This window comes from Cellvibrio polysaccharolyticus (assembly GCF_015182315.1).
GTDB lineage: Bacteria > Pseudomonadota > Gammaproteobacteria > Pseudomonadales > Cellvibrionaceae > Cellvibrio > Cellvibrio polysaccharolyticus.
On the sequence record NZ_PRDL01000001.1, the window covers coordinates 2071344 to 2186686 of the forward strand.

The 115343-nt window shown below is 51.4% G+C and carries 97 protein-coding genes, 1 tRNA gene and 1 CRISPR repeat array (2 of these 99 cut by a window edge); of the genes, 81 read left to right on the top strand and 17 right to left on the bottom strand.

Annotation, left to right across the window (positions count from 1 at the left end; translation table 11 throughout):
- A protein-coding gene (locus C4F51_RS08825) for an SDR family oxidoreductase (protein ID WP_193909071.1) crosses the window boundary here: on the top strand, nt 1-739 show its 3' portion. It extends 98 nt beyond the left edge of the window; the window shows 739 of its 837 coding nt (coding positions 99-837); its start codon lies off the left edge, out of view; it ends in the stop codon at nt 737-739.
- A 198-nt stretch (nt 740-937) separates the two neighbouring features.
- Here the strand turns inward: C4F51_RS08825 and argF are convergent, their stop codons facing one another.
- Nucleotides 938-1855 carry an ornithine carbamoyltransferase gene (argF, locus tag C4F51_RS08830; protein ID WP_193909073.1) on the bottom strand — a complete coding sequence of 306 codons (918 nt, stop codon included), beginning with the start codon at nt 1853-1855 and terminating at the stop codon, nt 938-940.
- A gap of 89 nt (nt 1856-1944) precedes the next feature.
- Nucleotides 1945-3108 (bottom strand): aspartate aminotransferase family protein, encoded by a 1164-nt coding sequence (locus C4F51_RS08835; RefSeq protein ID WP_202987658.1) that lies wholly within the window; start codon nt 3106-3108, stop codon nt 1945-1947.
- A gap of 320 nt (nt 3109-3428) precedes the next feature.
- Between C4F51_RS08835 and C4F51_RS08840 the strand changes: the two genes are divergently transcribed.
- From C4F51_RS08840 to C4F51_RS08890, 11 genes are all read left to right on the top strand, one after another.
- Nucleotides 3429-4310: a DNA ligase gene (locus tag C4F51_RS08840; RefSeq protein ID WP_193909075.1), complete on the top strand. Its 882-nt coding sequence runs from the start codon at nt 3429-3431 to the stop codon at nt 4308-4310.
- A gap of 120 nt (nt 4311-4430) precedes the next feature.
- Nucleotides 4431-6455 carry a TonB-dependent receptor family protein gene (locus C4F51_RS08845; protein WP_193909077.1) on the top strand — a complete coding sequence of 675 codons (2025 nt, stop codon included), beginning with the start codon at nt 4431-4433 and terminating at the stop codon, nt 6453-6455.
- 199 nt (nt 6456-6654) lie between these two features.
- Nucleotides 6655-8571, top strand: a complete 1917-nt coding sequence (gene thrS, locus C4F51_RS08850; RefSeq protein WP_193909080.1) for a threonine--tRNA ligase — start codon at nt 6655-6657, stop codon at nt 8569-8571.
- Nucleotides 8572-8661: 90 nt separating this feature from the next.
- Nucleotides 8662-9159, top strand: a complete 498-nt coding sequence (gene infC / locus C4F51_RS08855; protein WP_456236952.1) for a translation initiation factor IF-3 — start codon at nt 8662-8664, stop codon at nt 9157-9159.
- Nucleotides 9160-9269: 110 nt separating this feature from the next.
- Nucleotides 9270-9467 (top strand): 50S ribosomal protein L35, encoded by a 198-nt coding sequence (rpmI, locus tag C4F51_RS08860; RefSeq protein ID WP_193909082.1) that lies wholly within the window; start codon nt 9270-9272, stop codon nt 9465-9467.
- A 47-nt stretch (nt 9468-9514) separates the two neighbouring features.
- Nucleotides 9515-9874, top strand: coding sequence for a 50S ribosomal protein L20 (rplT, locus tag C4F51_RS08865; protein WP_193909084.1), 360 nt, complete (start codon nt 9515-9517; stop codon nt 9872-9874).
- A gap of 221 nt (nt 9875-10095) precedes the next feature.
- Nucleotides 10096-11109 carry a phenylalanine--tRNA ligase subunit alpha gene (pheS, locus tag C4F51_RS08870; RefSeq protein ID WP_193909086.1) on the top strand — a complete coding sequence of 338 codons (1014 nt, stop codon included), beginning with the start codon at nt 10096-10098 and terminating at the stop codon, nt 11107-11109.
- A 156-nt stretch (nt 11110-11265) separates the two neighbouring features.
- Nucleotides 11266-13641 (top strand): phenylalanine--tRNA ligase subunit beta, encoded by a 2376-nt coding sequence (gene pheT, locus C4F51_RS08875; RefSeq protein ID WP_193909088.1) that lies wholly within the window; start codon nt 11266-11268, stop codon nt 13639-13641.
- 12 nt (nt 13642-13653) lie between these two features.
- A complete protein-coding gene (ihfA, locus tag C4F51_RS08880) occupies nt 13654-13962 on the top strand; it encodes an integration host factor subunit alpha (protein WP_193909090.1) in 309 nt (102 codons plus the stop codon).
- A complete protein-coding gene (locus tag C4F51_RS08885; RefSeq protein WP_193909092.1) occupies nt 13943-14302 on the top strand; it encodes a MerR family transcriptional regulator in 360 nt (119 codons plus the stop codon). Before ihfA ends, C4F51_RS08885 begins: the two co-directional genes overlap by 20 nt.
- A 104-nt stretch (nt 14303-14406) precedes the next feature.
- Nucleotides 14407-14483: transfer RNA gene (locus tag C4F51_RS08890), tRNA-Pro, on the top strand.
- 551 nt (nt 14484-15034) lie between these two features.
- Here C4F51_RS08890 and C4F51_RS08895 read toward each other — a convergent pair.
- Both C4F51_RS08895 and C4F51_RS08900 read right to left on the bottom strand, forming a co-directional pair.
- Nucleotides 15035-15748 carry a hypothetical protein gene (locus C4F51_RS08895; RefSeq protein WP_193909093.1) on the bottom strand — a complete coding sequence of 238 codons (714 nt, stop codon included), beginning with the start codon at nt 15746-15748 and terminating at the stop codon, nt 15035-15037.
- Between the two features lie 5 nt (nt 15749-15753).
- Entirely contained in the window at nt 15754-16326 is a 573-nt protein-coding gene (locus tag C4F51_RS08900) for a hypothetical protein (RefSeq protein WP_193909095.1), read from the bottom strand.
- 692 nt (nt 16327-17018) lie between these two features.
- Here C4F51_RS08900 and C4F51_RS08905 point away from each other — a divergent pair.
- Entirely contained in the window at nt 17019-17774 is a 756-nt protein-coding gene (locus C4F51_RS08905) for a SapC family protein (RefSeq protein WP_193909097.1), read from the top strand.
- 64 nt (nt 17775-17838) lie between these two features.
- Here C4F51_RS08905 and C4F51_RS08910 read toward each other — a convergent pair whose 3' ends face one another.
- On the bottom strand, nt 17839-18162 hold the full coding sequence (locus C4F51_RS08910) for an HPF/RaiA family ribosome-associated protein (RefSeq protein ID WP_193909099.1): 324 nt from the start codon (nt 18160-18162) through the stop codon (nt 17839-17841).
- A 459-nt stretch (nt 18163-18621) separates the two neighbouring features.
- On the opposite strand from C4F51_RS08910, the gene C4F51_RS08915 reads away from it, so the two are divergent.
- A complete protein-coding gene (locus C4F51_RS08915; RefSeq protein ID WP_193909102.1) occupies nt 18622-19086 on the top strand; it encodes an Hsp20 family protein in 465 nt (154 codons plus the stop codon).
- Between the two features lie 44 nt (nt 19087-19130).
- Here C4F51_RS08915 and C4F51_RS08920 read toward each other — a convergent pair whose 3' ends face one another.
- Nucleotides 19131-20153: a GlxA family transcriptional regulator gene (locus C4F51_RS08920; protein ID WP_193909104.1), complete on the bottom strand. Its 1023-nt coding sequence runs from the start codon at nt 20151-20153 to the stop codon at nt 19131-19133.
- Nucleotides 20154-20267: 114 nt separating this feature from the next.
- Here C4F51_RS08920 and C4F51_RS08925 point away from each other — a divergent pair, with 114 nt between their 5' ends.
- From C4F51_RS08925 to recJ, 10 genes are all read left to right on the top strand, one after another.
- Nucleotides 20268-22196, top strand: a complete 1929-nt coding sequence (locus C4F51_RS08925) for a beta-ketoacyl synthase (RefSeq protein ID WP_193909106.1) — start codon at nt 20268-20270, stop codon at nt 22194-22196.
- 155 nt (nt 22197-22351) lie between these two features.
- Entirely contained in the window at nt 22352-22600 is a 249-nt protein-coding gene (gene rpsP / locus C4F51_RS08930; RefSeq protein ID WP_193909108.1) for a 30S ribosomal protein S16, read from the top strand.
- A gap of 13 nt (nt 22601-22613) precedes the next feature.
- Nucleotides 22614-23156 (top strand): ribosome maturation factor RimM, encoded by a 543-nt coding sequence (gene rimM / locus C4F51_RS08935; protein ID WP_193909110.1) that lies wholly within the window; start codon nt 22614-22616, stop codon nt 23154-23156.
- Nucleotides 23157-23231: 75 nt separating this feature from the next.
- Entirely contained in the window at nt 23232-23981 is a 750-nt protein-coding gene (gene trmD / locus C4F51_RS08940; protein WP_193909111.1) for a tRNA (guanosine(37)-N1)-methyltransferase TrmD, read from the top strand.
- Between the two features lie 32 nt (nt 23982-24013).
- Nucleotides 24014-24367 carry a 50S ribosomal protein L19 gene (rplS, locus tag C4F51_RS08945; RefSeq protein ID WP_193909112.1) on the top strand — a complete coding sequence of 118 codons (354 nt, stop codon included), beginning with the start codon at nt 24014-24016 and terminating at the stop codon, nt 24365-24367.
- A gap of 221 nt (nt 24368-24588) precedes the next feature.
- Nucleotides 24589-25503: a site-specific tyrosine recombinase XerD gene (gene xerD, locus C4F51_RS08950; protein WP_193909113.1), complete on the top strand. Its 915-nt coding sequence runs from the start codon at nt 24589-24591 to the stop codon at nt 25501-25503.
- A 58-nt stretch (nt 25504-25561) separates the two neighbouring features.
- Nucleotides 25562-26347, top strand: a complete 786-nt coding sequence (locus C4F51_RS08955) for a DsbC family protein (protein WP_193909114.1) — start codon at nt 25562-25564, stop codon at nt 26345-26347.
- Between the two features lie 112 nt (nt 26348-26459).
- Nucleotides 26460-27767 carry a homoserine dehydrogenase gene (locus C4F51_RS08960; RefSeq protein ID WP_193909115.1) on the top strand — a complete coding sequence of 436 codons (1308 nt, stop codon included), beginning with the start codon at nt 26460-26462 and terminating at the stop codon, nt 27765-27767.
- 76 nt (nt 27768-27843) lie between these two features.
- Nucleotides 27844-29241: a threonine synthase gene (thrC, locus tag C4F51_RS08965; protein ID WP_193909116.1), complete on the top strand. Its 1398-nt coding sequence runs from the start codon at nt 27844-27846 to the stop codon at nt 29239-29241.
- 95 nt (nt 29242-29336) lie between these two features.
- Nucleotides 29337-31073 (top strand): single-stranded-DNA-specific exonuclease RecJ, encoded by a 1737-nt coding sequence (recJ, locus tag C4F51_RS08970; protein ID WP_193909117.1) that lies wholly within the window; start codon nt 29337-29339, stop codon nt 31071-31073.
- 208 nt (nt 31074-31281) lie between these two features.
- Here the strand turns inward: recJ and C4F51_RS08975 are convergent, their stop codons facing one another.
- Nucleotides 31282-31917 (bottom strand): arylesterase, encoded by a 636-nt coding sequence (locus C4F51_RS08975; RefSeq protein WP_193909119.1) that lies wholly within the window; start codon nt 31915-31917, stop codon nt 31282-31284.
- A 173-nt stretch (nt 31918-32090) separates the two neighbouring features.
- On the opposite strand from C4F51_RS08975, the gene C4F51_RS08980 reads away from it, so the two are divergent.
- From C4F51_RS08980 to C4F51_RS08990, 3 genes are all read left to right on the top strand, one after another.
- Nucleotides 32091-32762 carry an ABC transporter ATP-binding protein gene (locus C4F51_RS08980; RefSeq protein ID WP_193909121.1) on the top strand — a complete coding sequence of 224 codons (672 nt, stop codon included), beginning with the start codon at nt 32091-32093 and terminating at the stop codon, nt 32760-32762.
- A 30-nt stretch (nt 32763-32792) separates the two neighbouring features.
- A complete protein-coding gene (locus C4F51_RS08985) occupies nt 32793-35285 on the top strand; it encodes an ABC transporter permease (RefSeq protein ID WP_193909123.1) in 2493 nt (830 codons plus the stop codon).
- A gap of 220 nt (nt 35286-35505) precedes the next feature.
- Nucleotides 35506-36888, top strand: coding sequence for an MATE family efflux transporter (locus tag C4F51_RS08990; RefSeq protein WP_193909125.1), 1383 nt, complete (start codon nt 35506-35508; stop codon nt 36886-36888).
- 80 nt (nt 36889-36968) lie between these two features.
- Here C4F51_RS08990 and C4F51_RS08995 read toward each other — a convergent pair whose 3' ends face one another.
- From C4F51_RS08995 to C4F51_RS09010, 4 genes are all read right to left on the bottom strand, one after another.
- The gene (locus C4F51_RS08995) at nt 36969-38795 is read right to left on the bottom strand and encodes a hypothetical protein (protein WP_193909127.1); all 1827 of its coding nucleotides are present in this window, start codon (nt 38793-38795) and stop codon (nt 36969-36971) included.
- A 38-nt stretch (nt 38796-38833) separates the two neighbouring features.
- The gene (locus C4F51_RS09000) at nt 38834-40558 is read right to left on the bottom strand and encodes an NPCBM/NEW2 domain-containing protein (RefSeq protein WP_193909129.1); all 1725 of its coding nucleotides are present in this window, start codon (nt 40556-40558) and stop codon (nt 38834-38836) included.
- A gap of 240 nt (nt 40559-40798) precedes the next feature.
- Nucleotides 40799-41773, bottom strand: coding sequence for a glycosyltransferase family 2 protein (locus C4F51_RS09005; RefSeq protein WP_235992307.1), 975 nt, complete (start codon nt 41771-41773; stop codon nt 40799-40801).
- Between the two features lie 2 nt (nt 41774-41775).
- On the bottom strand, nt 41776-42144 hold the full coding sequence (locus C4F51_RS09010; protein ID WP_193909133.1) for a GtrA family protein: 369 nt from the start codon (nt 42142-42144) through the stop codon (nt 41776-41778).
- A 520-nt stretch (nt 42145-42664) separates the two neighbouring features.
- Here C4F51_RS09010 and prfB point away from each other — a divergent pair.
- Together prfB and lysS are read left to right on the top strand one after the other, a co-directional pair.
- A protein-coding gene (prfB, locus tag C4F51_RS09015) for a peptide chain release factor 2 (RefSeq protein ID WP_193909135.1) occupies nt 42665-43760 on the top strand; the annotation gives its coding sequence in 2 pieces (ribosomal slippage) (nt 42665-42736 and nt 42738-43760; 1095 coding nt in all).
- Between the two features lie 47 nt (nt 43761-43807).
- Entirely contained in the window at nt 43808-45301 is a 1494-nt protein-coding gene (gene lysS, locus C4F51_RS09020; protein ID WP_407926918.1) for a lysine--tRNA ligase, read from the top strand.
- A gap of 57 nt (nt 45302-45358) precedes the next feature.
- On the opposite strand, the gene C4F51_RS09025 is transcribed toward lysS, so the two are convergent.
- Complete coding sequence (locus C4F51_RS09025) at nt 45359-46216, bottom strand: RluA family pseudouridine synthase (RefSeq protein WP_193909139.1); 858 nt, start codon at nt 46214-46216, stop codon at nt 45359-45361.
- 29 nt (nt 46217-46245) lie between these two features.
- On the opposite strand from C4F51_RS09025, the gene C4F51_RS09030 reads away from it, so the two are divergent.
- From C4F51_RS09030 to C4F51_RS09040, 3 genes are all read left to right on the top strand, one after another.
- On the top strand, nt 46246-46779 hold the full coding sequence (locus C4F51_RS09030; protein WP_193909141.1) for a YaeQ family protein: 534 nt from the start codon (nt 46246-46248) through the stop codon (nt 46777-46779).
- A 61-nt stretch (nt 46780-46840) separates the two neighbouring features.
- Nucleotides 46841-47692, top strand: coding sequence for a thioredoxin (trxA, locus tag C4F51_RS09035; protein ID WP_193909143.1), 852 nt, complete (start codon nt 46841-46843; stop codon nt 47690-47692).
- A 208-nt stretch (nt 47693-47900) separates the two neighbouring features.
- Nucleotides 47901-48794 (top strand): DUF4380 domain-containing protein, encoded by an 894-nt coding sequence (locus C4F51_RS09040; RefSeq protein ID WP_193909145.1) that lies wholly within the window; start codon nt 47901-47903, stop codon nt 48792-48794.
- A 78-nt stretch (nt 48795-48872) separates the two neighbouring features.
- Here C4F51_RS09040 and C4F51_RS09045 read toward each other — a convergent pair whose 3' ends face one another.
- Entirely contained in the window at nt 48873-49949 is a 1077-nt protein-coding gene (locus tag C4F51_RS09045; protein WP_193909147.1) for a 3-deoxy-7-phosphoheptulonate synthase, read from the bottom strand.
- A gap of 438 nt (nt 49950-50387) precedes the next feature.
- Here C4F51_RS09045 and C4F51_RS09050 point away from each other — a divergent pair, with 438 nt between their 5' ends.
- The 11 genes from C4F51_RS09050 (at nt 50388) to cas6f (ending at nt 63424) form a co-directional block, all read left to right on the top strand.
- Nucleotides 50388-50633, top strand: a complete 246-nt coding sequence (locus C4F51_RS09050; protein ID WP_193909149.1) for a hypothetical protein — start codon at nt 50388-50390, stop codon at nt 50631-50633.
- A gap of 2 nt (nt 50634-50635) precedes the next feature.
- Complete coding sequence (locus C4F51_RS09055) at nt 50636-51478, top strand: hypothetical protein (protein ID WP_193909151.1); 843 nt, start codon at nt 50636-50638, stop codon at nt 51476-51478.
- Nucleotides 51479-51657: 179 nt separating this feature from the next.
- A complete protein-coding gene (gene tsaB, locus C4F51_RS09060; protein ID WP_193909153.1) occupies nt 51658-52368 on the top strand; it encodes a tRNA (adenosine(37)-N6)-threonylcarbamoyltransferase complex dimerization subunit type 1 TsaB in 711 nt (236 codons plus the stop codon).
- Nucleotides 52369-52393: 25 nt separating this feature from the next.
- Nucleotides 52394-53740 carry a M18 family aminopeptidase gene (locus C4F51_RS09065; protein WP_193909155.1) on the top strand — a complete coding sequence of 449 codons (1347 nt, stop codon included), beginning with the start codon at nt 52394-52396 and terminating at the stop codon, nt 53738-53740.
- 83 nt (nt 53741-53823) lie between these two features.
- Nucleotides 53824-54831 carry a tryptophan--tRNA ligase gene (locus C4F51_RS09070; RefSeq protein WP_193909157.1) on the top strand — a complete coding sequence of 336 codons (1008 nt, stop codon included), beginning with the start codon at nt 53824-53826 and terminating at the stop codon, nt 54829-54831.
- Nucleotides 54832-55054: 223 nt separating this feature from the next.
- A complete protein-coding gene (gene cas1f, locus C4F51_RS09075; protein ID WP_193909159.1) occupies nt 55055-56038 on the top strand; it encodes a type I-F CRISPR-associated endonuclease Cas1f in 984 nt (327 codons plus the stop codon).
- On the top strand, nt 56035-59439 hold the full coding sequence (gene cas3f / locus C4F51_RS09080; RefSeq protein ID WP_193909161.1) for a type I-F CRISPR-associated helicase Cas3f: 3405 nt from the start codon (nt 56035-56037) through the stop codon (nt 59437-59439). The genes cas1f and cas3f overlap by 4 nt, the downstream gene beginning before the upstream one ends.
- 72 nt (nt 59440-59511) lie before the next feature.
- A complete protein-coding gene (gene csy1 / locus C4F51_RS09085; RefSeq protein WP_193909163.1) occupies nt 59512-60852 on the top strand; it encodes a type I-F CRISPR-associated protein Csy1 in 1341 nt (446 codons plus the stop codon).
- On the top strand, nt 60849-61817 hold the full coding sequence (gene csy2 / locus C4F51_RS09090) for a type I-F CRISPR-associated protein Csy2 (protein WP_193909165.1): 969 nt from the start codon (nt 60849-60851) through the stop codon (nt 61815-61817). Before csy1 ends, csy2 begins: the two co-directional genes overlap by 4 nt.
- 16 nt (nt 61818-61833) lie before the next feature.
- Nucleotides 61834-62856 (top strand): type I-F CRISPR-associated protein Csy3, encoded by a 1023-nt coding sequence (csy3, locus tag C4F51_RS09095; protein ID WP_193909167.1) that lies wholly within the window; start codon nt 61834-61836, stop codon nt 62854-62856.
- A gap of 4 nt (nt 62857-62860) precedes the next feature.
- Nucleotides 62861-63424 carry a type I-F CRISPR-associated endoribonuclease Cas6/Csy4 gene (gene cas6f, locus C4F51_RS09100; RefSeq protein ID WP_193909169.1) on the top strand — a complete coding sequence of 188 codons (564 nt, stop codon included), beginning with the start codon at nt 62861-62863 and terminating at the stop codon, nt 63422-63424.
- 129 nt (nt 63425-63553) lie between these two features.
- A CRISPR array of direct repeats spans nt 63554-66580; the repeat unit is 28 nt; unit sequence GTTCGCTGCCGCACAGGCAGCTAAGAAA.
- A gap of 70 nt (nt 66581-66650) precedes the next feature.
- On the opposite strand, the gene C4F51_RS09105 is transcribed toward cas6f, so the two are convergent.
- Together C4F51_RS09105 and mfd are read right to left on the bottom strand one after the other, a co-directional pair.
- Nucleotides 66651-67562, bottom strand: coding sequence for a CsiV family protein (locus tag C4F51_RS09105; RefSeq protein WP_193909171.1), 912 nt, complete (start codon nt 67560-67562; stop codon nt 66651-66653).
- Complete coding sequence (gene mfd, locus C4F51_RS09110) at nt 67559-71032, bottom strand: transcription-repair coupling factor (RefSeq protein WP_193909173.1); 3474 nt, start codon at nt 71030-71032, stop codon at nt 67559-67561. The genes C4F51_RS09105 and mfd overlap by 4 nt, the downstream gene beginning before the upstream one ends.
- A 443-nt stretch (nt 71033-71475) precedes the next feature.
- Here mfd and C4F51_RS09115 point away from each other — a divergent pair, with 443 nt between their 5' ends.
- The 21 genes from C4F51_RS09115 to fliD all read left to right on the top strand — a co-directional run bounded on the left by C4F51_RS09115 (nt 71476) and on the right by fliD (nt 95599).
- On the top strand, nt 71476-72819 hold the full coding sequence (locus tag C4F51_RS09115; protein ID WP_193909175.1) for a Na(+)-translocating NADH-quinone reductase subunit A: 1344 nt from the start codon (nt 71476-71478) through the stop codon (nt 72817-72819).
- A 2-nt stretch (nt 72820-72821) separates the two neighbouring features.
- Nucleotides 72822-74024 (top strand): NADH:ubiquinone reductase (Na(+)-transporting) subunit B, encoded by a 1203-nt coding sequence (locus C4F51_RS09120; RefSeq protein WP_193909177.1) that lies wholly within the window; start codon nt 72822-72824, stop codon nt 74022-74024.
- Nucleotides 74017-74796: a Na(+)-translocating NADH-quinone reductase subunit C gene (locus C4F51_RS09125; protein WP_193909179.1), complete on the top strand. Its 780-nt coding sequence runs from the start codon at nt 74017-74019 to the stop codon at nt 74794-74796. Before C4F51_RS09120 ends, C4F51_RS09125 begins: the two co-directional genes overlap by 8 nt.
- 3 nt (nt 74797-74799) lie before the next feature.
- The gene (locus tag C4F51_RS09130) at nt 74800-75456 is read left to right on the top strand and encodes an NADH:ubiquinone reductase (Na(+)-transporting) subunit D (protein ID WP_193909181.1); all 657 of its coding nucleotides are present in this window, start codon (nt 74800-74802) and stop codon (nt 75454-75456) included.
- Nucleotides 75457-75458: 2 nt separating this feature from the next.
- Nucleotides 75459-76067, top strand: a complete 609-nt coding sequence (gene nqrE, locus C4F51_RS09135) for an NADH:ubiquinone reductase (Na(+)-transporting) subunit E (protein WP_193909183.1) — start codon at nt 75459-75461, stop codon at nt 76065-76067.
- Nucleotides 76068-76088: 21 nt separating this feature from the next.
- The gene (gene nqrF / locus C4F51_RS09140; protein ID WP_193909185.1) at nt 76089-77312 is read left to right on the top strand and encodes an NADH:ubiquinone reductase (Na(+)-transporting) subunit F; all 1224 of its coding nucleotides are present in this window, start codon (nt 76089-76091) and stop codon (nt 77310-77312) included.
- Nucleotides 77313-77451: 139 nt separating this feature from the next.
- Nucleotides 77452-78375: an FAD:protein FMN transferase gene (locus tag C4F51_RS09145; protein WP_235992308.1), complete on the top strand. Its 924-nt coding sequence runs from the start codon at nt 77452-77454 to the stop codon at nt 78373-78375.
- A 16-nt stretch (nt 78376-78391) separates the two neighbouring features.
- The gene (gene nqrM / locus C4F51_RS09150; protein WP_193909187.1) at nt 78392-78643 is read left to right on the top strand and encodes a (Na+)-NQR maturation NqrM; all 252 of its coding nucleotides are present in this window, start codon (nt 78392-78394) and stop codon (nt 78641-78643) included.
- A gap of 57 nt (nt 78644-78700) precedes the next feature.
- On the top strand, nt 78701-80098 hold the full coding sequence (gene sthA / locus C4F51_RS09155; RefSeq protein WP_193909189.1) for a Si-specific NAD(P)(+) transhydrogenase: 1398 nt from the start codon (nt 78701-78703) through the stop codon (nt 80096-80098).
- A 217-nt stretch (nt 80099-80315) separates the two neighbouring features.
- Complete coding sequence (locus tag C4F51_RS09160; RefSeq protein WP_202987659.1) at nt 80316-80609, top strand: ComEA family DNA-binding protein; 294 nt, start codon at nt 80316-80318, stop codon at nt 80607-80609.
- 456 nt (nt 80610-81065) lie between these two features.
- Complete coding sequence (pyrF, locus tag C4F51_RS09165) at nt 81066-81779, top strand: orotidine-5'-phosphate decarboxylase (RefSeq protein ID WP_193909191.1); 714 nt, start codon at nt 81066-81068, stop codon at nt 81777-81779.
- A gap of 43 nt (nt 81780-81822) precedes the next feature.
- Nucleotides 81823-82536, top strand: coding sequence for a (d)CMP kinase (gene cmk / locus C4F51_RS09170; protein ID WP_235992309.1), 714 nt, complete (start codon nt 81823-81825; stop codon nt 82534-82536).
- A 119-nt stretch (nt 82537-82655) separates the two neighbouring features.
- Nucleotides 82656-84008: a phosphohexomutase domain-containing protein gene (locus C4F51_RS09175; protein ID WP_193909193.1), complete on the top strand. Its 1353-nt coding sequence runs from the start codon at nt 82656-82658 to the stop codon at nt 84006-84008.
- 67 nt (nt 84009-84075) lie between these two features.
- Nucleotides 84076-84966 carry a UTP--glucose-1-phosphate uridylyltransferase GalU gene (gene galU, locus C4F51_RS09180; protein ID WP_193909195.1) on the top strand — a complete coding sequence of 297 codons (891 nt, stop codon included), beginning with the start codon at nt 84076-84078 and terminating at the stop codon, nt 84964-84966.
- A 364-nt stretch (nt 84967-85330) separates the two neighbouring features.
- The gene (locus tag C4F51_RS09185) at nt 85331-86755 is read left to right on the top strand and encodes a mannose-1-phosphate guanylyltransferase/mannose-6-phosphate isomerase (protein ID WP_193909197.1); all 1425 of its coding nucleotides are present in this window, start codon (nt 85331-85333) and stop codon (nt 86753-86755) included.
- Nucleotides 86756-86781: 26 nt separating this feature from the next.
- A complete protein-coding gene (locus tag C4F51_RS09190) occupies nt 86782-88125 on the top strand; it encodes a UDP-glucose dehydrogenase family protein (protein ID WP_193909199.1) in 1344 nt (447 codons plus the stop codon).
- A 103-nt stretch (nt 88126-88228) separates the two neighbouring features.
- Entirely contained in the window at nt 88229-88555 is a 327-nt protein-coding gene (locus tag C4F51_RS09195) for a flagellar protein FliT (RefSeq protein WP_193909201.1), read from the top strand.
- Nucleotides 88556-88764: 209 nt separating this feature from the next.
- The gene (locus C4F51_RS09200; protein WP_193909203.1) at nt 88765-90501 is read left to right on the top strand and encodes a flagellin N-terminal helical domain-containing protein; all 1737 of its coding nucleotides are present in this window, start codon (nt 88765-88767) and stop codon (nt 90499-90501) included.
- Nucleotides 90502-90568: 67 nt separating this feature from the next.
- On the top strand, nt 90569-90958 hold the full coding sequence (locus C4F51_RS09205) for a flagellar protein FlaG (RefSeq protein ID WP_193909205.1): 390 nt from the start codon (nt 90569-90571) through the stop codon (nt 90956-90958).
- A 509-nt stretch (nt 90959-91467) separates the two neighbouring features.
- Nucleotides 91468-93240, top strand: coding sequence for a flagellin N-terminal helical domain-containing protein (locus C4F51_RS09210; RefSeq protein WP_193909207.1), 1773 nt, complete (start codon nt 91468-91470; stop codon nt 93238-93240).
- A 277-nt stretch (nt 93241-93517) separates the two neighbouring features.
- Nucleotides 93518-95599: a flagellar filament capping protein FliD gene (gene fliD, locus C4F51_RS09215; RefSeq protein WP_193909209.1), complete on the top strand. Its 2082-nt coding sequence runs from the start codon at nt 93518-93520 to the stop codon at nt 95597-95599.
- Here the strand turns inward: fliD and C4F51_RS09220 are convergent.
- Nucleotides 95549-95818, bottom strand: a complete 270-nt coding sequence (locus C4F51_RS09220) for a hypothetical protein (RefSeq protein ID WP_193909211.1) — start codon at nt 95816-95818, stop codon at nt 95549-95551. The genes fliD and C4F51_RS09220 overlap by 51 nt on opposite strands.
- On the opposite strand from C4F51_RS09220, the gene fliS (C4F51_RS09225) reads away from it, so the two are divergent.
- The 5 genes from fliS (C4F51_RS09225) (at nt 95817) to C4F51_RS09245 (ending at nt 99989) form a co-directional block, all read left to right on the top strand.
- A complete protein-coding gene (fliS, locus tag C4F51_RS09225) occupies nt 95817-96206 on the top strand; it encodes a flagellar export chaperone FliS (RefSeq protein WP_193909213.1) in 390 nt (129 codons plus the stop codon). The genes C4F51_RS09220 and fliS (C4F51_RS09225) overlap by 2 nt on opposite strands.
- Nucleotides 96206-96481, top strand: coding sequence for a hypothetical protein (locus C4F51_RS09230; protein WP_193909215.1), 276 nt, complete (start codon nt 96206-96208; stop codon nt 96479-96481). Before fliS (C4F51_RS09225) ends, C4F51_RS09230 begins: the two co-directional genes overlap by 1 nt.
- Nucleotides 96482-96530: 49 nt before the next feature.
- A complete protein-coding gene (gene fliS, locus C4F51_RS09235; RefSeq protein ID WP_193909217.1) occupies nt 96531-96923 on the top strand; it encodes a flagellar export chaperone FliS in 393 nt (130 codons plus the stop codon).
- Nucleotides 96924-97163: 240 nt separating this feature from the next.
- Nucleotides 97164-98609 carry a sigma-54 dependent transcriptional regulator gene (locus tag C4F51_RS09240; protein ID WP_193909219.1) on the top strand — a complete coding sequence of 482 codons (1446 nt, stop codon included), beginning with the start codon at nt 97164-97166 and terminating at the stop codon, nt 98607-98609.
- Nucleotides 98610-98936: 327 nt separating this feature from the next.
- Complete coding sequence (locus tag C4F51_RS09245) at nt 98937-99989, top strand: glycosyl hydrolase family 18 protein (RefSeq protein WP_193909221.1); 1053 nt, start codon at nt 98937-98939, stop codon at nt 99987-99989.
- Nucleotides 99990-100155: 166 nt separating this feature from the next.
- Here the strand turns inward: C4F51_RS09245 and rhlE are convergent, their stop codons facing one another.
- A complete protein-coding gene (gene rhlE / locus C4F51_RS09250; RefSeq protein WP_193909223.1) occupies nt 100156-101535 on the bottom strand; it encodes an ATP-dependent RNA helicase RhlE in 1380 nt (459 codons plus the stop codon).
- A gap of 411 nt (nt 101536-101946) precedes the next feature.
- On the opposite strand from rhlE, the gene C4F51_RS09255 reads away from it, so the two are divergent.
- From C4F51_RS09255 to C4F51_RS09310, 12 genes are all read left to right on the top strand, one after another.
- On the top strand, nt 101947-103221 hold the full coding sequence (locus C4F51_RS09255; protein WP_193909225.1) for a sensor histidine kinase: 1275 nt from the start codon (nt 101947-101949) through the stop codon (nt 103219-103221).
- Nucleotides 103218-104765 carry a sigma-54-dependent transcriptional regulator gene (locus C4F51_RS09260; protein ID WP_193909227.1) on the top strand — a complete coding sequence of 516 codons (1548 nt, stop codon included), beginning with the start codon at nt 103218-103220 and terminating at the stop codon, nt 104763-104765. The genes C4F51_RS09255 and C4F51_RS09260 overlap by 4 nt, the downstream gene beginning before the upstream one ends.
- Nucleotides 104766-105101: 336 nt before the next feature.
- Nucleotides 105102-105470 carry a flagellar hook-basal body complex protein FliE gene (gene fliE / locus C4F51_RS09265; protein WP_193909229.1) on the top strand — a complete coding sequence of 123 codons (369 nt, stop codon included), beginning with the start codon at nt 105102-105104 and terminating at the stop codon, nt 105468-105470.
- Between the two features lie 71 nt (nt 105471-105541).
- Nucleotides 105542-107242 carry a flagellar basal-body MS-ring/collar protein FliF gene (gene fliF, locus C4F51_RS09270; protein WP_193912496.1) on the top strand — a complete coding sequence of 567 codons (1701 nt, stop codon included), beginning with the start codon at nt 105542-105544 and terminating at the stop codon, nt 107240-107242.
- Between the two features lie 7 nt (nt 107243-107249).
- Nucleotides 107250-108275 (top strand): flagellar motor switch protein FliG, encoded by a 1026-nt coding sequence (gene fliG, locus C4F51_RS09275; protein ID WP_193909230.1) that lies wholly within the window; start codon nt 107250-107252, stop codon nt 108273-108275.
- Between the two features lie 34 nt (nt 108276-108309).
- Nucleotides 108310-109188 carry a flagellar assembly protein FliH gene (locus C4F51_RS09280; RefSeq protein WP_193909232.1) on the top strand — a complete coding sequence of 293 codons (879 nt, stop codon included), beginning with the start codon at nt 108310-108312 and terminating at the stop codon, nt 109186-109188.
- The gene (gene fliI, locus C4F51_RS09285; RefSeq protein WP_193909234.1) at nt 109181-110572 is read left to right on the top strand and encodes a flagellar protein export ATPase FliI; all 1392 of its coding nucleotides are present in this window, start codon (nt 109181-109183) and stop codon (nt 110570-110572) included. Before C4F51_RS09280 ends, fliI begins: the two co-directional genes overlap by 8 nt.
- Nucleotides 110573-110601: 29 nt before the next feature.
- Nucleotides 110602-111048 (top strand): flagellar export protein FliJ, encoded by a 447-nt coding sequence (gene fliJ / locus C4F51_RS09290; protein WP_193909236.1) that lies wholly within the window; start codon nt 110602-110604, stop codon nt 111046-111048.
- Between the two features lie 255 nt (nt 111049-111303).
- Nucleotides 111304-111609, top strand: coding sequence for an STAS domain-containing protein (locus tag C4F51_RS09295; protein ID WP_193909238.1), 306 nt, complete (start codon nt 111304-111306; stop codon nt 111607-111609).
- A 106-nt stretch (nt 111610-111715) separates the two neighbouring features.
- Nucleotides 111716-113452, top strand: coding sequence for an ATP-binding SpoIIE family protein phosphatase (locus tag C4F51_RS09300; protein ID WP_193909239.1), 1737 nt, complete (start codon nt 111716-111718; stop codon nt 113450-113452).
- Entirely contained in the window at nt 113442-113819 is a 378-nt protein-coding gene (locus C4F51_RS09305) for an Hpt domain-containing protein (RefSeq protein ID WP_193909241.1), read from the top strand. Before C4F51_RS09300 ends, C4F51_RS09305 begins: the two co-directional genes overlap by 11 nt.
- 140 nt (nt 113820-113959) lie before the next feature.
- Nucleotides 113960-115343: the 5' portion of a flagellar hook-length control protein FliK gene (locus C4F51_RS09310; RefSeq protein ID WP_193909243.1), read on the top strand. 2 nt of this gene lie beyond the right edge of the window; 1384 of the gene's 1386 nt are visible here — the first part of the coding sequence; its start codon is at nt 113960-113962; the stop codon is cut by the window's right edge — 1 of its three bases falls inside, at nt 115343.

A 115343-nucleotide genomic window follows, 5' to 3' on the forward strand; every position in this document is an offset into this window, starting at 1 on the left:
CCGTGTGGCGGTGGTCAGCCGCAAGCAAGCAAAAGTGGACGATACCCTGGCGGCTTTGCGTAAAGCCGGAGCTTCGGCGGTTCACGGCTTTGCGGCCGATGTGCGCGATGCCGCCGCACTGGCCGAGGGCGTTGCAGAGCTTCATAAACTCTGGGGTGAGCTGGATGTGGTGGTGTCAGGCGCTGCCGGTAATTTTCCGGCGCTGGCCAGCACCATGTCTGCCAATGCGTTCAAATCGGTTATTGATATTGATTTGCTGGGTACTTTTCATGTGATGAAAGCGGTTTATCCCTTTTTGAAAAAGCCGGGCGCGTCGATTATTAATATATCGGCGCCGCAGGCCGTATTGCCGATGCTGGCTCAATCCCATGTGAGCGCTGCCAAAGCCGGTGTCGATATGATTACCCGCTCGCTGGCGGTGGAGTGGGGCGGGGAGGGCATTCGTCTTAATTCGATTATCCCGGGCCCGATTGATGGCACTGAAGGCATGGCGCGGCTGGCGCCCGGCGACCATTTACGCAAGGCGGTGGTTGATTCTGTGCCGTTGGGCAGAATGGGGTCACCGCAAGATATCGCCAATGCCTGTCTTTTTCTGGCGTCGGACCTGGCGGCCTATATCACCGGTGCAATACTGCCCGTCGATGGCGGTTGGGTGCAGGGCGGTGTTGCTGTAGTGGGCTCGACGCTGGGCGATGTCATTGAGAAAAGTCAGCGCGATAGCGCGTCTATTTCAGATTGATGGCTCTGATGGGACTTTTTGGTTTGGGGTGTTAACGAGGTGCAGGCTGTTAAAAAGCCTCAAGCCATTGCAGGGCAAGTTCGTCATCAGGACGCTTGTTCCAAAACTGTCGAGTCAGGGACGACTCGTCAGAGCTACAGGGAATGTATCCATGCGTTTTTGGAGCAAGCGTCCTGATGTCTGACGAACAAGTGGCACTTAATGCGTCAGCAAAAATTCAACCAGGGCTTTCTGGGCGTGCAAGCGGTTTTCCGCTTCTTCCCAGACAATAGCCTCCGGGTTATCCAGCAGCTCTGCACTGACTTCCTTGCCGCGATAGGCTGGCAGGCAATGCATAAACAGCGCGCCCTTGTTGGCGTGGCTCATCAGTTCACTGTTAACCTGATACGCACCAAATACTTGTTCACGCTCTTTCTTCTGGTCTTCCTGGCCCATTGACGCCCAGGTATCGGTTACCACCAGGTCAGCACCGGCAACCGCATCGCGGGGGTTGGCACTGAGTTTTATACGGTGACGATAATTTTCAACATGCTCTGCCCGTGGTGTAAAACCTTTCGGGCAGGCGATGCGCAATTCAAAGTTGCACAATTCGGCGGCCTGAATATAGGTTTGACACATATTGTTGCCATCACCCACCCACGCAACCACTTTGCCGTCCAGCGAACCGCGCTGCTCAACAAATGTCTGGATATCGGCCAGCAATTGGCAGGGATGATAGTCATCGGTGAGGCCGTTGATGACCGGCACGATAGAATTATCGGCAAAGCGCTGGATGGTGGAATGCGCGAAGGTACGAATCATGACGATATCGACCATGCGGGAAATGCAGCGCGCAGAATCTTCGATGGTTTCGCCACGGCCCAGTTGGGAATCCTTGTTGGACAGAAAAATAGCGTGTCCACCGGCTTGAGCCATACCTGACTCAAAGGAAATCCGCGTACGGGTAGAGGATTTCTCAAAGATCATGCCGAGCACTTTATTTTTCAGTAGCTCGGTAGACTGTCCTTTGCGTTGCAAAGACTTGAGTTCGATCGCACGCTGGATGATCTGATGCAGTTCATCGCGTGATACGTCGTTAAGCGTTAAAAAGTGTCTCGGTGCCTTTGGGGGTACCATAATTGCCTACTCTTCTACAGGATCTGCCGTCCATCGGGCACGGACAGACCCTTCATTACAGTGCGGGATGAAGACCTCCCGCACCTTGTTTAAAACTCCGTCACCAGTTCGACCACTTTCGTGATCAGCTCCTCGACTTCTTCATCGGTTAAAATAAAGGTCGGCAGCAAGCGAACAACATTGCCGGAAGTTACGTTAATTAAAATGCCTTTACTGCGTCCTTTTTCAACAAGGTCAGCACAAGGCGCGTTCAGTTCGATGCCCAGCAGCAAGCCGCAGCCACGTACATCGACCACTTTGCTGTTGCCGGCAAATGCGGTTTTAAAAGCAGATAATAATTTCTCGCCCAGCGCTTTTACGCGCGCGGCGTAATTGCCTTCGATCAGGGTTTCCATCACGGCAATACTGGCGCTACAGGCCAGCGGATTACCGCCAAAGGTGGTGCCGTGGTTGCCCGGCTGCAGTACTTCGGAAGCCTTGCCCCGCGCCAAACAGGCACCAATAGGTACACCGTTGCCCAGACCCTTGGCCGTAGTGACCACATCCGGTTTGATGTTGTTGTTCTGATAGGCGAAGTAAGCGCCGGTACGGCAGTTGCCCGTCTGGATCTCGTCCAGCATCAGCAGCCACTCATTCCGGTCACACAGATCACGTAATTGATTGAGGTAATCTGCCGCAGGAATACGAATACCGCCTTCGCCCTGAATCGGCTCGACCAGAATCGCCACAATATTGGCGTGTTCGCTGGCGGCTGCTTTTATCGCGTCCACGTCGTCATAGGGCACTCTTACAAAACCTTCAACCAGCGGCTCAAAGCCGATTTGTACCTTGGCGTTGCCGGTTGCACTCAATGTCGCCAGGGTCCGGCCGTGAAAGCTGCCTGACATAACAATGATGGTGGGATTTTTTACGCCTTTATCGTTGCCGTATTTACGGGCAATTTTAATCGCGGCTTCGTTGGCCTCGGCGCCGGAATTGGAGAAAAACACTCTGTCCATACCGGACTGGTCAATCAGCAAATCGGCGAGGTGTTGTTGCTGGGGAATGTTGTACAGGTTGGACACGTGCAGCAAGGTCGCTGCCTGTTCGCTGATCGCGGCGGTAATAGCCGGGTGCGAGTAACCCAGACCACAGACGGCGATACCGGCAATGGCATCCAGATAGCTGTTGCCGTTTTGATCCCACACACGGCTGCCTTCGCCTCTCACCAAAGTGAGCGATCTGCTGCCGTACGTGTTCATCAATGTGGTCATGACAATCTCCAAAAACAAAACCGCCAAAGCCTGTGTGAAAACAGACCGTCAACTCTTGGGAGGCGGGGATAAACCAGAGAGTTCGATTAACAGCATGCTGTAAAAACTGCTGTTGTTGAAAGCTGAGATGTCAATAGTATAAGTAAATGCGCGGCTTGGCAAATGGCGCCAAAAAGCGCGCAGTTGCTGGCTATGGCGGTAGTTTAAGGTCGCCGATATTGTGACATTTGTGTGACGTGAGGCTAAACTCAGCTACACCCGGCGGCTGCCGGAGAGAATTTCCCCGGCAGGATGCCGCTCCACTTCATCAAGGAAGAACGATGATATCTGCACCATTTCCCCTCGTGAAACACCTGTCTCTGTTGGTTTGCGCGCTGCTGTTTTGCTGTTCGGGTTTGGCCAATACGCCGGATTTGCTGCTGGCCAATCAATACCATTCACACATTGTGCTGAGCGATTACCGGGTCAGCGAGAAGTTTGATGGTGTGCGCGCTTACTGGAATGGCCAGGCATTAGTGTCGCGTCAAGGCAACCGTTTTGCCGTGCCCGCCTGGTTTGTCGAGGACTTTCCCGATCAGCCGCTGGACGGTGAGTTGTGGCTGGGGCGCGAAGCTTTTGATGAATTGTCGGGTATTGTTCGCCGTAGTCAGCCCCATGAAGGCTGGCGGCGGGTGCGGTTTATGGTGTTTGATTTGCCGGACAGTAGCGATATTTTCGACAGCCGTTTGCAACAATTAAAGGCTTTGGTAGAACAGAGCGGTTCCCCGTTTCTCACTGTTGTCGAGCACCTGCCAGCTACCACTCACAAAGCACTTATGCGACAACTGGATGCCATCGTCGCGGCTGGCGGTGAAGGGTTGATGTTGCGTAAAGCCGACTCGCTGTATCGGGGTGGTCGGTCGGGTGATTTGTTAAAAGTGAAAAAGCGCGACGATGCCGAGGCCAAAGTGATCGGGCATATTCCCGGCAAAGGAAAATACACCGGGCAGATGGGCGCTTTACTGGTGGAGATGCCGGATGGGCGACGCTTCCGGCTGGGTACCGGTTTTACCGATGCGGTGCGGGCTTCGCCGCCAGCGCCCGGCAGCTGGGTAACCTTTACTTATCAGGGGTTGACCAGCAAAGGCTTGCCGCGGTTTGCCAGTTTCTGGCGCGAGCGGCCGGAGTCGGATTTGCCGGAAGCGTTAATGTCGGCGCCATAGGCCAGCGCTCGCCGGTTTTTTTTCTGACCGCTTTCTGAAAAATACAAAAAACCTGCCTGCCTTCGTCACCTTATTGCTAAGCTCCCGGCACCATTCATTTTTTTGCAAAACGGGAGTTTTATGTTGCGATATGCCCTTACCGGGATTGTCCTCGCCGGAACCGGTGGCACAGTAGCAAATGCAGCGGAGTCTCTGGAAACCTTGCTGGTCGTCGGCGAGCCTCCGGTTCTTAAAAATGTACCGGGTGAATACCTGCTTGACCGCGACTGGATTCCGCCATCCTCCCTGAAAGACAGCGCGTCGCTGCTGGAGCATTTGCCCGGCGTGCAGGCGGACAGCCGTTCCAATTACGCCCAGGACACCCGCATCACCTTGCGCGGTTTTGGCGCCCGCTCGGCGTTTGGGGTGCGCGGCATTGATCTGCGCGTTGACGGTGTGCCGGTATCGACGCCGGACGGGCAGGGGCAACTCTCTTCGGTGATGCTGGATGCAGTATCGAATGTGCAAGTACTGCGCGGCCCATTGGCGGCGCTTTACGGCAATGCCTCCGGTGGCGTGATCTTGTTGCAAACGGAAGCGCCGCAGGAAAATTCGCTGGGCCTGGGGCTGGTAACCGGCTCTGATGGCCTCGCCAAACAGCAGGTCGATGCCCAGTGGCGGCAGCAAAAGCTGGGTGTAAAAGTCAGCGCCTCCGCCATGGAGCTCGACGGCATGCGTGCCCATTCGGCAGCCGAGCGGCAACATCTTCACACCGCCGTGCACTACCGTGCGGATAATCAGGTAGAAACTATTTTTCGCTTTGACGCCAGCCGCGACCCGCGCCTCGATGATCCGCTCGGGCTTACGCCAGAGGAGTGGGATCGCGACCCTTATCAAATCAACGCCATGGCCGAGCGTTTTGATACCCATAAAACCATTGAGCACCAGCAAACATCCCTTACCGTTCGGCAGGCCACTGGTGCCCGGCGCTGGCAGGCTTCGGTATGGCACAGCGACCGCGAGATGACCCAGCTGCTCGGCTTTGCTGGCGATGCCATTACCTCGGCGGGCGGCATCGTAGATTTGCAGCGTGAAGTGCTGGGCGCATCGGGGCGTTTCTCGCGGGATGACACGCTGGGTTCAACCACACTAACCACCACGTTCGGTGCTGAATGGTCGCAAATGGACGACCGCCGCCGTGGCTATGTGAATGCGCAAGGTCAGCAGGGCGATTTGCGCCGCAATGAAAGCGGGCAAGTGGACAGTGCGGATGGCTACGGCTTATTGCAGTGGCAAGTGCTGGACACGGTGATGTTGACGGGTGGTTTCCGCTACAGCGATATCGATTTCAAAGTGGATGATTATTTCATTGTGCCGGGTAACCCGGATGACAGCGGTGCAATGGCATTTCGCGAATGGTCATCGGCGCTGGCGGCACAGTGGCAATGGCACCCGAACTGGCAAAGCTATCTCAGTTATGGCGCCGGTTTTGAAACACCCACGCTCACCGAAGCGGCCTACCGGGCAGATGCGACCGGCTTGAATACCGATTTGAAAGCCTCGGATATTCGCCAGCAGGAAGGCGGTCTTCGCTATGAGCGCGACGGCCTGCATCTCTCGGCAGCCATTTTCAATATCGAAACGACCGATGACATAGTCGTAGACCGCTCGGTTGATGGCAGAACCCTGTATCGCAATGCGGCAGCAACCCGTCGCGACGGCGTGGAATTTGCCGGTCAATGGACGCCCTCGGCCTATTGGGGTGTTTCCCTGACGATGAATTGGCTTGATGCACAATTTGATGCGGGTGAGTGGCGGGGCAAGCAACTGCCCGGGGTGGCCAGACAAAACCACAGCGCCAGCCTGATTGTTCGGCCATGGCTTGATTCCGGGGTATCGGTCAATGTCATGCTGCGGCACCGTTCGCGGGTAGCGGTCGATGACGCCAACAGTGATTTTGCCCCTACGGCCACCACCGCCGATGTGGCGCTCGCCTGGGATCACGCCCGTGGCCCCTGGCAATTCCGCAGTTGGGTGAATCTGGCCAATCTCAGTGATGAAGTCTACGTTGGCTCGGTCATTGTTAATCAGAGCAACCGGCGCGCCTTTGAATCGGCTGCTGGCCGTTCGGTCAGCGCTGGCGTCAATCTGGGTTATCGCTGGTAAATCACTTCAAATCGCCACAATAGATGGCTTCGCACAGGGAGTGTGCGGAAATAATACTGGCAGTTAACTTCTTCTTTTTTATATACTCCGGCCTCCGCGCTACGGCTCACTGCCGTCAGGGCGCTCATCTGAAACCCCTGTGTTTCGCAAATTTCATCAAGTGGCCTTTGGTAGGGGTCACCACTGAGAAGGATATAGCATGCCTGTTATTACTCTCCCCGATGGTTCCAAACGCGAATTTGACCGCCCCGTCTCCGTCTATGAAGTTGCCGCCGATATCGGTGCTGGCCTGGCCAAAGCGACCATTGCTGGCCGCGTAAACGGTCAGCGTGTGGATGCACACGATTTGATTACCGAAGACGCCGAGCTGGTCATCTTTACCGCTAAAGATGAAGACGGCCTGGAAATTATTCGTCACTCCTGTGCGCACCTGTTGGGGCATGCCATCAAGCAGATGTGGCCTGACGTCAAAATGGCGATTGGCCCAACCATCGAAAACGGCTTCTACTACGATGTTGATCTCGAGCACACGCTGACCGATGACGACATTGTTGCGCTTGAACAGCGCATGCTGGAATTGGCCAAAACCGAATACAGTGTGGTGAAGAAGAACGTTTCCTGGCAGGAAGCGCACGATACCTTTGCTGCGCGCAACGAACCCTACAAGCTGGAAATTCTCGAGCGCGATGTACCGCGCGATGCAACGCCCGGCTTGTATCATCACGAAGAATACGTTGACATGTGTCGCGGCCCTCACGTGCCGAACATGCGTTTCTGCCTGAATTTCAAATTGATGCGTGTTTCCGGTGCTTACTGGCGCGGCGACTCTGACAACAAAATGTTGCAGCGCATCTACGGCACCGCTTTCCCGGACAAAAAACAGCTGGCTGCACATTTGCAAATGCTGGAAGAGGCGGTCAAGCGTGACCACCGCAAGCTGGGTAAAAAATTCAATTTCTTCCACTTGCAGGACGAAGCACCGGGTATGGTGTTCTGGCATCCGCGCGGCTGGTCGATCTATTCAACGCTGGAAGCCTACATGCGCGAATTACAGCGCAACAATGGCTACAGCGAAGTAAAAACTCCGCAGGTTGTTGATCGTGTGCTGTGGGAAAAATCCGGTCACTGGGATAAATTCCGTGCCGGTATGTTTACCGTTGCCTCTGAAGATCGTGATTTTGCCATCAAACCGATGAACTGCCCGTGTCACGTACAGGTATTCAATCAGGGGCTGAAAAGCTACCGTGAATTGCCGCTGCGTCTGGCTGAATTCGGCGCTTGTCACCGCAATGAGCCCTCCGGCACGCTGCAGGGCTTGATGCGGGTGCGCGGCTTTGTACAGGACGACGGCCACATTTTCTGTACCGAAGCGCAAATTCAGCACGAGGTATCTACTTTTACCGATCTGCTGTTCAAGGTTTACGCCGACTTTGGCTTTAGCGACATCATTATTCGCATCTCTACTCGCCCTGAACAGCGCGTGGGTAGCGACGAAGTATGGGATAAAGCTGAAAAATCCCTGATGGATGCGCTGGCCGCCAAAGGTCTGGCCTATGAACTCTTGCCTGGCGAAGGTGCGTTTTACGGTCCGAAGATCGAATTCTCGCTGCGTGACTGCATTGGCCGTATCTGGCAGTGCGGCACAATTCAGGTCGATTTTTCCATGCCGGGACGTCTTGATGCGCAATATGTGGCAGAAGATGGCTCACGTCAGGTGCCGGTTATGCTGCACCGTGCTATCCTCGGTTCCTTCGAACGCTTTATCGGTATACTGATCGAGCATTACGAAGGTGCTTTTCCGGCGTGGCTTGCGCCGGAGCAGGTAGCGGTGCTCAATATCACCGATAATCAGGCGGAATTTGTTCGTAAAGTTGAAAAAACCTTGCGTGATCAGGGCTTCCGGGCAATTTCGGACTTGAGAAACGAGAAGATCGGCTTTAAAATCCGCGAGCACACACTTCAGCGAGTCCCGTATTTACTCGTGGTTGGCGACAAAGAGGTTGAAAATCAATCTGTTGCAGTTCGTACACGAGATGGAAGCGATTTGGGTGTCATGAGCCTCGATGCATTTGCCGACCTTTTGCGTGGCGATATCGCCAAAAAAGGTCGCCAGTAGCATCCTGGCTTTTTTATTTAACGAATTGGAGATACAACTATCAAACGAGATAACGCTGGCGCAGGCAAGGGCAACCCCAAGAAGCCTCGGATCAATGATCAAATCGAAGCAAAAGAAGTTCGTTTAATTGATGCAGAAGGTGAACAGGTTGGTATCGTTCCCCTTTCCGACGCTCTGGCAAGAGCCCAGGCCGCGACTTTGGATCTGGTAGAGATTGTTGCTGACAGTGACCCGGTAGTCTGTAAAATTATGGATTACGGCAAACATCTGTTTGAAATCAAGAAGACTAAAACTGCTGCCAAAAAGAAACAAAAGCAGCAGCAAATTAAAGAAATGAAGTTTCGCCCAGGGACGGAAGATGGAGATTATCAGGTCAAACTACGCGCCTTGATACGTTTCCTTGAAAATGGGGACAAAGGCAAGGTTACCTTGAAGTTCCGCGGTCGCGAACTGGCTCACCAGGAGCTGGGGATGGAGATGATGCAACGTATCGAAAAAGATCTTGCAGAGCTCGGCGTCGTGGAGCAATCGGCTAAAATGGAAGGCCGTCAGTTAACCATGGTCATTGCCCCGAAAAAGAAAAAGTAACCGGGCTTTTAGCTGCCTCAGGCTACTTACAGAAGACACCGCCGCTTGTTGTAGTTTGGCAAGCGGAAAGGGGTGTCTCGTTTTAATCAATCAATGCGGAGTTATTCCCCATGGCAACTAAAGCTAAAGTACACAGTGGCGCCTCCAAGCGCTTCAAGAAGACTGGCGCTGGCTACAAGTTCAAACACGCCAACAAGAGCCACATCCTCACCAAAATGACTACCAAGCGTAAGCGTCACTTGCGCGGCACCAGCATTATTCATGCTAATGATGTTGCCAGCATTGATCGTATGTTCCGCGCTAACTAATTCGGGTCATCGAATAGCGGTTTTTATTTTTTTAAGAGGATAAGGTTATGGCCCGTGTTAAACGTGGTGTAGAGGCGCGTCGTCGTCACAAGAAAGTTTTAAAAGCTGCGAAAGGTTACTACGGTGCACGTTCACGTGTATTCCGCGTTGCCAAGCAAGCTGTTATCAAAGCTGGTCAGTATGCGTACCGCGACCGTCGTGTTAAAAAGCGTAACTTCCGCGCTCTGTGGATTACCCGTATTAACGCGCAGTCCCGTTCAGAAGGCTTGTCTTACAGCCAGCTGATCGCCGGCTTGAAAAAAGCGAACATCGTGTTGGATCGCCGTGTATTGGCTGATCTGGCTGTATACGATAAAGCAGCGTTTGCTGCAGTTGTTGAGAAGGCTAAATCAGCTCTGGCTGCTTAATCGTCCAACGACTGTCCGATCTGTCGGGTATTTCCCCCGACAGGAGGATTTGATCGCGATGAAAGGGAAGGGGCTGTTTCAGTTCCTTCCCTTTTTTCTATTTGCAATATGGCAAATTGTACGCAGGTGCTGTTTGTCAGCAGGATCTTGTCTGCCGGGATTATTGAGCAGCCGCTGGCCGCAACCTGGTGTCTTACCGATAAAATATTTTGGATTAGCCGATGAATAATCTGGTTGCGCTCACTGAAGAAGCGCTCAAATTGGTTGCCGAGGCGCAGGATCTGGCCGCTCTGGATAACGTGCGTGTCGAATACCTGGGCAAGAAAGGCAGCATTACCTCGCAGATGAAAAATCTGGGACAACTTTCCGCAGAAGAGCGTCCGGCTGCCGGTGCTGAAATCAATAAAGCGCGTGACACCGTTCAGGACGCTATCCAGACTCGCAAGCAGGCGCTGGAAACCGATGCCATCAATGCCAAGCTCGCTGGCGAAGTGATTGATGTCAGCTTGCCGGGGCGTGGTCAGCATACCGGTGGTTTGCACCCGGTAACCCGCACCTTGCAGCGCATAGAGGCTATCTTCAAAGCCGTCGGTTACACCGTTGAAACCGGCCCTGAAATTGAAGACGATTATCACAACTTTGAAGCGCTGAATATTCCATCGCACCACCCGGCGCGTGCCATGCACGACACCTTTTACGTGGACGATACGCACGTACTGCGTACGCATACGTCGCCGGTGCAAGTGCGCACTATGGAAAATCGCGAACCGCCGATCCGTATTATTTGTCCGGGGCGTGTTTATCGCTGCGATTTCGACGCCACCCACTCACCGATGTTCCATCAGGTAGAAGGTCTGGTGGTCGATAAGAACATCAGCTTCGCCGATTTGAAAGGCACCGTAGACCAGTTTTTGAAGGCATTCTTCGAGACTGACGTAGCGGTGCGCTTCCGCCCCTCTTATTTCCCGTTCACCGAGCCTTCGGCGGAAATGGATATCCAGTGCACCCAATGTCGCGGTAAAGGTTGCCGTATGTGCAAAAACACCGGCTGGCTGGAAGTCGGCGGTTGCGGCATGGTGCATCCCAACGTATTCAAGGCCAGTGGCGTCGATCCCGAGGTGTATACCGGTTTCGCCTTTGGCATGGGGGTAGAGCGTCTGGCGATGTTGCGTTACGGCGTAAACGACCTGCGCCTTTTCTTTGAAAATGATCTGCGCTTCCTGAAGCAATTTTAACGGCGGCGCCTGGCAAAGAAGCATTCGGGAGCGTCGGGCATCAGGACGTTGTTGATGCTCGCGAGGTGCAAGGCACCCGCCCGGGTGACGGATACACCTGCTGAATTTAACAGTCAATGTCGGGTAACACTGCCCGACCTGTGGAATGAATAGATTATGAAGATCAGTGAATCCTGGTTGCGTGAATGGGTTAGTCCTGCACTTTCTACCGACGAGCTGGTGGCCCAGCTGACCATGGCCGGTTTGGAGATTGATGCGGTAGAAAAAGTTGCCGGTGATTTCAGTGGCGTTATTGTCGGTGAGATTGTTGGGATTGAGCAGCATCCGGATGCCGATAAGCTGCGTGTGTGTCAGGTAGCCGGTTTGCCGGAAGGCCCGGTGCAGGTGGTATGCGGTGCGGCCAATGCCCGTATCGGTATCAAAATTCCTTTTGCAACGCTTGGCGCCAAATTGCCGGGCGATTTCAATATCAAGAAAGCCAAGCTGCGCGGTGTTGAGTCGTTTGGCATGCTGTGTGGCCAAACCGAGCTGGAAGCCGGTGATGATGACAGCGGTTTGTGGGAGCTTGCCGCCGATGCGCCGGTGGGCACCGATATTCGTGAATACCTTCAGCTGAATGATCACTTGCTCGAAGTGGATCTCACGCCTAACCGCAGCGACTGCCTCAGCGTTAAAGGTCTGGCGCGTGAAACCGGTGTGCTTAATCGTCAGGCGGTTACCGAGCCGGCAATTGCGCCTGTTGCCGCTACCATCAGCGATACCTTTCCGGTAACGCTTGCCGCCGAGGCTGCCTGTAGCCGTTATGTGGGCCGTGTTATCCGCAATATTGATATTTCCCGCCCAACGCCGGCATGGCTGAAGCAAAAGCTTGAGCGCGCCGGTTTGCGCTCTATCGATGCCGTGGTAGATGTTACCAATTACGTATTGCTGGAACTGGGTCAGCCGATGCATGCGTTTGATCTGGATGCCTTGACGCAGGGCATTCAGGTTCGTCTGGCTGCTGCCGGTGAAAGCCTGGTGCTGCTCGACGGTCAGGAAGTCAAACTGAACCCGGATACGCTGGTTATTGCTGACGCCTCCGGCCCGCTGGCCATCGCCGGTGTTATGGGTGGTAAAGACAGCGCAGTAGGTGAGAGCACCCGTGCCATCTTCCTCGAAAGTGCTTTCTTTAACCCCTTGGCGGTTGCCGGTCGTGCGCGCTCTTATGGCTTGCATACTGACTCCTCACATCGTTTTGAGCGTGGTGTCGATTACCAGCTGCAGGCGGATGCTATTGAGCGGGCTACCGCCTTGCTGCTGGAGGTTGTCGGTGGTGAAGCCGGCCCGCTGGTTGAAGTTACCAACGAATTTTTGCCAGAAAGCCGCGAAGTGGTACTGCGTAAGGCGCGTATTGTTTCCGGCTTGAGTCTGGAGATGGATGATGCCGAGGTGGTGGATATTCTGTCGCGCCTGGGCTTGAAGCTGCTCAATACCACCAGTGAAGGCTGGTCGTTTGAAGTACCGTCCTACCGTTTTGATATTTCCATTGAAGCTGATCTGCTGGAAGAGCTGGCACGTGTATACGGCTATAACCGTCTGCCCACCAGAAGCCTGGCCGCGCCCATGTCTATTGGCGAGCATCCGGAAATTCAGCTGGGTTTACCGGCGCTGCGCAGTCAGCTGGTGGCTCGCGGTTATCAGGAAGCCATTACCTACAGTTTCATCGAACCTGAGCTGGCAAGGCTGTTTCAGCCGGCGCTGGAGCCGGTGCTGCTGCGTAATCCTATCAGTGCCGATATGGCAGCGATGCGCACCAGCTTGTTGCCGGGGCTGGTTACCGTATTGCGTAACAATTTGAATCGTCAGCAAAACCGTGTGCGTTTGTTTGAAAGTGGGCTACGCTTTATTCCATCTGATAGCGGAGTTGAACAAGAGGCCGTATTGGCCGGTGTGATCTACGGTGATCGCCTGCCAGAAGGCTGGAGCAATGTGGCCGAGGCGGTAGATTTCTTTGATTTGAAAGGCGACATTGAATCTTTACTGGCACTGACCGGGCGAACCAATGCTTTCGCCATTCGTGCAGGTTCCCATCCGGCACTGCATCCCGGTCAAACCGGTGTGTTGTATCACGATGGTGAAGCGAAGGGCGTGATTGGTGCATTGCACCCGGCCATTCAGCAGCAACTGGATATCCCGAAAGCGGTGTTCCTTTTCGAAGTGCAGTTGTCGGCGTTGCTCGAAGCGCGAATTCCTGCGTTTGACTCCTTGTCACGTTTCCCTGAAGTGAGAAGGGATCTGGCATTGCTCACCGATCGCGCCTTGCCGGTTGAGACCCTGCTCGAAGCGGTGAAAAGTCAGGCGGGTGAGTCTCTGGTCGACTTAAAGGTTTTTGACGTTTATACCGGCAAAGGTATTGATACACATAGAAAAAGTATCGCGCTGGGCTTGACCTTTCAACATTCATCACGCACTCTTGCTGAAGACGAGATTAACGCCTCCATTGAAGCGGTTACCCGGCATCTGGAGGAAAATTTTGCCATCACCCTCAGGTAGAGATGAACAATTATGTCGGATGGTGCTCTGACTAAAGCAGATCTGGCCGAGAAGCTCTATGAAGATCTCGGCCTTAATAAGCGCGAAGCCAAGGAGTTGGTGGAACTTTTCTTTGAAGAGATTCGCGGTGCACTTGAAACCAACGAGCAGGTCAAATTATCCGGATTCGGTAATTTTGACCTGCGCGATAAAAGCCAGCGTCCTGGACGTAACCCGAAGACCGGCGAAGAAATTCCTATCAGCGCCCGGCGCGTGGTGACATTTCGTCCCGGCCAGAAATTGAAAGCCCGAGTAGAAGCCTATGCTGGAACCAAGCCATAATGACGAATTGCCGGTTATTCCGGGAAAGCGCTATTTCACAATTGGTGAGGTGAGCGAACTGTGTGCGGTAAAGCCGCACGTGTTGCGCTACTGGGAGCAGGAATTTCCGCAGTTAAAACCCGTCAAACGCCGCGGTAATCGCCGTTATTATCAGCGTCAGGATGTAATGACCATCCGTCAAATCCGTTCCTTGCTTTACGATCAGGGTTTCACCATTGGTGGGGCTCGTTTGCAAATGAGCAATGAAAATACCGTGGATGATGGCGGCAAGCTGGATCAAATGCTGCACCAGATGATTGGTGAGCTGGAGCAACTGCTGGAGTTGCTCGACAGCAAATAAGTAAAAATATTATTTGGTGTTTAACTTGCAATAAACGCTATTTATTGTATTATGCCGATCCCTCGCGAAGGCAGCAGTTTTCGCAAAGCAGTAAGTAAATTGTTCGGAGCGTAGCGCAGCCAGGTAGCGCACCATACTGGGGGTGTGGGGGTCGTGGGTTCGAATCCCGCCGTTCCGACCATAATTTTTAAAAAAGGGCTTTATCCAAAGCCCTTTTTTATTGCCTGAAATTCCTCTGCGCTTTCTCCCAATCGTTTCCGTTTTTAATTTTTGCGGCGTTTTTAATTGCAGCAAAAATCTCGAAAGATCTTCCTCTCAATTAATTTTTTCAAATCAACTTGTGCGAGTGATAAGCCTGCATTCATTTTGAATGGGGCCGGGCGTTCGTGAGCTTTTGTGTAGACACTTTCATTTTCTCCCTTGATAGTTAATTAATTTTAGTATGTCAGCAGGCTGGCCAGAATCGCCATCCACGATATTGCTGTTGATGACGGTAACTGGCCACTGGAAGCGGTGGATATATGCTTTCTTAGGGCGATCGTTTGGTGTGTGCGAATAGAGGGCTGGCTGTCATCTGGTATGGCTGCTATGTGTATTTCGGTAGGCTATTTCAGGACTTGCCGGCCAAATCGCTGCCGGGATTGGTTGGTGTAATGGTAAATTTGTTCAATTGCGGTTATCACCAAAAATTTTTAAAAGGGGGGCCTGTTAACCCTCAGTGAGGGATAACAATCATTTGGTTTCACGTGTATATGGTTGGCGGATCAATACATCATTGATTGTTTGTGTATCTACAAGGTCATTATCGTTTATAAATGAATCCACATTTTCTTCTAACTTTTTTATGCGTTTTTCAATATGGGGCATAATGTCAGTTAAATTTGCTTGAACTCCGCCTACTGTTAAGCAGATAAAAAATGTTCGATCATTTGGGGTGGCTTCTATTCTTGGCCATTCAAGGGATGGCTCGGTTTGTAAGGTGCCCGGCCTAATTGTGCAATAAAATGCTTTGACAGGTTGGAACTCTTCAATTGTAATCCATGTTAAGTAGCCGAGCCCTGAGGTGCCATTTGCAAGAATCCGATCTGCTGTTCCATTGCAATGATCAGCAATATCTCGTATTTTCTTGAAGTTTTTTGTTACGTCTTCCAGTCTGGGCTCTTTGCTTAACGGGTTTTTTACCATGTCAGGAAAGTTTTGGTATAACAGTCGGAATTTATCTACAGCATCTACAAATGCCCAAGCATCCAGAAATACATAAGGTGTAGCATTTTGCAGCTCATCAGAACTAGGCGGATATAACGCTAGATCTGTAATGCAACTACGGAGCCTCGTATAAGCTAATGTAATGATTTCTGCAGAATGCCGAAGGCCATCAAGGAAAATAGCTTGTTTGGGATTGCACGCTGATGGGATTCGCCTCAAACTGGAGCTTTTTGAAAGCATATTAACTATTTTTTTTGACTAGAGATGTGTGGGTAATCTTTTCTTAAATTACCTCTTGGAATAACTCTATTTTGGATTATATCTGCTATGGCGAGCAGCTTATTTTTAGAGTCAGTAAAGAACAGCATTAATTTTGAGTTGGAGTGTTTGAAGCAGTTATTATAGATTTCATTCGTTCCGCCAATAATGAAATAAAAGTGTAGTCCAAGAATAAAAAAATCGTGTTGTCTGCTGTTTTTTATTTTCCTCACGCGTGGTAACGAAATTAATTTATGCACCCTGTTCTGGCCTGAAGGGTTGATTTCTATTATCACCTTTACATTCTTTAGGTTGTCGACCCCAAGTAGGAAATCCTCAAAGTTTTTCTGGTACACACCCAGTGATGATCTATAGTTACCAATTTCATCCTTAGGCCATACATTTGCTCGCCATAGAATACTGATTCCAAAATAGATTAATGTACTGCGGACAGATTCGGGTAGATTGTCCCCATTATATGCATCGGGTATTAGTGTTGGTATGTCTCTGAGCATATCCAGGAGGGGGAAGCCGGATTCTGTTTTCCATAATCGGCCCATCTGTGACTCACCTTTTTTACTAAATAAATCCTCGCATTCATTGCATAAAAGATTACAAACAAACTGTTTAGAAGAATAAAATGCGTCTTTTGTATTTGAGTCAAAAACTATAGGCGTTTCATTCGGCTCGCCAAGATGCTTATAAGCAGACCGGGGAATTAAGTGACTTCTGACTAAAGTCAAAACCTCTTTGGCGCAGAGTTTGCAATTATCCATTGATTGGCATCTCTAATAGCAAACATAAAAATTACAACTTCCAGTGGAGTTTAGCAATTCCGAAATCTCGTATAGTATTTTTTGATCATTATCTATTTTTTAATAGTTGGTGCAATATTTGTTGATAATTTGGTTTGGGCAAGATTGTTGATGCTGGCCAGGGGGTATCTACAAATGGACTTCCCAGAATTCAAGTGTCGCGCTCAACCTATCAGAGCTAGGTAATATTGCTCTCCTGCCGCTTTTTTATCCGGGGCGAGCTTTCCCCGAAGAGGTATTTTGTGTTCGTCAGGCGCCACAATATGGTTATCTGTAGATAAGCTCTCGATGAGGCTGTCTAAAAAACAGCCATTTTGATCAATAATAAACAGTAGTCGTTTTTACGTATTTTCTGTGGCGTGAGTTAATGAAAGTGCTACTATTGCCCTTTCTTATCTGTTCAGGCTGCGGCCTTAAACAATAACAAGAGGTTAACTGTGACTAAACAATTAATGATTTACGACAACATCCAGCCACTGTCTGACAAGCACCTGGGTTGGTCTGTTAATGTACAAAATTTCAACTTTGTAAAAGAGCAGAATTCTGTGCCTTTGCTGGCGACAGAAATTCCATTTGCCGCTTCTGAATATCCGGTTATTTTTTCCGCTACCTCAACGCCCGGTGAATACCTGCCGCTGGCTGTGCTGGGTTTGAAAGCTGGCCAGAATTTGTTTGTTGACGGCAATGGCCGTTCCGAATTTCGTTATGTTCCTGCATTTATTCGTCGCTATCCGTTCGTGCTGGCCGGTGACCCGGGTGCAGAAACGCTGGCAGTGTGTGTTGATGAAGACAGCGAAGCGGTTCACAAAGACGGTTCAAGCGGCAAGCGCCTGTTTGAAGAAGGTGGCGAACAAACCCAGCACCTGAAAGACGTTATTGAATTCCTGAAGGACTATCAGTTCCGCGCCGAGATGACCAAATCTTTCTGCGCCCGTTTGCATGAGCTGGATCTGCTTGAGCCAATGCAAGCCAACATCACTTTCAAAGATCATGAAGAATCCAATCTGAATCTGACCGGTTTCTTCGTGGTGAAGCGTGAAAAACTGAAAGCAATTTCTGATGAAGCTGCATTGGAATTATTCAAGAAAGATGGTCTTGAATTAATTTATGCACACTTGCAATCACTGAATAATTTGAATTCACTGATTACAAAAATGTCCGAGCGTTTGGCTCAGGATAAAAAAGGCGCGTAATTAATTTTACGGCAATAAAAAAGGCTCCTTTGGGAGCCTTTTTTATTGCATGAAATTTAGTAATTTAGTGGGTGAGGCGATTGCTTCTGCGTTTCGCGGTTACCTTTTTAATCTGTCGCTCGGCGGTAAGGAATGCTTCTCTGACGGCAATATGGATCGATTCGTCATCCTGGGTAATAGCCAGGGGTTTGCCTTGTATATCCAACTCAATGGAAGCGCGGAATTGCTTGCCTTTGTGTTTGTGGTTGTGAGGAGAGTCAAGTATCACCCGGCTGTAAACAATCTGGTCATTAAAGCGGGTTAGCTTCTCTACCTTTTTGTTAATAACTTCATTGAGTGCGGCGGACGAGTCCAGATCACGATAAATAACGTCGACTGCAGGCTTCATGTATTACCTCCTTAACGTTTGTAAAAAAGCTGTAAAAAATGTGGGTTATCATGCTTCCCTTTTTTTGCAGCCCTCGTTATCTATATTGGTGTTTCTAAAAAAAATAGCAAGGTCTTTTTTTAATGATCAAGCATGATTTTTTTAAAAATCAATAGATTGGTGTGCCAGATTTTTCCGGGGAACAGGCCGCTTGGCAATGCGGAAAGGCTTTGGCTCTGCGGCTTGAGGAGGAAGTTGAACTGCGGTTGGCAGCTGTGGCTATATATCTATATCGTATTAAGTAGCTTTCTTAATAAAAATAAAATCTATAGCAACTTTTTTGAAAATTATTAACGCTCCTGCTCTTGAAAAGCTTCCGGTCATCCTCATCTCATAGGTACGGTTGCTCAAATGAGAGCCGTTAACTGCCGGATCGAATGATCGGCTTTTTGTATATTGCTCGAATGAGGATATAGCGTTATGCGTAATTTTGATTTTTCTCCATTTTATCGTTCTACCATCGGTTTTGATCGATTGGCCAGTTTGCTGGATAACATCACCAACAATGAGTCGAGCCAGCCTGGCTATCCACCGTACAATATTGAACTGACGGGCGAAGACCGTTATCGAATTACCATGGCTGTCGCCGGATTTGATGCGACAGAAATTAATATCGAAGCCAACCAGAATGCATTGCAGATTTCCGGCAATAAGGCAGCAGATACCAAAGAACGTACCTATCTGCATCAGGGCATTGCGGCACGCAGTTTTGAGCGGCGATTCCAGTTGGCCGACCATGTGCAGGTTGAGGCTGCACATTATGAAAATGGCCTGTTGCACATTGATTTGCAGCGCATAGTGCCCGAGGCGATGAAGCCGCGCCAGATTCCTATCGGGGTGAATACAAAAGCGATAGAGGGTGCGGTGGAGCCAACCCGCTCCTGATTTTTCTGATACCACGCCAACAACGCGAAAGCCCATAGCTCCGGTTATGGGCTTTCGTTGTTTTTGGAGCTGAATAATTTGCCCCGTACGGTTTTCCGGTAAGCGGCCGGGGTGACTGAAAAAGTTTTTTTGAACAGGTGGTTAAAGTGGCTGCTATCCTGGTAGCCGACCTTGTCGGCAACTTCCGATATAGCTAGGTTGCTGGTTTTCAGCAGGTCGCGGGCGATATGGATTCGAATTTCCTGCAGGTACTCAATAGGTGTTTGTCCGGTCGCACCTCTGAAGCGCCGGTTCAGCGTGCGAATACTCATGCCAAAGCGCTGGGCAATCTGCCCCAGGGTTATTTCCCGTGCATAATTATCCTGCATCCATATTTGAATCTGGATGATGTCCTCATCCGGATGGCGGTTGTGAATTTCCTCAAAAAAAACACTGTTTTCGTAAGATTGGCGTATCTCATGGGAAAAGTGCCGCTCCACATGGCTGGCTGCCGGTTTTCCGAATAGCCGCTGAATAAAATATACCGTCAGGTCTGCCAGCGAGTTGATGGATGCCGAACAATAAAGATTGCCTGCCTGGGTAATGAAATGCTGCCGTTTAAGATGAACGGCGGGGTAGTGCAGCTGAAACTGGTCGAAATAATGCCAGTGTGTGGTGGCGGCTTTACCATCCAGCAGGCCGGCTTCGGCGAGAAAGCAGCAACCGGTGCCCACCGCGCTGATAATGCTGCCGTTATGATGCTGCTGTTTAAGCCACTCCAGGGTTTTGCCGTGCTTTTGCAGTATCGGGCGCGGGTTTCTCCAGAGTCCCGGTATGTAAATAACATCATGTTTTGCGTTGTCCTCCAGGGTGAGTGTTGCTGGCCAGATCATCCCGGTGCGGCTGGTGATTGGCGTGCTCTCCTGTGCAATGGTCTGAATAACAATGTGACGATGCTGTTCCATGGCGCGTGCGTTTACATAGCTTTCGGCAGCCAGGAGCATTTCCATGGGGAGTGTGTTGCTGGTAGTCAGCATATTTTCGCAAAGCAGAAAACTGACATGGACAGGGTTGCCTGTTGCGCTCATAAAAACACCTTTTGGCCTGATTGCCATTAAGAATGGCTATTTTGCCCATGAAAAGGGTGGCTTGCCAGCCTACACTGCGCGCATTGAAGTAAAAATCTCTCCGGAGTCATATTCATGTCACAAACTTCTGCTGCACCTCTGCCGGTTATTGTTGGATTCGGCGGTTTCAGCGCGGCCGGGCGCAGTTCCGGTCATCAATCCTACCGCCGCATGATCCTGGAAAGTCTCGAGCCGCAAGAGCGCGAAAAAACCATTGTCGCTCTGGCGGTGATGATGGGGCTGGTAACGGCTCAGGAGCATGAGGGCGGCGTTATTTACAGCTCGCCCGAGCATCCGCAATTAACACCCGCTCAGGTGGTGGAAAATTTTTCCGCCGAGGTGCTGGATGGCACCCTGGTTCGCCGTATTGAGAAAACATTTTTCGATGTAGATGCCTGCCATTGGCAGAAAAATGCCGAGCTTTCCAATGGTGATGCGCCGCTGGTTTTTGAATTGTCCCGTCGTGACCTCCCGGAGCCGGTGCCTGCCAGTTGGCAGGTGGAAACCCTGGAAAGTGGCCGCCTGCGAGTAACGGTGGCGGGTGCTGTGTCGGTCAAGCTGGATAGCTACCGCGATATGCCGGTTAAATCGGCTGGCCAGCTTCCCAGAGGCTTTGATCCTGCAGCACTCTATAACGCCCACTTTCATCCGCGTGCTTTGCAATTGGCGGTTATTGGGGCCTCGGATGCGGTGCGCTCCATTGGTATCGACTGGCAGGTTATCAGTGATACGGTGCGTCCGGATGAAGTTGCTGTGTATGCCAGTAATGTTATGAGCCAGATGGATGAAAACGGTTTTGGCGGTTTGCTGCAATCCCGGTTGAAGGGCGGGCGTGTCAGCACCAAGCAATGCCCGCTGGGGCTTAACTCGATGCCAGCTGACTTTATCAACGCCTATATTCTGGGCAGTGTGGGGCATACCGGTGCTATCGCCGGTGCCTGCGCTTCGTTTCTCTATAACGTGCGGGCCGCGGTAGAAGATATCGTGGCGGGTCGTTGCCGTGTTGCTGTGGTCGGTAACGCGGAAGCGCCAATACTGCCGGAAATTATTGATGGTTATGCGACCATGGGTGCGCTGGCCAGCGAAGAAAAATTGAAAAAGCTGGATGAGGTGGAAGAGGTTGATCCGCGCCGCACCAGTCGTCCTTTCGGCGAAAACTGCGGCTTCACTATTGCCGAGTCTTCGCAATACATTGTGTTGATGGACGATGCACTGGCCTTGGAGCTGGGCGCTGATATCCATGGCGCCATCAGCGATGTTTTTATCAACGCTGACGGTTTTAAAAAATCCATCTCTGCGCCTGGCCCGGGTAACTATGTGACCATGGCCAAAGCCGTTGCTGCCGCTCGCGCCATTGTGGGTGACGAGGTGGTGAAGCATCGCTCGTTTATTCAGGCGCACGGTTCCAGTACGCCACAAAATCGCGTCACTGAATCGCATATTTTTGATCGGGTGGCAGAGGTGTTTGGCATAGAGCAGTGGCCGGTTGCTGCGGTCAAGGCTTATGTAGGGCACTCGCTGGCGGTAGCCAGTGGCGAGCAGCTGGTTTCTACCCTGGGCGTATTCCGGTACGGGGTGCTGCCTGGTATCAAAACCATTGATCGGGTTGCAAGCGATGTGCATGCAGATCGCTTGCAAATACCGGTAACTGATCTCGATCGTCGTGAAAACCCGCTGGAAGTGGCTTTTTTGAACTCCAAAGGTTTTGGCGGCAATAATGCAACCGCTTGTGTGCTGGCACCCACCGTGGTGGAGCGCATGCTGGCGCGCCGCTACTCCGGGCAACAGCTGGCGGAATACCATGCAAAGCGTGCCAGGGTGCGTGAGCAGGTAGAGTCTTACTTGCAGCGGGCTGATCAGGGGCAGTTTGACACCATCTATCAATTCGGTGACCGGTTGATCGATGAAAGTGCTATCCGCATTGAAACAGATGCCTTCTGGATGCCCGGTTTCGAGCGCCCGATTGCGCTGGATTTACCCAATCGTTTCAAAGATATGGTGTAGTTTTTCGGCGGTTAGCAGCAAGGCTATACAAAACATTGCCTTTGACTTAGAATACCGCGCCTTTCGTATGCACATGTACGGATAACCCTTTTAACACCGTGGATTCTTCCCGTGGGAAGAAACACTTACATTTTAAATACAGGAAGAAAACCTCAATGGTAACTATTCGTCTGTCACGTGGCGGTTCCAAAGCTCGTCCTTTTTATCACCTGACTGTAACCAACAGCCGTAGCGCCCGTAACGGCCGCTTCATCGAGCGTATTGGTTTCTTCAACCCGGTTGCCCGTGGTCAGGAAGAAAGCCTGCGTGTTAACCAGGAGCGTCTGCAACACTGGGTTTCCCAGGGTGCACAGCTGAGCGAGCGCGTTGCGCAACTGGTTAAACAAAGCCAGAAAGCTGCCTGATTCCGAGCGTCCGATGTCTACGAGCCAACCACTGGATCTTATTAATGTCGGACGCATCACGGCGGTTTTCGGTATTAAAGGCTGGGTGAAAATTCACTCGTCTACCGAGATCACCGAAGATCTGTTCAGCTTTACGCCCTGGTGGTTGAAAACTGCCCATGGCGTTAAAAAAATTGAAATTGACGATTATCGTGTCCATGGCAATGCGTTTGTCGCGCATATAAAGGGTGTAGATGATCGCGATGTTGCCGCCACCTATACCGGCGTCGACATTGCTGTAGAGCGTGATTTTCTGCCAGAACTGGATGACGGTGAATACTACTGGAGCCAGCTGGAAGGATTAACGGTTTTCAGCGAGCAGAATGGTCAGCGCATTTGTCTTGGTCAGGTAGCCAGATTACTGGAAACCGGTGCCAACGATGTGTTGGTGGTTGCGCCGAATGAGGCCAGCCTTGACCAGCGTGAGCGGTGGGTTCCCTATGTGCCCGGGCAGTTTGTTTTATCGGTTGACTTGTCTGCCGGTGAAATGATTGTTGATTGGGATCCGGAGTTTTAATTGTCGCAGGACAATGATGCAACGGAACAATCGGGGGCGGATATAACGCGCAGCTTGCCTGGAGAGGCGAACTCTTTGAAAATAGCGGTAATTACGCTGTTTCCGGAGATGTTCTCCGCCATTACTGAGCATGGTATTACAGCGCGGGCGGTGAAACATTCGCTGGTGCAAATACGCTGCTGGAACCCGAGGTCTTTCACCTCTGATCGCCACAGTACGGTTGATGATCGCCCTTACGGCGGTGGTCCCGGTATGGTGATGATGGTGCAGCCGTTGCGTGATGCAGTGCAGGAAGCAAAACAGTGGGCGGGTGAGCAGGCCACTGTGATTTACTTGTCCCCTCAGGGGCGAACGCTGGATCAGGCCGGTGCAACCAGTCTGGTCGGCTATCAGAATATGATTTTGATAGCCGGGCGTTACGAAGGCATTGACGAGCGGTTACTACAAACGGTTGTCGATGAAGAATGGTCGGTTGGCGACTACGTATTAAGTGGTGGCGAGCTGCCGGCGATGGTGTTGATTGATGCAGTAACCCGATTACTGCCGGGCGCACTGAATCATGCACAATCTGCCGAGCAGGATTCGTTTACCAATGGATTGCTTGATTGTCCGCACTACACGCGTCCTGAAGAATTTGAGGGTTTGCGTGTGCCCGAAGTACTTTTGTCGGGCAATCATGAGCATATTCGACGCTGGCGCCTGAAACAGGCGCTAGGCCGAACCTGGCTGAAAAGGCCGGATTTATTGCAAGCAATAGAACTCACCGAGGAGCAGCGGGTGCTGCTGACGGATTATCGTCGCGACCTTGAAAACGACAAACTCTAGCTGTGAAGCTATAGACTCCCAGGAGTATATCAATGAGCAAGAACCCTATTATTCAGGCATTGGAAGATGCACAACTGAAAACGGAAGTTACCGAATTTTCTCCAGGTGACACCGTTGTTGTTCAAGTAAAAGTAAAAGAAGGTGGTCGTGAGCGTCTGCAGGCGTTCGAAGGGGTTGTTATCGCAAAACGCAACCGTGGTCTGAACTCTGCTTTCACCGTGCGTAAAATTTCTCACGGTGTTGGTGTTGAGCGTACTTTCCAGGTTCACAGCCCGCAAATCGCTGCTGTGCAACTGAAGCGTCGCGGTGACGTTCGTCAAGCCAAACTGTACTATCTGCGTGACCTGACTGGTAAAGCAGCTCGTATCAAGGAAAAACTGTCCTGATATCAGAGCAGTTTGCCTGTTTGAATTAAAAAAACCGGAACGGGAAACTGTTCCGGTTTTTTTATGGTCACAGGGCGGTGAGTATTCGTGTGTTGCTGTGCAAGCCTTGAAGTGGTTTGCGGTTATTTTTCATGCCTGACTGCCGGTAATTATTTTTCAATAAAAATCGGTAACGGTTGCGCCTTCGCATATACTCGGCATTTTTCTACTTGATCAACGCTATGGATAAAGGTGCGGTACTCTCCGAGGTCAATGGTCGGGAAATTGATCGCTACATTGATGCGCTCTGGTTGGAAAAAGGGCTGGGGGCGCATACTCAGGCATCCTATCGTAACGATCTCAAATCTTTTGCGTTATGGCTGGATGGGCAGTCGCTGGTGTTGCTGAAGGTGACGGCTGCGGACATCCTTGGCTACCTTTCCCATCGTCATGAGCAAGGTTTTTCCGGCCGTTCTACCGCGCGGTTTTTATCCTGTATTCGGGGTTTTTACCGCTATCAGATTCGCGAAGAGCGCATTCAGGATAATCCGGTGGCGTTGGTACAGAATCCGCGCCTGGGCAGACATTTGCCCGACACGCTAAGCGAGCAGGACGTTGAAAATCTGTTGCTGGCACCCCTGCTGGATGATCCGGTAGGGCTGCGGGACAGGGCAATGTTGGAGTTATTGTATGCCTGCGGCCTGCGCGTCAGTGAGCTGGTAGGGCTGACCATGCAGCAAATCAACCTGCGGCAGAATGTGGTGCGCATTGTGGGCAAGGGTAATAAAGAACGTCTTGTGCCTATGGGCGAGGAGGCGGCCGCCTGGATACAGCGCTATCTGCGTGAATCGAGGCCAATACTGTTGCATAATAATCCGGATGAGATAGTCTTCCCCAGTACGCGCGGACAGGGCATGACCCGCCAGACTTTCTGGTACCGCATCAAGCATTGGGCCGGTGTTGCCGGTATTAGCAAACCGCTTTCGCCGCACACCTTGCGACACGCGTTTGCAACGCATTTGCTTAACCATGGGGCAAATCTTCGGGTGGTACAATTACTGCTGGGCCACACAGATTTGTCGACAACACAAATTTACACGCATGTTGCTCTTGCCCGAATGAAAGAACAGCATGCAGAACATCACCCGCGTGGGTAATGTGAACAGCGCGACGACAGTGAACTGTTGAAGCGGTATGACTACGGTGGAAAACTCTATGTTAAAAAAATGCCTTGCCATGCTGACCTTTGCTGCAGCCGGTTTGTCTGTTGCTCATGGCAGTATCGCTGCCGGTTCACTGGTTTCCAAAAAAACACCGGAGGCTGTCATTCTTGAGCGCCTGCAACAGGCCCGTCCGGAAATTACCTTTGGTCAGCCGCGTCCGTCGCCCATCCCCGGTTTGTATCAGGTACAAGTGCCTGGTGGCCCGGTGCTTTACGTTAATGAAACCGGTGATAAATTTATTGCCGGTGAAATTTTTTCTATCGATGCCGACGGTTTTTCCCGCGTTGAAGATCCTTATATTCTTGAAGAGCGCAAGCGTCTGCTGGCCTCGGTAAAAGCCGATCAGTCCATCACCTTCAAACCGAAGGGTGAAACAAAAGCCGTTGTTTACGTGTTTACCGACATCGACTGTGGTTATTGCCGCTTGTTGCATCGTCAAATTCATACCTACAACGATAATGGCAAAGAAATGCCGGGCTACAACGACCTGGGTATCGAAATCCGTTATCTTGCTTACCCTCGCTCGGGTATTCCCAGCCAGTCTGCTGATAAATTGATCACCGCCTGGTGTTCAAAAGATCCGGCTAAAACCCTGACGTCTTACAAAAATCAGGAATCTGTACCCATTGCCTTGTGCGATAGCAACCCGGTTGCTGCTGATTTTGCACTGGGTGGCGAAGTGGGTGTAAACGGCACGCCGGCACTCTGGTTCCCTGACGGGAAACTGCTGCCAGGTTATCTGCCACCTGCGGATCTGGCCAAAGCGCTGGGTATTTAATCCCTTCATCCTTTAAACCATCGCCGGGCGGATTGACACTGTTCAATCTGCTCAGTAATGTTGCTGGCCTTTTTGGGCTAACTTCTGACGCTATTGCAATTGTGAGGAATTGATGTTGAAACCGGTAAATGTAGGTATTTGCGGTCTTGGTACCGTAGCCAGTGGCACTGTGAACATTTTGTTGCGCAACGCCGCCATTATTAATGCCCGTGCCGGTAGTGAACTTCAGATTATTCACATTGGTGCGCGCCGCGATAATGCCCGTTGTGACACCGCCGGTCTGCGCGTTTCCCGCGATATTTTTGAAGTGGTTGATAACGCTGAAGTCGACATAGTTGTCGAGCTGATTGGCGGCACCACTGTGGCTAAAGATCTGGTATTGAAAGCGATTGCCAACGGCAAGCATGTGGTCACCGCCAACAAAGCCTTGATTGCACATCATGGTAACGAAATTTTTGCCGCTGCCCGTGAAAAGGGCGTCACTGTCGCGTTTGAAGCGGCGGTAGCAGGTGGTATTCCTATTATTAAAGCCTTGCGTGAAGGCCTGGCTGCCAACCGCATTGAGTGGCTGGCTGGCATCATCAATGGCACCGGCAACTTTATCCTCACCGAAATGCGCGATAAAGGCCGTGCCTTTGACGACGTGTTGAAAGAAGCCCAGGCGCTGGGTTACGCCGAGGCTGACCCGACTTTTGACGTAGAAGGGATTGATGCAGCGCACAAGCTGGTAATTCTGGCTTCACTGGCTTTCGGTATTCCGCTGGATATTAAAAAAGTATTTACCGAAGGCATCACCCGCATTGCCCCCGAAGATGTGGTTTACGCCGAGGAGCTGGGTTACCGCATCAAGCACCTGGGCATTGCCCGTCGTGTTGAAAAAGGTATCGAGTTGCGCGTGCATCCGACCCTTATCCCGGAAAAGCGTCTGATTGCTAATGTTGATGGTGTGATGAATGCCATCGTTGTGAAGGGCGATGCGGTTGGCCCAACCCTGTATTACGGCCCGGGCGCAGGTGCAGAACCTACCGGTTCCTCGGTTGTTGCTGACATCATCGATGTAGCACGCACCTTGAGCGCCAGCCCTGAAAATCGCGTGCCTTATTTGGGTTTTGGTGATGATTTTGTCACCGAACAACCGATTCTGCCTATCGATGAGATAGAAACCGCTTATTATTTGCGCATGTCAGTAGAAGACAAGCCAGGTGTAATGTCGAAAGTGGCGACCATTCTGAGCGATTCCGGCATCAGTATTGAAGCACTGATTCAGAAAGAAGCGAAAGATGGCGAGCTGTTTGTTCCGTTAATCCTGTTGACCAACATCGTCCAGGAAAAACGACTCGAAGCGGCTCTGCGTGAAATTGAAGCGCTGGAATCCATTGTCGCTCCGGTTATGCGTATTCGTCTGGAATCGTTGAAGTAATTTTGAGTGTAGTGCCGGCCCCTTACGGTTTGGCACTACAACACTCCATCACCTATTACATTGAGCAGGAAACAGCGTGAAATATATCAGCACCCGCGGACAGGCTCCCGCACTGAGTTTTGAAGATGTTGTATTAACCGGTCTGGCGCCGGATGGCGGTTTGTATGTACCGGAAACCATTCCTTCTTTCTCAAAAGAAGAAATTGCTTCATGGGCCGGCTTGCCGTATCAGGAATTGGCCTTCAAGGTAATGCAGCCTTTTATTGCCGGTGCCCTGAGCGATGATGAATTCAAAAAAATCATCAACGATGCTTACAGCACTTTCCGTCATGACGGCATTGCACCGCTGGTGCAAACCGCGCACAACGAGTGGATTCTGGAATTGTTCCAGGGCCCAACCCTGGCATTTAAAGATTTCGCGCTGCAATTTCTCGGTCACTTGCTTGATCACCTGTTGAAAAAGCGCAACCAGAAAGTGGTGGTGATGGGCGCAACCTCCGGTGATACCGGTTCAGCGGCTATCGAAGGTTGCCGCCGTTGCGACAATATCGATATTTTTATCATGCACCCGCACAACCGTGTGTCCAACGTTCAGCGCCGCCAGATGACTACCGTCATTGCCGCCAACGTACACAACATTGCGCTGGAAGGTAATTTCGACGATTGCCAGAACATGGTGAAAGCCAGCTTTGGTGATCAATCGTTCCTGCCGCAGGGGCGTCAACTGGTTGCGGTTAACTCCATCAACTGGGCGCGCATCATGGCGCAGATCGTTTACTACTTCTATGCCGGTTTGGCATTGGGTGCTCCGCACCGCGACGTGGCCTTCTCTGTACCAACCGGTAACTTCGGCGATATTTTTGCCGGTTATCTGGCGAAGAAGATGGGCTTGCCGATTGATCAGCTGGTGATTGCGACCAACAGCAACGATATTTTGCACCGTTGCATCAGCAGCAATGACCACAGCAAAAACCAGTTGCAACATACCTTGTCGCCGAGCATGGACATTATGGTATCGAGCAACTTTGAGCGTATGTTGTTTGACTTGTACGATCGCGACGGCAATGCCATTCGTCAATTGATGGACGATTTCAAATCCGGTTCCATGACGCTGGCAGAATCAGCGCTGTCCCGTGCCCGCGAGTTGTTTACCAGCTATGGCGTTAGCGATGACGTGACCATTGATGTGATTCGCGAAGTATTTGAGCGCACGGAATATCTGTTGGATCCGCACACCGCCATTGGTGTAGAAGCTGCGCGTAAAACCCGCCGCCGTCAGGATATTCCCATGATCTGTCTGGCTACTGCGCATCCGGCGAAATTCCCGGAAGCGGTTCGTAAAGCCGGTCAGGCAGAAGATCCTGCGTTGCCGCACCATATGCAGGACTTGTTTGAACGCGAAGAGAAATTCTCCGTTCTGCCGCAAGATCTCGCCAGCGTGCAACAATTCATCGCGAGCAATGTGCGCGCCTGATTTATTGCTGGCCGGGTTTGTTATTTGAAAAACGCTGCTCCGGTGTCGTGCCGGGCAGCGTTTTTTTATGGTCGAATTATTGTTGATGGAAAGTTATGAAAAAAATTATTCGCCGCCGTCCACTGGTTAATGCAGCGCCGCTGAGTGCAGATATGCCGCTCCTTCTGCAACGTGTTTATCAGGCGCGAGGCGTAACGGATAAAACTCAACTCACCAATCAATTGTCGCTGTTGCAAAAGCCGCAGTTCAAAGGCATGAGCGAAGCGGTAAATATTATTGCCGATGCCATTGTCGCTCAGGCGAGAGTGATGGTTATTGGTGACTTCGACGCGGATGGTGCCACCAGTTCTGCATTGGCGGTGCTCGCGTTGCGCGCCATGGGCTTGCAGCAGGTGGAATTTCTGGTGCCCAACCGGTTTGAGTTCGGTTACGGCCTTACCCCGGAAATTGTCGCGGTTGCGGCCGAATCCCATCCGGATTTAATTATTACGGTAGACAATGGTATCGCCAGCGTTGAGGGCGTTAATGCTGCCAAAGAGCTGGGCATTGCCGTGGTGGTTACCGATCACCATTTGCCCGGCCCGGTATTGCCCGACGCCGATGCCCTGGTTAACCCCAATCAACCAGGGTGCAATTTTCCCAGCAAAAACCTCGCCGGTGTCGGCGTTATCTTTTATGTGATGAGTGCGTTGCGCGCCGAGCTGCGACAAATGGGCTGGTTTGAAGAGAGTGGTATTGCTGAACCGAATATGGCTTCTTTTCTCGACCTGGTGGCGCTCGGCACGGTCGCTGACGTAGTGCCGTTGGACCATAACAACCGCATTCTGGTCGCGCAGGGTTTGCAGCGCATGCGCGCCGGTTTTGCCCGCCCCGGCATTAAAGCGTTGCTGGAAGTGGCGGGGCGACAGGCGGATAAACTGGTTGCCAGTGATCTCGGTTTTATTGTTGGCCCGCGGTTGAATGCCGCGGGGCGGCTGGATGATATGTCATTGGGGATTCAATGTTTGCTCACCGATGATGAACATCTCGCTAAAGAAATGGCGATGGAGCTGGATGGTCTGAACCGTGACCGCAAAGCTATTGAAAGCGGTATGCAGCAGGAAGCGTTGAAAATGTTGCAACAGCTGGAAGACAAGGACGCGTCCAGTTTGGCCTGGGGGTTGTGTTTGTTTGACGACTGTTGGCACCAGGGCGTTATCGGTATTCTCGCGTCGCGCCTGAAAGATCGCTACCACCGTCCGGTGATTATTTTTGCTGATGCAGGCGATGGTCTTATAAAAGGTTCGGCACGCTCGGTGCCGGGTTTGCATATTCGTGATGCGCTGGATGCGGTTGCCGCCAAACATTCCGGTTTGCTGCAAAAATTTGGCGGTCATGCCATGGCCGCTGGTATGACGCTAAACCGTGAAAACTTTGATGCCTTTTCCAAAGCCTTTGACGAAGAAGTACGTCGGCATCTGGATGAAGATGATTTAACTGCGGTTCTGGTGAGTGATGGTGATTTGCAGCCGGGTGATTTTAATTTGAATATTGCCAGCCAGCTGCGCGAAGCTGGCCCCTGGGGGCAACATTTTCCAGAGCCATTGTTTGATGGTGAGTTTTTTATTTTGCAACAGCGCCTCGTGGGCGAGAAACATTTAAAGTTGGTGTTATCGCCGGATGCGCAAGGCCAGCAACGGCTGGATGCGATTGCCTTCAATATTGATAGAGCAATTTGGCCGGCGCCGATGATTAAAAAAGCCAGGCTGGCGTATCGTCTGGACGTGAACACCTTTCGTGGTCAACAAACTGTGCAGTTGATGGTGGAATATATTGAGGCGTTGGCAGAGTAGGGCGGTGATGGAGAGCATGGTCGTCTGACGTGCGTATTGCAAAAAATACATGACACCTCTTTGTGGAATCGATTGTAACACCGATTGTAGCGCCGACGAGTCACCCCGGACTCATCGGTTTTGGTGCGCGCGGCCTGATACCAAACTCACAAGATGCCCGATGAGGGGCGTAGCAGCAGGAAGAATCAGTAGCTACTGATCTCCATTATCAATCCAGCATTTTTTTCAGCGCTGGCCAAATATTTTCCAGCATGGCCGGTTGTGCCGCTGCCACCGGATGAATGCCATCCTGTTGCATCAATGAAGCATCGGTCGCTACATTTTCAAGAAAAAAATCTACCAGCGGCAAGCTATGTTTTTTTGCCAGCTTGCCATAGGTATTGTGAAATTGTTCGGTGTAGCGTTTGCCGTAGTTTGGCGGAATGTGCATGCCTAACAACAAAACCTCTGCGGAGGCGTCGCGGCTTTTTTCAATAATGCTATTCAGCTGCCGCTCCATAATGTTAACCGGATGACCGCGCAAGCCGTCGTTACCGCCCAGTTCCAATACCACAATCACCGGTTGATGATGTTCGAGTAAGGCGGGCAGTCTTGCCAGTCCGCCGCCAGCCGTTTCGCCGCTGACGCTCGCGTTGACGACCTGATAATCGTAGCCTTCATCCTTGACGCGCTTTTCAAGCAAGCTGACCCAGCCCTCGCGAATATCAATACCGTAACCGGCACTCAGACTGTCGCCCAACACCAGGATCACAGGGCTGTTGGCGTGTGCCTGAAAGGGCAGCAATAACAGCAGTAAAAAACAGCAGCGGCGTAACCAATGGCGTGGTGATAAATAAGGCTTCAAGGTTAAATCCTGTCTTGATGTGTTGGCTTGGGAGCTACAGTGGCAGAACACCCCGGAACGCTTGCAGTAAAGAAGTGTCAACAAGCGTTCATGGTTAAACAGGGCGAACAGACCCTGATATATTACCCGAAACGGGCATCAAATTTTCTGAACAAATGACAAGGGCGTGTGGTATGTCTCAGGCAGCAATGGTTGAAGCGAAACAGGTAGGCAAGCGGGTAAAAACTGTCGAAGGTGAACTGACCATCCTGAAAGACATATCTCTCACCATAGCACAAGGTGAAACGGTCGCCATCACCGGTTCCTCCGGTTCGGGTAAATCCACTCTGCTGGGTATTCTCGCCGGGCTTGATCTGCCCGACAGTGGCGAGGTGGTGCTGAATGGAAAAATTCTGACCCGTCTGGACGAAGAAGGCCGGGCAGCGGTGCGGGCACAAAATATCGGTTTTATTTTCCAATCTTTTCAACTGCTGCCCGGGCTCACGGCTCTGGAAAATGTTTTATTGCCACTGGAGCTGCATGGCGTTGATAACGCGAAGACGCTTGCCCTGCAATTTCTTGACCGCGTGGGTCTGGCGCAGCGCGTGCAGCATTATCCCAAACAGTTGTCCGGTGGCGAGCAGCAGCGGGTTGCCATTGCGCGGGCTTTTGCCAGCCGCCCGCGAATATTATTTGCCGATGAACCTACCGGCAACCTGGATAGCACCACCGGTGCCAAAATTGCTGACTTGCTGTTTGATCTTAACCGCGACCAGGGCACCACATTGATTCTTATCACCCACGAAGAACGTCTGGCAGAGCGCTGTCAGCGACGTATCGTGCTCAGCGCTGGCGAAATTGTCTGAGCCAGATGACACCAAAGGAGACGGGTTGATATGTTGGCAATAAAATTATTATGGCGAAACTGGCGCAGTGGCGAAGTACGTTTGCTGGCAGCAGCGCTGGTTATTGCGGTTGCGGTGGTCAGCAGCATTGCAATTTTTACCGATCGACTGGATCGCACGCTGGTGCGCGAAAGCAATATGTTGCTTGGTGCCGACTCGCTGGTGCGCAGCTCGCATCCGGTTGATACGGCGTGGCATGCGCTCGCCGACAACCGTGCGGTGCAACACAGTGATGCGGTAGTTTTTTCTTCCATGGTGCACGCTGGCGACCATATGCATCTGGCGTCTGTAAAAGCGGTGCTGCCAGAGTATCCGCTACGCGGCGCGCTTGAAATCAGCGACAAACCTTTTGCCGTAAAAGCGCAGGATATCCGTATCGCTGAAGCAGCGCCGCCGCCGGGCGAGGTATGGGTGGATTCCCGCCTGTTTCCGCTGCTGAATATTGAAGCCGGTGATGATATTTCTATTGGCGAGCGCGATTTTCGGGTGACCCGGGTTTTGATCCGCGAGCCGGATAGCGGCAACCCCTTCAGTTTTATGGGCGCCAGAGTGCTGATGAATCTCGATGACCTCGCTTCAACCGGTGTGGTGCAGCCCGGTAGCCGGGTGGAATATCAGTGGCTACTTGCCGGTGATACTTCTGCGGTCAATGCGTTGCTGGAGAACATCAAACCCTTGCTCAGTGAGCACCAACGCATTGTCGACGCCGGTTCGGCCAATCGTGGCCTCGGTAGAACCTTAAATACCGGTAAACAATTTTTAATGTTGTCTGCGGTCATTGGTGTGCTGTTGGCGGGTGTTGCCATTGCTTTGGCTGCGCAGCAATTTTCCCGGCGGCATATTGATCAGGTCGCTTTGTTAAAAAGCCTCGGCATGTCAGCGCGTCGGGTGAGGGCGATCTATGGCCAACAGCTTTTATTATTGGCGGCGCTGGCGGCTATTCCCGGTTTGCTGATTGGCGAGCTGGTGCAGCAAAGCGTGGCGGCAGGTTTGCAACAGGCTTACAACGTAGCGCTGGTGCCTCCGGGTTTTTATCCTTACTGGATCAGCTTTGTCAGCGGTTTGATTTGTCTGGTGTGTTTTGCTTTGCCTGCGCTGTGGTTTTTGCCCACCATTCCGCCGATTCGTATTTTGCGTCGCGATCTTGAAGTGCAATCGGCGAGCACCGGTTGGCGTGTCGGTATGGCGGCATTGGCGGTGCTGGTGTTGATCTTGCTATTCAGCCGCGATTACTGGCTGGCCGCCAGTGTCAGCGCCGGGCTGGTGGGCATTGTGATTGTGGCGATCGTGATTTCGCTGTTAATGCTGGCGCTTGGCCGCAAGATGACCGCCCGGCGTGGCAGTATCTGGCGCATTGCCATTGGCACCATGCAACGCCATAAAGAACAAACCCTGATTCAGCTGGTGGTTTTCGCCACCGCATTGATGTTGCTGCTGGTGCTGGTCATTGTGCGCACCTCCATGCTGCAGGAGTGGCAAACCCAACTGCCGGAAAATACTCCCAATCATTTTCTGGTTAACGTAGCCCCTTACGATGTGGAGCCTATTCAGCAGGCTATTGATCAGCGGCAATATGCGCGTGAGCAGTTGTATCCTATGGTGCGCGGTCGCCTGGTAGAAGTGAATGGCGAATCTGTTACCGACGAGCAACGCCGCAGCCGCGATGTTTTTACCCGCGAAGCCAACCTCACCTGGACGGATACGCTGGGCGACGATAACCGCGTAGTGGCAGGGCAATGGTGGGACAGCTGGCAAGCAACGCAGGAAGGTTTGCCAGGCGTTTCGGTTGAAGTGGAAATGGCGCAGGGCGCCGGTTTGAAGCTCGGCGACCGCCTGACTTTTTCGCTCGGTGGATTAACCATGGAGGCAGAGATTGCCAGCTTCCGCAGTCTCGACTGGCGCTCCATGAAACCCAATTTCTTTTTTATCTTTGAACCGGGCGCACTGGAAAGCTATTCGCCAACCTTTATTACCAGTTTGTTTTTACCCGCCGAAGACAAGGCGTTTATTAATGACCTGCTGCGCGACTATCCCACCATGCTGGTGATTGAGCTGGACCGCATCATGGCGCAGATTCGCTCGGTGGTGCAGCATGTCAGCGATGGTGTGCAACTGGTGTTATGGCTCATTCTTGTCGCCAGCGCTCTGGTGTTGATGGCAGCAGTAAATAGCAGCCTCGACAGCCGCAAGCAGGAAGCGGGTTTGCTACGCGCTTTGGGTAGCCCCGGGCGCATTATGGTCGGCAGTGTGTGGGCAGAATTTTCACTGATCGGTTTTCTCGCCGGTTTGATTGCGGTGCTCGGCGCAGAGATTTTGCTGCTGAGTTTGCAACATTACGTGCTGGAAATTCCGGTCAGCCCGCATTACATTTTCTGGCTGATCAGCCCGGTAGTAGGCGCTTTACTGGTAGGCTCGTTGGGTGCATGGAGCTGCCGCAGCGTTGTTAAAACGCCGCCGGGAATTGTGTTGCGAGAGGCGAGCTGAGTACAATAGCCATCCGGAGCAGACGCAAGGGTAAATCCGACAGCTGATCGGATAGTGTATTGACCAAAGCCAGCGTCTGCCCACCATCGAATTTTCTGGCAGTTAAAATTTTCTGCCAAATCCGTAAATTTTTACTCTTCCTGTAAGAGCCCGGCGACGATTACTGCAATGATTGTCGCCGGGCTTTACGCTTTTCTATCGTGCGTATTGTGAGGTTTTCATGCGCAGTGAACCCAAAAGTCGTGTGCTCGACAAAGGCCTCTGGGGCATGAGTGCACCCATGCTGATCGATCAGGCGGTGATTTACACCATCCCTTTGCTGGATATGTTCTTTCTGAGCTTCGTATCTGACAAAGCGGCTGCCGCAGTGGGCGCTATAACGCCACTGATTTTTGTCGCCAACGCTTTATTATTCATCACCGCCTTTGCCGGTGCTGGCGTGGCCAGTCAACGCATTGGCACCAACGATTATCAAAACGCCAACGCGACGATTGTTGTATATGCCTGCGTGGTATTTGTGCTCGGCATTGTAGCGGCACTGGCGTTGATTTTCGGCGGCCCCTGGGTGGCATCACAGATGCCGCTATCTGATGACGTTGAACAATATGCGCATGAGTACCTGGGCATTATTGGTTGGCTGGTGATGTTGTGGGGTTGCCGTACCATTTACCAAACCATTTTCAATATTTATGGTGAACCGAAATGGAATTCAATCAGCAATATTATTTTCTTCGTTTGTAATTTGATAGGTAACTGCGTCGCTATTTTCGGCTTTATGGGTATTCCGCCATCCGGTGTTAAAGGCGTTGCGCTGGCCGGCGTTATCTCGGCATTTATTACTTTTATGTTTGTTATGCTGGTGGCACATTTCCGTTTGCGCATTCGCTTGCCGGTGAAATATGCGTTTAGCAATTTTGGCCGTTTGTTAAAGCCGGTCGGCCGTATCGCCGCACCGTCTATTCTTGAGCCCATGTCGTTTCAGGGCAACATGATGGCCTTGAACTGGATCGCCGCCCAGGTGAGTATTTTAACCTTGACGGTAAAGGTGTATGCCTACAATACCTTTCTATTTTGTTTGATGATTTCTATCGCGCTCAGTATGGCAACCGAAGCTATTATTGCGCAGCGGGTAGGGCGCAAGGAATTTGATCTTGCCGATTTGCAGTTGCGGCAAAGCCTCAAGGTGGCTTTTATTGGCACCAGTGTGTTGGCCTTGTTGTGGTGGTTGTTCAATCAGCAAGTGCTGGGTTTGTTCAGTAATGATCCGGAAGTGCTGGCGTTGGGTGCATGGGTGTTTTTCTGGGCAATGTTATCCGAGCCCGGTCGCACCGCCAACATTGTATTGGGCAGCGCCTTGCGCTCAACGGGCGATGCTACTTTTACCTCGCTAACGAGCATCGCGGTAATCTGGCTGTTCTCCGTACCGCTCGCCTACGTGCTGGCCATCCCTTTTGAAATGGGCATATACGGTTTGTTGATCGCCGCGATCGCCGATGAGATGGTCAGAGCTGCCATCAAGTGGTGGCGATGGAAACAGCGTAAATGGGAGCTGTACGGTGTCGCCGTTTGGGAAGCAAAACAGAAGAAGCGTCTGGAAAGCTGAGGTTAATCGGTCAGTCATTTGCCGGGTTAACCGCGCCCACTCGAAAAATCCCTGCCAGCGTTAACTGACAGGGATTTTTTTCATAGCAACGCTAACCAAACCAGGGTTGACAGGCCAATCAACGGCATACCGGTAGCGGGTATCCAGGCAAGTTTGAAGCGTGGAAACTGTCGCCATACCAGACAGGAAAAAAACACCAGCGGCAATAGCACCGGGTAAATGTAGCGGAAGTCGGTGTTGCAGGATAAGGGGACTTTAATGCGGTAGGCGAGCAATAACAGGAACGGCAGAATCAGCGCAAACACCCACGGCAAGTTTCGCATAAACGCACGCTTCCATTGTCCGCCGTTCAACAAGGTATTACGCTGAACCGCATAAATCACTATGCCGCTCAGCATCATCAGCAATAAAACGCCGTTGACCAGCCCCCAGATTTCCATGCCCTTGCCATAAAAAAAGAATTCTGCGGTAAGGGCGGATCGCCATACAAAATTCCAGAAATATTGTCGACCATACTGGTCTTCCCAGGTGCTGATAAACGGCTTTTCAATAAAGGTAGCCAGATCAAATAGTAAATAATTGGCCGGCTGGTTGGCGACTTTTAACCCCGGGTGAATGGTATCGCTGACGTTGGATAACAGCCAGTCATTGGAAGTACCTTGCACATAATGCCAAACGTTATCGCCAAAGTTGGCGACCAGCGTCAAACTGAAAATCAACCCTGGAATCAGAATGTAATGTCGAATGGTTTTTATGGCGTTGACGTTGCGTTGGCGGCGCAGCCATAAGTGCACAATGCGCACTAATAACAAAACACCAATAACACCCCACACTGCCAGAGCGTTGGATTTACTGAGCAGGGCGAGGCTGGCCCACAGGCAAGCCCAGGTTAAATCCGGTGTTGCTTTTGCTCGCCACCAGCGCAAGCAGTAGAAAAAGGCGAGTGCATAAAAGGCGTAGATGGCCAGGTCATTGCCAATACGAATGCTGTGAATAATACCGGACGGCCAGAGGCACAACGCCAGGCTGGCGATTATCAATGCCAGCGTTGATTTGCGTAGCGCCAATCGTAACGTTGCCAGGCTGGCAACTAAAAAAATCGTCCATAACCAGAGTGCCAGTAACTGCCCCCAGTAATCGCCATGCAAGGGCGCCAACGGCAATACCGATTTGCTGATTGCGCCTATCAGATAGTAAGCCGGTGGTTGGTGATATTCCCAGCCATCGCCGGGCGGCGGCGTTACTTTATGCTCAATCAAATATTCAATATAGTCACGATGCCCGCCGCCTTCGTACACATCAAAGGTTCTGGTTGACGGCGATGTATGAGACAAATAAACCAGCGACGCTATCAGGCTGACGGCCAGTAACAGCGTTTGCCCTCGGCTGATGGGCAGATGTCTTATTAACGCGAAAGCCATCATCGCCAGTGCCAGCGCCACTGAAATCGATGCGGTGATGTTGGCGTCCGGTAAGGGGCGGATATCAAGGCCAGCCGGGTTGCTGTTATTCAGTACCCGAACTACCAGGGTGTTTTCCTGCCCGGTTTTTAATTGCGGCAGCTTGAGCGCAATACCGCGGGTGTAATCACGTAACTGCTGCGGAGAAAACTCCTGCAGGGAAATGGCCTCGCCATTCAGACTAACCGACAGCAATTGATCATCCGGAATAATCTGCACGCTTCTTGAGGCCAGCGCTGCCGGTGAGATGCTTACCTCAACGCTATACTCGCCAATAATATTGCGCTTCAGCGGTAGTGAAATCACTTCGCTGGCGCCGCCATTGATGGAAAGTCTGGCGTTATCGAGAGTTATGTCCCGCAAGGTGGCAATTTGCATCAGCGCAAAAAGACTGAGTAGCACCAGTGCGAAAGTGATCCACCAGGGGCGGTATTTCATTAATTTCATAAAATGACTGTCCGTGCTTCTATATGTTATGCGGATTATCAAGGTTGTTCAGGGTTGCTGCCATTCCTGAACGTAATCACCGGGTTAACCCAGTCGACATGTCCGGCACTGATGCTTTTCAGGGCATTGGCCCGCAAACTTAGTCGACGAATCCCCCGGATATCCACTTCAACCGGTTGCAGGTTTTTCTCCGACCCATAATGAACCGGTGAGCGCCAGAGTTCCTTCTCATCGCCCCACACCTGAAAGCTGACCTGGGCTGTTTCAACTTCGTTATCTACGCCGGCAATAAAGGTGAGGTGGGTTGCGCCTCGTGGTAACTCAAAGTCAATGACGGAATTAACGTGAGTGCCGAATCCGGTAGCATAACGTTTTCCTCCCACACTCAACGGGTTGCCGTTAATACTTTTATTAATTTGCAGGTGCCCGTAATCCTGCTTTTGAAACACCGGCGTGTACTCGGTGAGCAGCTTTTGATTGTCTGACAAGGCCGCAACATGCGTGTAACTGCGCTGATAAAGGAGGTGCGCGCTCCAGCTGAGAGCGATAACCAAAACCCAGGCAGACAACCAGGGCAGTGTTGCCACCTTCTCAAACAGGTTGGAGATTACCTTCCTTGCATTTCGGGGCAACAAGCATTCGAGAATAATGTAAAGGCAGGTGGCCAACATTAACCAGGAAATAACCGGCCACATATGCGACGTTTTTATACCCAGCGTCATTAACAAATTAAATGTGGAAATAAAAGTAAGCGCCAGCGGCACAAGCAGACGCCCCGGTGTTATCGCGCAATAGGCAAGAGACATAATGACCGCCGGGATGATGTAACGCTCATGCATGGCCGGTAAAAAAGTAAAAAAGGCGGTAGCGCAAGCGATGGCATAAAAGAGCAAACGACTGGCAGCAGCTTGTGTTTCTTTCGGAAATTTTCCCGTGGCTAATAAATAAACCGCATGCAGAAACAGGCTGATAATGGTGATGGCGAAGCAAATCATCCCGAAACGGCGCGCGGTAAAAAGTGGTGCCCAAAAAGAATCCGGTGATATACCAAATAGAACCAGGGTGTCCGGCGTGGCATTGCCGGTGAGCAAAATCCAGATATTGGCCGCGCCCATAGTAGTGCGGCCGTATTGATTAAGCACCTCAATGTAAGCCAGCTCAAAAGCCCGTATGCCATTGCCCGTCACGAGGGCGGGGAGGAATGCCAATGGAATTAATAGCAGGCTGAGCAATCCACCTTTCAGATGCGTTTTCCAGTGGCGCAAAAAAACAATTCCCATCACCGGCGAGAAAGAAATCATCTGGAATTTGATCAGCAAAGACGTGCAGTAAAGCGGAAAAGCCCAGATGCGCCAGCGCTCATGACAGCTGATTAAAATCGCCGCCAGAGCGGGTACTACGGGTATAACATCAATCTGACCCCACACCGGGCCATCCAGTAGCAGCGCCGGGTTAAACGCCGTAAGGGCCATGGCAAGGTGGAAATGTGTGCGGCTGACGGCGTAGCGCTTGAGCAGTTGGTAAATAATGGCGATAAGCAGCAGGTGTGCCAACAGCACCGGTATTTGCGTGGTAAATTTTAAAAACGGACTGATTTCAAAAGGCATTTGCAAAAACGTATACATTTTTGCGGTCAGCCAAAGCCAGTGCACGTAGCCGGGCGGATAGTTACCATTGAATTGGCCATAGCCATGGGTGCCCAGCTGCCTTACCCAGTCCTTCCAAAAACCCAGATCGCCGCCATGCCCATCAAAAAACATCATCAGCAAATTCAGTAATATCGCACCACTGATGTACCAATGAAAAAGGGTGGAGACATTTCTTTCAGAATGAGCGTGAGGCAGCATTGGCTCTTTCAAAAAAATCTGCCCGGTGCTCTCTGCGGAGGGAGTTGTTTTTATCATTGTCGCGAGCCTGTTACGCCGTTTAATAGACATCCCGGTTAACTGTCTGTTTGTCATTGGAGCGCCGTCTCACAGTGGCGCTCCCTCTCACGGGGTTGATCATAAATCGGATTTATTGTTTTCTTTTTTAACAATGTCGCTAATGTGATATTTGGGACGGCGCTTAACTTCTTCGTAAATTTTTGATAAATATTCGCCGATAATGCCCATGCATAATAATTGCACGCTGCCGATAAAGAGCAGTGGCAACAGTGTTGAGGCCCAGCCTGGCATGGCATCGTCCGAGAAAAATCTGACGGCCAATACCCATACCATCAAAAAGAAAGATACAAAACCGGATAGCAAACCCAGCACCGTGATCATTCTTAATGGCATGGTTGAAAAAGCGGTAATGCCTTTCCAGGCAAAGGACAGCATTTTGCGCAGCGGGTATTTGCTTTCGCCGGCCTCTCGCGCCTGACGTTCGTATTCAACAACCGATGATTTGAAACCTATCTCGCGAACGATGCCGCGCAGAAAAAGGTTGGACTCGTCGTACTGTTGAAGTGTATCCAGAGCGCGGCGCGACAGCAGGCGAAAGTCGGCGTGGTTGAAGACCAGATCGACGCCCATTTTTTTCATGACGTGATAGTAGCCTTCGGCGGTGAAACGCTTGAAAAAGGTATCGGTATGGCGCGCAGATCGCACGCCGTAAACGACTTCGTTACCTTTTAAATACTCATCCACCATATATTCGATATTCTTCGGATCATCCTGCAAGTCCGCGTCGATACTGACAATAATATCTTCGGTGGTGGTGCAAAGACCTGCGTAAAGGGCATTTTGATGGCCTTTGTTACGCGAGAGTTTGATAGCGACCACTTCATCATAAGCCGCCGCAGCTTGTTCGAGTTGTGCCCAGGTAGCATCTTTACTGCCGTCATCGACAAAATAAATACGTGATGCGCTGCTGATTTTTTGTTTGGCTTCCAGGTCGGACAAGAGTGCCAACAACACCGACAGGGTTTTTGGCAGAACTTCTTCTTCGTTGTAGCAAGGCACTACTACCGCCAAAGAGGGTTGATTGATGGTCATCGTTAACTCCGATATATCCATATTTTATGTAATAAAAAGTTGATGCCCAGGGTAATGATCGTCGCGCCAATTTGGGCAATCAGATAGTGGGGCACCAGCGGCAGTAATAACGCGAAGGTGCCGGAGTTGATGAGCAAGCCCAACGAGGCCACCACGACGAATTTTCCTGCCGTTTCTGCATGGGATTTGGAGCTGTTAAAGGTAAAGTAATAATTCATCAGATAATTGAAAACGGCGGACAAGGCAAATGACAGCGCCGACGACAAAACCGCATGCAGATGAAAAAGCTCTACGAAGGCAAACAACAGTGCAAATTGCAGCAGGGTGGCGCTGCCGCCGACCAGAATAAATCGTATTAAATGATTCAGCATAAATTACCGGGCTAAACAGCGGTCTCCGCGATTGGTTATTGTTGATTCTTTCGCGTCTTGTAAGAAGATGTACCAGACCCGGCTGGTCAGTATGAGCAATACTCCAAGCTGGCAGAGCATACCGTAAAACGTGCTGAATGTTAATTTCAATCATCCTTCTGATACAGCGTTTTGCCGGGCAATTGATCAGCCGGCTTTCAGGCTTTTTGATGATCTGCCAGAGCACTCGAGCCTCCATTTAACCGGCGTTCTGCAGGGTTGTTGCCGCAAAAACAGAGGCGATAAGAATTCTCCATTAAGGCGGTTAATACCAAAGATGTCCGGATACCATTTTGTATGAAGTTGTAACGCCTGACTTTTAGTATATTTTCTGGTTGTTTTTTGAGCGAATCTTGCGCGGTATTTACCCTAGAAAGTGGTGTTTTGAGTCGGGGCGGCAAGTCATGTAGAATGCGCGGCTGCCTGACTCCTGTTTGCCGGAGTCTGAATTTTTCGACCTTTCTGGTTAAATGACTACCCTATGGAAATCAACCCGCTATTAAATACCCTGAAAGACCTCGCCGAGCGCACCCGTGTGCTTAGGGGGTATCTTTGACTACGATGTCAAAAAAGAACGTTTGACAGAAGTAGAGCTGGAACTTGCCGAATCCAATGTCTGGGACAACCCGGAGCGTGCGCAGGCCCTGGGCCGTGAGCGTTCTTTATTGGAAGGCGTGGTAAAAACCATTGATGACCTGGTAACCGGCGTTGCCGACTGCGGCGAACTGCTGGATATGGCGGTTGAAGAAAACGACCAGTCCAGTGTTGATGATGTATCCGCTGAAATCGGTCGTCTTGAAGGCCAGCTGGAACAGCTGGAATTCCGCCGCATGTTTTCCGGTGAAATGGACGCCAACAACGCCTATCTGGATATTCAGTCGGGTTCCGGTGGTACTGAAGCCCAGGATTGGGCCGAAATCGTACTGCGCATGTATTTGCGCTGGGGTGAAGCCAAGGGTTTCAAAACCGTTCTCGAAGAAGTTTCCGAAGGTGACGTGGCCGGTATTAAAAGCGCCACTATCCGCTACGAAGGCGAATACGCCTTTGGCTGGTTGCGTACCGAAACCGGTGTGCACCGTCTGGTGCGCAAATCACCGTTTGACTCCGGCAACCGCCGTCATACCTCGTTCTGTTCGGTGTTTGTCGCCCCGGAAATTGATGACAACATTGAAATTGACATCAACCCGTCCGACTTGCGTATTGATACCTACCGCGCCAGCGGCGCCGGTGGTCAGCACATCAACAAAACCGACTCGGCGGTGCGGATTACCCACTTGCCGACCGGTATTGTCGTGCAGTGTCAAAACGAACGTTCCCAGCACGCCAACCGCGACAAAGCCTACAAGATGCTGCGGGCGCGGATGTATGAGCAGGAAATGCTCAAGCGCAATGCTGAAAAGCAAGTTATGGAAGACAACAAAGCCGATATTGGCTGGGGCAGCCAGATTCGCTCTTATGTGCTGGACGATTCCCGCATCAAGGATTTGCGTACCGGTGTGCAAACCAGTAACTGCCAGTCCGTGCTGGACGGCGCGCTGGATCAGTTTATCGTCGAGAGCCTCAAAGCAGGCCTGTAATCTGTCGGCAATGCGCCGAATTTACTTTTTATTAACCGCTATTGTCAGTGAGCATTATGAGCAACGAAACTTCTTTAACGCAGGATGAAAACAAATTAATCGCCGAGCGACGCAGCAAGCTGGCCGCGATTCGTGAAAAGGGAAACGCGTTTCCCAATGATTTTCGTCGTGCTGACAAGAGTATCGATTTGCAAAATGCCTTTGGTGAAAAAACCAAAGAAGAGCTGGAAGCGTTGGGTCATCAGGTCAGCGTTGCCGGCCGTATTATGGCTAAACGCGGTCCCTTCCTGGTATTGCAGGACGGTGTAGGCAGCATTCAGTTGTACGCAGACAAAGCCGCGCAGGAAGTGATTCGTGATAGTTGGGGTCTGTGGGATATCGGCGATATCGTCGGCGTAACCGGCGCGCTGCACAAATCCGGCAAAGGTGACTTGTACGTAAACCTTGAGCAATTCCAATTGCTGACCAAATCCCTGCGCCCGCTGCCGGACAAGTACCATGGTCTGAGTGACCAGGAAATTCGTTACCGTCAGCGTTATGTTGACCTGATTGTGAACCCGGAAGTGCGTGACACTTTCCGCATGCGCTCCAAATGCATCAACTTTATCCGTCAATACATGATTGATCATGACTTTATGGAAGTTGAAACCCCGATGCTGCACGTTATTCCTGGCGGTGCCTCGGCGCGTCCTTTCGTGACACACCACAATGCGCTGGATATGGAAATGTATCTGCGTATTGCGCCGGAATTGTATTTGAAGCGCCTGGTGGTTGGTGGTTTTGAGCGGGTGTTCGAAATTAACCGTAACTTCCGTAACGAAGGTGTTTCAACCCGTCACAACCCTGAATTCACCATGATGGAATTCTACCAGGCCTATGCCGATTACCGCGATTTGATGGATCTGACAGAAGATCTGTTGAGAAAGCTGTGTATCGAATTGACCGGCAACCCCGTATTGAAATATCAGGAAAGTGAATACGATTTCGGCAAGCCATTCGTGCGTCTTTCCATGTTTGATTCCATCCTGCATTACAACCAGGGCGTAACCGCTGAGCAAATCAGCAGCGTGGAAGGTGCTACCCAGGTTGCTGAGCGTCTTGGTCTGAAAATCAAAGCCGGCACGCCGCTGGGCAAAATCCACACCGAAATTTTTGAAGAAACTGTTGAGCACAAGCTGGATCAACCGACCTTCATTACCGAATACCCGACCGAAGTATCGCCGCTGGCGCGTCGTAATGACAACAACCCGGCAGTGACCGATCGCTTTGAGTTTTTCATCGGCGGCCGTGAGCTGGCTAACGGCTTCTCCGAGTTGAATGATGCGGAAGATCAGGCAGAGCGTTTCCTGGATCAGGTAAAAGCCAAAGACGGCGGTGACGACGAAGCCATGTATTACGATGCCGATTTTGTGCGCGCGCTGGAATACGGTTTGCCGCCAACCGCCGGGCAGGGCATTGGTATCGACCGTCTGGTGATGTTGTTTGCCAACGCGCCGTCTATTCGCGACGTGCTGTTGTTCCCGCACATGCGTCCGGAATAAGTCCGGCCTTGGTTATGAAAAGGCGCCATTGTTATGGCGCCTTTTTAATTTTCGGGATCACACAAAGCGGGCTTGATCAGCCACAAAATATTGCAGTTCGGAAGGAAGCTGGTAGACCACCGGTCGGCGAGTTTCCGGGCACTGAAACGCCAGTCGCCAGGCCAGCAGTTGCAGATCGCTTTTAATGTTGCTGCCGTACAAGCGGTCACCCACAATGGGAAAACCCGCCTGGGATAAATGTTTGCGAATCTGGTGCTTGCGGCCCGTTTCAATTTTTACCAGCAGCAGGGTGGTTTGCCCCGTTGGGTCGTAATTAAACGGCGACACGCGGGTAATCGCGACCTTGCCGTCAATCGGTTGGTCCAGTGTGACCAGCGCCGGTTGAAGAGGAAATTGGCCCTCGACACGGGTCTGGTATTGCTTATCCAGATCGCGCGATTGAAACAGCGCAGAAAGTTGTGCCGCCGCCGCAGGCGTGTGCGCAATCAACATCAAACCGGCGGCATCGCCATCGAGACGGTGCACCAGGAAACAGGGCCGACGCGGCGGTTGCAATTCGGCGTAACGCAACAGGCTGCAATGGTCGCCCCATTGCGAACCTTGTGAAAGCAGCCCGTGCGGTTTGTACCAAACGCTGTAGGTTTTGTGCATGGCAAGTAATACCGGTGCTTCCGGTGCGCGTGCCAATACCTGGGCGTCGTAAAAAATTTGTACCAGAGTGCCTTCATCCAGAGGTTGCGTAGCGCGACGCAGCCGCAAGGTTTTTTGTTTGCGCTTCCACCACACGGCGCCTTTATTCATGGCGTCTTTAATACGTTGTTTGGAAAGGCCGGTAGTCGCCAGCAAGTCCAGCGCTGTTTGCCCGGTGTGCGTTGCGTGTAAATTGGCAATGATCGGTTTATTGATGTCGGTCATGAAATGATTCAATCGAAAGGAAAACTATTGTGGCCGAAAAAGCGACCATTTATAAAGCGAATATTACGCTCTCCGATACGGATCGGCACTATTATGACGATTTGAATCTCACCCTGGCCTTGCACCCCTCGGAAACCTTCGAGCGGATGGTGGTGCGTTTGCTGGCGTTTTGTTTTAACGCAACGGCACGACCGGTATTTAATAAGGGGTTGTCATCCCCGGAAGAGCCGGAATTGTGGTGCAAGTCCGATGATGGCCGCATCCTTAACTGGATCGAAGTAGGGCAACCGTCGGTAGATCGCCTGAAAAAAGCCTCCAGCCAATCGGTGGCGGTAGAAGTGTTTGCCTATGGCCGTGGTATGGATATCTGGTGGCAGCAACAACGCGATGCCATTTCGGCCATGCCCAAAGTCACCATGCATTATTTCGCTGCTGAAGAATTGCAAGCGCTGGTGGCGCTGGTAGAAAAAAACATGCAATGGGCGGTTACCATTTCCGAGTCGCTGGTGTACGTATCTTCCGGAGACGCTACGGTGAGTATTTCACTGCTGGAAATGCCCTGAGCGGGGCACCATATTTAACCTCTATTTCTGATATTTTCATTGTTCGGGCAGGACCTCTGTTATGCAAAAAATCGCTGAAATTACCCTCGATAACGCACAGTCATTATTAATCGATGAATCTTTCAACCGCCTGGTGGTTGTCGATTTCTGGGCTGACTGGTGCGCGCCTTGCAAGGCGCTGATGCCGATTCTGGAAAAATTGGCTAATGAATATCAAGGCGCTTTTCTGTTGGCGAAGGTTAATGCCGATGAGCAAAACATGATCTCCGGCCAGTTCGGGGTGAGAAGTTTGCCAACCGTTATCCTGATAAAAGACGGTCAGCCGATTGATGGATTTGCCGGTGCAAAATCGGAAGTTGAGGTGCGGGAGCTGTTACAAAAATACCTGCCCAAAGCCTGGGAGGCCACCTTGCAAGAGGCAGAAGCGTTAATCTCTGCTAATGACTATCAGGGCGCTTTACCTTTATTACGAAAGGTTTACGAAGAATCTTCCCACATGGCGGGAATCGCCTGCCTGTTAGCGCAAACATTGATTGAGCTTAAGCGCATCGACGAAGCAAAAGCGCTGCTCGATACCATCAAATTTGCCGAGCGTGATGCCTTGTACGAACAGGTGCTGGCGCAACTGGATCTTGCACAGCAGGCGCAGAAAACACCCGAGCTTGCGGCTCTGGAGCAAGCTTATGCTGCCGATCCGGCCAATTTGTCGCTGGCTTATCAATTGGCGTTGCAGTGTCATCAGGAAAGTGAGCACCGCCAGGCGCTGTCGTTGTTGCTCGATATTTTGAAAAAAGAGCGCAATTTTTCCGAGGGCGGAGCGAAAAAAAGTTATATGGATATCCTTGCAGCGCTGGGTAAAGCAGACCCTTTGGCCATTGAATTTCAACGTAAATTATTTACATTGCTTTACTAGGTGCCGGTTGGCCGCCTTTCCTGAAAACCGTTACACTCTTTAACACATATGAAATGCGGGTATTAAGTTTTAACGTGGGTGATATCAAAAAAAAGTGTGTGGACGAGTGCAACCGAGGTTCCCAATGGTGAAGGCAAAATGCTGGCTCCTGGGGGTTTTAATAGCGGGGTTGGTGACAGGGTGCGATCAATCAGGATTGGAGTTGTCTGTGTCGCACAACACGGCTACCCCGCCTGCGTTCGTGATGCAGCAAGGTAATGATTTTGTTGTTGAGCACGGTGCTATCCAGCTTGGTTTGAAGCCGTTGATCGGCGGACGTGTGGCGTCGCTCAAATACAACGGCCACGAATTAATGAAAACCCAGGACCCGGCCCGCAATGTTTTGTGGGGCGGCGTATTCTGGAGTAGCCCGCAAAGTGATTGGGGCTGGCCACCCATCGAAGCACACGACAGCAAACCCTATAAAGTTACAGTAGATGCCGACTCGCTGCTCTTCGCCAGCCAGACAGACCCCCGTACCGGTTTCAAAATCAGCAAGCGTTTCAGTGTTATTCCCGGCTCCGAAGCCCTGCGGTTTCACTACCGCATTTACAACCACTCCCAGGAAACCCGCTCAATAGCCCCGTGGGAAATCACCCGTCTCAAGCCCGGTGGTATTACGCTTTACCCGAAAGGCGAAGAGGGTTACCAGAGCGGTATCTTCTATTTATTGCCGGTGGTTGAGCGTGATGGCATCGTCTGGCAAAAGTACAACATGCAAAACCTGCAAAAAGACCATCACAAATTGATGGCCGATGGCAGCGAAGGTTGGCTGGCCTACGTCAATGAAGGCTATCTGATCATCAAGCAATTCGAGGATGTTCCGGTTGCCAAAACCGCGCCAGGCGAAGGCGAAATTGAATTATTCGTCGGTGCTGAGCGAAGCTCAATGGAGTTGCAACAACAGGGCCCATTAACCTCGCTGAAAGCAGGGGAATATCTGGAGTGGGATGTCGTCTGGCACGTTCACAAAGTGCCCGAAGGGATACCGCTCAAAGAGGGTAGCGAAGCGCTGGTCAGTTACATCCGCGACCAGGTTGCCAAAACAGCATTGAAACCCTGATACAAACCCCATAAAAAAACCCGCACAGTAACTGGCGGGTTTTTTTATGGGCGCTACCTTGAGAATCGTTTTACTGAATCAATCAAAGGTGCGGTTGCCCAGGCTGTTTTTGATGGTATCGCGCATCTTGCGCAGGGTGCGCTCGGTGGTTTCCCAGTCGATACAGGCATCGGTTACCGATACGCCGTATTTCAGTTGCGACAGGTCAGCAGGAATGCTCTGGCTGCCAGCACCGATGTTGCTTTCTACCATCAGGCCAACAATAGACTTGTTGCCTTCCTGAATCTGATTCGCCACGTTTTCCATCACCAGCGTTTGCAGCTCATGATTTTTGTTGGAGTTGGCGTGGCTGCAATCGACCATGATGTTAGGAATCAGCTTCGCCTTTTGCAGCTCCTGCTCACACAGCGCTACGCTCACCGAGTCGTAGTTCGGCTTGCCGTTACCACCGCGCAATACCACGTGGCCATAAGCGTTGCCGCGGGTATGAACAATAGAAACCTGGCCAGCGGTGTTAATACCCAGAAAGCGGTGTGGCTTGGATACAGACTGCAACGCGTTGATGGCTACGGTCAAACCGCCGTCGGTACCATTTTTGAAGCCGACCGCCGATGAAAGGCCACTGGCCATTTCGCGGTGGGTTTGCGACTCGGTAGTGCGTGCGCCAATGGCAGACCAGCTGATTAAATCCTGCAGGTATTGCGGAGAAATCGGATCCAACGCTTCGGTTGCCGTAGGCAAGCCCAGCTCGGCGATATCAATGAGCAATTTACGACCAATGTGCAAGCCTTCCTGAATCTTGAAAGAATCGTTCAGGTAGGGGTCGTTGATCAGGCCTTTCCAGCCAACCGTGGTGCGTGGCTTTTCAAAGTAAACGCGCATAATGACGTAGATGGTATCGCTGACTTCTTCCGCCAGTTTCTTCAGTCGCCCGGCATAATCTTTGGCTGCATCCACGTCGTGGATGGAGCAAGGGCCAATCACCACAAAAATGCGTGGATCCTTGCGATCAAGAATATTGCGTACGGTTTCGCGACCTTCAGTTACTACCTTGCGGGCGGTTTCTGTCAGGGGCAGCGCTGTTTTCAACGCGTCAGGAGAGATAAGCAACTCCTGGGAAACCACGTTCAGATCGTCTACTTGAGCATCAGTCATTACTGTTTTCCATAAAAAAGGCAATTTCGCCGCTATTCTACTGAAAAATCCGGCTGTTGGGGGGAGGTTTTTCGCAATGGCGGAGATAGTAATGGCCAATCGGAAGACTTTCCAGAGGCTGTTGCTCAAACCGGCAGGGTTGGTTGCCGGGTGATTCGTTTCGGGTTTATGAAGCGGCCAGGTTGAGGTAATGCTTTCCGGTAAAGTGGATGCGCTGCTGCCCCATTCAGCCAATTTGAGCGGTAGCCATTTCCAAACTGGTAATTCGGCATGTAGAGGCGAGCAGGTTAAGGCCAGGGGCACGACACTGACGGCGGTTTGCAATCGCTCTTTCAAAAACAAAATTCCGTCCGGTTTTTCTTCGTTAACGCATCATTGCCCACCGTTAAAAATCAGCGCCGTGTTTGAAAATAGTCAGGTTGCTAACGTCGTTGCTGTGTGGAAATCATCGGCAGTTTTTTGCCCGACTTTTTCAGCGGGCTAAATGAGGCCGCCTGCGGCAAGCATAAATTTTCAGGGCAGCAAAACGCCGTTTTATGTGTGCCCGGTGGTATTAATGGAAAAAAAATAGAAATAGATAGCACTATTTTTAGTAATTTCCATAACCAACGGGATTTATTTAAAAGCTGTGCTATGTTTTTTGTTGTCGGTGCTGTATTACTTTTAATGACTACGGAGCAATAAACATGGCTAAAGTCGACAACGCAGTAGTGAATCCAAAAAAACAATCCACTGGAACACAAAAAACCGCCCGTTCATCAGGACGTGTATCCACGCGTTCGACAGTCGCTTCATCCTCTGCCAGACCTGTCCCGAAAAAAAGTGCTGCCAAATCGGCAACCCGTTCAACCAGTAAAGCCACAACGCGTACCGCTGCAAAACCACGCGCTGCGGGTAAGATCACTGACCCCGGTGTGTTAAAAGCACAGTCGTTGGTAGATAGTTTGCAAAAGGATGTCGCTGCGCATACCCGTGCCTTGTCCGCATCCAAAAAGAATGTTGCCAAAACCAAAACCCGCTCTACCAAATCAGCCAGTGCGGCCGATCGTAAAGAAGCCAGAAACGCTTCGATTTCTCATGATAAGTTGAGTGCCACTGCCAAAACGACACGCAGCAAATTGAGTGAAGCTCGCCTGGCGCTGACCAAAAGCAAAGCCCTGCATTCGGCCAAAAGTGCTGAGGAATCTGCCAAGCAAAAACTTCAGGAATTGCATGAAAAACTGAGTGCTCGTGCTGACGCCGATCTGGAAAAAGCGCGCAGAGCTTTTGAAACCAAATGGAAAAAACTGCGTACAGCAGCAGACTCCAAAAAAATCAAAGCAGCGACTAAAAAGCTGTCGGCAAAAACCAAAGCCGCACAGAAAAAATCCAGTAGCCAGTTGGCGCAACTGGAGAAAAAGCTGGCCGGTGGTTCTACCACCAAAACCCGTCAAAGTCGTAAGACGGACACCGCAGCAAAACCTCGTAAAGCCGCTACCGCAACACGCAAGTCTGCCGGGCGCAAGCCTTCACGTCGTACCGCGTCCTGATTTTTCAGCGCGGTCGTCGTTAATTAACCTTTAGCGCCGTTTAACCACGGCGCTAAAGGTTTTTGTTTTTCGGCCATTCATAACCAAACCGTCTTGCGGTGTCAGCCGTACAAGATATCGGTGTTTTGACCCGTTGGAATCTGGCAAAATACCGGCTCATTTTCCAATATCCGATAGTTATGTCTCTGATTCTCGCTCTCGATTCGTCTTCTGATGCCTGTTCCGTTGCTTTAAATGACAACGGCAAGCTTACCTCCCTGTTTGAGCACGCCGCCAAAAGCCATACCCAACGGCTGTTGCCGATGGTAGACGAAGTGCTGGCCACTACCGGTTATCAGCTGTCTGACCTTGACGCGATTGCCTTTGGCCGTGGCCCTGGCTCTTTTACCGGTTTGCGAATTTGCCTGGGCATTGTTCAGGGACTGGCGTTTGGAGCCAATTTGCCCGTTATCCCGGTATCAACACTGGAAAGCATGGCCTACGCCTGGTTTGCCGGGCAGGGCAGTAGCAGCGCTGGCAAGCCATTGCTGGTTGCCCTGGATGCCCGCATGAATGAGGTTTACTGGTCGCTGTATCAATACAAATCGGGCAGCTGTGAGCCGCAAGCACTGGTTCCGGAAGCGGTAATGTCGCCAGCGGATGTTGTTCAACAGGTTCAGGCCTTGAACCTTGCGGCGCTGTCAGCTATCGGGCCGGGTTGGCACTATCCGGAGTTGGCCGTATTACCGGCAGGCAACCCTTCGTTAACCTGTCTTCCCGATGCCGCTGCCATGGCGGTACTGGCCGCTGAAAAATTTCGTCGCGGTGAACAGCTGCCGGTGATGGAAGCCGAACCCGTCTATTTACGCAATGAAGTGTCCTGGCAAAAACGCCAGCGTATCCGCCAATAATTTACTGATTTTCAGGTAGCTGATTATGTCTGCATCCCATACTTCTGTAGCGTCTTTTAACCAGCAGTTGCTTCAATTTCTTGAGAGTTCTCCCACCGCGTATCACGCTACCGGTTCTCTGTTGGCCATTTTGCTGGATGCCGGTTTTGAGCGTTTATACGAAGGCGATGCCTGGCAACTGCAGCCAGGCAAGCGCTATGTGCTTACACGTAACGACTCGTCGCTGATTGCTTTCGTCTATGGCGCAGGTAATTTGACAGAGCAGGGCATTCGCATGGTCGGTGCGCACACGGACAGCCCCTGTTTGAAAGTTAAACCGCGCCCCGAGTTGTTAAGAATGGGTTACGCGCAACTGGGTGTGGAAGTGTATGGCGGCGCGCTGCTGGCGCCCTGGTTTGACCGCGATTTATCCATGGCAGGCAAGGTTTCTTTTCGCAATCGCAGCGGCAAATTGCAGCACGCCTTGATCAATGTAAAAAAGCCGGTAGTAACGATTCCCAGCCTCGCGATACACCTGGACCGCGGTGTCAATGACAATCGCAGTATTAACGCCCAGCGCGATATCGTTCCTTTATGGCTGCAACTGCCGGAAGGTGAAGACAAAGCGCCGGCTTTTCGTCAGCAGCTATTGCAACAACTGCAGCAGGAATATCCGGAGGTGGATGCCGAGGAAATTCTCGATTATGAAATCAGCCTCTACGACACCCAGCCGCCAGCAATAGTCGGGCAGCGGGAGCAATTTATTGCCAGTGCGCGACTGGACAACCTGCTAAGTTGTTTTATCGGTTTGCAAGCCCTGTTGCAGGCCGACGGCAGCCAATCGACCTTATTGATTTGTACCGATCACGAAGAGGTGGGCAGTGCCTCCTGCTGTGGCGCCAAAGGTCCGTTGCTGCAAAATTTTCTGGAGCGTTTGCTGCCGGAGAATGAAACCCGCACCCGGGTCATCGAGCAGTCGATGATGATCTCTGCTGACAATGCTCATGGCATTCACCCGAACTTTCCCGATCGTCACGATGAAAACCACGGCCCGTTACTCAATCGCGGCCCGGTTATCAAAATCAACGCTAACCAGCGCTACGCCAGCACCAGTGATGGCAGCGCCTTGTTTCGCTTGTTGTGTCAGCAAGTGGATGTGCCGGTGCAGAATTTTGTGGCTCGCACCGACATGGGCTGCGGCAGCACAATCGGCCCGGTCATCGCCTCCGAAGTGGGTGTGCGCACCCTGGATGTGGGCGTGCCCACCTTTGCCATGCACTCCATTCGGGAGCTGGCTGGCACTCAGGATGGCTGGTACCTCTACCGGGTCATGGGCGCGTTTTACGCCTATAGCGGCTCGCTGACCAGCCAATTACTGGGCGAACAACGCTAACGACCCAACGGTTCGCAAATCCTGCCGTTGCCTGTATTATGTGCCGCTTTATTCTATTGATTTGAGTCTATAAGAAGCGAACCATGAGCAAGCAACGGATTCTTACCGGCATTACCACCACAGGCACCCCGCACCTCGGCAACTATGTCGGCGCTATTCGCCCGGCCATTCAAATGAGCCAAAGCGCCAACGCCGAGTCATTCTTTTTTCTGGCCAATTTTCACGCGCTAATCAAATGTCACGACCCGGCACAGGTAGATCAATCCACCCGCGAAATCGCCGCCACCTGGCTGGCGCTGGGGCTGGATACCGACAACGCGGTTTTTTATCGCCAATCTGACGTACCGGAAATTCCCCAGCTCTCCTGGATTCTTACCTGCGTTGCCGCCAAAGGTTTAATGAACCGTGCCCACGCCTACAAAGCCTCCGTAGATGCCAACCGTGAAGCCGGTGAAGACCCGGATTACGGCGTGACCATGGGTTTATACAGCTACCCGGTGTTAATGGCCGCTGACATTCTCATGTTCAATGCCACCCAGGTACCTGTTGGCAAAGACCAGATTCAACACATCGAAATGGCACGGGATATTGCAGGGCGTTTCAACCATATTTTCGGCGAGCGTTTCGCGTTGCCGGAAGCAAAAGTGGATGACAATGTCGCGGTGCTGCAAGGTTTGGACGGCCGCAAAATGAGTAAGAGCTACGGCAACACCATCCCGTTATTTTTACCGGAAAAACAACTCAAAAAATCCATCAATAAAATTGTCACCAATTTATTGGAACCGGGAGAAGCGAAAGACCCGGACAGCTCAACGGTATTCCAAATCTGGCAAGCCTTTGCCACCGAACAACAAACCGCTGAAATGCGCCAGGCATTTCTCGATGGCATTGCCTGGGGCGAAGCCAAAAAACAATTATTTGAATTGATCAACGGACAAATCGCCGAAGCACGCGAGCGCTACAACGACTTGCTCTCCCGCCCCTCGGACATCGAAGACATATTGCAAGCCGGCGCTAAAAAAGCCAGAGCACACAGCGAACCCATGCTGGAAGCTGTGCGTGAAGCCGTGGGAATTCGCACCATCAAATAATCCGGCTCTGCCGGTTGTTTTACCGAAAAACGCGCAGCGCTCACATGAGGCTGCGCGTTTTTTATGGTGTTGATTTTGATGACGGCGCTGGTATGCTTGGAAAACATTGGATTGCACAGGGGTGGACAGGTGCATTACTTATCCGGTGTTAATCGGGAGTCAGGTTGCCTTTAAATAGTCGGGCGATTTGTCTTTCCAGACAATACAAAGGATCTGAACAACAATGGACGATATCGCAGCATCCGATCTTAAAAGCATTCTCCATTCCAAGCGGGCCAATATCTATTACCTGCAACATTGCCGCATTCTTGTAAATGGTGGGCGTGTTGAATATGTCACTGACGAAGGTAAGCGATCCCTCTATTGGAATATCCCCATCGCAAATACTACCTCGCTGTTGCTGGGTACCGAAACCTCTATTACTCAGGCTGCCATGAGAGAGCTGGCTAAAGCCGGTGTTTTGGTGGGCTTTTGTGGAGGAGGCGGTACACCGTTATTTACGGCCAACGAAGTCGATTTTGACGTTGCCTGGTTTTCTCCCCAAAGTGAATACCGTCCTACGGAATATCTGCAAGCCTGGGTTAAGTTCTGGTTCGATGACAATTTGCGCCTGGCTGCCGCGAAAGCGCTGCAATTGGCGCGGCTATCTCGTCTGAAAACAGAATGGGCAAAACGAGCCCTGACAGACGCCGGCTTCTCGGTGGATTTGGCGCGTCTGGAAAGTTTGGTGGCAAACAGTGCTATGCGAATTGCAGCGATTCCCGATGTAACTATGTTGCTGACTGAAGAGGCCAGGCTCAGTAAAGCCTTATTTAAATTGGCGGTAGACACAGTTAGCTACGGCGACTTCACTCGTGCCAAGCGGGGCGCAGGATCAGATCCAGCCAATCGCTTTCTGGATCATGGCAATTATCTGGCTTATGGCCTGGGTGCTACAGCCACCTGGGTTTTGGGGTTGCCCCATGGCCTGGCCGTGTTGCACGGTAAAACCCGGCGTGGCGGTTTGGTTTTTGATGCGGCTGACTTGGTGAAAGACGCCGTTATTTTACCGCAAGCATTCTTATCAGCGATGCGTGGCGATGAGGAACAGCAATTTCGACAGAATTGTATTGAAGCCTTAACCCGCAGTGAATCGCTGGATTTTATGATTGACACGCTAAAGGACATTGCCACCACGACCGCAGCAAAAGTGGGTGCAATCCAATGAATGTATTGCTGGTGTCCCAATGCAGCAAGCGCGCATTAACCGAAACGCGGCGCATTCTGGATCAGTTTGCCGAACGGCGCGGCGATCGCACCTGGCAAACAGCCATCACCACAGATGGTTTGAATACATTGCGGAAATTATTGCGCAAAACCGCACGAAAAAACACCGCCGTTGCCTGCCACTGGATTCGCGGAAAAGACTACAGCGAGCTTATGTGGGTTGTAGGAGATGCCCGCCAATTTAATACCCAGGGTGCCGTACCCACCAACACCACCGAAAGAAACGTGCTGCGCGCGGGTGATGAAAATAATTGGCATACATTGGAAGCCATTAAATTATTTTCGCAATTGGCAGCCTTGCTGCACGATCTGGGCAAAGCCAGTATTGCCTTTCAGGAGCGGTTAGCGGGGCAGCGGCGGGAAAAAAATCTCTATCGACACGAATGGGTATCGCTGCGGTTGTTTCAGGCGTTCGTGGGATCAGATGATGACAACGTCTGGCTAACGCGTCTCACAGAGTCGGAGACTTTTAACGAGCAGGATTGGCTTGCTCCGGAGCGCTACCAGTGCGATGGCATCAACGCCGCCAACTCAAACCCTTTTACTGCCTTGCCGCCCCTGGCAAAAGTTATTGGCTGGTTAGTCGTTACTCATCATCGTTTGCCGGTGGTGCCGGTAATGGAAAATGGGGTTCAACGATGGCTGGGCGCGCGGGCGGATGAGTTCTCCCGGAGCTATTTGGAGAATCCTTTAAACAATATCGACCACCGCTGGAACGAAGTATTTCGCCCTGCGGAACTGGCTGAATGCAGAGCTTATTGGCAGTTTGCCAGCAGGCTGCCGGTGATGCATAAAACCTGGCAAAAACAAGCGGCCCGGTTAGCCAAACGCCTGCTGGAGTTACAGCGACTGAATACAGGCGAATGGCTGGATAACCCCTATGTTATGCACCTGTCACGCCTCTGTCTTATGCTATCCGATCACCACTATTCTGGCCTGGTGTTCGCGCAAGATGGCAAACCTGTTAGCGAGCGGCACGGCTTTTTGGTAAGCGATGACAAACTGTTTGCCAATACAACTTCGCAGAGTCGCCGCAATCAAACATTAACCGAGCATTTGCTGGGCGTGGCTAACGGCGCAGGCGCCATTGCACATGCGCTGCCCGGGTTTGAAAATTTCCTGCCTCGTCTGGCAAACCACCGGGGGCTACGTAAACGCAGCGGTAACTCCCGCTTTGCCTGGCAGGATAAAGCCTTCGATAAAGCAATAACCATGCGTGAGCGAGCGCGAGAGCAAGGGGCTTTTATCATTAATATGGCCTCTACCGGTTGTGGCAAAACCCTGGCGAATGCTCGCATCCTTTATGCGTTATCAGAACCTCAGTTAGGGATGCGCGCTACCTATGCATTAGGTTTACGCACACTCACATTGCAAACCGGCCGCAGCTATCGCAACGATTTGCATTTGGATGAAGACGAGCTGGCTATTTTAGTCGGCGGTTCAGCCAACCGAACGTTGTTTGAATATTATGAAGCGCAGGCGGAGCAAACCGGATCAGCTTCTATTCAGTCACTGATCGAAGAAGACAGCCATGTGCTTTATGAAGGTAATAGTGCTGACCATCCGTTGCTCTCCCGCGCTTTGGCGAATGCCGATATTCGTAAACTCATTTCTGCACCCATGCTGGTATGTACGGTTGATCATCTGGTGCCCGCTACAGAGTCGCAGCGTGCCGGGCGACAAATTGCCCCGATGTTACGCCTGATGAGCAGCGATTTAATTCTCGATGAGCTGGATGATTATGACCTGAATGATTTGCCCGCACTCACTCGGCTGGTGCACTGGGCAGGGCTGCTGGGTGCTCGAATTGTATTGTCATCGGCAACCCTGCCACCGGCGTTGCTGCAAGGTATGTTTATGGCTTATCGCGCAGGTCGGCAGCAGTATGCAAAAAACCGTACCGGCAGCGGAGGTGCTGCACCGGAAGTATTGGATGTTCCCTGTTTGTGGGTTGATGAATTTAACGCTCAGGAGACAAGTGTCGCCGAGCCTGACAGTTTTGCCGAACAGCACGAAAAATTTGTAGCGCGGCGGGTGCGTGAGTTATCGCAGGCCGAGCCGTTGCGACGGGCAGAAATACTCCCTCTCGCGATTCAAAGCCGGCAGCGTGAGCAGGTTTATGTCGAATTCGCCAGGGTCATTCGTGAAGGTTGTCTGCGCTTGCACCGCGCCCATGCCGAGGCTGACCCGATAACCGGCAAACAGGTGAGTTTTGGCATTGTTCGCATGGCCAATATCGAACCGCTAATAGCCGTGGCAAAAGCGCTCTATAGCGTAAGCGCGCCGGAAAATACCCGGATTCATTTGTGTGTGTATCACTCGCGCTTTCCACTGGTGCAGCGTTCGGCTATCGAAAACCTTCTGGATAACACTTTTAATCGCCGGGACGATAAAGGTGAGGCGGTTTACCAACAGCCGGAAATACGCCAGCTGTTGGATAGTACACCTGAGCAACACCATATTTTTATGGTGCTCGCATCGCCGGTTTGTGAGGTAGGGCGCGATTGGGATGCTGATTGGGCGCTCGCCGAGCCTTCGTCCATGCGCTCGTTGATTCAATTGGCTGGCCGTGTGCAACGCCACCGCCGCAAGGCACCTATCGAACCCAATATGCTGTTGCTGGATGCCCCCGTTAATTACTTTTTACTGCGCAACGAGGGTAAACCGGTTTACCGCCAACCGGGTTTTGAAAAAGGTGCGCCCGGCGGTGATTTTTATCTGAACAGCCACTGGTTGCATGAGCTATTACAAGCAGATGACTACCAGGTTCTGAGCGCTATTCCGCGCGTATTGCCAAGGCCGGAGAGTGCGAGAAATCCAAAAGGTAACCTGGTAGATTTGGAGCACGCTCGCATGACAATCAGCATGCTCCCACGCCCTGTGCAGGCTGCAACATCACGCCGTCGCACGTCGTTGTTCCGGCTGGAGCAAGACGAAGCCGCACCCGCCTGGCAATATCCCCGGTCAATGCTCACAGCCGCTTTGTCACAACAACAACCTTTCCGCGATTCAGCAGCAACCCGAACGGACACGCTGGTATTTAAACCTGACGACGATGAAGAGCGGCTTTTGCTTTATCGCGTAGAGGATGATCCTTCTGCGCGTGGCCAAAAACTTTACGCATTGGTTGATGCAAGCAAGCGCCACCATCTGCCTCTGGAACCCGCTCAAGGCATAAGTCCCTGGGCGGATTTTGACTTGATGGCACTGTTAGAAACTCATGCAGAAGTATTGGATATTTCTTTAGACAGTTGCGCGCAAAAAATGGCAACGGTAGAGGTTTTACAGAGTGATCAGGGCTGGTACTGGCATCCCTGGTTGGGGTTCGGTAAAAAACATTAGCAACGAACAAGGAGAGCAGTTGATGATAAAGCGATGTAGTAACCATAAAAGCAATAACAGGAGGGATTCAACATGACAGTATTAACGGAAAGAGCGAAACAATTTCGCTCGGCTATTGCTGCATTTATCGAAGAAAGGCGGGATGCCAAGCTGAAGGGTAATGACAGCGATAACGAAGCCGCTGTTAAATATGAATATGCCATTTGGTTGGCTGATGCCGCACGGCGGGTGAGTCAAATTCAGGCCGTTACCCATGTGCTCAAGGCGACCCACCCGGATGCCCGGGGAAGCAGTTTACATGTGGTGCCTGCTACATTGCCGCCACATGCTGAAATTGGTAGCCATTTACTGGGTGATTTTTTTGCAGAAGATGTTGTCGGTAATGCGGCAGCGCTTGATGTCTTTAAATTTCTCAAAACAGAAGTTGAGGGCAAGCGGCTACTGGAGTGGATGCAAGCTGCCGATGCTGATTTGCAACAGGCTTTATCGGATGATACTGAAACAGCCAAAGTCTGGATGCAGGCTTTTAGCAATTTGGTAAGAGAAGAAAATACCTTTTCTTCTCATGAAATGGCCAAGCAAGTTTACTGGCTGACAGGCGAAGAGCCAGCTGATGATGGCGAGTACCACCTGTTACAACCGATGTTCTCCAGTGCATTGGCTCATGTGGTGCATGCTGATATTCAGGATGTGCGCTTCGGTGAAGCCAATAAAATTGCCCGTCAGGCGCGCCGCGTTAAAGCCCCGCACGATACGATCTATCGAAATTATCGAGATTTAGCGGTTCGCAAACTGGGTGGTACCAAGCCGCAAAATATCTCCCAGCTGAATAGCGAACGAGGCGGTGTGAATTATCTGCTGGCCTCGCTGCCTCCTCATTGGACTGATAACAAGCGCATCAAAATTTTGTATGTGGATTCTGTGCTGAGCGCTTTCCGCTGGTTTGACGAAGTGCCGGATTTACTCAAAGCTCTGGCCGAACTGTTGTTATCCGACCCCGATAAAATCAAAGAAACCCGCGAAAAACGTGAAGCACTGGAGCAGGGGTTGGGACAGCAGCTTGCTTTGTTTGGGCAAAGCATTGGTCTGAGCCAGGAGCCTGGCTGGACGCGCAACCCCGCCTGCCAATTACCGCAATGTGAAAAACTCTGGCTGGATCCGGAACGTATCCAATTGCCTGTTCGAGAAAGTCATCTAACTGACGATGAGGCGTTTAACTCCGCCTACACCTGGGGCGATTGGCCAGACGAGGTGGCCAGCTGCTTTGCCAATTGGTTAAACGAATATCTGCGCAATAAGGGCCTGGTTGCAGTGGGTGATGTTGAGTACAAGCACTGGGCGAAACAGGCTGTAGTAGATGGCGTGAATTGGCCAGTTGTCCGGCAACGCCGTGCGACAGGAGGTGGGCGATGAATTGCACTTCCGGATCACATTTGTTGGTGTTTCCAAGGTTGCGTGTGCAAAACGCTAACGCTATTTCCAGCCCATTAACCCATGGCTTCCCATCAATGACGGCTTTTTTAGGTGTGATGTGGGCATTGGAGCGCAAGCTGCAACAGGCAGGGCTGGATTTACCGATGAACGCTATAGGTGTGGTATGTCACGACCATCAGGAGCAGGTGACAGAAGGAGGTTTTGTAAAAACCTTTCGTCTCACCCGCAACCCGGTAGACAAGGCAGGCAAAACAGCAGCCATTGTTGAGGAGGGTCGCATCCATTTGGAAGTTAGCCTGGTGATCTCTATCAATACGGAGAGTTGGCGCGAGGAATATCTGGTTCAGGTAGCCGAAACACTGGCATCCATGCGCATAGCGGGCGGCACGATTCATCCGCAAGCAAAATCCTGGTTACACCGTTATCAGCCAAAGGTTGTTGATTTGTCGGGCGATGAGGCCAGCAGGTTAAAAAAATTCCGCGAACTGAGCCGTAGCCTGTTGCCAGGTTTCACGCTGGTTGCCCGGGATGACTTGCTCGATAAACGTTTATCTCAATTACAAACCGAAAATCCGAATGCCACTCGCCTTGATGCCTGGTTATCGCTGTCGCGTGTTGATTGGCATTATCAGGCGGATGCAGAAAACGGCAAAGGCAAATGGCAGCCCAATCACACCAGCCCGGGTTGGATAGTGCCGATTCCTGTTGGCTATGGTGCGTTGGGTGAGGTTCACGAACCGGGCACTGTTGCCAATGCCCGTGACAACACCACGCCATTTCGTTTTGTAGAGAGTCTTTATTCAGTTGGCCAATGGCTATCTCCTCATAGGCTGCATGCTGCAGAGCAACTGCTTTGGTATGCCGATAGCCAACCGGAAAATGGCATCTACCGTTGCCGTAACGATTACGAAAATTCCCTGACAAGTACGCAAAACTCTTTTTAAATTAAGGAAAATTACCATGGCTAATGAATTGAAAACTGCTTCTGTATTGGCTTTTGAACGCAAACTGGATGTATCTGATGCGCTACTTTTTTCCGGTGGCTGGGATACACGTGAAAGCAGCAACTGGCAGCCGGTTGTTATTCGCGAAAAATCCGTGCGCGGCACCATTTCCAACCGGTTGAAAACCAAAGATCAGGATCCTGCGAAACTGGATGCGGCCATAGAAAACCCCAACCTGCAAACAGTTGATGTCGCAACCTTACCGGCAGACGCGGATACTTTAAAAGTGCAATTCACTGTGCGGGTGCTTAATGGCGTTGGTGAGCCTTCTGCCTGCAACGAAGCGGCTTACCGCGAAAAACTCCTGGCGACAGTAAAACACTATGTACAAAATGTCGGCCTGGGAGAGCTGGCAAAGCGCTATGCCGCCAACCTGGCGAATGGTCGCTTTTTGTGGCGCAACCGTATCGGTGCGGAGCAGGTCGAAGTACATGTGGCGCGCTTGCAAGCGGGTAAAGCGGAATCTGCCTGGACGTTTAATGCCTTATCCCATTCTTTACGCGAGCTCGCCGCACCTGTAGCCGAAGCGGATAATCTTCAAGCCCTTGCCAGTCTTGTGGAAGCGGGGTTATCGGGTGCGGGACATGTTTTGTTGCAAGTAACGGCTTTTGTCCGTGTCGGCGCAGGGCAAGAAGTGTTTCCATCACAAGAGTTGATTCTGGATAAAGGCAGCAGCAAAAAAAGTAAAACGCTGTACCACGTTTCCGACATCGCAGCCATCCACTCGCAAAAAATTGGCAACGCACTGCGCACTATTGACACCTGGTATCCGGAGTCATCTGAAAACGGCCCTATTGCCATAGAACCCTACGGCTCGGTAACCACACAGGGTAGGGCATATCGTCAGCCAAAAGAAAAAACGGATTTTTACAACTTGCTCGACGGTTGGGTATTAAAAGATAAAGTGCCTGATGTTGAACAACAGCACTTTGTCATCGCCACCTTGATTCGGGGTGGTGTATTTGGTGATGCGGGGTAAGGTCATGACAAGTCACTACATCGACCTTCGGGTAGTGCCAGACCCGGAAACCGGCGCACCACAATTACTGGGCATTTTATTCGGCAAGTTGCACCAGGCATTGGTGCAACTGCGGATAGACAACATAGGGGCAAGTTTTCCCGGGTACAGCAACAATCCGCGGGGGCTTGGAAACCTGCTGCGTTTGCACGGTAGCGAAACAGACTTGAAAAGTCTGTTGCAGCAAGACTGGCTCAAAGGTATTCGTGACCATGTACGCATGACGGAGATTACACCGGTACCGCAAAGCGCCAGGCATTGTGTAGTAACGCGCAGGCAATTTAAAACCAGCGCTGATCGCCTGCGCCGCCGTCGCATGAAACGTCATGGAGAAACTGCAGAGCAAGCCGCACTAGCCATCCCTGGCACCGTGGAGCGAAAGCCGGATCTGCCCTATCTGAACTTGAACAGCGCAAGCACCAGCCAAACATTTTGTTTGTTTATTGAACAAAAAATTAAGCCGGAACCGGCGCCGGGCAAGTTCAACAGTTACGGATTAAGCCAAAACGTCACGGTTCCAATGTTTTAACCCTTTTTTAAGGCAAATTATTACGCCCTTAAAAATCAACAACTTAGCCGGACTCCCTAAAAAAGGGACTATCCGGCTTTTTTGCTGAATGCTCTTTAACAATCATATACTTACCTGAGATACACTCTAGTTCGCTGCCGCACAGGCAGCTAAGAAATTCGTGGCCCTGCTTTGTGGGGCTTGCCAGTAGTTCGCTGCCGCACAGGCAGCTAAGAAAGGGTTAACGTTTCCTGAAACTTACGACCACAGGTTCGCTGCCGCACAGGCAGCTAAGAAAATGCGAATTTACCTAAACTTGGCTAGGCGCGAGTTCGCTGCCGCACAGGCAGCTAAGAAATCGGCAACTGGCGATCAGGGTGCTGCCTCGGCGTTCGCTGCCGCACAGGCAGCTAAGAAAAGGTAAAGACAAAAGAACGTATCTCGCTTCTTGTTCGCTGCCGCACAGGCAGCTAAGAAACAGCTTTTCTGAACCTCAGCATCACTGGTGACGTTCGCTGCCGCACAGGCAGCTAAGAAATTGCTGCCAGTGCGGCGTCCGTCATTGCGATGGTTCGCTGCCGCACAGGCAGCTAAGAAATACACCGGCAATTAATATCGCTTTATTGAATAGTTCGCTGCCGCACAGGCAGCTAAGAAACGATGCATTCGAACGCTTAACGATGCAGACCGGTTCGCTGCCGCACAGGCAGCTAAGAAATACGCGGTTGATAGGTTCGGTAAACTTGTGGAGTTCGCTGCCGCACAGGCAGCTAAGAAAATAACCCGCCACTTTTAGACAATCGTGGCTTCGTTCGCTGCCGCACAGGCAGCTAAGAAAAAGTCGATGCCGGATGCGTCAAGCACGATCATGTTCGCTGCCGCACAGGCAGCTAAGAAATAACCGGTTCTCCGTATCGCGGAACAACGCCAGTTCGCTGCCGCACAGGCAGCTAAGAAATTGAAGAAGCATTTTTTAACGGGTGTTTCGTAGTTCGCTGCCGCACAGGCAGCTAAGAAAAGCAGCGGCTCCACGTGGTAATGGGTCGCCAAGTTCGCTGCCGCACAGGCAGCTAAGAAATGCGACAAGTACGGCAGTTCTTTTTCTTGTGCGTTCGCTGCCGCACAGGCAGCTAAGAAATTTAAAGTCACCGGATATGGCTGCACTAATTTGTTCGCTGCCGCACAGGCAGCTAAGAAAAAGAATTTTTGCGGCCTGGCCCATCTTGATGTGTTCGCTGCCGCACAGGCAGCTAAGAAATTTCAAAGGTGATCTGATTCTGGTGTCGGAGTGTTCGCTGCCGCACAGGCAGCTAAGAAAAACATTTGCAGCATTACCTTTTATCGCGCGGTGTTCGCTGCCGCACAGGCAGCTAAGAAAAACTTCTCAATCATCATGCGTGAATTTGAGAGGTTCGCTGCCGCACAGGCAGCTAAGAAAAGTGCGCGATCAGCAACCGACAGCTGAACCCAGTTCGCTGCCGCACAGGCAGCTAAGAAAAAACCGTAACCGCAAAAAGACATACAAACCCCGTTCGCTGCCGCACAGGCAGCTAAGAAACCGATACGGGAAATCACGAATAGATAGGTGATGTTCGCTGCCGCACAGGCAGCTAAGAAAAAGGGTTTCAAGATCCGCGCCACGGGCCCCAAGTTCGCTGCCGCACAGGCAGCTAAGAAAAACTGCCAGCGGGTACAGTTGGCTCTCACCAAGTTCGCTGCCGCACAGGCAGCTAAGAAAGTGATGTGCGTATGTTCGTGGGTGACCCGTCATGTTCGCTGCCGCACAGGCAGCTAAGAAAATGCTGGAAGCGTTATCGGTGGTGTCCTTAACGTTCGCTGCCGCACAGGCAGCTAAGAAAAGTTGCCGAAGCCGCACCCTGATCGCCAGTTGGTTCGCTGCCGCACAGGCAGCTAAGAAATCCATCAAGTGGTGAATTTCTTTTCAATTCCCGTTCGCTGCCGCACAGGCAGCTAAGAAAAAAGAGGCGTGGCTCAACATGCTGGAATGGAAGTTCGCTGCCGCACAGGCAGCTAAGAAAATGCTCACCGGCATGGGCGCGCGTGAACAACCGTTCGCTGCCGCACAGGCAGCTAAGAAAGTTGCCGATGCCATCGGGTACTGCTGGTCAAAGTTCGCTGCCGCACAGGCAGCTAAGAAATGCCGCCAGCAGGCATACACGGGCGCGCTCGCGTTCGCTGCCGCACAGGCAGCTAAGAAAAGGCTGGTACTCAACATCAACAACGTCGGCAGGTTCGCTGCCGCACAGGCAGCTAAGAAAATAAAGCTGTTATATTCCGTGCCTCTCCAAAGGTTCGCTGCCGCACAGGCAGCTAAGAAATCGTTGGCGCCAACGCACCGGTGCAAGCCAACGTTCGCTGCCGCACAGGCAGCTAAGAAATCTAGCACCCCGAAACCGCGCTGCTTCCTGTTGTTCGCTGCCGCACAGGCAGCTAAGAAAAAGAAGCCTACAGCGCACATAACAATCGTAAGGTTCGCTGCCGCACAGGCAGCTAAGAAAGAGCGCGACAAGCAAATTTACGACATGGGCTTGTTCGCTGCCGCACAGGCAGCTAAGAAAACGTAAACCGCTGGGAATTCCGGTGATTTTAGGTTCGCTGCCGCACAGGCAGCTAAGAAAAATCGCGATCGAGGTTGAGACGCCATCTGGTCGTTCGCTGCCGCACAGGCAGCTAAGAAATAACGTACAAACCAACATCGTCTTCACGCATTGTTCGCTGCCGCACAGGCAGCTAAGAAAGAAGCCAAGGCAGAAGCGCAAGCCAAAGCTGAGTTCGCTGCCGCACAGGCAGCTAAGAAATGAGTTGGTTGTATCGAGTTGTGCGGGGGGCGGTTCGCTGCCGCACAGGCAGCTAAGAAATGGAAGTTTTTGCCTCGGGAGAGATTGATGTAGTTCGCTGCCGCACAGGCAGCTAAGAAAGAATTTTCCAAACGAGCCAGGCTGTTGGTCGTGTTCGCTGCCGCACAGGCAGCTAAGAAAGCCATGTATGCCACACGCGCCGCTGAAAAACTGTTCGCTGCCGCACAGGCAGCTAAGAAATCTGGCAGAGCAGCGCCGCAATGAGCTTTTCGGTTCGCTGCCGCACAGGCAGCTAAGAAAAAAGCAGGAGGAAAAAACAAAGACAAGATAGTTCGCTGCCGCACAGGTAGTTTGGAAAACGGCTGTGCTCGTTTGGCTCTTTATTTTCTCCCAAGGAAAAACACCGGCTCGGGCCGGTGTTTTAGGTTTTATTCCATGGTAGTTGTTGTCGCCGCAGGCGGTATTTCGTAGGGGGTTATTTGAACTACGATGCCGAGTAGCGGGTGGTCGATGTAGTGCAGTTCGCCCTGGCGGATGCGGCGTTCATCGTCCAGTAAAACAATGCGCTGGGGCAAGTAGGGCTCTACGACTTCGACTGGGCCGGTGCTGTTTGGTATTCGGGGTGTGTCGCTGGCAAGCCAGTTGTTGTCATTGCCGAACATCGGGGTAAGTTCTGTTTCGGTTTGCAGTTCGGTGCGCAGCTGTATGGGCGTTTTCGGCAGCGCTGGCCATTCGCCAGGTTCCTGGCCGTAGTTGGGTTCAAAACGGCTTAGCCACAAGCGCGTGTTTATTTGCAGTAACTGCGGCAAGCTGAAGCTGATGCTGCCTTCGAGTTCGGTGTGCTGGCCGTAAGCTGAGCCGCCTTGAATAAAAATGGCCGGTGCATTTCTTGCGCTGGCATTAATCGGTTGGCGCCAGCTTTGATGGAAGAGTACCTGATACCCGCCCTGGCGTTGCAGCGCTGTTGCTTGCCGCGAAAGTTTGCGTTCACTGGCGGGCAACAGATAGTAGGGTTCGCGTTCGATATCCGGTTTGGTAACGGTTGTAGATGCGGCCAGGCTGTTTTCTGTTGCGCCGTTTTCATCGCCGGAGGCTGTAGTGACTGATGCCGGTAATTGCTCCGGGTCTTTCAGTTCGATCAGGGTGTGCGGGTATCCGGGTTTGATATTGGTTGGCCATTGTTCCTGCTGATCAGGCGCCTGCCGGGAAAATGCCAATACTTCGACCTGAAACCAGCGTTGTTGAGCCGCTGCGGTTTGGCTGAGCAACGCTGTGGCAATCGCCAGGGTGCAGAGGAGTTGGCTGCGGCGGCTTGTCCGATGTGAATGAGCGTGTGTCATGGTCGGCTGGTTTCCCCTGGGGTTAATCGATCCAATAAATCACTGACAATTTTCAGGCGCTGTTCATGGCTTTCCATGGCCAGCGTAAATTTCAAATGGCTGGCGCCTTCCAGTTTAAACACATGTGGTTGGGTTTGTACCAGTTTAACAATGGTAAGCGGGTCAACGCGGGTTTCGGTTGAAAATTCCAGGCGGCCACCGCGCGGGTTGGCTTCAATTTTTACGATGCCGAGCCCGTCTGCTTTGAGCTTCAGTTGGGTAACGCGGAACAGGTTTTTGGTTTGATCCGGCAACAGGCCAAAGCGGTCAATCATTTCCACCTGCAAGTCACGCAGCGCTTCTTCGCTGGGCGCGCTGGCTAAACGTTTGTACATCACCAGGCGAGTGTGTACATCGGGTAAATAATCGGATGGAATTAATGCCGGCAGGCGCAAGTTAACATCGGTAATGCCTTCCTGCGATAAGTCAGCGCTGAGTTGTTTGCCCTGGCGAATAGCTTTAACCGCGCGATCCAGCATGTCCATGTACAGCGAGAAGCCGATGGTTTGAATTTGGCCGCTTTGTTCTTCGCCGAGCAGTTCACCGGCGCCGCGAATTTCCATGTCGTAAGTAGCGAGGGTGAAGCCTGCGCCCAGGTCTTCGGCGCTGGTGATGGCTTCGAGGCGTTTTACGGCATCGGCGGTCATGGAGCGTTTGTCGGGCGTTAATAAATAGGCGTAGGCCTGGTGATGCGAACGACCTACACGACCGCGTAACTGGTGTAATTGCGCCAGGCCAAATTTATCGGCACGGTCGATAACAATGGTGTTGGCGCTGGGGATGTCAATGCCGGTTTCAATAATGGTGGTGCACACCATAATATTAAAACGCTTGTGATAAAAATCGGACATTACCCGTTCCAGATCACGCTCGCGCATTTGTCCGTGGCCAATAACAACCCGCGCTTCGGGAATTTGTTCTTGTAATTCGCGTGCGGTTTTCTCAATGGTTTTGACTTCATTGTGCAGGTAATACACCTGGCCGCCGCGGAGAATTTCCCGAAGAATCGCTTCTTTAATAACGGTTTCATCGTACTGTCGTACAAATGTTTTTACCGATAAACGGCGGGCAGGTGGTGTGGCGATAATAGACAAATCGCGCATGCCTGCCATCGACATGTTCAGGGTGCGCGGAATGGGCGTTGCGGTGAGTGTGAGAATATCAATTTCTGCCCGCAGCGCTTTCATTTGTTCTTTTTGACGAACGCCAAAGCGGTGTTCTTCGTCAATAATCAACAAGCCCAGATTTTTGTAGCGAATATCCGGCTGCAATAATTTGTGGGTGCCTACAACGATGTCAACTTTGCCGTCTGCCAAGCGCTCTTGTACGGCTTCAACTTCTTTGGCCGTACGGAAGCGTGACATCACTTCAATGGTGATCGGCCATTCAGCAAAACGGTCTTTCAATGATTCGTAATGTTGTTGGGCGAGCAGCGTGGTGGGCGCGAGAATGGCTACCTGTTTGCCGCCGTGGCTGGCAATAAAGGCGGCGCGCATGGCCACTTCGGTTTTGCCAAAACCTACGTCACCGCATACCAGCCGATCCATTGGTTTTGCTGAAAGCATGTCGGCCATCACCGCTTCAATGGCGCGCTGCTGATCCGGTGTTTCTTCAAACGGGAATGCACTGGCGAATTGCTGATAAGCCAGTTTTGGGTCGTCAAAAGCAAAGCCTTTGCGTGCGGCGCGGCGTGCGTAAACTTCCAGCAGTTCTGCGGCGGTATCGCGAATTTGTTCAGCGGCTTTGCGTTTTGCTTTTTGCCAGTTTTCATTGCCAAGGCGGTGCAGCGGTGCGAGGTCTTCATCGGCACCGCTGAAACGGCTGATCAGGTGCAGGTTGGTAACCGGTACATAGAGCTTGGCTTCGTCAGCGTATTCCAGCGTTAAAAATTCACTGGTTTGATCATCAATGGTGATGGTTTCCAAACCGCGATAGCGACCCACACCGTGATCAATATGCACAACCGGGGCGCCGATTTTTAATTCGGTGAGATTTTTAACAACCAGGTCGGCGTTGTCTTGCGTTTGTTTGCGGCGGCGCTGTTGTTGAATGCGTTCGCCAAATAATTGCGCTTCTGAAATAACCGCCAGCGCCGGTTGGGATTGCACAAGGCCTTGTTCCAGCGGGGCAATGGCAATGGCGATTTTGTCGTTGCTGTCGAGGAACGATTGCCAACCGTCAATAGATTTTGGCGAGATGCGAATGCGGCCGAGTAATTCCAATAGCGTTTCCCGCCGGCCGGCAGAGTCGGCACAGAAAAGTACGCGCCCGGAAAAATTTAATAAAAAAGCTTCCAGCGCATTCAGCGGATTTTCCTGTTGCGCTCGGATTGGCAGTTGCGGCGGTGGTTCGCTGGCAAAGTTGCTGTTGCCGGCTTTTTCTTCCAGCGAGCCGCTTTGTAAAAAGGTGCGCGGGTAGGGCTTTAGTTGAACGAAGAGTTCATCAATGGTGAGAAAGATATCTTTGGGCGGCAGGATAGGGCGCTGCGGATCAACACGGCGGTTTTCATAACGGCGGTAGAGTTCTGCCCAGTGGTTTTCCGCGGCTTTTTCAAAATCACCAACGCTGTAAATTTGTGTATTGTCGGGAATGTAGTCAAACAAGGTGCTGCAGGATTCAAAAAATAACGGCAGATAATATTCGATACCCGGTGGGGAAATGCCATCGCTAACGTCCTGGTAAACCGGGCAGGCGCGATGGTTGACATCGAAGCGCTCGTGCCACTGCAATTTGAAGCGGTTGATGCCAGCGCGATCCAGCGGAAATTCTTTGGCGGGCAATAATTCAATGCGCTCGACTTTGGTAATGGTGAGCTGGTTTTCCGGATCAAAGGTGCGCAGGGTTTCCACTTCGTCATCGAACAGGTCGATACGATAAGGCAACGGGCTGCCCATCGGGAAGATATCAATCAGCGAACCACGTACGGCAAATTCACCGTGTTCATACACGGTATCCACGCAGTGGTAACCGGCTTTTTCGAGGTTGGAGCGCATGTCATTAATAGCAATGCGCTGGCCGGTGGCTACCATCAGGCTGTTGCCGGTGAGGTAGCTCTGCGGCATCAATCGCTGGAGCAGGGTGGTTATTGGCACCACCAGAATGGCGTGCTCGGTAAGCGGCAGCCGATATAACGTACTGAGGCGCTCGGAGATGATATCCTGATGCGGCGAAATCGTATCGTAGGGCAGGGTTTCCCAGTCAGCCAGGTGCATGACGTCGGGTTGCGATGGCCCGGCGCAGAAAAAATGCAACTCGCTTTCCAGTTGCAGCGCGCTGCTGGTGTCGGCGGTGATGATCAGGCTTAACCCCTTGTGCAGCCGCGCGGCGTTGGCAATTGCCAGAGCCGTTGCGCTGCCATGTAGTTGACCCCAGTATTGGCGGTTGCCCGGTTTGCTTGAAAGTGGTGGTGCCAGAAGCGGTTGCAAGCTCATAACGATCTGATAACGATTCCCGAAAAGCCCATATTGTAGCGTTAATCCTGAGAATTGGGCTCTTTTGATGCGGATGCCAGACGTAAGTGGTTGTTTTTATCAATTATCTTCATAAATAAAAGCGACGCACTCTGGTCATTGGCGGCTACCCTCTCTATAATTGCGGCGTTTTATTCCCGGGTCATTAGTGCGTCCGCTTCTTTTATCAGATGTAAAGTGAACGTCTTGTTCCTTGCGGTGCATTCGGGTCCGGTGTGGTGGCGAAAAACAGCAGGATTTTCCCTCCATGCATGGACTGGGCGCGAATTCCATTTTTTATCCTTTACGTATGGGTATCAATCTTTTCAGGAAGATTGGCTATGGCGCGCCTGTAATTTCCTGGTCATAACGATGTCTGGTATTACCAGGCTAACTTTATCCAACGAGTGATTAGGCAGAGACGTATGATAAAGATTCGTCGGGGATTGGATTTACCTATATCCGGTGCTCCCGAGCAAGCCATCCATGATGGTGCCAAGGTCCGCTCTGTTGCTGTTATCGGTTTCGATTACCACGGTATGAAACCGACCATGGCAGTACAGGCAGGGGACCGGGTCAAGCTCGGGCAATTATTGTTTACGGACAAAAAAATTGAAGGTGTGCGTTTTACTGCGCCGGCAGCAGGTGTCGTTTCCGCGATCAATCGTGGCGAAGGGCGCGTATTGCAGTCCGTAGTGATTGATCTGGATGGTGATGAGGCAGAAACCTTCGCCAGCTATAACCCTTCACAGTTGTCAGAACTGTCTTATGAAGACGTTCGTGACAATCTTAATAATGCCGGTCTTTGGGCTGCCTTGCGCACCCGGCCTTTCAGCAAGTCTCCGGCACTGGACAGTCGTCCACATTCCATCTTTATTACTGCCATGGATACCAATCCGCTGGCGGCCAATCCTGAACTGATCATTCGTGAACACGCTGACGATTTCGCCAATGGCGTTACCGTATTAAGCCGTTTGACCGAAGGCAAGACCTATCTGTGCAAGGCTGCAGGCGCTGATATCCCTGCACCGGCCAATAGCAATGTTGTGGTGAGCGAGTTTGGTGGTGTGCACCCGGCAGGCAATGCTGGCACCCATATTCATTTCCTTGACCCGGTCAGCATTAGCCGTACTGTCTGGACCATTGGTTATCAGGACGTTATTGCCGTCGGTAAACTGTTTACCACCGGTCGCCTGTACAACGGTCGCGTTATTGCTCTGGCTGGCCCTCAGGTTGAGCGGCCACGTTTGCTGCGCACCTTGTTGGGGGCTGATTTACAGCAATTGACGGCCGGTGAGTTGAAAGCAGGTGAAAACCGTGTGGTTTCCGGATCGGTATTTGGTGGCCGTACCACCCGTGGCCCGCTGGCCTATCTGGGTCGCTTCCACAATCAGGTATCGGTGTTGCTGGAAGGTCGCGATCGCCCGCTGCTGCACTATGTGCGCCCCGGTTTCGATTTCTTCTCGGTAATGGGGATTTACATCTCCAAACTCTTCCCTGGCAAAAAATACAATTTCACAACCACTACCTTTGGTAGTGAGCGTGCCATGGTACCGGTTGGTTCTTACGAAAAAGTAATGCCGCTGGACATTTTGCCTACCCACTTATTGCGCTCCCTGATCGTTAGCGATACCGAGACTGCCCAGAAACTGGGTTGCCTTGAGCTTGACGAAGAAGATCTGGCGCTTTGTACCTTTGTTTGCCCTGGTAAGTACGAATACGGTCCTATCCTGCGCGACAACCTTACTCTTATTGAGAAGGAGGGCTAATCATGAGATTTTTGCGTAATTACCTCGACAAAATCGAACCGAATTTTCATAAAGGCGGCAAACACGAGAAGTGGTATGCCTTGTATGAAGCGGTTGATACGGTGTTTTATCGCCCGGCTGACGTGACCAAAACCACGTCGCATGTGCGTGATGGCCTCGACCTGAAGCGTATTATGATCACTGTGTGGTTATGTACCTTCCCGGCGATGTTCTACGGTATGTACAACCTGGGCTTCCAGGCCAACAGCCTGATGGCTGACATGGGGATTGCCGCTGTTGAAGGCTGGCGTGGTGGTTTGATCGAGCTGTTCGCCGGTTACAGTGCTGCCAGCGTGTGGGATTGCTTCTGGCACGGCGCGGTTTACTTCCTCCCTTTATATGCCGTGGTTTTTATTGTCGGTGGTTTCTGGGAAGTGTTGTTCGCCATGGTGCGTGGCCACGAAGTTAACGAAGGTTTCTTTGTTACCTCGGTACTGTTTGCCCTGATTTGCCCGCCGGATCTGCCGTTGTGGCAAGCCGCTCTGGGTATCAGCTTCGGTGTGGTTATCGGTAAGGAAATATTTGGCGGTACCGGCAAAAACTTCCTTAACCCGGCGTTGACCGGTCGTGCATTCCTGTTCTTTGCTTATCCTGGCGATATTTCCGGTGATGGCGTATGGACCAGCGTTGATGGCTACTCAGGTGCTACAGCATTGTCTGTTGCTGCTCAGGAAGGCCTGCAAAGCCTGCAATCACAACTGACCTGGTTGGACGCCTTTTTTGGCAATATGCACGGTTCTGTGGGTGAAGTGTCTACCCTGGCGATTTTGCTGGGCGGCGCGGTACTGCTGGTTATGGGCATTGCCTCAACCCGCATTGTTATCGGCGTAATGGCCGGTATGATGTTAACCTCCTTTATCTTCAATGCTATCGGTTCAGACACCAACCTGATGTTTGCTTTGCCATGGTACTGGCACCTCGTTGTGGGTGGTTTTGCCTTCGGTATGATGTTCATGGCCACTGACCCTGTGTCTGCCGCCATGACCAGCAGCGGCAAGCTGTGGTTCGGTTTCCTGATCGGCTTTATGGTTGTGATCATTCGTGTGGTCAACCCGGCATTCCCGGAAGGTATGATGCTGGCTATCCTGTTCGCAAACCTGTTTGCGCCCTTGATTGACCACGTTGTAGTACAAGCAAACATCAAGCGGAGGTTGGCACGTGGCTAGTAATGAATCCTTCAAGAAAGTTGTCATCGTTACGCTGGCATTGTGTTTTGTCTGTTCGGTGATTGTTTCTTCGGCCGCGGTGCTGTTGAAGCCGATGCAAATCAGCAACAAAGCGCTGGACTTCAAGCGCAACGTGCTGAGCATTGCCGACATTAATGAGCCAGGTAAAAGCGTTGAGCAGATTTACCAGGAGCGTGTTCAGGCGCGTGTGGTTGATCTGGAAACCGGTAAATTTACCGATGAAATCAATGCTGAGACCTTTGATCAGGCAAAAGCGGCAAAAGATCCGGCTTACTCAATTTCACTGAATAGAGAAGATGATATTGCCAAGCTTAACCGTCGTGAAAACTACTCTGTGGTGTATCTGATTCAGGACGAAGCAGGCAACCTGGAAAAAATCATACTGCCGGTTCGTGGTAAAGGTCTCTGGTCTACCATGTCAGGTTTGATGGTTCTGGAGTCTGACCTGAATACGGTAGCCGGTTTTGGCTTCTATGAGCACGGTGAAACCCCCGGTCTGGGTGGCGAAGTCGATAATCCGGACTGGAAAGCGCAGTGGCCAGGCAAAGAGGTTTATGATGACCAGGGCAGACCGGTTCTGCGTGTGATCAAAGGCCATGTTGATGCCGGTTCTGCAGATGCAATTCATCAGGTTGATGGTATTTCCGGTGCAACCCTGACGGCGAACGGCGTTCGTAATCTGGTGCAATTCTGGCTGGGAGATAAAGGCTTCAAGCCATTCCTGACCAACCTTAAAGAAGGGGAGGCGTAAATCATGAAAATGAAAGAGCTTTTATTTGATCCCGTTTTTAAAAATAACCCGATTGCTCTGCAAATCCTGGGTATCTGCTCCGCATTGGCGGTAACCAACAATTTAACCATTACGCTGGTAATGTGTATTTCGTTGACGCTGGTAACCGCGTTTTCCAACTTCTTTGTGTCTATCGTGCGTAACCATATCCCGGGCAGCATTCGTATGATTGCCCAGTTGATCATTATTGCCTCGCTGGTAATTGTGGTTGACCAGGTGTTGAAAGCGGTTGCCTATGATGTAAGCAAGCAGTTGTCGGTGTTTGTGGGTTTGATTATGACCAACTGTATCGTTATGGGCCGCGCTGAAGCCTTTGCGATGAAGAACCCGCCGATTCCGAGCTTCCTTGACGGTTTGGGTAACGGTATTGGCTATAGCGCCATGCTGGTTGCTTTGGCTATTGTGCGTGAACTGTTCGGTTCCGGCTCTCTGTTGGGCTTTGAAATTCTGCCACTGGTTACCAATGGTGGCTGGTACGTACCCAATGGCCTGCTGTTGCTGCCACCGAGTGCGTTCTTCCTGATCGGTTTGTTCATCTGGGCGTTGCGTGCCGTGAAGAAAGACCAGGTTGAAGTGGTAGATTTCAAGATTGCGCCTAATACCAAGCCGCAGGAGGCCTGATCGTGGAACATTATTTAAGCCTGTTTATTCGCTCGATTTTTATCGAGAACATGGCGCTGGCGTTCTTCCTGGGGATGTGCACCTTTCTGGCCATCTCCAAGAAAATCACCTCGGCGTTCGGTTTGGCCATTGCTGTAGTGTTTGTTCAGGTCATAACCGTGCCCTTGAACAACCTGCTGTACACCTATGTGCTGGCTGAAGGCGCTCTGGCTTGGGCCGGTTTGCCTGACGTTGACCTGAGCTTTCTGTCTCTGGTGGTATTTATCGGTGTTATTGCAGCACTGATTCAGATCATTGAGATGGTTCTCGATAAATACGTACCTTCGCTGTACAACACGCTGGGCGTTTATTTGCCGCTGATTGCGGTTCACTGTGCAATCTTCGGTGGCACCTTGTTCATGGTAGAGCGTGATTACAACTTTACCGAGAGTGTGGTGTACGGTGCAGGTTCCGGTTTGAGTTGGGGTCTTGCTGTAGTAGCGCTGGCGGGTATCCGTGAAAAAATGAAATACAGCGATGTACCGGACGGTTTGCGCGGTCTGGGTATTACCTTTATCACAGTGGGTCTGATGTCTCTCGGCTTTATGTCGTTTGGCGGCATTGATCTGTAGTCAGCGGAGTAACTTTGTAGCATGAATATAGAAATTATTCTTGGCGTCAGCATGTTCACCGCCATCATACTTGCGCTGGTGTTTGTAATTCTGGCTGCGCGTGCAAAATTGGTGAGCGCGGGTGATGTGACTATTAACATCAACCACGAAAAATCAATCACTGTAGCCGCAGGTGGAAAACTGCTGCAAACACTGGCAAATAATGGTGTATTTCTGGCGTCTGCGTGTGGCGGCGGCGGTACCTGTGCCCAGTGTAAGTGTATTGTGATGTCCGGTGGTGGCTCCATGCTGCCTACCGAAGAGACTCACTTCAACAAGCGTCAGGCCCGTGAAGGCTGGCGTTTGTCCTGCCAGACTCCGGTCAAGCAGGATATGGAAATTGAAGTACCGGAAGACGTGTTTGGTGTTAAGCAGTGGGAATGTACTGTTGAATCCAACCCTAACGTTGCTACCTTCATTAAAGAGCTGACCTTGCGTTTGCCGGAAGGTGAAAACGTTAACTTCCGTGCCGGTGGTTATGTGCAGCTGGAATGCCCGGCTTATCATGTGAAGTTCAAGGACTTCGACATTGAGCCGCAATACCGTGGTGACTGGGAACACTTCAAGTTCTTTGATATGGAGTCCAAAGTGGACGAGCCGGTTATCCGTGCTTACTCCATGGCGAACTACCCGGAAGAGAGAGGTATTGTTAAATTCAATATCCGTATCGCAACACCGCCACCGCGTACTCAGGGTTTGCCACCAGGGAAAATGTCTTCCTACGTGTTCAGCCTGAAGCCGGGTGACAAGATCACTGTGTATGGTCCTTTTGGTGAGTTCTTCGCCAAAGACACCAAAGCCGAGATGGTCTTCATTGGTGGTGGTGCCGGTATGGCGCCGATGCGTTCGCACATTTTCGATCAGCTGAAGCGTTTGAACTCACCGCGTAAAATGTCTTTTTGGTACGGTGCCCGTTCTTTGAAAGAATTGTTCTACAAAGAAGAGTACGACCAACTGGCAACTGATTTCAGTAACTTCCAGTGGCACGTGGCGATGTCTGACCCGCAGCCGGAAGATAACTGGACAGGTCCTACCGGGTTTATTCATAACGTATTGTTTGAAAACTACCTGAAGGATCACCCGGCGCCGGAAGATTGTGAGTTCTACATGTGTGGACCTCCAATGATGAACGCGGCGGTTATCAAGATGTTAAAGAGCCTCGGTGTAGAAGACGAAAATATTTTGTTGGACGATTTCGGTGGCTAATCAAAGCGTGATGAAAATTTTTATTCACACTTGCAAAACGAGGTCAGCGCTGCTGACCTCGTTTTTGTTTTTATGTCTTCTGCAAATTGGCTGCGCCAGGACTGATGAACCCGCAAGCTTCAAATTATCGGGGCAAACGATGGGTACGACTTACCACATCACTGTGGTAAGCGATGGCGGCAGCAAATTTCCTGTCAGCGAAGAAGCGCTACATGAGCAGGTTGATAATGAGCTGCGTTTTATTAACCAGACCATGTCAACGTATATTCCCGATTCGGAATTGATGCTCTTTAACGCCGCGCCAGTAGGGGAGTTGATCGCTGTTTCCCAGCCTCTTCGCGAGGTGTTTGAGCTGAGTGATTTCATCAGCCGCGAAAGCGGTGGCACCTTCGATGTAACTGTTGGGCCGCTGGTGAATTTGTGGGGCTTCGGCCCGGACAAGCATGAAGATGAAGTGCCGGATGCTGCGGTAATTGAGGAGCTTAAAGCGCGCCTGGGTTATGCAAATCTCGATTTGAGTGAAGCCGGTGCGGTTCGTAAGCAGGGTGACGTTAAAGTCGACTTGTCTGCAATCGCCAAAGGCTATGGTGTAGATCGCGTGGCTTCTGTGATTGAAAAAGCCGGCATTCAACACTATATGGTAGAGATAGGCGGAGAAATTCGCACCCGTGGCCACAGCCCTCGCAATACCCCCTGGGTGATTGCCATTGAGCGGCCTTCTACGGTAGATCAGGAGGTTTTTACCACGGTTCGCCTTGAACAGGCGGGTATGGCGACTTCCGGTGATTACCGCAATTACTTTGAGAAAGACGGTAAACGCTTCTCTCATACGATCAATCCGGTGACGGGTTATCCCATTGAACACAATCTGGCGTCAGTTACCGTTATTGCGCCCACTGCCGCTGAAGCGGATGGCTGGGCTACGGCGATTATTGTGGCCGGCGTCGAAAAAGGCCTGGAAATGGCCGAAAAGCAGAAATTAGCTGTTTATATGATTGTCAAAGAAAACGAAGGCTTTGCCGAGCGCTTTTCCAGCGAGTTTTCAAAATTTAAACAACCGTGAAAAAGAGGTAAAAGTTATGGCTACGGTATTGGTTGCTCTGGTTGTCATGTTGATTTTCGTCGGTTTGATGTCTATCGGCGTTATTTTCGGGCGCAAGCCTCTCAAGGGCTCTTGTGGCGGTATGGGCGCGGCGCTGGGTGAAAAAGATTATGTGTGTGATCTCTGCGGTGACGATGAAAGCAAATGTGAAGAAATCAACGCTGTAAAAACATCCACTGAAGAAAAAAGCGCTTTGGCGTATGAAGTAACTCAAAACAATAAAAAGTAATACTGGTTGGTATCGGCAAAAAATACAGGTAGTTGTTTCGGTCAAACGGGGGTAAGAATGGCTGACCATGTTTATGATGTACTGGTTATTGGATCCGGCCCCGCCGGAGAAAGCGCGGCAATAGCCGCATCGAAAGCAAATTTGAGAGTAGGGGTTGTAGAAAACAGGCCTTTGGTGGGGGGCGCTTGTGCGCACAAGGGAACCATCCCGTCAAAATCGTTGCGGCATGTTATTCGACAAATTATTCACTACAAAAACAGTACGCTGTTCCGGGAGATTGGGGACAGCCGTCGCCTTACTTATCCCCGGATTTTAAAATCAGCCCGTCAGGTAATCCCCAAACAGGTTGAGTTGCACACCAATTTTTATGTGCGCAATCGCATCAATTTGCACATTGGTCAGGCGTCATTTATTGATGCCAATACGGTGAGTGTCAGTGTGGTAGACGGCGCTCGTGAAACCTTCACCGCCACCAATATTGTTATCGCCACCGGTTCATCGCCTTATCATCCTGCGGATGTGGATTTTAATCATCCGCGCATATACGACAGCGACACCATTCTGGATATGCAACACACGCCACGGCACATCATTATTTATGGTGCCGGTGTCATTGGTTGCGAGTATGCGTCGATGTTTTCCGGCATGGGCATGGTGGTTGATCTGATTAACAACCGCGATCGTTTGTTGTCATTTCTTGATGACGAAATTTCCGATGCCTTGAGCTATCACTTGCGTGACAGCGGTGTGACGGTTCGCCACAGCGAAGAATACGCACAAATTGAAGCCAATCAGCACAGCGTGACCCTGCACTTGAAATCGGGCAAGCGACTCAAAGCCGACGCGATTCTCTGGTGTAATGGCCGCAGTGGTAATACAGATTTATTGAATCTGGAGGCGATTGGTTTGCAGGCTGACTACCGTGGCAACCTTGAAGTAGACAAGCGCTACCGCACAGCGGTCGACAATATTTATGCGGTAGGTGATGTGATTGGCTGGCCGAGTCTGGCGAGTGCCTCGTTCGGGCAGGGGCGCGCGGTTTCCAGCATTATCGCCGGTGTAGAAATTCCGCCGGTGGATGATGTGCCGACCGGTATTTATACGCTGCCCGAAATCAGTTCTATCGGTAAAACCGAAAATGAATTAACCGCTGCAAAAGTGCCTTACGAAGTAGGGCGTGCTTTCTTTAAAAATACCGCGCGTGGTCAAATCAGTGGTGATGACGTTGGTATGCTAAAGCTGCTCTTTCATGTCGACACCTTGCAAATTTTAGGTGTGCATTGTTTCGGTGGTGAAGCCGCAGAGATTGTTCATATTGGTCAGGCCATTATGCAACAGCCGGGGGAAGGGAATAATATTGGTTACTTTCTCAATAATACTTTCAATTATCCCACCATGGCTGAGGCATATCGCATTGCCGCGCTGGATGGTATGAATCGCATTAACCGGTTGTAAGTTTTACCGCTGTTCATCTCTCGATCCCTCAATGTTTTGCATTGGGGGATTTTTATTTTGGTGCGGTAAATTTGCCGTGTGTTTTTCCTGTGTAAGATATCTCGCACAGGCTTTGCAGTGATTATTGACTGTTCATCTGCATCCTGATTTGCAAAGCTCCCTCTGACGCTGTTGGATGTATCAGCGTTTTCTCACTCAAAACATTAAAGGGATATTTATGAAGACATTGTCTGCTATTTTTGTTGCCATTCTTATTTTGATTGCCTCTCCTGCATTTGCCACTGACGATAATACGGCTACCGAATCCTTCGCTGCGCAGCTCGCCGTCAACATCAATTCTGCTGATGTCGAAACCCTGACCCAGTTGAAAGGTGTTGGCGAAAAGAAGGCTGCCGATATTGTTGCCTGGCGCGATGCCAATGGTACATTTACGTCGGTTGAGCAACTGCTGGAAGTGCGCGGCATTGGCCCGGCAATTCTTGAGTCCAATCGCGATCGCATTCAGCTCTGAGTAACCGGTTGGTATCAGGTCTTGTGGTGACGCAAGGCCTGACTTTATTACCGCTGTAGCTCCGGATGAAAAGACTAATCTTGCGGGTGATATGAATAAAGCCTGCAGTAACCGACCTTTCTTCGGAAGATTTCACCGCCTGCATGTGACTTTGTTTTCACTTTTTCTCTTTTCCTGACAATTTTTAGAAAAGCCTTTTTTTACTCAACTACACTTTAAAAATCAGCCGGTTAGCAGGTGCTGCGTGTTAAAATGCCGCATTTGATATCGGAACAGACCCAGGTCGGGAAAACCTCTCTTATTGTCTTTAAGACATTGTGGCTGTGGTGGCCGGTGTTTCTTCAAGCATGTTTACCACCCTCTCAACCTGCCGGACCAACAGATAGCCTTGTTTGTCCCGGTCTTTTCTGTCTCCGATAAACGCTGTTTCAACCCAACCGGCCCCGGGAGAATTTTATGAGCAATGCCAGCGACTCGCCTATTGTGGTGGCGATGGATTATGACAATATTGATGATTGTCTTGCGTTGGCCAGACGGCTGGCGCCTGAGCAGTGCCGACTAAAGGTCGGAAAAGAGTTGTTCACCAGTGCCGGCCCACTGGTTGTAGAAAAGCTGCACAACCTCGGTTTCGAGGTTTTTTTGGATCTCAAATTTCACGATATTCCCAACACCACTGCCAAAGCCGTAAAAGCGGCGGCTAACCTGGGTGTTTGGATGGTGAATGTTCATGCATCCGGTGGTGAGCGCATGATGTCTGCCGCTCGCGATGCGCTTGAAGGTGTAGCAGGAAAACGTCCGCTGCTGATTGCCGTGACCGTACTGACCAGTATGGACGAGGCGGATCTCAAACAAGTAGGTATTGCTACCTCGGCGGAAGAACAGGTGTTGCGTCTGGCGCGTCTGACCCATGCCAGCGGTCTTGATGGGGTGGTATGTTCTGCTCGCGAAGCTTCAATACTGCGCGCAGCAACCAATGACAACTTCTGTCTGGTGACTCCGGGTATCCGCTTACCCGACAGTCCCGCCGATGACCAGCGCCGCACACTGACGCCGCCGGTGGCGATAGCAGAAGGCAGCAGTTATCTGGTGATCGGACGCCCGATTACCCGTTCTGCAGATCCGGTCGCTACCTGCGCGGAAATTCTGAAAAGCTTGTCAGTCGGGCGGTAATTGCTCGTCATTGTGTAACCGCCTACTGAAAGGGTAAAAAAAATTGTCCGCATCTTCAATTAACACAGGCCTGGCTGCCAACACCGTTATCACCGTCGACGGCCCCAGCGGCGCAGGGAAGGGAACACTGAGCTATCTGTTAGCTCGAAAAACCGGTTTTCATTTGCTCGATAGCGGTGCGCTTTACCGTTTGGTAGCGCTTGCATCCTTGCAAGCCAATGCGGATCTGCAAGATCAGCCGGCGATCGAAAAAATTGCCGAAACCTTGAATGTTGTTTTTGATACATCTTCGGAGCCGGTCAGGGTTATGTTGAACAGTCAGGATGCAACCCTGGCCATCCGGGAAGAAAAAACCGGCATGACCGCCTCCATTGTTGCGGCCTACCCGGGTGTTCGTGCCGCTTTGTTAACACGGCAACGCGCTTTTGCATTGGCACCGGGTTTGATTGCTGACGGGCGTGATATGGGTACCTGCGTTTTCCCCAATGCAGATCTCAAATTTTTTCTCACCGCCAGTGCCGAGGCACGCGCTGAGCGTCGGTACCGTCAATTAATTGCCAAAGGTGAAAGTGTCGACAAAGCAGCATTGGTAAAAGATATTCAGGAGCGTGACGAGCGTGATAGCAACCGTAGCGTTTCACCTTTGAAGCCTGCGGCGGATGCTATTTTCATCGATAGCACCGAGATGACGATTGATGAGGTGCTGAATCTGATGCTGAGCAAGGCTCAACCTTTAATTTCACGCAGCGCACAATGAGTGGCTGTCTGCAAATCGTCAAAAATCTGTATTATGCTGTCATGAAATGTGGCAGCTGCATCATACTGCCGGCAAATTGTCCGGTACATTCTTGCTAACGACCAGAACGGAAACTCTTTATGAAATTGACATGTTTTAAGGCCTACGATATTCGCGGAAAGCTCGGCACCGAGCTGAATGAAGATATTGCCTACCGTATTGGTCGTGCCTACGCACAATTTTTACGCCCTGGAACCGTGGTGGTTGGTGGTGACGTTCGTCTTACCAGTGAATCGCTGAAACTGGCGGTCAGTAACGGTTTACGTGATGAAGGCGTAAACGTTATCGATATCGGCATGTGCGGTACCGAAGAAATTTATTTTGCTACGTCGCACCTGAAGGTAGATGGTGGCATTGTGATTACCGCCAGCCACAACCCGATTGATTACAACGGCATGAAGATGGTTCGTGCTGAATCGCGCCCTATCAGTGGCGATACCGGATTAAATGAAATTCAACGTCTGGCTGAAGAAAACCAATTCGACGCGGTTGATGAAACCGCGCGCGGTAGCTATAGCCAGCAATCCACCATTGACGCCTATGTAAAACATTTGCTGGGTTATGTTGATACCAGTTTGCTGAAGCCCTTGAAACTGGTCGTTAACGCCGGTAACGGTGCGGCAGGCCATGTGATTGATGCGCTGGAAAAGCACCTGCCTTTCGAGTTCATCAAAGTGCATCACGAGGCGGACGGCAACTTCCCCAATGGTATTCCCAACCCGCTGCTGGTAGAAAACCGCTCGGCTACCCGTGAAGCGGTGTTGGCTCACGGTGCCGATATGGGCATTGCATGGGATGGCGATTTTGATCGCTGCTTCCTGTTTGATGAGCGTGGTGAGTTTACCGAAGGCTATTACATTGTCGGTTTGCTGGCCGAAGCTTTCCTGGTAAAAAATCCCGGTGCCAGTGTGATTCATGATCCGCGTTTGATCTGGAACACCATTGATATTGCCGAGCGCAACGGCGGCAAAGCGATTCAATCCAAAACCGGTCACTCTTTTATCAAAGAGTTGATGCGTAAAGAAGACGCGGTATACGGTGGCGAGATGAGCGCTCACCACTACTTCAAAGACTTCGCCTACTGCGATAGCGGCATGATTCCGTGGTTGCTGGTGAGCGAATTAATGTCTCGCAAAAATCAAACGCTTTCTTCCATGCTGGAAGATTGTATTGCCCGTTTCCCGTCACCGGGTGAAATCAATAGCGAAGTACAAGACCCCAAAGCGGCTATCGACCGTGTGTTGGCGCACTATGAAAGTGACGCTATCGCCGTGGATCGCACCGATGGTATCAGCATGCAGTTCGACAACTGGCGGTTCAACCTGCGTATGTCCAACACCGAGCCGGTGGTTCGTTTGAATGTGGAAAGCCGCGCGGACAAAGCGTTGGTTGAAGCAAAAACCCGGGAAGTGCTTGCGCTGTTGAATCAATAATTTCTCAACAACATTGCCGGTGGATTGAAGCCTGCCGGCTATGCTTCATCAACTCAAGGATCATGACATGTTAATCAAGAAAGCGGTGATACCGGTAGCAGGTTTGGGAACGCGTATGTTGCCTGCTACCAAAGCAATACCCAAAGAAATGTTGCCTGTCGTCGATAAACCTCTTATCCAATATGTCATTGAGGAAGCGGCCGCCGCAGGCATCAGAGAAATTGTACTGGTAACCCATGCCAGTAAAAATGCCATCGAAAACCATTTTGACACCAGTTTTGAGTTGGAAGCCCAGCTTGAAGCACGTCTGAAGCGTTCATTGCTCAATGAAGTGCGTTCCATTACGCCAGCCGGCCTTACCGTTATTTCCGTACGTCAGGCCGAAGCCAAAGGGCTTGGTCATGCCATTCTGGCGGCACGCCCGGTTGTTGGTGACGAGCCTTTTGCGGTGTTGTTGCCCGATGTACTGGTTGATAACGTAGAGTGCGATCTGGGTAGAGACAACCTCGCTGGTATGACGCGCCGTTTTGAAGCCAGTGGTTTCAGCCAAATTTTGGTAGAAGAAGTTCCGCACAGTGAAGTTGACAAGTACGGCGTGGTGGATTGCTCGGGCATTGAAATCGCCCCGGGTGAAGGTGCTGCCGTTAAAGCCATGGTTGAAAAACCGGCCCCTGAAAAAGCGCCTTCCAACATGGCGATTGTAGGCCGTTATGTCTTATCACAGCACGTATGGGACTTGCTTGAAGAAACCGAACCGGGCGCCGGTGGTGAAATTCAGTTAACCGATGCGCTGGATCAACTGCTGAAAGAAGAAACCGTTGAGGCGTATCGTTTGATTGGTCGCAGCCACGATTGTGGAACCAAGATTGGCTACATGACTGCCAATGTTATCTATGGCAGTCGCCATCCGGATATCGGTGAACAATTTACCGACTTTTTACAAAAATTTGAGAGCTGATAATAAGCGGTAATAACCCGTAATGCTGATTGCGGGTAAACTGATGGCTATTGGCCCTGGCGTTGCCGCCTGCTGTCATGTCAGTTGTCAGATACCGCTCATTAATCAAGCTCATGAAATGCCTGTGTCATCGTCTTGACACAGGCATTCTACTTTTCAGGTGACAGCTTTTTAGTAAACGCTCTTTTGTCGAAACTTTTTACATGTCGGGCGTGAAAAAGTTGTAATTCCATCCTCAAAATAGCCAACAATAATGCCAAAAGTTTTTCGATTTTGGGTATGCTTGCTTCCTTTCATAAGAGTCACTTAAAGTACTCGCAGGCTTGCCTGAAAAATAATCAACCATGTTGTCGGGAGAGTGACATTGATTATCCCTGTTATCCTCGCTGGCGGTTCCGGTTCACGTTTGTGGCCTCTGTCCCGCCACCATTATCCCAAGCAATTACTGAAATTATTTGGTGATAAAACCATGTTGCAGCAAACCCTGTTACGGTTACAGGGTTTGGAAGATATGGCTGCTCCGATCGTGGTTTGTAACGAAGCCCATCGTTTTATGGTGGCTGAGCAGCTGCTTGAAATCGATATGCACGATGCCGTTATTTTGCTGGAGCCGGTGGCTCGCAATACGGCACCGGCGCTCGCCTTGGCGGCGATACAGGCACAACAGGCGGATCCGACGGCGGTGCTGTTGGTGCTATCAGCGGATCACATGATTCGTGAAGTCGATGTGTTTCTGCAAGCAGTGCGCAAAGCCGTCAGCGGTGCAAAGCAGGGCGCATTGGTAACTTTCGGTGTGCAGCCCTCGCATGCGGAAACCGGGTACGGTTACATTAAAACAGCCACTACCACCCTCTCGTCAGATAGTGCTTTGCTGGCGGTGGAAAAGTTCGTTGAAAAACCGAACCTCGCTACTGCTGAGGCTTATTTGCAAGCCGGTTGTTATTACTGGAACAGCGGCATGTTTGTTTTCCGGGGCGATGTTTTTCTGGATGAGCTGAAAGCGCAATCTCCCGAGGTGGTGCAGTATGCCGAGTCCGCCCATCGGTTGGCGGTCAAGGATCTTGATTTTATTCGCGTCGACAAAAAAACCTTCGCCCAGGCACCGAATATTTCCATCGATTATGCCTTGATGGAAAAAAGTAACAATGTGAGCTGTGTTCCATTGGACGCAGGTTGGAGCGACGTAGGCGATTGGCGTTCTTTCTCCGAATTGTCGGAAAAGGATGCCGAGGGCAACAGTTTTATTGGTGACAGCATCGACATCAGTTCTACCAATACCCTGGTGTTCAGTCGTGACAAATTGGTGGCAACACTCGGCGTGAATAATTTGATGATTATCAATACGCCCGACGCAGTATTGATTGCCGACAAGTCCCGTGCACAGGATGTTAAATCGGTCATCAGCCATATTGAGCAACAACAGCGTAGCGAGCATTTGCAGCACCGCGAAGTGTACCGGCCATGGGGTTGTTTTGATGCGATTGATGATGGCGATCGCTACCAGGTGAACCGCATTCGCGTGAAACCGGGCGCCAGTCTTTCGTTACAAATTCACCATCACCGCGCAGAACACTGGATTGTTGTGAAGGGCGTTGCATTGGTGCAAAAAGGTGACGAAGTCATGTTGCTCTCGGAAAACGAATCCACTTATATTCCCGTCGGTGTAAAACACCGTTTAAGTAATCCGGGAAAAATTCCGCTGGAAATTATCGAAGTACAATCCGGGTCGTATCTGAAAGATGATGATGTGATCCGCTATGAAGACAGTTACGGCCGTTCTTCTCTTTAATTGGCTGCCTCAAGGAGTTGTAGTGCATGAAAGTTACCGTATTTGGTACCGGGTATGTCGGATTGGTTACAGGAACCTGTCTGGCTGATGTAGGGCACGATGTTCTGTGTGTTGATATCGACCAGAAAAAAGTAGATAACCTCAACAACGGTATCATTCCTATTTATGAGCCCGGTCTTGAATCGCTGGTTCGCGATGCGGTGCAAAACGGTTTACTGCATTTCACTACCGACCCCAAGCGTGCTGTTGACCACGGCGAGTTGCAATTTATTGCCGTGGGAACGCCGTCCGGCGAAGATGGCTCTGCCGATTTGCAATATGTAGTGGCGGTGGCCAAAACCATCGGCGAATTGATGGATGGCTACAAAGTTGTTGTTAATAAATCGACCGTGCCGGTCGGCACCGCCGAAAAAGTACAGGCCGCTATTACCGAACAGTTGTCTGCGCGCAAGTCGTCGCTTGCATTTGATGTGGTTTCCAACCCGGAATTTTTGAAAGAAGGCGCTGCGGTTAACGACTTTATGAAGCCCGACCGTATAGTGGTGGGTACCGACAGTGAACAGGCGGAAAAGCGTTTGCGCGAGTTGTATGCGCCGTTTAACCGTAACCACGATCGTATGGTGTTTATGGATGTTCGCTCCGCTGAACTGACCAAATATGCAGCTAACGCCATGCTCGCCACCAAAATCAGTTTCATTAATGAGATGGCGAATCTGGCAGAACGTCTGGGTGCCGATATCGAACAGGTTCGTAACGGCATTGGTGCTGACCCGCGTATCGGTTATCACTTTATTTACCCGGGTTGTGGTTATGGTGGCTCTTGCTTCCCCAAAGATGTGAAGGCACTGATCAACATCGCTAAAGGTGTGGATTATTCGGCAAACCTGATGGAAGCCGTTGACCGGGTTAACCAGGCGCAAAAAAGCAGACTGGTTGATTACATTCACCAGCATTTTGGCAAAGATCTTAACGGTAAAACCTTCGCACTCTGGGGGCTTGCTTTTAAACCCAACACTGACGATATGCGTGAAGCGCCCAGTCGTGTATTGATGGAAGCTTTGTGGGCTGCCGGTGCAAAAGTGCAGGCATTCGACCCGGTAGCCATGGAAGAGACCCAGCATATTTATGGTCTGCGCGATGACCTTAAGCTGACCGGTACTAAAGAAGCGGCTCTGGAAAAGGCCGATGCTTTGGTGATTTGTACGGAATGGAAAAACTTCCGTGCGCCGGATTTTGAGCTGCTGAAGCGTACGCTTAATGCGCCGGTTATTTTTGACGGCCGCAATCTCTATGATCCGGCTCGTCTGGAAGAGTACGGTTTTGAATACTACGCCGTAGGGCGTGGCAAAAGCGTTCAACGCTTTTCCTGATTTTTTCGGTTGTTCCTTTCTTAATGCGGGATTTCCTCGTCTGCAGGAAATCCCGTACACTTCCCCGTTATTGAATCCAACGTCCGTTCTGTCAGGTATTCCTATGGCGCGCTTTCCCGAACTGCAATGTTATGAGGACTTTCTTCAGCTATCCCGCCGTTTGCTGGAGCTTGCCGAAGCCGGTGACTGGGAAGCATTCCAGTCGCAATTGGATGCGCGCCAGGCCTTGTCTGCCCGCCTGGAGGCGCAAGAGACGCTGGATGCAGTGGTTCATGCCGGACTGGCTGATGAATTGAGGCTGATGATTGCGGAGATCCATGTGGTAAATGACCGGATCGCTGCTGTCGCTGAATCGGTTCGGGATGAGTTGAGTACTGAAATTCGCCAGAATATGCAGGCCAGCAAAGCAATTAACGCCTATCGCAGCTGATAGCTGCGGTTTTTCAGGGCGGCGCTGGCTGCCCTTGCAATAAATATTTTCCTTCCCGTGTAAAAAAATCAAAAATCCCGCTAAAGCTTCCTGAACTCCTGACGATATCCTTTACAGAAGTGCTGATTGCGCTGTTGAGCACAGGCTTCCTTAACCGACTTGTGGCAGCAATATCCACTGCACAGGAACCAAAACTCAGGAGATTCATCATGGCTCTAGTCATTAATACCAACGTTGCCTCCCTCAACGCCCAGCGTCAGCTGATGAGCTCAGGTAACGCACTCGACCGCGCTACCGAGCGTTTGTCTTCCGGTAACCGCATCAACTCCGCCAAGGACGATGCTGCCGGTCTCGCTATTTCCAACCGTATGACCTCTCAGGTTCGCGGTCTCGACCAGGCCGTTCGTAACGCCAACGACGGTATCTCTTTGATTCAAACCGCTGAAGGTGCTCTGCAGGAATCTACCAACATCCTGCAACGTATGCGTGAACTGTCTGTTCAATCTTCGAACGGTATCTACAACGCATCTGACCGTAAAACCATGCAAGCTGAAGTTAAACAGCTGCAACAGGAACTGACCCGTATCTCTGAAACCACTACCTTCAACGGTCAAAAACTGTTGGACGGCTCCATGGGTACCAAGCAACTGCAAGTAGGTTCACAAGCTAACCAGACTATCGACGTTACCATCGGTGCCTTCGGCGCCAACTCTCTGGGTGGTGGCACTGGTGACCTGGTAGGTTCAAGCACTACCCTGGCAGAGTTGGCAGCCCTGACCGATCTGGAAATTAATGACAAAGAAGCCACTACCCTGGTGACAGGTTCGGGTGGTAATGCCGAAACCGTTAATAAAATGCTTAATGTGTTGAACGCTGACTTCAACAGCGTTGGCGTTGAGGTTTCAACAGTTTCCGAATTTTCAGCATCAGGTGCAGGCGGTGGTTCAGGTGTTCTGGTAGCTGGTACAGATACCCTGCAAATCGTAGTAAAAGATGGTGACGGTAATGATCAGACCCTGAACATCACTGGCACCAATAACATGAAAGAAGTTGTTGATAAAATTAATGAAAGTGCCGGCGGCGTGGTTCAGGCTTCTCTGAATGATGCGGGTAAACTGGTTCTTACTGCACAGAATGCTACCAGCATCACTGTCACTGATGCTAATGACAAGGTTGGCGGCGGTGGCTCAGCTGATTTCTCTCTGGTACTGAATAAAACGCCTGGCAACACCACTGGCATTAAAGTGGAAGGCGATGCCACGCTTTTGGCTGGTGCCGGCTTTAATGCCCATCAGACTGATGGTTCCATTCAGGGTGCCACCGTTGCAGCGGGTGCTTTGAATAAAGGTGATCTGATCATCAACGGTGTTGAGATCGGCCCGATTGCGGAAGGAACAGCTCAAACAAACCCTGTGCAAACTGCCGTTGAAAATCAGGCATCCAATGTAATCAAGGCAATTAATGAAAAATCAGCAGAGACCGGTGTAATCGCTTATGAAGGCGGCACCAGCGGTATCTCGTTGAAATCGGTCTCCGGCGACGAAATCTCTATCAAGTATGGCGAGAACGCAACAGACGCTGATGTTCTGGCGGCTACCGGTTTGCTGGAGCGTAATGCCACTGAGGGTGCTGGTTCTGTAGCTTCAATCGATATCTCTACTGCAGCAGGCGCTCAGAAAGCCATCGGCATTCTGGATAAGGCTCTGGAGCAAGTGAACGCCACCCGTGCGGATCTTGGTGCTGTCAACAACCGTCTGGATCACACCGTATCCAACCTGGCGAACATCTCCGAGAAAACCGCAGCTTCCCGCTCACGTATTGTAGATGCTGACTTCGCCGCAGAAACTGCCGCGCTGAGCCGCTCTCAAGTGTTGCAACAGGCTGCTTCCGCGATGTTGGCCCAGTCCAACGCCAGACCTCAGCAAGTTCTGTCTCTGCTGCGTTAACAGGTTCGTTAATCGCCACTTTGCCGCCAGCCCTCAGGGGTTGGCGGTAGTTTAGGGAGGACGTTCTATGAGTGAAGTCAGTTTAACCGGGTTAACGTCGTACGGGCGTTTTACGGCTGCGGCTGAGCCGATTGCCAGCGGCGGAAAAGCGCCTCAGAGTGGCAAGGTTTTGCCGCCGGTTGCCCCTCAGGTTAGCCGGCCAGCGGAAAAAGTTGCCGAGCTTCATAACCCTTCAGAAAAAGTACAGGCCGCTGTGGCGCAAATGAATGAATATATTCAGTCAACCCAGCGGGATTTGATGTTTAGCTACGACGAAGAAATTGGTTCTACCATTGTGAAAGTGTTGGACAGAAAAACCCAGGAGGTGATTCGTCAGATTCCCGACGATATTTTTCTGGAGCTGGCCAGAACGCTCAAGCAGGACGAACCGATACCACTTTTTCGAGCGCAGGTTTAGATGACTTAAAAAGCACCTTCGGGTGCTTTTTTTATGCTCGTGTTTTTTTGAGTCACGCTCTATAACGTGTTGATTATTCAGTGATCGTTAATTCACCAGGTTTAAATTGCTCCAGTTAATGTCGTTGAGAGTTTTGCGAGAAAACTCGCGGCTCCTGACCAGGTTTTTCCTTGTTTCCCCCAGCTGTTAATCTACCTTGCTCAAGGGCAGCTACCTCACCAAATCAGGTGCTCTTACTACCAGATTGACCCGTGTTTCCCCAATAAATGTCTCTCCCCAATCCCTGATCATCAGCTTATCTCCCTGCCTATGTTCCATTGGCATGATCATTTCCTGGCACGCTCTGTGCAAAAGACCCATCAGGCAAGAAAGTCATGAAATTACGCGCTTGTTGATCATATTTCATACGAGGTTTGCCACGAAGTCCTATGCCGATGTTTACAGGCTTCAATCATTACGACTTGTCACAGTGAAGTCTGTGGACAGACACATTCATCAGGAGATTTATCATGGCTCTTATTATTAACACTAACGTTGCGTCGTTAAATGCACAGCGCCAGTTGATGAACTCGGGCAACGCGCTGGATCGTGCAACCGAGCGTTTATCCTCTGGTCAGCGTATCAACTCGGCGAAAGACGATGCCGCCGGCCTCGCTATTTCCAACCGTATGACATCGCAGGTGCGCGGCCTGGATCAGGCGATCCGTAACGCTAACGATGGTGTATCGCTGGTGCAAACCGCTGAAGGCGCCTTGCAGGAAGTAACCAACATTCTGCAGCGTATGCGTGAGCTTTCCATTCAGTCTGCCAACGGCATCTATAACAATGCCGACCGCCAGACGTTGAACGCTGAAGTCAAACAGCTTAAGCAGGAACTGGACAGAATTTCTGAAACGACCACTTTTAACGGCCAGAAATTGCTGGACGGTACTTTGGGTAATACCAAATTGCAGGTGGGTTCTGAAGCGAATCAAACTATTGATGTCAGCATCGGTTCTTTTGCTACTTCCCGTTTGGGTGGTACATCGGGCGATATCGTGGGTGAATCTGTTGTAGGTTCAGGCACGACTCACGCCACTGAAATTGCCGCGCTCAATGCATTGCAAGACGGCGACCTGTTGGTTAATGGCACCGCTATCAAACCGATTACGCCTGCTGCTGCAACCCTCGATGAAGCGCTGGCCAGCATTAACGCTGACCTGAAAGGCAAGGGCGCAGAAGTCACCTCACTGGTTCAGGTGGCAGCCGATGCCGCAGGCTCCGGTGTATTGCGGGCGCCTTCGGAAACACTGGAGCTGAAATTGGTTGACGGTGATGGGCTTGCTCAAACCTATACCATTACCGGTACCAATAATCTGAAAGAGCTGGCCGCTAAAATCAATCAGGAAACTGGCCTCGAAGCCAGTATCAGCGACAGCGGTAAGCTGGTGTTAACCGCGCCGGGTGCGTCTTCCCTGACGGTCACTGAAACGGTAGCGGCCGGCACGGCCAGCCCGAGCGGTGTTACTGGCGCAGCTGCGGGCGTTCACCACAATTTTGCTCTGGTGTTTAACGATACCAGCACTGAAAAGCAGGGTGTCAAAATTGAGATGGGTGCCACCGGCGACCCTGCCAGGGTAGGTGCGTTGGGCATTGATGTTAATGATGCCAACGGCAACTTGCTGGGCGCGGAAGTTACCGCTACAACAGGCACCTTGTTGCAAGAAGGCGATCTGGTGATTAATGGTATCGCCATCGGCAAAATTTCTGCCGGAGCTGCACCTGCAGATACCCTGGCTGAAGCCATTCGGGTTATCAACCTGTCGTCCGGCGATACCGGTGTGGTTGCGTTTCCTGGTGGAAACGGCGAGTTGGCTTTGCGCGCTGCCAATGGTGAAGAAATTTCTATTAAATATGGCGACACTGCAGTTGCTGCTGACATCCTGGCGGTTACCGGTTTCCGGGAGCGTAATGCGACCGAAGGCGTAGGCAGTGTTGCCAGCGTGGATATCTCCACCTACGAAGGTGCCCAGCGTGCTATCGGTATCATCGACAAGGCGCTGGAGCAGGTGAATGCTACCCGTGCGGATCTTGGTGCGGTGAATAACCGTCTTGATCACACCATGGCTAACCTGGCGAACGTGTCAGAGAAGACTTCTGCCTCCAAGGCGCGTATTGTGGATGCAGATTTTGCCGCGGAAACTGCCGCTCTCAGCCGGGCACAAGTGCTTCAACAGGCGGCGCAGGCCATGCTGGCTCAGGCCAATGCGCGTCCGCAGGAAGTGTTACAGCTGCTGCGTTAATTGTCAGGGCTGGTTTGGCGTTAAACACATTGTCCGATACACTCGGGCAATGTTGTTTTAAAATGCGCTCCGGTTAATCGCTACAGGAAAGAGGGCAGCTTTTTTACAAAAGCGCCTAAAGTTTGTTCATTGTTTGCCGCTATCAATAACAGCAAGGGGTATTTTCAAGCGTTTGGTGCATTTTGGTATCGATTTTAACGAGCCGGGTGTTGCTACCGTGTTGAAGTAATACACTCTGAATGTTTTCGATCATTGATATTTCGGGCAGGGAAATACTATGGTAACCACCACCAATTCAACTACTACGCCAACTACCACACCAACCACTCGAAATAACTTGTCTTCGATTGGTTCGCAGCTGGTCAGTCAGTTAGGTAGTGGTTCCGGTATTGACCGTGCGGCGCTGGTTGATAGTTTGACCAATGCGACCTTTCTGCCCCAGTCAGAGCGCCTGACCTCTAAAAAAACCAGCATGGAAACCCAGATATCCGATCTGGGCTTAATGCGTAGTTCACTGTCAAAACTGCAAACGGCAGTCAGTACGCTTTCCAATCGCGATACCTTCAATGCCAAAGCGGTGGCGGTGCCCAACACCTCGCTTATTTCTATTACAAAGCTGGAGGCGAAAGCGACGGCAGGTGATTATCGCTTGCAGGTAGAGCAGATTGCCCAATCGCAATCTTTAAGCTCCGCTACCTTCAACTCAACGTCAGCACCTATCGGTACAGGCACATTAACCCTGCGTTTTGGTGACTGGGCCAGTGATGGCAGCTTTAATGTCAATACCGCAAAAACCGGTGCGCCGATTGTTATTAACGAAACCAACAATACCCTGGCAGGTTTGCGCGATGCGATTAACAATGCCGGTATTGGTGTGCAGGCGAGTATTGTCAGTGATGGCGGTAACTATCGTTTGCTGATGACTGCACCTTCCGGTGAGACTAACGAAATTGAAATTACAGCCACTGAGAGTGCTGACTCGCCTGGATTGGCCAGTTTCAACTTCAATGAAAATTCCAAGGCGCTGGTTCAGGAGCAGGAAGGGAAAGACGCCAAATTGCGCGTAAACGGTTTGCTGGTTTCCCGCGAGAGCAATCACATCACCGACGTCATTGCCGGTATGGAGTTTGATATATTCAACAGCTCTCCTACCGAAGTTATCAGTATCAATATCACCGAAGACCGGGCCGCTGCTGAAACGGCAATCCGCGATTTCGTGAAGGCCTACAACGACTTCCTGAAAGAAGTGAATCAGCTTACCGGTTTTAATACTGAGACCAAGGAATACGGCAGCCTGGCCAAAGATCCGCTGGCCAAGAGCTTGTTACAGTCCGTGCGTACCTCCATGACGTCTGCGGTGCCTGGCGTAGACGGCGGGTTTGGTTCTCTCTCAGCGCTGGGCATAAGAACCGAGATGGATGGTTCGCTGAAAATTATTGAAGATGGCACCAATATGGATTTTCGTGCCGCGATGGACAAGCATTACGACAAGGTTGTTGATCTGTTTACCCCTAAAACCGGCTCCACGGCGGCCGGTATTAACGTAACGGCTTTTGGTGCACGTACGGCGGTAGGTGAGTACGATGTTGTTATCACCCAGCAGGCCGAAAAAGGTCGTTACGACGGTGCTGCCATAACCGCCGGTACATTTGATACCACTGGCAAGGATTACGGCTTCAGTATTCTGGTGGATGGTGTCGCCGCGTCTCCCATCCAGTTGCCTGCAAACAAGATATACGGCAGCGGTGCCGAGATGGCTGCCGACATGCAATCGCTGATCAACCTCGACCCGGCGTTAAAAGCGGCTGGTGTTGCGGTTGAGGTTCGCTTTAACCAAACCGAAAACCGTTTCGATTTTATCTCCAACGCCTATGGCAGTAGCAGCAACGTCTCCTTTGCCAGTGTTTCAGATGATATGGATGAGCTGGGGATCACCGCTACCGCAGGTACTGCGGGTAAAGACGTTGCCGGTACCGTGGATGGAGTTGCCGGTTTCGGTTTCGGCAATGTATTGTTGCCCGCGATTGGTTCCAAGGCGGAAGGCTTGAGTATGGTGATTGAGCCGGGCTCTACGGGCGGCAAGATATCATTCTCCCGCGGGCTTGCCGGTACGCTGACTGCTCTGGCGGATAATTTTGTAAAAGCTTCCGGTTTGATCAGTGATCGTGAAGCGACCATTAACAAAAATATTGAAAAAGTTGACGAAGAAAAGAAAACCCTTGAAATGCGCACCGAGGCTTACCGCGCCCGTTTGCAATCCCAGTTTGCAGCGATGGAAATGATCGTAAGAAGTTTGAAATCAACAGGCTCATTCCTCGACGGTCTGAACGATCGCTTGCCATTTACCGCCAAAAGCTGATCCAGGATAGCCGCTTTCCTCCAAACCTTTTGCTCTCACGGGCAAAAGGTTTTTTATTATCTCAACCCGGGGGATAAAATCTTCCGCCGATGCCGCAATAATATTTATCTGCCTGATCCTAAAGTTATTCTCCCCGCCGCCGTTAATTCTGTAGAACCGCTTCAGTTCTGTACTTGCAGAAGCGGTTTCACACGTATTCCATTGACGGGACTTTTTCATGAATGCATATCAGGCTGCCCAACGTTACTCCTCACTGCATGTTCATTCCGGTGTTGAAGATGCTTCTCCCCATCGGTTGATTCAAATGCTTTTTGAAGGTGCTCTGGAGCGTATTGCTCAGGCAAAGGGCGCTATTCAGCAGAAACAGATTGCCCGTAAAGGGGAGCTGATTGGCAAGGCAATTAACATTGTTGGTGGCTTGCAAGGCTGCCTGAATGATAGTGAGGGCGGTGAACTCGCTCAAAATCTTGATAGCCTCTACGCCTACATTATTCAGCGGCTGACCCAGGCCAATTTTGAAACCAATCCCGAGATTCTGGATGAGTGCGGACGCTTGCTGGGTGAGCTTAAATCCGCGTGGGATGCCATTGCTTCGCAGGTGGCGTAATGCGTGTGTTACGTTCGGTTCAGAATAATTATCGCGGTGCGGCGGTTTTTTCTGCGGTTGAAGGGCTTCGTCAGGCGTTCATACTCGCGACAGATTCTCAGGACTGGAAAAAAATACAGCATCTCGACAAAATCTGTATTGCCTTCGTCGACAGGGTAATTGCCGCCAATCCGGATAATCCGCAGCTGCCCATTGCGGTGCTGGATGAATTGAAACGTATTTACAACGTCCTCATTTTTGATTGTCAGCAAAAAGCGGCTTCCATGGCAGTTTGAATAACTGTTACTCTTCGCCCGGTAATACAACAACGAAGAGTGGAAGCTCGTGACTCATTACAATTCGCGTGAAGCACTGAAACAATACCGACAGCTGGGGCTGGAGTCGGAGATTGACAGTGCTTCGCCGCATAAACTTATCCAGTTGCTTTTTGCTGCGGCGCTCAACCGTATTGCTGTCGCGCAAGGCGCGATTGAGCGTGGCGACATTCCCTTGAAAGGCGCACAAATTGGCAAGGCCATGGGCATCGTCTCAGGCCTTCGATCCTGTGTGGATCTGGATGTTGGCGGCGATCTTGCTCAAAACCTCGATGGATTGTATGAATATATTGGTCTCCGGCTGTTAAGAGCATCCAGTGCTAACGATCTTGAGGCACTCACAGAAGCCGCCAATTTGCTGAAAACGTTGAAATCCGGTTGGGATGGGATTGCAGGTCAATAAAAAGACTGACAGAATACCGTCGTGTGACTTACATCACGTCAAAAAAGTGTTCTCCGTCAAATTATTGTTTGGGTCAAAATCACAGTGTGAGGATGACATAAATTTGACTGATTGTTTATGGCAAGCTATTAATTAAACAATGAGTCAGGTGGTTGACGGGCGCGTGTTGCGGGATTTCCTGAAACTGCACAAGGACATGGGTTTACTTTTCCCGGATTCATCCAATCAGGTCACTGTATTATGCGACGGAATAATAAAATTCTGGTCATTGACGACAATCAGCAACGTCGACACGATCTCAGGATCCTCCTCGATTTCCTTGATGAAAATACCCTTATAACCCCTGGTGATTGCTGGCAAAGCATGGCTGCCGAGCACGCTGAACCTGAGGATTATATGGTGGTTTTTATTGGTGAGCTGCAAAGCGGCACCAGCACCAATGAGGTGATCCGTGGCATACGCCAATGGCATGATGGTATGGGGATTGTACTGCTCGGCCACGCGCCGCTCAGCATCTCGGAAAACACCGAAACCTGGGGTTCAGCAGTACTCACGGGGTTGCCCATGCCGCTTACCTACCACGCGTTGGTCGATACGCTGCACAGAGCGCGATTGTACCGTGAAGCGCACCGTTTGCACTGCCGCCAGCCACAGCGCCGTCCGGTGCACCTGTTCAGAAGCCTGGTAGGCAGCAGCAGCGAAATTCAACACGTTCGCGAAATGATGTCCCAGGTGGCAGAAAAAGACGTATCGGTACTTATTACGGGTGAGTCCGGTACAGGTAAAGAAGTCGTCGCCCGTAACCTGCATTACAATTCTGCCCGCCGCGATAAACCTTTTGTTCCGGTTAACTGCGGAGCGATTCCCGCCGAGCTGTTGGAAAGTGAATTGTTCGGCCACGAAAAGGGTGCTTTCACCGGTGCCATCAGTGCCAGAGCAGGGCGCTTTGAGTTGGCTGAAGGCGGTACGCTGTTTCTGGACGAAATAGGCGATATGCCGTTAAACATGCAAGTAAAAATTCTGCGTGTGTTGCAAGAGCGTTGTTTTGAACGTGTAGGCAGTAACAAAACCCAATCGGTAGATGTGCGTGTTATTGCCGCGACTCACCGTAACCTCGATGCCATGATCATTAACGGTAGTTTTCGTGAAGATCTTTACTACCGGCTGAATGTTTTCCCCATCGAATTGCCTTCCTTGCGTCAACGCAGTGAAGATATACCGCTGCTGATCAACGAGCTGGTTGCGCGCATGGAAAGCGAGCAGCGAGGCACCATCCGTTTTAACTCCACCGCGATTATGTCGCTCTGTCAGCATGAATGGTCGGGTAACGTGCGTGAGCTGGCCAACCTGGTTGAGCGCATGGCGATCATGCACCCGGAAGGTGTTATCGGGGTCAATGACCTGCCGTTGAAATACCGTCATATTGAAGTTGAGGACGAATCATTTGGTATTACGGTTTCGGCGCAGCCACCGGTTGCCAATACCGCTTTCGTTAATATGAATGACACACCGCTGTTGCCGGAGCAGGGCATCGACCTGAAAGAGTACATCAACAATCTTGAGATGAATCTTATTCAGCAGGCCTTGAATGATTGCGGTGGGGTTGTTGCAAGAGCCGCAGACCGTTTGCAAGTGCGCAGAACTACCCTGGTAGAAAAAATGCGCAAATACGATATGCAACGCTAACCAGGCGTTTTTATAGATTTACCCGGGTATATTGCGCCGCGAGGCGCAATATCTCATTTCCCGCTTCATAAACTCTCCTTGTATTTCTTTCTCCCGCAGGCTGGTTCTTTATCCGGTTTGACGGGCTGCCTTAATAATTCATTGCGTAAGCTGAACTTTCAGTTTTTTGTTGCCATCGTTATCTATCAGCTGCCGCTGGCTTCTGCTAATCCTTCATAAGCTTTACAAGTGTGTAAGGACAATCTAGTATTCTCGGACAACGTTGTCTGTATCGGCAAGTAATACACTTTCCGCCCTGCGGAATTACCTGATTTTGGAGATAAGAATATGCGCGTTAAAGCACCAAAATTATTGAGTTTTCGTCGTTGTGTATACACTTTTTTATTGGCTGGGGCGGTGCTTCTTGCCACCTCCGCCAATGCAGAGACGCGTGTGGTGGGTTATGTTCCCTCCTATAAAAATATGTCGGCGGTGGTCGATAAAACCGATTTAAACAAGCTTACCCATATCAATATTTCATTCCTGAATCCTTCGGCAAATGGTGCTGTTGCGGTCGATGGAAATCCGGTGTGTATGCCGGGTGCGGCGAGTGGCAACGCGGCGGGGTCCGAAATCCATTCAGTGGTTAAAAAAGCCCACCAGGCGGGCGTTAAGGTTTTGGTCTCGGTGGCAGGCGGGGTTATTCCGGCGTGTTCGGGTGATTGGGCACAACTGCTGCAGCCTGCCAGCCGTGCGCAACTGGTGGACAATTTGTTGCAGTTTGTCAGTGACTTTAATCTGGATGGCATCGATATTGATATTGAAGGTGTGCTGCTAACCGCTATTGATGAGGCCGGAAATTACACGCCGTTTATTCAGGCGCTGCGTAGCGGTCTGCCGGATGGAAAGTTATTAACGGCGGCTACCGCCTCTTATGTGGGCGGCATGGTTCCCGAGTCGTCGCTGCCGTATTTTGATTTTGTCACTTTGATGTCCTATGACAGCATTGGGCCGAGTTGGGGTGTTGCCGGTAGCGAGCATTCAAGTTTTGCTCAGGCGCAGGCAGATGTCAGTCTATGGCAATCGCGCGGCCTGGCAAAAAATAAATTGGTATTAGGTGTTCCCTTTTACGGCTACGGGTATGGTGAGTATCGGCCAGACTACAGCTTCGCCGATATTGTTGCGCAGTTTGGTGCGGAGGCCGCAGAGAAAGATTTGATTGGAAAAGCGTGCGCCGGTTGCAGCTATATTACTTACAACGGCATTCCAACCATTCGCAATAAAACCCGTTTGGGGCTTGCTGTAGGTTCGGGGGTGATGATCTGGGAGATGGATCATGATGGCACGGGTGAGCACAGCTTGCTGACGGTGATTTCGGAAGAAATTAACCGAAAAAAATAGCAGCCAACTCATCGCATTCAGGGAACAGCAGGGGCAGGGCGCTTTCGATGGGTTTTCAATGGGAAAAGCAGTAGGTCTTGCAGTGAGATCCCCTTTTAAAAAGGGGATCTACAACTCAAACCTTGCATCGTTACGCGGATTTTATACGTAACGATGCGGGGCAAAATCAGGCAGACGTCTTCGGCGCTGCTCTTCTTGGGCCTGAAGAGTGGGAACCGCTTCCTTTACGGTGTCCTGTCGCCGCCGGCTTGCCTTTTTGATTGCCATTGGCCGGCTTTGCGCCCAGCTTCGGCTTGTTACTGGCCGCACCTGGTTTTCTTGGTGCACCACGACCGCCTCCATTGTTGTTGCGGGCAATGGTGGTATTACGGCCGAGCTGAATAGGCTCGGGAGCAATGGTCGGATCCGGCTCGAAGCCTTCAATCACCACCTTTTCAATATCCCGCTTGATCAGCTTTTCAATATCGCGCAGAAATTTGTGCTCATCAATACACACCAATGACACGGCTTCACCCTCGCGCTCGGCGCGACCGGTACGACCAATGCGGTGTACATAGTCTTCCGGCACGTTGGGCAATTCATAATTGACGACGTGCGGCAGCTGATCAATATCAATACCGCGCGCGGCGATATCGGTAGCTACCAATGCGCGCACGCCGCCATTTTTAAAATCTTCCAATGCCTTGGTGCGAGCACCCTGGCTTTTATTACCGTGAATAGCGGCTGCAGAAATACCGTCCTGCTGCAGTTGCTCGGTCAAACGGTTGGCGCCGTGTTTGGTGCGGGTAAAAATAAGTACTTGTTTCCAGTTACCTTCCTGAACCAGCTTTGTCAGCAGCTCACGCTTGCGGTGGCGGTCTACCGGAAGAATGCGCTGGGTAACGCGTTCGGATGCAGTATTGCGACGGGCAACTTCAATCAACGCCGGCTGGTTAAGCAGGCGGTCAGCCAGAGCTTTGATCTCGTCGGAGAAGGTGGCAGAAAACAACAGGTTTTGACGTTGTTTTGGCAGTAAAGCCAATACTTTTTTTATGTCATGAATAAAACCCATATCGAGCATGCGATCGGCTTCATCCAGTACCAGAATTTCTACCTGCTTTAGCGAAACGGCATTTTGCTGAACCAGATCCAGCAAGCGCCCGGGCGTGGCAACCAGAATATCAACACCGCCACGCAACTTCATCATTTGCGGATTAATGCTTACGCCGCCAAACACCACCAGTGAACGCAACGGCAAATACTTGCTGTAGCTGCGCACGTTTTCATACACCTGGGCAGCCAGTTCGCGGGTGGGCGTCAAAATAAGTGCGCGTACCGGTCTTTTTTGTGTCGCTGACCCGGTGGCTGAGTTGCGGCTCAACAGTTCCAGCAATGGCAGGGTGAAGCCGGCGGTTTTACCGGTTCCGGTTTGTGCCCCTGCCAATAAATCGCCGCCTTTTAATACCGCGGGAATGGCCTGAGCCTGAATAGCGGTGGGAGATTGGTAACCTTCTTCGGCAATAGCACGAAGAATATCGGCACGCAGGCCGAGATTTTCAAATGTCATAGGAATTTCCTGTGGCTCCATCCACCCGATGTCGCGGGCACGGTCCTGGGGAGCCGGAAGAGGGCGGTTTGCTGTTGAATGAAACCGCTAATAGAAAGGCAATGCTGACCGTATAGGCACTGTGGCGCGCACTATACAGGAGTTGCTGCAGGTTGACCATTAAGTCACCAGGGAAATTCGCGAGCCGGGAAAATCGAATTTTGTGGCGGTCACCGTCTGGCGCATGCGGCGCACGGCAGATAACTCGTCTATTCGCCAATGTTTTGACTTGGGTAGATTTTTATGTTTTTAACTGGTTGAAAATATTGAAGTTTTTTTGTTGGCATTGTGTTTGCAATTACTCTTGAAACCGGATGCTCTACGTCGACATTGTGACGAAGTTCCGACATCAACTGCCAAAAGGAAGACGTTATGTCTCAGGGTGTTTCGCTCGCTAGTCCCCGCGCTGCACGCATGATTACCGTGCCGACAGCCACCCTGACGGTTGCGCCTTTTTCGGGAAAAGTGAAAACCCCTGAAATGCAACAAGCGTTCGACCTGTTCAATGAAATGTCACGACAACTCAGCGATTCCTATTCGGTACTGGAAAGTCGTGTGGCCGAGTTAAATCAGGAACTGACAATCGTTTCTGAAAAGCGCATTCAGGAGCTGGCAGAAAAAGAAAAATTGGCACATCGCCTGGAAAGCCTGATCAATTTTCTGCCCGGTGGTGTGGTGGTGCTGGACTCCAGTGGTCGGGTGTCAGAATGTAATCCGGTCGCGGTCGATTATCTCGGCGAGCCGCTGCAAGGCGAATTATGGCGTGACGTTATTACTCGCAGCTTTGCGCCGCGACAGGACGATGGCCATGAAGTGTCATTGCACGATGGTCGCCGTATCAGTATCACCACGCGCAGCCTCGGTGTTGACGGTCAAATTATTCTGTTAACCGACCAAACTGAAACCCGCCGTCTGCAAAGCGAATTAAGCCGTCATGAACGTTTGTCGGCGCTGGGGCAAATGATGTCGGCGCTGGCGCATCAAATCAGAACGCCGCTTTCTGCCGCCATGTTGTATGCCGGTCATTTGTGTTCAGGTTCGCTGGATGAAACCCGCAAGCAACAATTTTCAGAAAAAATTTATAGCCGCCTGAATCATATTGAACGTCAGGTGCAGGACATGTTGTTGTTCGTCAAAGGCGAACTGCCCTTGAATGACGTCATCAGCGTCGCTGAATTGCAAGATCATCTTGAAGAAGCCATGGAAGTTCCGCTGCTGACCACCGGATCCGTTTGCGAATGGCGCAACGATGCCCGCGAACATTTTATTTTGTGTAACCGCGACGCGCTGGTCGGTGCGGTATTAAACCTGGTTAACAATGCTATTCAGGCAGTGGAAAAAAATGCCCGGTTACGCATTGAGCTGTCTTCCATAACGCTGGGTGACCAATCCGCGCCGCAATTGCTGGTGCGCGTGGTTGATAACGGCCCCGGTATGTCCGAGTCGCTGCTGGCGCGCGTCGGTGAAATTTTTGTAACAACCAAATCCCAAGGTACCGGTTTGGGCCTTGCGGTAGTGCATGCGGTTACGCGCGCACACAAAGGCAAATTCTTTTTGCAATCCGAATTGGGGCAGGGAACCTGCGCCAATGTTCTACTTCCTATCGCCCGATTTAATTCGCCGGTTATTCAGGAGAATGCGTTATGAGTCTCGCTGCGCAATGTAAGCCATCCGTAGATTTGATTAAAGTTATGGTGGTAGAAGACGACCCCAATTTGCGTGAGGCGCTCTGCGACACTTTACAGTTGGCTGATTACGACGTTCTTGTGGCCGCCAGTGCCGAAGAGGCAATGGTGCAGCTGGGGCGACACGCGGATGTGCGAATGATTGTTTCCGATGTCAACATGGGCAACATGAGCGGCCATGATTTATTGCGGGAAGTGAAAAAAAACTGGCCGCATATTCCCATGCTGTTGATTACGGCTTACGCCAGCATCAGCGATTCTGTTGATGCCATGCGCTGCGGTGCGGTCGATTATCTGGTAAAACCGTTTGCGCCGGATATTTTGATTGAAACCGTTGGTCGCCATGTAGGGACAGTGTCCTCACCGGATGACGAACCGGTTGCCAATGCCGCGTCCAGCCAACAGTTGTTGCAGTTGTCCCGCCGCGTTGCCCAGTCAGAATCTACGGTATTGATTGTGGGCGAATCCGGTACCGGTAAAGAAGTACTGGCGCGTTACATTCACAACCATTCTCCCCGTAAAAAGCAGCCTTTTATTGCCATTAACTGTGCAGCCATTCCGGAAAATATGCTGGAAGCCATGTTGTTTGGACATGAGAAAGGTGCTTACACCGGCGCTCATGCCAGCGCGCCTGGCAAGTTCGAACAAGCGAACGGTGGCACTTTGTTGCTCGACGAAATTTCCGAAATGGATATCGGCTTGCAAGCGAAATTGTTGCGCGTGTTACAAGAGCGTGAAGTGGAGCGCCTGGGTGGCCGCAAAACAATCAAATTGGATGTTCGTGTTATTGCCACTTCCAACCGTGATATTCGCAACGAAGTGGTGGCCGGCAAATTCCGTGAAGACTTGTATTACCGTTTGAGCGTACTGCCTTTGCAGTGGGCTCCGCTGCGTGATCGGATTGATGACATTGTGCCGCTGGCAGAAAAAATTCTGCAAAAACATGCCCGCAAACAAAATCGTAGTGGTGTCAGCTTGTCTATGGATGCCATGCAAACCATGATTGCCTGGCCGTGGCCTGGTAATGTGCGCGAATTGGATAACGTCATGCAGCGCGCGTTGATTTTGCAGTCGGGTAACCGCATCGGCGCTGCCGACCTGGGCCTGGTTTCCGATACTATTTACAGTCAGAAGCCTGACCTGGTGATGGCCGCGCAACATTTTCAACAGCCGTCTGCTATCCAGCCGGTGGCTGCGCCGATTGCCGCCAGTATACCGTCAGCGGTGGATCATCCGTTTTCGGTGGTGACGCCGGTTCGTTCTGCGCCGGTATTTCAGGTGTCAAATTTTGACCCGGATAATATTCGCATCGCCAACCCGGACTATGCGCGCAACCCGCAATTGGGCAACGACCTCAAACAGCGCGAATATGAAATTATTATGAATACATTGCATCAGGAGCGTGGCAGCCGTAAAAATACCGCCGAGCGTTTGGGGATTAGCCCGAGAACCTTGCGTTACAAAATTGCTCGCTTGCGCGAAGATGGTTTTGAGATTACTGAATGACGGTGATTCTGCTTTTTTCGGAACCAACGTTCTGAGGATAAACCCGCATTGTGCTGGCTTGAAGTGTCAGCAACCTGAATCCCCGGCCTTAACAGTCGGGGATTTTTCTTACCTGTCATCCGCAATTATCTCTTCTTTTTTCCAATGCATTCTGCGCTGTTACGCTCTCCACCTGCCTGCTGTAGAAAAGCGGCAACAATTGGCCTGCTTTGTGCAATATCTCTTCATAGCTGCCGCCTGCCACGAAGAATGACAATTTTCCGTCACCGTGTGCCGAAGGCTTTCATGACAAGTACCCGGATTCGGGTGCTGGATTTGTAAAAGTGGGACAAGGCTATGACTGATCGCGTTGACATTAATCGTTTGCTGGTTGAAATGCGCTCGATGAAAGCACAATCGCAAGCGTTTCAGCGCCCGCAGGGAATTAGCAATCTTGATGTCAGAAATATTCCCGGCCAGTCAGTCAACCCTGTCAATAAAACGCCGGGGTTTGGCGAGGTAATGTCACAGGCGATCAACAAGGTCAACGAGTTGCAAAAAAGTTCCAGCAGTATGGCTACCGCTTACGAGCGTGGTGTTGAGGGTGTCGATATTACCGACGTTATGATTGCCTCGCAAAAATCGTCGGTTGCTTTTCAGGCCACCGTGCAAGTGCGCAATAAAGTGGTAGAAGCCTACCGCGATGTAATGAATATGCCTATCTGATTTTGTTTACAACGAATCAGCTAACACAGACAGATTGAGTACAGGAAAAATTCATGGCGGCTACTACTGATATGGCAAGCGAATCCGGCGGCGTAGAGCGATCTTCGCGCGGCAAACCGGGTGCCGGTTTGATTGAAGGGTTCAGCAACCTCAATATTGTTCGCCAGGCCGGCCTGATGATTGGCCTTGCGGCCAGCGTTGCCATCGGTGTGGCGGTTGCGGTGTGGACCATGGGTGGCAACACCAGTGAAGACTACCGCCCGCTGTTTGGCCGCATGGATAACCTGGACACCACCACGGTGATGGATGTGCTGGATCAACAGCGAATCAAATACCGCATGGACCCTAATACCGGCATCATTCTGGTTAATGGTAATGATGTGCATATGGCGCGCTTGAAACTGGCAGAAGTCGGTTTGCCTGGAGAAACATCCACCGGCTTTGAATTGATGGATAAAGAGCAGCCGCTCGGTACCAGTCAGTTTGTTGAAAATACCCGCTACCATCGCAGCCTCGAAGGTGAACTGGCGCGAACCATCACCAGCATTACCAGTATTCGTTCTGCGCGTGTGCATTTGGCGTTGCCAAAGCGTTCGGTATTCGTGCGTGATGCCCGCAAGCCAACGGCTTCGGTATTTGTAGAAGTGTTTGCCGGTCGCAGTGTTGACCCCTTGCATGTAAAAGCCATCACTAACCTGGTGGCATCCAGCATCCCGGATTTGCAGCCGGCGGATGTTACCGTGGTCGATCAGCGCGGCAATTTGCTGTCTACGGGTGAAGAAAATCATGAATTATTATTGGCCGGTAAACAGCATGAATATGCCCGCACTGTAGAAGACGGCTTGATCAAACGCGTTAATGGAATTCTTGCGCCGGTGCTGGGCGGTGAAAATTTTCGGGCGGAAATCAGTGCCGATATTGACTTCACCGCCGTAGAACAGGCGGCCGAAACCTTTAACCCGGACTTGCCAGCGATTCGTAGTGAGCAGGTGCTGAACGAACAGCGCTCCAACGATGCAGCGGTAGGTATCCCTGGCGCTTTGACCAACCAGCCTCCAGGAACCACCACTCAGGTACCGGAGCAAATTGATCCGGAAACCGGTTTACCAACCGGGCAAACCGCGCCGAAAAATACCCGCGAGCAGGCAACCCGTAATTTCGAGCTGGACCGTACCATCAGTTACACCCGCCATCAGCAAGGCACTCTCAAACGCCTGACCGTTGCCGTGGTGGTAGATGACAAGCTGGTGCGCAACGCTGAAGGTGTGGAAGTTTATCAACCCTGGAGTGACAACGAGCTGGAGCGTTTGGCGATTCTGGTACGCGATGCGGTAGGTTTTTCGGCGGCGCGTGGCGACAGCGTCAATGTTTTGAACTCGCCCTTTCAAAATCGTCAGGAAACCTGGGTGGCTGACGTAGTGCCCTGGTGGGAAACCTGGTTAATTCCCAACCTGAAATACATTGTCGGTTTAATTATTATCCTCGCGCTGATTTTCGGTTTGCTGTTGCCGGTGGCTCGCAGCCTGTCAAAATCCGCCGAAGAAGACCCGGATGATGAAGATGCACGCCAATTGGCTGCACTGGAAGCGGCCGGTATCGGTTACGATGGCCTCTCTGAAGAAACCGTTACACTGACCGGCGCCAGCGCCTTGATGTTGCCAGGCCCGGAAGAAAGTTACGAACAACAATTGAACGCCATCAAAGGGTTGATTGCCGATGATCCGGGCCGTGTGGCCCAGGTGGTAAAAAGCTGGATAAACAGAGAAGAGTAATCGGGCTGTGGCTGAGAACAAACCTGCTGAAAAACCTGCAACCAAAATGCGTGCCGTCGATCAGGCCGCTATTTTGCTGATGTCGCTCGGTGAAAGTGATGCCGCCGAAGTGTTGAAACACATGGGGCCAAAAGAAGTGCAGCGTATTGGCGCCGCCATGACGCAACTGTCCAATGTGCAACAACAGGATGTGCAACAGGTGATGACCAACTTCCTGGAAGAGGTAAGAACCCTTACCGGGCTGGGCGTTGGCGCCGACAATTACATTCGCCGTATGCTGGTCACCGCGCTGGGTGAAGACAAGGCCAATGGCCTGATTGATCGTATTTTGCTGGGTGGCAACACCACCGGCCTCGATACCTTGAAATGGATGGAAGCCCGTTCCGTGGCTGACCTGATTCGCAACGAGCACCCGCAGATTCAGGCGATTGTAATTGCCTATCTCGACTCCGACCAATCGGCAGAAATTCTCAGCTTTTTCCCGGAAAAAGTGCGTCTGGATATCGTGATGCGAGTTGCCTCGCTAGACACCGTACACCCGGGCGCGCTGCAGGAACTGAATGCCATTCTTGAGAAACAATTCTCCGGTAACGCCGCCTCGCAAACCAAAACCATGGGTGGTTACAAGGTGGCGGCAGAAATTATGAACAATCTGGATGGCTCTATTGAAACCAGTTTGATGGAAGCGATTCGCAATGTAGACGAAGACATGGGCAATCAGATTCAGGATCTGATGTTCGTGTTCGACAACCTCAAGGACATCGACGACCGGGGTATTCAGGCGCTGTTGCGCGAAGTGTCTTCCGATGTATTGATCGTGGCATTGAAAGGTGCCGATACCGACCTGCAAGAGAAAATTTTCAAAAACATGTCCAAACGCGCTGGCGAATTGCTGCGTGATGACCTCGAAGCCAAGCCGCCTGTGCGTCTTTCCGAGGTTGAAACGGCGCAGCGGGAAATCCTGATGATTGCCCGCCGTATGGCTGACTCCGGCGAAATTATTCTCGGCGGCAGTGGCGAAAAAATGCTGTAATGCGATTATCGTCGCTTAATGGACTCACTGCATTATGCAATACACCCACCAGCCGAACCGTATCGCTGCTGAAGACCTGAAAGAGGTCTCGACCTGGAAATTACCGGAGATTGATGACCGGGGTGTCGTGGTTTCTTCTGCTGAAAAAGAAGAGCGCGAGCGGCAGGAAGCACTGCGCCGCCAGGAGCAGGAAAAAATCGAAGACGTTGAAATGACCGAAGCCGAACTGCCACAAGGGGGTATGACGGCGCAGGACATGCAGGAAATTTTCGACGCCGCCGAAAAAGACGGTTTTGCGCAAGGGCACCAGCAAGGCGTTAGCCAGGGGCATCAGGAAGGCTACGAAGCCGGACGGCAGCAGGGCCTTATGGAGATGCGCCAGCAGCTGGTCATGGAGCAACAGCGGTTTCACGGCATTGCCCAGGCATTGCTGACACCGCTGGCAGAGCAGGATCAGGATATCGAGAAGTTGCTGGTAGATATCGTCAGCACGCTCACCACCAGTGTGGTGCAGCGGGAACTCGCTACCGACAGTTCTCATATCGTTTCGTTAGTGCAGCAGGCTATTGATGTGCTGCCGGCGGGCAGTAAAAACCTGCGTATTTTGTTAAGCGCGGATGATCTGCAAACCCTGCAGGACTACACCGACCAGCACCAGCTGGATTGGAAGCCGATTGCCGATGCCCGTGTGCAAAGCGGCGGCTGTATTGTTGAAACCCTCGAAAGCCGGGTCGATTTTACGGTGGCGCAGCGCCTGGCTGTAGTACTGGAGCAATTCCGTACCAAGCAGCTCGGCTCCAGTGATGCGGAGAGCAGCGCTGAACAGCCCCTTGAAAACCCCGCCGACATTGCCCCCACAACGGTATTGAAAAGCACACCTGCGATTGACCCCCACGCGGTGCCGAATGAATAACCGCCGCTCACCGCTGGCGCGTTTGCAATCCTACGCGCCGGTAAAAACGCCGGTTATTGAAGCGCAAGCCGAAGGGCGAATTACCCGCTCGGTAGGCCTAACGCTGGAAGCGGTAGGTTTGAATGTTTCCATTGGTCGCCAATGTGAGGTGATCACCGCTGATAAACGGCGCATCGAAGCCGAAGTAGTCGGTTTTTCCGGCGACAAGGTATTTTTGATGCCGATCAAAAATATTGACGGTTTGCAGCCAGGCGCCAGAGTCGTGCCGGTATCTGCACAAGCGGGCATCCGTATCGGGCCGCAATTGCTGGGCCGGGTTATTAACGGTATTGGTCAGCCGATTGACAACAAAGGCCCGTTAGTCGGCGACGAGTTTCTTGATTTTATCCCCCGCGAAATTAACCCGCTGCAACGTCACCCCATCAGTGAGCCTCTGGATGTAGGCATCCGTGCCATCAACGCACTGATTACCGTAGGGCGCGGCCAGCGTTTGGGCTTGTTCGCCGGTAGTGGTGTGGGCAAGAGCGTGCTGATGGGCATGATGACCCGTTTTACCACGGCCGATGTCGTGGTGGTTGGTCTGGTCGGCGAGCGGGGGCGGGAAGTTAAGGAGTTCATCGACCATATTCTCGGTGAAGAAGGTATGCGCCGCGCGGTAGTTGTGGCTTCGCCAGCCGATGATGCTCCGCTGATGCGTTTGCGTGCCTCGCAGCTTTCCAGCCGGGTGGCAGAACATTACCGCGACAAGGGCAAGAACGTATTGCTGCTAATGGATTCGCTGACCCGCTTTGCTCAGGCGCAGCGGGAAATTGCCCTGGCCATTGGTGAGCCACCCGCTACTAAAGGTTATCCGCCTTCGGTGTTTGCCAAAATCCCGCAATTGGTTGAGCGAGCCGGTAATGCTGCCGCCAATGAAGGATCAATTACCGCGTTTTATACGGTATTAACCGAAGGGGACGACTTACAAGACCCCATCGCCGACTCGGCGCGGGCCATTCTGGATGGCCACGTGGTGTTATCGCGCCGCCTGGCGGAAGAGGGGATTTACCCCGCTATTGACGTAGAAGCCTCCATCAGCCGGGCGATGCAAAACATCGTCGCTGAAGACCACGTGAAGATGATGCAACGTTTCAAGCAGTTGCTATCCCGCTACCAGCAAAACCGTGACCTGATCAGTATCGGTGCCTACACGCCGGGCGCTGACCCGGAAACCGATATGGCTATTGAGCGTTTTCCGCATTTACGGGCGTTTATCCAGCAAGGTCTGCGCGAACCGGTGCATTTGTCTGAAGCCATCAACCACTTGCAGTCGCTGTTAAAAGTGACGCCACCGCCAGCAGCCCGTGGCGCCAGCCCGCTGGCGGCGCAACACAAAAAACTCTGATAGACATCGGATAGAAAAAGGATTGCAGTGTGGCCGAATCCCGCGCAAAGCGTATGCAACTGGTACTGTCTCTTACTGAGCGTCAGGAGAAGGAGGCGGCTACCCGCGTGGAAGAGTGCAAAACCTTGCTGACTCAGGAGCAGGAGCAGCTGCAACAGCTGCAAGACTACTCCGGGCAGTATCTTGAAGCCTACGCTGATAAATCCGGCTTGTTGCAAGTGCAGCAGCGGATCAACTACAGCAGTTTTATCCAGCGGTTGACGGTGGCGATTGAAGAACAGCGCTACAAAGTTGAACGCACCGCCAAAGTCCATGAACAGGCGTTGGCACGCTGGCAGGATGTCTACCTGCGGCGCAAATCCATCAGCCAGTTGATCGAGCGCCTGCAACAGGAAGAAAACGCCTTGCTCGACAAACGCTTACAAAAAGAACTGGATGAACTGGCCGCTCAGCAATTCAACCGACGCGAGTTGTAACGGCTAGAGTACGAGAGGCTTCAACGGGCATGATTCCGGTTTCATAAAAGTCATTTCTAACCCTTTGATGACGGCCATTAATATTGTAATCTTGCCTGATTAGTGGGGTAAGAGCGCAATTTCTGCCAACGCAAGTAACAAAAATGTCACTTTGGCTATTATCGTGACAATTTCATCAAACAAGGCATGTATGAAAGACATTCCACAAGAATGTCAGATAACGATAAATCCGGGATGTGTATTTAGAGGTATTACATGGCAATTTCTTCAAGCGTATCGGCCGATGGCAGTCAATTGACAATAGCGGTTGAAGGGCGCTTCGACTTCAGTTCTCATCAGGCTTTTCGTATGGCCTATGAAAAACTGCCCAAGGTTCCGACCTTATTTCGTGTGGATTTGAGAGACGCGACCTATCTGGATAGCTCGGCGTTGGGAATGTTGTTATTGCTGCGTGATTATGCCGGTGGCGACAAAGCCAGTATCGAAATCATCAATTGTTCACCAGACGTTAAAAAAATCCTTACTATCTCCAACTTTGAACAGCTGTTTACTATTCTCTGACGGTGAGTCGATTTTCCCGCGTGGTTGTTAGCGCGGCAGCCAGCAGGATTGGCAATAACATTCGCAACCGGCTCAGGCCGGTTTAACGTTTTAAACCCGGAAGGCTATGATGCCCGCAACCGGCTTATCCATTCTTGTCGCCGATGACAATGCCATTGATCGGATGATCCTTGAAACCATTCTGCATAAGGATGGCCATCAGGTATTTACCGCAACCAATGGCCGCGAGGCGGTAGATTCCTGGCGCGAGTTTCGCCAGGCTATTGTACTGATGGACGCCCTGATGCCGGAGATGGACGGCTTTGAGGCGGTTCGCCACATCCGCCAAATGGCCGGTGAAACCCTCGTTCCGGTTATTTTCCTGACCGCATTAACCGACACACCTTCCTTGCTCAAATGCCTTGAGGCCGGCGGCGACGATTTTCTCTCCAAGCCTTACAACCGCGTAATTCTGCAAGCCAAAATCAAAGCTTTTAATCGTATGCGCGAAATGCACGCCACCATGCAGGCGCAGCGCAATCAAATTGCCCACCACCATGCCCTGATTGTGCACGAGCAAAAAGTTGCCCGGCAGGTGTTTGACAATATCGCTCACAGCGGTTGTCTCGATGCCAGCAATGTTCGCTATTACCTGTCTTCAATGGCTATTTTTAATGGCGATGTGTTGCTGGCTGCGATGACGCCGTCGGGCAATATGATGGTGTTGCTCGGGGATTTTACCGGCCATGGCTTGCCTGCTGCGATCAGTGCCATGCCGCTGGTAACCACCTTTTACGGCATGGTCCCGAAAGGTTTTTCGCTACAGGATATTCTTCGTGAAATTAACAGCAAATTAAAGCACACCCTTCCGGTGGGCTTTTTTTGCTGTGCGGTGATGATTGAAGTCAATTTCAACCAGCGTCAACTTTGTATCTGGAATGGCGGTTTACCGGATGCCGTTTTGCACCACTCGCAAAATGGCGAAATTCAACGTTTCCGCTCCACACATTTGCCGTTGGGGGTGCTTAACGAGCAGCAGTTTCAGGTGAACTGTGAGTACGTTAATGTGCAGCCGCAAGATCGTTTTTATATGTGGTCAGATGGCATTCATGAAGCCATGAACAGCGCCGGTGAAATGTTTGGCGAAGAACGGTTGTTGCGTTTATTTAATGACGTTAAAGCCGAGTCCCGCTTCGATCGGATATTACAGGATGTGAATCTTTTTGCCGGGAGTGAAAACAAACAGGATGATGTGTCATTGTTTGAAATTATTATGTCGGCGCCGCTCGACCCGGGTTCCCATGATCGGCCGGAGTCCAAGGCGATGACCGGGCGTTTGCATCAATGGCAACTGGCTTTTGAAATTCAGCCGGCCACGTTCAAGGTATTTGATCCATTACCGCTGCTGTTGCAAATTTTAATGGAAGTACCGGGGTTGCAAGGTTCTGCTACATCGCTTTACACCATTCTCGCCGAGCTTTATTCCAATGCACTAGAGCATGGTATTTTGAAACTGGATTCGGCCATCAAACAACAACCGGATGGTTTCAAAAACTATTATCAATTGCGCGAAGAGCGCTTGCAGCAACCGCATGAAGGCGCCTTTATTGCGCTTTCTTTTGATTGCTCGGCAGAACACCACGGCGGGCGACTGGTCATTCGGGTGCGGGATAGCGGTGACGGTTTTGATTATCACCGTGCGCCTGAGGCTGGCGATGCCAACCAGTGGAGTGGGCGAGGTCTTTATCTTTTATCAAAGCTCTGCCACGACATGAAGTTTCATGGAAATGGCAATGACATTGAAGTCCATTATGTCTGGGGCGAAACCGACAACCGCGAAAAAGAGGTCGACCATGTCCGTTAATACGCTTGATCGTGAAGTACTGACCTCATTGCGCCTGATTATGGAAGAGGATTTTGCCGCGCTCCTTAATGCCTGGTGGCAGGATGCGGGCGAAAAAATGGCACAACTGCACGAAGCCGTTCGCAACGATGATCACGATGCCGTGCGCCGCACAGCGCACAGCCTGAAAGGCAGTGGCAGTAATTTGGGCTTGCTGGCGCTTAACGCGGTTTGCCAGGAGATCGAATCAACCGCAACAAGCATGAACCTGGCCAGCGAGGCGACCGGGCACATGCTGGTAAACTTGCAGCAATCCATCAACGCATCCGCACAAGCACTACAGGAAGAAACCGGCGTCATATTAATCGGCGCGAATTTTTCAGGCTGACTCTCAGTTACCTGTCAACCGCCGGGCCGTTTATGGCGGATTGGCACTGCCTTTGCATTTTACCTTTCGGGTTTTCACGTCCCGCCTGTAGCGGCCAATCTTTGCCGCTGTGAGAGCGTGATCATTACACGAGAGAAGGCATGAATAACGGATCCGGTATTTCACAATCGACCGCCAACGCGGCATTTACCCGCGCCTCGAATACCAAAACAGCGGTAAGCGTAGATTTCGGCGGCGCAGGTAGTAACAACTCCTTTGAAAATACCTTGCAGCAGGCGCGGCAAAAAGTTGCCCGTTCAACGCAGGAGCGTCCAGCTCCCCCAAATCCTCGTGAGCCATCAACTCCCCGACCAGCGGCAGCTGCCGCCAAAGACAGCGCACCGCTGCGTGCCGAACAGGCCACTGAAAAAAGACCGGCAGCGGCGAATAAAAACGAACCGGACACGTCGCCTTCCAAACCCTTAACGACAGAAAATACTGAACTCGCCGCTGTGGAAGAAACCTCAACAGCCGCGCCCTTAACCGATGCCAGCCAGACAGCGCTGCCGCTTGAAGATACCGCCCCGGGTGTTTTACTGCTGGCTAACGGCGTTCCGGATCAGGTGGTTACCGACGAGACTGATCCGCTTGACGGGGAATCTCTGCTGGCAGAGGTTGATACGGAAGAACCACTGCCTGAAGAACTGCTGAAACCGGAAGAGGAAACAGACGCTCCGGTTGAGGAAGAACCCGTGGCTATTGCCGTTGAGACCGACGAGGCTGCGCCAACACCTCAGGTAGCCTTGCAAGGTGCGCCGGCCAATGCCCGGACAGATGCCGCCGCGAACACATCGGAATCGGCAGTGTTAACGGCCAACAAAGTCACCGTCGAGGCTGGCAAATCAAGCGGTGCGCCGGTAGTGGATGATTCCATTGCCGGCGCTGATGATGGGCTGCCTGCGGAAGAGGGCTTGCTTGCCAGGGCGAGCGGGTCGGCGTCGCGCACGTCGCTGCCCACTGATGCAAACACGGCTCCGCCAGCCGAAACGCGCACAGCACCTCCCACCACCGCAGTGATTGCTGAAACCACGCGGGCTGCAGAAAGCCTGGCGGTAACGGGGCGCGGTTTTACGGTGCAATCCCAGGTGGGTGTGCCAATGGGGCACCCGCAATGGAATCAGGCGGTGGTCAACCGCGTTATGTGGCTATCGGCGCAAAATCTGCCATCCGCTGAAATACGTCTCGACCCGCCAGAGCTGGGGCCGTTACAGGTGCGCATTCAGGTGCAAAATGACCATGTGCAAGTCAATTTTGTTAGCCAAAACCCCAATGTGCGCGACGTGCTGGATCAGCAAGCCAACCGTTTGCGGGAAATGTTTGCCGAAAATGGCATGTCGCTGGACGTGGGCGTTTCCGATCAGGCATTTTCCCGGCGCGATCAGGAACAATCCTCTGGTGGTGGCAATGGCAGCAATGCCGAACCCGGTGATGAAGAAGAGCAGGCCGCCACCGCTCGCATTATTCGTCTGGTAGATCATTACGCCT

Bases quoted from the DNA above. Each gene is read 5' to 3' on its own strand.
- C4F51_RS09210 (WP_193909207.1), top strand. From the start codon at position 91,468: ATGGCTCTTATTATTAACACTAACGTTGCGTCGTTAAATGCACAGCGC.
- C4F51_RS09220 (WP_193909211.1), bottom strand. From the start codon at position 95,818: ATGAAAAAGTCCCGTCAATGGAATACGTGTGAAACCGCTTCTGCAAGT.
- C4F51_RS09280 (WP_193909232.1), top strand. From the start codon at position 108,310: ATGCAATACACCCACCAGCCGAACCGTATCGCTGCTGAAGACCTGAAA.
- C4F51_RS08895 (WP_193909093.1), bottom strand. From the start codon at position 15,748: ATGCTTTCAAAAAGCTCCAGTTTGAGGCGAATCCCATCAGCGTGCAAT.
- C4F51_RS08845 (WP_193909077.1), top strand. From the start codon at position 4,431: ATGTTGCGATATGCCCTTACCGGGATTGTCCTCGCCGGAACCGGTGGC.
- rplS (WP_193909112.1), top strand. From the start codon at position 24,014: ATGAGCAAGAACCCTATTATTCAGGCATTGGAAGATGCACAACTGAAA.
- C4F51_RS09070 (WP_193909157.1), top strand. From the start codon at position 53,824: ATGAGCAAGCAACGGATTCTTACCGGCATTACCACCACAGGCACCCCG.
- C4F51_RS09130 (WP_193909181.1), top strand. From the start codon at position 74,800: ATGAAAATGAAAGAGCTTTTATTTGATCCCGTTTTTAAAAATAACCCG.
- pheT (WP_193909088.1), top strand. From the start codon at position 11,266: ATGAAGATCAGTGAATCCTGGTTGCGTGAATGGGTTAGTCCTGCACTT.
- cas6f (WP_193909169.1), top strand. From the start codon at position 62,861: ATGACAAGTCACTACATCGACCTTCGGGTAGTGCCAGACCCGGAAACC.
- argF (WP_193909073.1), bottom strand. From the start codon at position 1,855: ATGGTACCCCCAAAGGCACCGAGACACTTTTTAACGCTTAACGACGTA.
- sthA (WP_193909189.1), top strand. From the start codon at position 78,701: ATGGCTGACCATGTTTATGATGTACTGGTTATTGGATCCGGCCCCGCC.
- csy3 (WP_193909167.1), top strand. From the start codon at position 61,834: ATGGCTAATGAATTGAAAACTGCTTCTGTATTGGCTTTTGAACGCAAA.
- C4F51_RS09245 (WP_193909221.1), top strand. From the start codon at position 98,937: ATGCGCGTTAAAGCACCAAAATTATTGAGTTTTCGTCGTTGTGTATAC.
- rhlE (WP_193909223.1), bottom strand. From the start codon at position 101,535: ATGACATTTGAAAATCTCGGCCTGCGTGCCGATATTCTTCGTGCTATT.
- cas3f (WP_193909161.1), top strand. From the start codon at position 56,035: ATGAATGTATTGCTGGTGTCCCAATGCAGCAAGCGCGCATTAACCGAA.
- C4F51_RS09115 (WP_193909175.1), top strand. From the start codon at position 71,476: ATGATAAAGATTCGTCGGGGATTGGATTTACCTATATCCGGTGCTCCC.
- C4F51_RS09240 (WP_193909219.1), top strand. From the start codon at position 97,164: ATGCGACGGAATAATAAAATTCTGGTCATTGACGACAATCAGCAACGT.
- C4F51_RS09065 (WP_193909155.1), top strand. From the start codon at position 52,394: ATGTCTGCATCCCATACTTCTGTAGCGTCTTTTAACCAGCAGTTGCTT.
- pyrF (WP_193909191.1), top strand. From the start codon at position 81,066: ATGAGCAATGCCAGCGACTCGCCTATTGTGGTGGCGATGGATTATGAC.
- C4F51_RS08920 (WP_193909104.1), bottom strand. From the start codon at position 20,153: ATGAGCGCAACAGGCAACCCTGTCCATGTCAGTTTTCTGCTTTGCGAA.
- C4F51_RS08900 (WP_193909095.1), bottom strand. From the start codon at position 16,326: ATGGGCCGATTATGGAAAACAGAATCCGGCTTCCCCCTCCTGGATATG.
- fliF (WP_193912496.1), top strand. From the start codon at position 105,542: ATGGCAAGCGAATCCGGCGGCGTAGAGCGATCTTCGCGCGGCAAACCG.
- recJ (WP_193909117.1), top strand. From the start codon at position 29,337: ATGAAAAAAATTATTCGCCGCCGTCCACTGGTTAATGCAGCGCCGCTG.
- C4F51_RS09295 (WP_193909238.1), top strand. From the start codon at position 111,304: ATGGCAATTTCTTCAAGCGTATCGGCCGATGGCAGTCAATTGACAATA.
- fliD (WP_193909209.1), top strand. From the start codon at position 93,518: ATGGTAACCACCACCAATTCAACTACTACGCCAACTACCACACCAACC.
- C4F51_RS08885 (WP_193909092.1), top strand. From the start codon at position 13,943: ATGCTGGAACCAAGCCATAATGACGAATTGCCGGTTATTCCGGGAAAG.
- C4F51_RS09010 (WP_193909133.1), bottom strand. From the start codon at position 42,144: ATGCTGAATCATTTAATACGATTTATTCTGGTCGGCGGCAGCGCCACC.
- C4F51_RS08925 (WP_193909106.1), top strand. From the start codon at position 20,268: ATGTCACAAACTTCTGCTGCACCTCTGCCGGTTATTGTTGGATTCGGC.
- ihfA (WP_193909090.1), top strand. From the start codon at position 13,654: ATGTCGGATGGTGCTCTGACTAAAGCAGATCTGGCCGAGAAGCTCTAT.
- mfd (WP_193909173.1), bottom strand. From the start codon at position 71,032: ATGAGCTTGCAACCGCTTCTGGCACCACCACTTTCAAGCAAACCGGGC.
- C4F51_RS09160 (WP_202987659.1), top strand. From the start codon at position 80,316: ATGAAGACATTGTCTGCTATTTTTGTTGCCATTCTTATTTTGATTGCC.
- C4F51_RS09205 (WP_193909205.1), top strand. From the start codon at position 90,569: ATGAGTGAAGTCAGTTTAACCGGGTTAACGTCGTACGGGCGTTTTACG.
- C4F51_RS08980 (WP_193909121.1), top strand. From the start codon at position 32,091: ATGTCTCAGGCAGCAATGGTTGAAGCGAAACAGGTAGGCAAGCGGGTA.
- C4F51_RS09045 (WP_193909147.1), bottom strand. From the start codon at position 49,949: ATGACTGATGCTCAAGTAGACGATCTGAACGTGGTTTCCCAGGAGTTG.
- C4F51_RS09255 (WP_193909225.1), top strand. From the start codon at position 101,947: ATGTCTCAGGGTGTTTCGCTCGCTAGTCCCCGCGCTGCACGCATGATT.
- C4F51_RS09005 (WP_235992307.1), bottom strand. From the start codon at position 41,773: ATGACCATCAATCAACCCTCTTTGGCGGTAGTAGTGCCTTGCTACAAC.
- fliI (WP_193909234.1), top strand. From the start codon at position 109,181: ATGAATAACCGCCGCTCACCGCTGGCGCGTTTGCAATCCTACGCGCCG.
- C4F51_RS09145 (WP_235992308.1), top strand. From the start codon at position 77,452: ATGGGTACGACTTACCACATCACTGTGGTAAGCGATGGCGGCAGCAAA.
- xerD (WP_193909113.1), top strand. From the start codon at position 24,589: ATGGATAAAGGTGCGGTACTCTCCGAGGTCAATGGTCGGGAAATTGAT.
- fliE (WP_193909229.1), top strand. From the start codon at position 105,102: ATGACTGATCGCGTTGACATTAATCGTTTGCTGGTTGAAATGCGCTCG.
- C4F51_RS09230 (WP_193909215.1), top strand. From the start codon at position 96,206: ATGCGTGTGTTACGTTCGGTTCAGAATAATTATCGCGGTGCGGCGGTT.
- C4F51_RS08960 (WP_193909115.1), top strand. From the start codon at position 26,460: ATGTTGAAACCGGTAAATGTAGGTATTTGCGGTCTTGGTACCGTAGCC.
- C4F51_RS09055 (WP_193909151.1), top strand. From the start codon at position 50,636: ATGGCTAAAGTCGACAACGCAGTAGTGAATCCAAAAAAACAATCCACT.
- C4F51_RS08840 (WP_193909075.1), top strand. From the start codon at position 3,429: ATGATATCTGCACCATTTCCCCTCGTGAAACACCTGTCTCTGTTGGTT.
- C4F51_RS08955 (WP_193909114.1), top strand. From the start codon at position 25,562: ATGTTAAAAAAATGCCTTGCCATGCTGACCTTTGCTGCAGCCGGTTTG.
- tsaB (WP_193909153.1), top strand. From the start codon at position 51,658: ATGTCTCTGATTCTCGCTCTCGATTCGTCTTCTGATGCCTGTTCCGTT.
- rpsP (WP_193909108.1), top strand. From the start codon at position 22,352: ATGGTAACTATTCGTCTGTCACGTGGCGGTTCCAAAGCTCGTCCTTTT.
- trxA (WP_193909143.1), top strand. From the start codon at position 46,841: ATGCAAAAAATCGCTGAAATTACCCTCGATAACGCACAGTCATTATTA.
- C4F51_RS09025 (WP_193909139.1), bottom strand. From the start codon at position 46,216: ATGACCGACATCAATAAACCGATCATTGCCAATTTACACGCAACGCAC.
- C4F51_RS09000 (WP_193909129.1), bottom strand. From the start codon at position 40,558: ATGATGTTTTTTGATGGGCATGGCGGCGATCTGGGTTTTTGGAAGGAC.
- C4F51_RS09305 (WP_193909241.1), top strand. From the start codon at position 113,442: ATGTCCGTTAATACGCTTGATCGTGAAGTACTGACCTCATTGCGCCTG.
- fliS (WP_193909213.1), top strand. From the start codon at position 95,817: ATGAATGCATATCAGGCTGCCCAACGTTACTCCTCACTGCATGTTCAT.
- nqrM (WP_193909187.1), top strand. From the start codon at position 78,392: ATGGCTACGGTATTGGTTGCTCTGGTTGTCATGTTGATTTTCGTCGGT.
- C4F51_RS08910 (WP_193909099.1), bottom strand. From the start codon at position 18,162: ATGAAGCCTGCAGTCGACGTTATTTATCGTGATCTGGACTCGTCCGCC.
- C4F51_RS08995 (WP_193909127.1), bottom strand. From the start codon at position 38,795: ATGAAATTAATGAAATACCGCCCCTGGTGGATCACTTTCGCACTGGTG.
- galU (WP_193909195.1), top strand. From the start codon at position 84,076: ATGTTAATCAAGAAAGCGGTGATACCGGTAGCAGGTTTGGGAACGCGT.
- C4F51_RS08835 (WP_202987658.1), bottom strand. From the start codon at position 3,108: ATGACCACATTGATGAACACGTACGGCAGCAGATCGCTCACTTTGGTG.
- csy1 (WP_193909163.1), top strand. From the start codon at position 59,512: ATGACAGTATTAACGGAAAGAGCGAAACAATTTCGCTCGGCTATTGCT.
- C4F51_RS09120 (WP_193909177.1), top strand. From the start codon at position 72,822: ATGAGATTTTTGCGTAATTACCTCGACAAAATCGAACCGAATTTTCAT.
- rimM (WP_193909110.1), top strand. From the start codon at position 22,614: ATGTCTACGAGCCAACCACTGGATCTTATTAATGTCGGACGCATCACG.
- rpmI (WP_193909082.1), top strand. From the start codon at position 9,270: ATGGCAACTAAAGCTAAAGTACACAGTGGCGCCTCCAAGCGCTTCAAG.
- C4F51_RS09200 (WP_193909203.1), top strand. From the start codon at position 88,765: ATGGCTCTAGTCATTAATACCAACGTTGCCTCCCTCAACGCCCAGCGT.
- C4F51_RS09300 (WP_193909239.1), top strand. From the start codon at position 111,716: ATGATGCCCGCAACCGGCTTATCCATTCTTGTCGCCGATGACAATGCC.
- C4F51_RS09105 (WP_193909171.1), bottom strand. From the start codon at position 67,562: ATGACACACGCTCATTCACATCGGACAAGCCGCCGCAGCCAACTCCTC.
- C4F51_RS09260 (WP_193909227.1), top strand. From the start codon at position 103,218: ATGAGTCTCGCTGCGCAATGTAAGCCATCCGTAGATTTGATTAAAGTT.
- thrS (WP_193909080.1), top strand. From the start codon at position 6,655: ATGCCTGTTATTACTCTCCCCGATGGTTCCAAACGCGAATTTGACCGC.
- C4F51_RS09175 (WP_193909193.1), top strand. From the start codon at position 82,656: ATGAAATTGACATGTTTTAAGGCCTACGATATTCGCGGAAAGCTCGGC.
- C4F51_RS09195 (WP_193909201.1), top strand. From the start codon at position 88,229: ATGGCGCGCTTTCCCGAACTGCAATGTTATGAGGACTTTCTTCAGCTA.
- rplT (WP_193909084.1), top strand. From the start codon at position 9,515: ATGGCCCGTGTTAAACGTGGTGTAGAGGCGCGTCGTCGTCACAAGAAA.
- C4F51_RS08915 (WP_193909102.1), top strand. From the start codon at position 18,622: ATGCGTAATTTTGATTTTTCTCCATTTTATCGTTCTACCATCGGTTTT.
- cas1f (WP_193909159.1), top strand. From the start codon at position 55,055: ATGGACGATATCGCAGCATCCGATCTTAAAAGCATTCTCCATTCCAAG.
- C4F51_RS09190 (WP_193909199.1), top strand. From the start codon at position 86,782: ATGAAAGTTACCGTATTTGGTACCGGGTATGTCGGATTGGTTACAGGA.
- nqrF (WP_193909185.1), top strand. From the start codon at position 76,089: ATGAATATAGAAATTATTCTTGGCGTCAGCATGTTCACCGCCATCATA.
- C4F51_RS08985 (WP_193909123.1), top strand. From the start codon at position 32,793: ATGTTGGCAATAAAATTATTATGGCGAAACTGGCGCAGTGGCGAAGTA.
- pheS (WP_193909086.1), top strand. From the start codon at position 10,096: ATGAATAATCTGGTTGCGCTCACTGAAGAAGCGCTCAAATTGGTTGCC.
- C4F51_RS08990 (WP_193909125.1), top strand. From the start codon at position 35,506: ATGCGCAGTGAACCCAAAAGTCGTGTGCTCGACAAAGGCCTCTGGGGC.
- csy2 (WP_193909165.1), top strand. From the start codon at position 60,849: ATGAATTGCACTTCCGGATCACATTTGTTGGTGTTTCCAAGGTTGCGT.